Here is a 114,265-nt window from a genome sequence, read left to right as displayed (position 1 = left end):
TCCCTGACGGTGAGCCAGGACTGCTCGCCGACGGCCGCTCCCGGAGGGAGGGTTTCCGCCACCGCCCTGCCGCCTGCGGTGATCTGTGCCGCGGTGTCGGCTTCGGTGAAGCGGTAGAGCATCTGGTAGCCGCCGCTGCCGGGCGAGGTGAGTGCCGGCATCTGGGCCGGGACCACCCAGGCGTCGGCGGTCTGTGTGATCGAGCGGGCCAGACCGACCACCGTCAGCGACGGCTTGCCCGGCAGAGCGGGGAAGGCAACCTTCATGCCCATGGTCGGGATGAGCGCGGCTCCGGCAGACAGGACGATCTCGCCGGGGCGGGTGGGCCACCGCCCGTCGAGCAGCGTCACCTCGTCCACGTCCCGGCCGGGATCGCCCCGGCCGACCACGGTCATAGGCCAGCCGGGGCCGGACCGACCTGCCCGCGGGGTGACCGTCGCCGTACGGAACGGCCCCGCCGCGCCGCTCACCCCTTCGGCGTCCCCGGACTTCGACAGCTGCCCGTCACCCACCTTGCCGGCGTCGAACCGGACGGACAGGTGCGCGCCGTGCTGCTGGGCGAAGGCATCGTCGAAGGGCGCTCCGGACACTGCCAGGAGCGACCCACCGAGGATGGACGCGGCCACCGCCATCATGGTGGCGAGCCCGATGACCAGCGTCTGTACCCGGCGTCGTCCCACCCCAGAGCGCACCACCTTGCCGAGCGCGCTCATCGGACGGCCTCCCGGGCGACGGCGTGCGATCGGACGTCCTCGGTGACCCGGCCGTCGGCGATGCGGACCGTACGGTTCGTGCAGGATCGGGCCAAAGCCGGGTCGTGGGTGACCACGAGGATGGTCTGGCCCTCGGCATTGAGGTCGGTGAGCAGCCTGCTGACGTCCTGTCCGGCGGCCGTGTCCAGTGCCCCGGTCGGCTCGTCCGCCAGGAGCAGCGGCGGCCGGTTCATCAGCGCCCTGGCCACCGCGACGCGCTGCCGCTCGCCCCCGGACAGCCGCCCTGGGTAGGCGCGGGCGTGCCGGTCGATGCCGAGGGTTTCCAGGAGTTCCGCCGCCCGGCGATCCGCGTCCCCACGTGCCATGCCCGCGAGCCGCGCCGGCAGTACGACGTTGTCGGTGACGGACAGATCGTCGAGCAGGTTGAAGAACTGGAAGACCATGCCGACCTTCGACCGCCGGTAGAGCGCCGACCCGGCCTCGCCGAGGCGGTCCACCCGCACGGAGTCCACGGTGACGGTCCCCGTATCGGGCCGGTCGAGCCCCGCGATCAGATTGAGGAGCGTGGACTTGCCGCTTCCGGAAGGGCCGAGGATCGCGACGGCCTCGCCCGGCTGCACGGTCAGCGACACCTCGTGCAGAGCGGGCGGACCGTCGTCGTAGCGGCGGCTCACCTCGCGTAGTTCGATCACCGGCGTGGTCATGGAAGGGCTCCTTCGATTCGGGCATCGGACTCCCCGGACGCTAGGAGCGAGCCCGGCCGCTGCGCGTCGCCCGCCCGGACCCTTTGCCGTACCGCACCGGGATGATCTGCCGGAGCGTCATCCCTGCGATGTAGGCGCCCGATGTATGCGAGGCGCCGGGAACGACCACTGAGGCGGACTCCGAAGGCTCGGGAGGCGGCGACAATGAGCCGGTGATGAACGTACGTACGACGCTGGAGCGGCTGCGGGAAGCCGCGCGTCAGACGGTCCGCGAGGCCGGGCTTCCCGGCGGCCCGCCGCCGCGGCTCACCCTGCGCGCCTGGCAGTTCGACGTACTGGTGGCCCTGACGCTCGGCATCGCCACCGTCTACTACGGCATCGACAACGCAGACAACGTCGTGGTGCGGGAGATCGCACCCGGCGTGGAGCGCGTCGTGCCGCGCCCGAACGGCCCCGACGGCATGGCCTTCATGGTGACCCTCTCGTTCATCGCCTCGAGTGCCCTGGTGCTGCGCCGCCGCTTCCCGCTGGCCGTACTGTGCGTCGTGACGGCCGCGACACTGGCGACACCGCAGAGTGTCCTGCGGCTGACCTTCTACGCGTTCGTCATCGCCGTCTACAGCGCCGCCGTGTACAGCCCGTACCGGGTGGCGACCCTGGCGGCGCTGCCGGTGTCGGTCGTCCTGGTCGGCACCTCGGGGAACTCGGTCACACCGATCGTCCCCAACGAGTACATCGCCCTGCTGATCCTGGTCCCGATGGCGGTGGCCGCCGTCGGCCTCCGTACCTGGAAACTCCGAACCGACGAGGGCCGCACCCGGCTCTCCGCCCTGGAACGCGAACAGGCCGAGGCGCTGCGCCGGGCCGTCGAGCACGAGCGGGCCAGGATCGCCCGCGAACTGCACGACGTCGTCACCCACAACGTCAGCGTGATGATCATCCAGGCGGGCGCCGCCCGAAAGATCATGCAGACCTCTCCCGAGCAGGCCGCTGAAGCGCTGCTCGCCGTCGAGGCCGGCGGGCGGGCGGCCATGACCGAGCTGCGTCACGTCATGGGACTGCTCACCATGAGCAGCGAGGACGAGGGGGCAAGCGGAGGTGCGGACATCGCCGGTACGGCGGCGGAGCTCTCCCCGCAACCCGGCCTGGACCAGCTGGAAACGCTGGTCGGACGGGTCCGGAACACCGGACTGCACGTTGACCTGAAGGTGACCGGCCCGCCCCGTCCCCTGCCGACCGGCGTCGAACTCGCCGCCTACCGCGTGGTCCAGGAGGCCCTGACCAACACGGTGAAGCATGCGTCAGGAGCCACCGCCGCCGTGACGGTCGATTACGGACCGGACCGGCTCCGGGTGGAGGTCACCGACACGGGTGGGCAACCCGGCGCGGGCGCGGCCGCCGGGAACGGCCGCGGCCTGATCGGCCTGTGCGAGCGCCTCGCCGTCTACGACGGAACGCTGGACACCGGCCGGCGTCTGACCGGTGGGTACCGTGTCGAAGCCCTGATCCCCTTGGAGACACCGTGACCGAGCCGCTGCGTGTGCTCCTCGCCGACGACCAGACCCTGGTCCGCACCGGATTCCGGTTGATCCTTGGTGCCGACGGCATCGACGTCGTCGCCGAGGCGACCAATGGGACCGAAGCGGTCGACGCGGTCCGCCGCACATGTCCCGACGTGGTCCTGATGGACGTGCGGATGCCCGAGATGGACGGCCTGGAGGCCACCCGCCGCATCCTCACCGGCGCCCTCAACGCACCCCGCGTCATCATCCTGACCACCTTCGACCTCGACCGCTACGTCTACGCGGCGTTGTCCGCCGGGGCCAGCGGCTTCCTCCTCAAGGACGTCACTCCCGAGCAGCTGACCGCGGCCGTCCGCACGGTCCGTACCGGCGACGCTCTCCTCGCGCCCGCCATCACCCGACGCCTCGTGGAGCGGTTCACCCAGCGCGGCAGCGACGTCGCCACCCTCCACCGCGACCTCGCCTCGCTGACCCCGCGCGAACTGGAAGTACTCGGCCTGCTGGCCCGAGGCCTGAGCAACGCCGAACTGGCCGCCCACCTGCACCTGGCCGAGGCGACCGTCAAGACGCACGTCGCCCGCATCCTCGCCAAGCTCGGACTCCGCGATCGTGTCCAGGCCGTCATCGTCGCCTACGAGACAGGGCTGGTGAGCGCAGGCGGACGCGAGGCCGCCCACCAGCCCACCGAGCAGACGTAGACCACGCCCTAGCAGATGGAACGGATCCGGTGGCGCCGCCACTCGCTCGGGGTGGTCCCATAGGCGGCACGGAAGCGTCGGGTGAAATGACTCGGGCTGCTGAAGCCGCACCGGGCCGCTACGGCGGAGACGGGGAGTGCGGCGTGATGGGGTGAGACAAGGAGCCGGCATGCCGCCTCCAGTCGCTCGCCGATGAGCCACTGTTCCAGGCGGATGCCTGCGCGTCCCAGTACGACGTACAACTGCCGCTTGGAGACGGCGTGTTCCGCGGCGATGCGCTCCGGCCCGAGGTCGGGGTCGGTGAGGTGGCGGCGCGCGTATGCCATGATCCGGGGCACCAGGGAGCTGCCCATGGCTTCTCTGACCCGTCCGTCCCGCTCGTCGTGTGCCGCCGAGGTCAGCAGGGCGCGTACGAGGTCGGTGGTGGCGTTCGCGAGGGCGCCGGCTCCGGGGTCTGCTTCGAGGCGTCCCGGATCCCGGAACAGTGACCTCAGATGTCCCAGCAGCAGGTCGTGCACGGGGCTGGCGCGAAGCCGTCCGGAGGCCCGTACCACGGTGTCGACCGGCAACCCGAGATGCTCCATGTCGACGGTTACGGCTTGCGAGGCGCCGTGTCCGGACCATCCGTAGGTGCGTGGCGCGAGTTCGTGGAAGACGCAGATGTCCTCCGGCCCGAGGGTGGACCGCGTGCCCGCCTGTTCGGCCCGGTGGATGCCCTGGGTCTGGAGCGAGACCGACACCACGGGACGGTCCCGGTGCTGGCGCACGTGCCTGGCCGTGCGCCGGACCTCAAGCCCCGAGCACCGCATGTCGAAGAGATCCAGGGCTCCCACCCGCCACCCTTCGATCCGCGCGCTCATCCCCGCATCGCACTCCTCGTGGACGATCTCGTTCGGCACGGAGCTGTCCGTCATCGCATGGTGGAACGCGTCCACCCTCTCGCGCGGCGCGAAGGCCTCCAGGTCCAGCAGCAGCACGAACCAGCCCTCCAGCACGGTCTCCGGGCGCCCATCCTCCCGGCAGCCCTGGGCACCCACTTTCCCGCTCGTGCACGGGAATGTTCTTCCCGTGCCCTCCTGGCAAGCCCTGCATTGAGGGGCAACAGGCCAGCACGCACAGGCCACCGGTCCCCGCGCCGGCCGTCTAGCTTCGGACGTGCGCCGCCTCACCCGTGCGGCGCACACCCTCGATCCGCAGAGAGGTCCGATCCGTGACTGACCACGCTTTTGTCGCGCCGGTTCTGGAGCCGCAGGCCGCCGCCTTCGCCGAGGCGACCGGGACGCCGCCGTTCCTGTTCCAGCTGCCGCCGGCCGAGGGCCGGAAGGCCGTCGAGGAGGTGCAGTCCGGCGATGTCGAGCTGCCCGCGGTGGACGAGGAGTGGGTGAGCGTCCCGGGCGGCCCGACCGGCGAGGTGCGGGCCAAGATCGTGCGGCCCGTCGGTGCGCAGGGCGACCTGCCCGTGGTCGTCTTCGTGCACGGTGCCGGCTGGGTCTTCGGCAACGCCGCCACACACGACCGGCTGGTGCGTGAGCTCGCGGTCGGAACCGGTGCCGCAGTGGTCTTTCCCGAGTACGACCTCTCCCCGGAGCACCGCTACCCGGTCGCCGTCGAGCAGGTCTGGACCGTCGCCCGCTGGGTCGTCACCGACGGCGACGCTCACGGGCTGGACGCCACCAGGATCGCGGTGGCCGGCGACTCCGTCGGCGGCAACATGAGCACCGTGCTGACCCTGCTCGCCAAGGAGCGCGGCGGCTTGACGCTTGCCCACCAGGTGCTGTTCTACCCGGTGACCGACGCCGACTTCGACACCGGCTCCTACCGCCAGTTCGCCGAGGGCTACTTCCTTCGGCGCGACGGCATGCAGTGGTTCTGGGACCAGTACACGACCGACGACAGCGAGCGTGCTCAGATCACCGCCTCCCCGCTGCGCGCCACCGTCGAGCAGCTCACCGGCCTTCCCCCCGCGCTGGTGATCACCGCCGAGGCGGACGTGCTGCGCGACGAGGGCGAGGCGTACGCCGCCAAGCTGCGGCAGGCAGGCGTCGCCGTGACCGCCGTCCGCGTCCAGGGCGTCATCCACGACTTCGTCCTGCTCAACGCGCTACGCGACACCCAGGGTGCCGAGGTCGCCATCGCGCTGGCCGTCGCCACCCTGCGCAAGGCCCTCGCCGCTCACTGACCCCCGGGCGGCCGACGGGCGGGGACCGGAGCGCCGTCACGAGACGGATCCCGGCCGCTGCCGGCCGAGCCTGCCCCAGCCCCGAGGAGACCCCATGGCCACCAGCGACATCACCCCCGAGGAACCCGCGCCCCCGATCCGGCAGGCCGGAGGCCGCCACCACGAGCCCGATCTGCGCGGCATGACACGCATCACCCTCAGGCCCATCGCCTCGCCGATGCCGCTCGGCTTCTACACCGTGGCAATCGCCTCGACCATCGTCGGCTGCCTCCAGCTCGGCCTGTTCGACGACGGTGCCGAGCGCGCCGTCGCCCTCACGATCCTGCCCGCGTTCTTCCTCCAACTCTTGGTGGGATATCTGGCGTTCGGCGCCCGGGACGTCCTGGCGGCAACCCTGATGGCGTGTTTCTCCGGGATGTGGCTGGCCAGTTCGCTGGTTCTGGCCACCGAACCGCCGGGCGGCGCCCGGGTGCTGGGCGTCCTGAACCTCTGCTTCGCCCTCTTCGCCCTGTTGATGGCCGGCGTCGCTATGCCCAAGCGGGCGCTGTGGCTGGTGCTGTGCACCGCCGTGCCGCGCTTCACGGTCGCCGCCGCCGCCAACCTCTCCGGCGCGCACTGGCTCGCCAACCTCTCCGGCGCGCTCGGACTGGTCCTGGCCGCAGTGGCGATGTACGCCGCCTTTGCCCTGATGTTGGAGGACATGCGGGGCCAGGAAGTGCTGCCGATCGGCCGCACCGGTCCCGCCCACCAAGCCGTGCACGGCGACCTGACGGTCCAACTGCGCAACCTCGAACGCCACGCGGGCGTCCGCCGCACCCTCTGAACCGGTCACACCAGCCGAGCGAACAGCGCGGCCCGTGTCTGTGCCCGTGCCCCCTTGCCGTGACACCACCGAGAGCGAGACACCCATGCATACGATGCCGGTCAGCGGCGTCACCCCCGCACCGGGGAGCGGTGACGGCGCCGACGTCGTCCTGCGCAACGCCAGGATTCACACCGGTGACCCGCTACGTCCCGCCGCCACCGCGCTCGCCGTCCACGCGGGCCGGATCACCGCGCTGGGCGACGACGCCGAGGTTGCCGCCCACGTCGGACCTCGCACCAGGGTCGTCGACGCCCTCGGCCGCCGGGTGGTCCCCGGCCTGAACGACTCGCACGTGCACGTCATCCGGGGCGGCCTCAACTACGTGCTGGAGCTGCGCTGGGACGGCGTCCCTTCCCTGCGCCAGGCGCTGGCCATGCTCCGCGAGCAGGCCGGCCGTACCCCCAAGGGCCAGTGGATCCGGGTGGTCGGCGGCTGGTCTGCCGAGCAATTCACCGAGCGGCGGCTGCCCACGCCCGCCGAGCTGAACGAGGCCGCCCCCGACACCCCGGTGTTCGTGCTGCACCTCTACCAGTCGGCGATCCTCAACCGGGCCGCCGTCCGTGCGGCCGGCTTCACCCGGGACACCCCCGACCCGCGCGGCGGCCAGATCGTGCGGGGCCGCGACGGCCGGCCCAACGGCGTGCTGCTGGCCGCGCCGAGCGCGCTGATCCTCTACTCCACCCTCGCCGCCGCCCCGACGCTGGACGCTGCGGACCGCAGGGTCTCCACCCGGCACTTCCTGCGCGAGCTCAACCGTTTCGGCCTCACCTCCGCGGTGGACGCCGCCGGCGGCTTCCAGAGCTTCCCCGACAACTACGCCACCGTCATCGAACTGGCCCGCGAGGGCGAGCTCAGCGTACGGATCGGCTACCACCTCTTCCCGCAGACCGCCGGGCAGGAGCTGGCCGACCTCACCCGCTGGGTGGAGACCGTACGGCCGGAGGAGGGCGACGAGTGGCTGCGGCTCAACGGAGCGGGGGAGAACCTGACCTGGGCCGCGGCCGACTTCGAGAACTTCTCCGAGCCCCGCCCCCAACTGTCCGCCGGGTACGAGGGCGAGTTCGAGCAGGCCGTCCGGCTGCTGCTGGAGCACGGCTGGGGATTCCGGCTGCACGCCACCTACGACCAGACCATCCGGCGTGACCTGGCCGTCTTCGACAAGCTCGCTGCCGAGGGCCTGTTCCCCGGAGGCAACCGCTGGCTCTTCGACCACGCCGAGACGGTCACCCCGGGCAGCCTGGAGCGGATCGCCGCGCTCGGCGGCGCGATCAGCGTCCAGAACCGGATGTCCTTCCAGGGCAGGGCGTTCGCCGACCGCTACGGCCCGGAGGCCGCTGCCCGCACCCCGCCGCTCAAGGAGATGCTCGCCTCCGGCCTCCCGATGGCGGCCGGCACCGACGCCACCCGGGTCTCCTCCTACAACCCCTGGGTCGCCCTGCACTGGCTGGTCACCGGCCGTACCGTCGGCGACCTGAGCCTCTATCCGCCCGACCGGCTGGTTTCCCGCGAGCGCGCCCTGGAGCTGTACACCTGCGGCGGAGCCCGGATCACCGGCGAGGACGACGTCAAGGGCGTCCTCAAGGAAGGCTGGTACGCCGACTTCGCGGTCCTCAGCGACGACTTCTTCGCCGTGCACCCGGACGACATCCCTCACATCGAGGCCGTCCTGACCGTCGTCGGCGGCCGGATCGTCTACGCCGCCGGCGAGTACGAGGGCCTCGACGAAGCCGTCCCACCGCTCAGCCCGGCCTGGAGCCCGGTCGCCCGCTTCGGCGGCTACCAGGCCACCCCGCCGCCGTCGACGCGCGGCGCCCGCCAGGCCGACCTTCTGGCGCAGGCGGTCGCCGACGGTGTGCAGCATCGGCAGTGGAGAGTCGCCCGTGGCCTCGCCGCTCCCGAGGAGCAGCCCGCCGCTCTCGACCCCTGCTTCGGCTCCTGAACCGCGCCGGGCAGCAACAGCCCGCCTGCTCCCGCACCACGTCGTGCACCGTCCACCCAAGGAAAGGGATCCCCTCATGTCCGACTTCAACTTCGACCTCGACGCAGTCACCGCCGCCCCCAGCCGTGACCTGCTGACGCCCGACAACGCGATGATGCTGTTCGTCGACCACCAACCGCAGATGTTCTTCGGCGCCGCCAGCACCGACCGCGTCGCCGTCGTCAACGCCACCGTGGGCCTGGCCAAGGCCGCCCGTGCCTTCGACGTCCCCGTGGTCCTGTCCACCGTTGCCGCCGCCTCCTTCTCCGGGCCGATCCTGCCGCAGCTGCGCGAGGTCTTCCCCAAGCACGACATAGTCGACCGGACCTCCATGAACGCCTGGGAGGACGAGTCCCTGGTGGAAGCCGTCAAGGCGACCGGCCGCCACAAGATCGTGCTCAGCGGCCTGTGGACCGAGGTCTGCCTCGTCCTGCCCGCTCTGTCCGCCCTCAGCCAGGGCTACGAGGTGTACGTCGTCGCCGACGCCTCAGCCGGCGTCACCCCGGCCGCCCACGAACACGCCCTCCAGCGGATGACCGCCGCCGGCGCCGTCCCCGTCACCTGGCTGCAGGTGCTCCTGGAGCTCCAGCGCGACTGGGCCCGCACCGAGACCTACGTCGCCACGACCGACGTGGTCAAGGAGCACGGCGGCGCCTACGGCCTGGGCATCGTCTACGCCCACTCCATGATCGACCCGCACGTCGCCGGCTGACCGGCACCCTCGGCCATGGACACCGACACCGGACTGCTCCTCCTGCGCCTCCTGACGGGTCTACTCATCGCCGCGCACGGAGTGCAGAAGGTCAGCTTCCTGCTGGGCGGCAGCGGACTGGCCGGCGGCACCGAGGAGTTCCGGCACGACGGCTTCCGCGGCGGGGCGCTCACCGCCCTCGCCGCGGGAGCCGGCCAAATCGGCTCCGGCCTGATGCTGGCCGCCGGAGCCCTCACCCCGCTCGCCGCCGCCGGAGCCATCGGCGTGATGACCGTCGCTCTCACCGTCAAGTGGCCCAACGGCCTGTGGGTGCAGCACGACGGCTACGAGTACCCCCTCGTCCTCATCGGCATCGCCACCACCCTCGCCCTCACCGGGCCCGGCCGCCTCTCCGCCGACCACGCCCTGGGCCTGCCCCACTGGCCCGCCTGGTCAGCCGCGGCCGCACTGGCCCTCGGCACAGCCGGAGGCCTTGCCGTGCGCGCCCTGCTGCACCACCCGCCCGCACCCGCGCCCCCGTCGCAGGCGCCGCCGAGGTCCCCGTGACCGCACCTGAGCACCATGCGCTGATGCCCGTGCCCCCGTACCCGGAAGGATCCGATCATGACCGGCCGTCCGCTGAGCCGACGCCGCACTCTCAAGAGCGCCGTCGGCGCCGCAGCACTCACCGTCACGGCGGCCGCCGGGGCGCCTTCGGCCGCCGCGTCCGCCGGCCCCGATGCGGAACAGACCGAGAAGCCGACCGTGGTCCTGGTCCACGGCGCGTTCGCCGACGCCGCCAGCTGGAACCCGGTCACGGAACGGCTCCAGCATCAGGGCCACCCGGTGATCGCCGCGGCCAATCCGCTGCGCGGCCTCACCCACGACGCAGCCCAGGTGGCCGCGCGGCTCGCCGCCATCCCGGGACCCGGCGTCCTGGTCGGCCATTCCTACGGCGGGGCGGTCGTCACCCAGGCCGCCGCCACCGCGCCCAACGTCAAGGCCCTCGTCTACGTCTCCGCGTTCGTCCCCGACGCAGGAGAGGTCCTCGGCGAACTCGCCGCGCGGTTCCCCGGTTCCCAGCTCGACGCCGCACTCACGCCCGTCCCCGTACCCGGCGCCGACGGCACCACCGCCATCGACCTGTACATCCGCCCCGACCGCTACCACGAGGTCTTCGCCCAGGACGTTGCACCTCCCACCACCCGAGTGCTGGCCTCGGGCCAACGCCCGCTCAGCGCCTCCGCGTTCACCGACCGGGTGAGCGGCGCGGCCTGGCACACCGTGCCGTCGTGGACCCTGATCTCCACCCGGGACCGGGGCATCGTCCCCGAACTCCAGCGGTTCCAGGCCGCCCGGGCCCGGTCCAGGACCGTCGAGGTGCCCACCTCCCACCTGCCGATGTACAGCAGGCCCGGCGCCGTCGTCGCCCTGATCCGCTCCGCCGCCCGAACCGTCACCGCCTGATACCCGCCACCTTCAAGGAGCCACCCATGTCGTCCCCCGAATCCACTTCGTCCTACGCACGTGACCTCGCCCAGGTCGAGGCGGCCAACGCCGCCGGCCGCATCCCCGTCGTCTTCATCCACGGCCTGTGGCTGCTGCCCACCAGCTGGGACCGCTGGGCCACGGTCTTCGAGGCGGCCGGCTTCGCCCCGGTCCTGCCGGGCTGGCCCGACGATCCGCACACCGTTCAGGAGGCCCACGCACACCCGGAAGTCTTCGCAGGCAAGAGCGTCGGCCAGGTAGCCGACCACTTCTGCGACCTCATCGGCCGTCTGGACCGCAAGCCGGTGGTCATCGGCCACTCCTTCGGCGGGCTGATCACCCAGATCACCGCCGGACGCGGCCTGTCGCAGGCTTCGGTGGCGATCGACCCGGCGCCCTTCCGAGGCGTGCTGCCGCTGCCGCTGTCCTCCCTGCGCGCCGCGAGCGCGGTGCTCGGCAACCCGGCCAACTACCACCGCGCGGTGCCGCTCACCTTCGACCAGTTCCGCTACGCCTTCGCCAACGCCGTCAGCGAGGAAGAGGCCCTGCAGCTGTACGACACCTTCGCGGTGGCAGCTCCGGGCGAGCCGCTCTTCCAGGCCGCCACCGCCAACCTCAACCCCTGGACCGAGGCGAAGGTGGACACCCAGGCGGCCGCCCGCGGACCGCTGCAGATCATCTCGGGCGAGAAGGACAACACAGTGCCCTGGGCCATAGCCAACGCCGCCTACAAGAAGCAGGCGCAGAACGAGCACGCCGCCACGGAGATCACCGAGATCCCTGGCCGGGGCCACTCCCTGACCATCGACAACGGGTGGCGCGAGGTCGCCGACACCGCGCTCACCTTCATCCGCCGCTTCGTCGACCCGACCGCCTGACATCTCCCTGGGCCAGAGCCCGACCTCGCTGGGCACGCCGTGCCGGCCCCCGGTCCGCACCCGCGCTCACACCGGACAGCCCGGGCCCACCACCCCTTACGAGGCGGGCCCGGTGTCCGAACAACCATGACAAGGAGAGACCCCGGACCAGGAGCGCGAGGCGCCCGGTCGGCCGCTCGCGCTTGCCGGCTGTCGAGCGGGGCCACAGCTGGCGGCCCCTCGGCCCCGCGCCACTCGACCTCACGGGTCGACGGCACGCAGATTCTCACCGCCGCCAATGTGCAGGGCTCGCCAGTCGCTGGGAGTGATTCCGAAAGCGCCCTTGAAGGCGCGACTGAAATGGGAGGCGTTCGGAAATCCCCACCGGTACCCCACCGCCGCAATCGACCGGTGACCTGCCCAGGGAGCCACAAGTTCGGCGCGGCAGCGTTCGAGTCGCTGCGAGCGGACCCAATCGCCCAGGTGCACACCATTTCGTGAAAGGACCTTGTACAGCTGACGGAGCGAGACGTGGTGGTAGGCCGCGACGCGAGCCGGCGTCAGGTCGTGATCACCGAGGTGGGCCCGGACATAGTCCATGACCCGCAGATAGAGCGTCTCGTCCGAAGCCTGGAAGGCCGCTCGGTGGTCACCGACGCGGGCCGTGATGAGAGCCCGCAGCAGTTCGATGCCCGGCCTTCCTGCCGCGTCCAAGCCGTGGCCGGGAGACGCCGTGGGTCGGGCCTGCTGGCGCGCAATTCGCCGCAGACAGGTGGCAGTAAGGTCGGCCAAAGGGTCCCGGCGGCTGAACAGTACCGCAGTGGAACGCTCCAACAGCCTTGTTGGCAAAGCCAGTTCCGTGTGCGGGATCCGGAAGTAGTGCTGATGGATCCCGTCCCTGTTCAGGAGGGAGTAGGGGCGGGTGGTGTCGTACAGCACCAGGTCACCGGGCCGCAGCACGGCCTCCCTGCCATCCTGCACAACCATGCTGCTGCCGGTGACCTGCAATCCGACGAACACGCTCGGCTCCATATCGTCCCGGGCAAGTGCGGGAGTACGCCGAACAGTGGTGGCATTGGCGCGCACCGAGCAGACGGTCAATGGACCGACACGGCTGATCGCGCCCACTGTGCGGATCAGCCGCGGTTCGGGTTGATGGGTGATCTCCACCCGCACCACGCTGCTCCAGATCACCTGGCGAATCGCCTCCGCACGCTCGCCAGGCGCCATGGACGTGCTGTCGATCAACATCAGCTGATTGCCTCCCCCCGGTGCCGCTCGGCGAGCCGGCGCCTGAGCAAAGTCAAACGGGTGACGGCATCGGTGACAAGTCGTAGCTGGACGGCGGGACGAGAGCTTCCGCTGGGGTACGAACCGGGGTCCACCCGGGCGGACCACCGCCACCTCTCGCGGCGGGTTCCCCAGCAAGTTCCACCTGAGCGCGGACGGCCGCTGCCGCCCACCGTCCCTGATCGTCACTCCAGGCCAGCGGGCAGACTGTCAGTCATCACTTTCGACTGACCGGCCTGCCGCGCGAGCCGTTCTCTACAGCTCGTCGGCGAAGGCCCCTGCCAGCTCACGCCATTCGGCCCGCGGCAGGCCCGAGCCGCCCTCGTCGGCGGTGAGCACCTGGAGTGCGACGTGGTCGGCACCGGCGTCGAGATACTCCCGTGTCCGGGCCCTCACACGCTCGGCGTCGCCGAGGGCGAAGAGCGCGTCGAGGAGGCGGACGCTGCCGCCTCCCTCGAAGTCACTCTGCGCGAATCCCAGGCGCAGCAGGTTATCGGTGTAGTTGGGCAGTTGGAGGTACATCCCCAGCATGTTCCGTGCAGTGGTGCGGGCCCGCTCGAGGTCGGTGTCGAGCACGACTGACAGCTCCGGGGCGAGCAGCGCGTCGGGGCCGAGAGCCTCGCGTGCCTCCGCCGTGTGCTCGGTGGTGACCAGATAGGGGTGCGCGCCCAGTGCCCGGCCGGCCGCGAGCTTCAGCATCTTCGGGCCGAGCGCCGCCAGGACCCGACGTCCGGAATCCACGGGCGGGGTGGCGGCGTCCAGTCCATCGAGGTAGGCCACCATCGCGCTGTACGGCTTCGCGTACTGCGGCACCATCGGGCCGTGGCTGACGCCCAGACCGAGGACGAATCGCCCGCGCGCGCTCGCGTCGAGCGCCGCGACCCGCGCAGCCACCTCTTCGGCGGTGTGGTCCCAGATGCTCAGGATGCCGGTGGCCACCGTGACCGTGCGGGTGGCGGCGATGACGGCCGCGGCGTCGTCGGGGGAGGGGCTGCCCCCGAGCCAGAGAGTGCCGTACCTCAGCTCTTCGAGCTCGGCGACCGCCTCCGCGATCGCCCCCTTGCCCGCGTCGTCTCCCCGCGCCCCGTGCAGGGCACCGCTCCAGATGCCGATTCGTCCGAATGCCTCGCGCGTCTCAGAAGTCATGGTGTGATCAACAGCCTTGCGTGCCCGCTATTCCCGGCCGCGCGGAGATTCATCCGTATGGATACAGCGCAGCGGCGCGGTCTTCGAGAGTGCCTCCCAGATGGTTCACCCGGTGTTCCCCTGGCGTGGGTGGGGGACGAGCGGTCGCGGTCAAGTTGGAGGGCGGGATCTCTCCCACCAAGAGAGCCCTTGCGCCGGCGAGATCAACCCGGCCGAGCGGGAAGCGCCACGCCCTCGCAGGCGAGGTTCCGTTCCGTGGTCTCTGTACGCAGTGGGCGCCACCCGGCAGAGGGTGCCCGGCGGCCGTGGCGCGGCCGGTGCTGGAGGACAACTCCGCCATTCATGCTGAGTCTTTGGTCGGCTGCACGGCGGCGCGTTGATGCCGCGTCGGGTGGTGGAGGGCAGTCACAGGGTTGAGGAGCGCAGTGCGATGAGGGCGATGGCGACAGCTGCGAGGACGGCTGCCGGTGGTGCTCCCTTGTAGTCATTGGCGCGCAGGTGTGTGGCGACTGCGCCGATGAAGTAGAGCGTCAGGGCGACGGCGGCGGCTATTCCGAGGGGCCCCCACCAGAGTCCGACGACGAGGCCGCCGGTGCCTGCTATCTGGGCGACGCCCAGGAACGGCAGTACGCCATAGGGCAGGCCAAGGGTGGACATCTGGTCGACGAGCCGCTTCGGCCGGGTGAATTTGGCACCTGCCGAAGCCAAGAGCACCGCCGACATGAGTACAGCGACGATGGCGTAGGTGATGAACATGGTGGGACCTCAACTGTTCAGCGGGGTGGAGTATCTGGACAATCGCCGACCTGGTCGTGCTTGCTTCGCAGGTCAGGCGTTTTCGAGCAGCAGGGCGCTGAGTTCCGCGGGCTTGGTGATCATGGCGTCGTGGCCGGTGTCCAGCTTGTGGACGCGTGACGGTTCGCCGTTGGGCTGAACCTTCGGGATGGGCCGACGTGTGACGTCCTCGGGCTCGTTGCCGATGCAGAGAATGTGAACCCGGGGGATGGACGCCTGTGCGGGGTTGTCCATCTCGGCGGGCTGCTGGAAGCAGAGGACCGACTCATCTGTCAGCGTGGTCCTGAGCCAGGCGATGTCGGCTGGCTCGGTGACTCCGAAGAGGCCGTGGGGTGCGGGGAACTCAGGCAGAGGCGGAATGCGCCAGGGCTCGGCACTGCCGGCGGCACCGTCGATCATGACCTGTGTGAGCGGCATGACGTCGATGGCGTTCTCGCCGTGCGTCGGCACCATCGCGTCGAGGTACAGCAGGCGGGAGATGCGCGCGGGAACCTGGTTCGCCACGCTTGAGATGACCATTCCCGCGTAGCTGTGCCCGACGAGGACGATGTCGTCCAGGTCGTTGGCGAGGATGAGGCTGACGATGTCGTCGGTGTGGGTGGCAAGGCCGATCTCGGGGCTGAGCAGGTGTGCCTTGTCCCCGTGGCCGGCGAGGGACGGCGTGAAGACACGGTGGCCCTGGGCGGTGAGCAGTGGGGCGACGCGGTTCCAGGACTGTCCGTCGTGCCACGCACCGTGTACGAGGACGTAGGTGGTCGGGCAGGTCATAACTGTCTCCTTGGCATGGGTGTGTATCCACTGGCGGGTGAACTTGGGTTCCACGCGCGTACTGCTGGGCGTGCTTGCGGTGCAGGGCGGCTGACAGACCCGGCACGATGACGGCTGAGGCGACTGTTCAGCCGGATTCGCTTCGCACGGTGGGTGCGACGTCCAGTACAGATCGACGGCCGGTTGGGCCCGGGCGGGACTGCCTCCCAGATGCGCCGGCGTCATCGGCAGCCCCAGACGGCCGGCACGGCGGGCGCAGTCCGGTGACCCTGCAACCGAGTACGTCGAGCCCCGCCCCGTCGGTGAGACGCAGGCGTCCTCGATGCCGCAAACTCGTTGCCAGGTGGTGGCGCCTGGGACGATGTCGGTAAGGGAAAAAGACGCCGAGTTCGACTTCGGTGCACTTCGAAGTGGTGCGCTGCATACCCTCGACGCTAGGCAGCCGTTAGGTACCTGAAGGTACCCTTCAGCTCGTGAGCCTCCGTCCCGGCACCGTCTTCCTCGCCGACTGCCCAGCGCGCCTGGCCATCGAGATCATCGCCAGCAAGTGGGCCGTGGTCACGCTCTTCGCTCTGAGCAACGGCCCCTTGCGCCACGGCGAGTTGGTCGAGCTCATCGGAGGCGTCTCGCGCAAAGTACTGACGCAGACGCTGCGCCGCCTCCAGGACAACGGGCTCATCGAGCGACGCGCGTACGCCGAAGCACCACCACGCGTGGAATACAGCCTGACCGAGCTCGGGCGCACCTTGGAGGAGCCCATCAGAAGGCTCACCGAGTGGGCAAGAACCAACGGCGAGGCCGTCGTCGCCTTTCACGAGACAGCTGAGGAGAAGGACGCATAGGTCCCGAAGAGCGGGGCGAGCTGCCGCAGCGTCAGGTTCGTCCGCCAGTACGTGGCCACCGGCAGGAGGAGGACCCGGTCCTCCAGAAGCGGGCTCCATGGCGGGCCCTTGGGAACAGAGTCTGCGCCCTCGCGTCGTAACGCGGAGGCAGAGACAGAGGCGATGGCGGTCCTGCCTCTTTGCTGAGCGGTTACAGCGGTGCCGACTCCACCCTGCCCGTGAACCGGCCACCCACTTGATCAGCGAGCCAGTGGACGCGGGCGATCTGGTCGCCGTTCCGGTCCGCGGCGTGAACGTGGACGGTGTGGTCCTGGGCCGCTTCACACCCAACAGTGCGGCGTCGATACGCAACGCCGTCCGTTCCATTGCAGCATTTCTTACCTGGCTCGACGAGCGCGACATCCTCTTGGCCAGTCTGGCCCAGGGCGACATCGACACGTGGCTGTCCGAGAGGCGGGATCGCCGACACATCCGGCTCTTCCTACGCTGGGCCCACCAGCGCCGCCTCACCGGAAATCACGAAATCTCAGACCGGCAGCGGGACGAGACCCACCGTTGGTGGAGCCAGAGCGAGCACTGGGCACATCTCCGACGCTGCCTGCACGACGACATGCTTCCCCTGGAGGTACGCGTCACCGGGGCCCTGATGCTGCTCTACGGGATGCCGATCACACGGATCTCCGTTCTCACGCATTCCGCCATCACTGCCGGCAGCACGCCCCATTTGCTCATCGGCGAGTACCCCGTCATGCTGCCGCCAGCCGTCCATCAACTCCTGCAACGCCAAGCCGAACACGCCGTACAACACTCGGCAGTAGGCCGCATCACGGCGCGCCCCAGCTGGCTCTTGCCTGGCTACGCCGCCGGAACACACCGTTCAGCGGCCACCCTCGCGCGCAAGATGCTTCTCCACGGCTTGCCCGCGCGCCCCAGCCGGAATGCCGGCCCTACATCGGCCGTAGCGGCGATTGGAAGTCGCCAGTGGGTCTGAGCGCCCTGCTGATCGGTACGCCGATTGCTGGTCTGCCGGGCTCGCTTAGCGCACCGTTCTGTTTCCAGTGCGATCGGATCGGGTACTCAGTGCCGGGGCGTGGAAGCCCGCTACGAAAGTCATGAAAGTCATTCGAGGGATGCTTGCGGAACGAGGGAGAGGATCGGCGTGTGCGCACACGAACCAGCCCGGTCTTGGTTGCTGACGCGGGGTCATCGAGCCTGCGTCTGACGGTCTTCGGGGACGGTGGTCAAGTCCTCAACGAGCACCACAGTGACTCTCCGCCTGGCGAGGGGGCAATCGGATCGCTGCGGCAGCTACTGAAGGAAGGGCCGGCTCCCACAGCTGTGGGTCACCGCATCGTCCACGGCGGATCGGAGCTGCGCAGCCACACTCTGCTGGACGACGATGTGCGTGCCCGCTTGAACCGGGTGGCAGACCTCGCGCCATTGCACGTCCCCCAAGCACTGACCGTTCTGGACGCGGCTCGGGATCTGCTGCCGGGAGTTCCGCACGTCGCCTGCTTCGACACCGTCTTCCACGCCGGCTTACCCGTTGCGGCACGGGAGTACGCGGTACCTTCCAGCTGGCGCGATCAGTACGGACTGCGCCGCTACGGCTTCCACGGTCTGTCCTACGCCTGGGCGCTGGCCCGCACCGCTGAACTCCTCGGCCGCCGTCCCGAGCAGCTGCACCTGGTGATGGTGCACCTTGGCGGTGGCTGCTCCGCCTGCGCGGTGCGTGATGGGCGCAGTGTCGACACGACTATGGGCTTTACGCCCTTGGAGGGTCTGGTGATGAGTCGTCGCAGCGGCAGCGTCGACCCTGGCGCCCTGACCTGGCTGATCACACGGAAGAATGTGTCTGCGAACGAGATCGAGGACGCTCTGAATCACAGGTCCGGTCTGCTCGCCCTCTCCGGCACTTCGGACGACACGCGCGACCTGGTCCGCAGCCGGGCGGCAGGCGACGAGCGCGCCGCACTCGCCCTTGACGTCTTCACCCACCAGTGCCGTCGCGGCATCGCAGGCATGGCCGCATCCTTGAGCCGCCTGGACGCTCTCGTTTTCACCGGCGAGATCGGCGAGGACCAGCCTGAGGTGCGTGAGGAGGTGTGCGCAGGGTTGTCTGTGTTCGGCCTCACGGGCGGCCTGCGACCACTGGTCGCCGAACGTCCCGAAATCATCAGCGAGCCCGGCGCGCGAGTTCCCGTTGTGGTCGTCCCCACCGGAGAGGCTCAGCAGATCAACATTGAGACCCGGGCTCTCTTGGCTCACCGCTGAGGCGGGCCGATGCCACCGCCACGTCGGCGTTCGGAGTTCACACAGGGCCGGACGCTTGCGGGGATATCCGATGCTTCGAAGAAGCCGAGGGATCAGGCATGACGAGAGTGACGGTCAGACGGTGGCCACGATGTACCGGCTCCTGTGGACATGTTCTATGAACGTTGCTCAGCCTGGGGTCGTGCGCTGCTGCCGCCCTCGCAACCAGCAGACAGCGCAAGCGTTGTGGGCAGCGGGCGAACACGCTGCTGCGCAGTCACGAGACCGGCGGGGGCGGAAGCGCGGCCCGCCTGCATCCGACGCCCGGACGCACACATCACGGTCGAAGGAGCGGACCTCCCGACTCCAGGGCCGGGTAATGCGCTTGCCCAGCTCCTGTACCAGGCATCAGCCGGATCCGCCCAACACGATCTTCCACACTCGGGTCGCCACCTGGAGGTTGAGCCGGTCCTCGACGTTCGCGAGGTCGTTGCCGCTGATGTCGCGGATGCGCTGGAGCCTGTAGCGCAGCGTGCTGCGGTGGATCGCGAGGGATGCGGCGGTCTCGTCGTAGTTGCCGCCGCAGTCGAAGTACCGCGACAGGGTCTCCACCATGGCCGCGTGGTGTCGGGCGTCGTAGTCCATGAGCTGCCCGAGCCACTCGTGGACGAACGCCTCCAGTTCCCGGTAATCGTTGCCAGGTCCCAGGATGCGGTAGAGGCCGAGTTCGTCGAAGAACGTCATGCCGTATCGCTTGCGGGAGTGGCGGCGCACTTCCAGGGCGCGCTGCGCCTCCTGATATCGCTGGGGGATGTCGTCGGGGGAATCGCATCGGGCGCTCACGCCGATGGTCCCGGACGGTGTCCCCGTCTCCAGGGTGAGCGCCTCGTACAGCGCTCGGGCGTGCGGCCTGTCATCAGCGAGCAGGACCACGTTCTCGGCACGTCGGGTCAGCAGTGAGCGCATGCCCACGGCAGAGGCCGCCCGGCCCACGGTCTGCGCGAAGGAATCGTCCGTCCGGTCCGACCAGTGCACCACGACGATGTAGTGGCTGCGGCGCAGGTCGTGTCCGACGGCCTCGGACCGGGCGTAGGCGCTGGTCTCGTCCGTTCCTGCCAGTAGGTCGTCGGCCAGCTCGCGGTGCAGCCTCAGTTCCACTTCGGCCAGGTTGCGCAGGTGCGCCAGCTCCGGGGCGAGCGACGTGGCGGCCTGTTCCAGCGCGAGCACGGTGTGTTCGTCTGCCTCGCCGTGGGGGTCGACCAGAGCCAGCGTGCCCAGGATCTCGCCGTGCGGGCGGACCAGAGTGATCAGTCGGTCCTTGATCCGCGCCGGCCCGGCCTCCCGGCCAACGGCGTTCAACAGTTCGTCCTGGCGCACGGGGTCCGGTTCCGGATAGGGGTCGGGTCGGCTGGGGCCGGCCCAGGACCTCAGTCGGCCGAAGCGGTCCTCGACCAGAGCGGGGAGTCCAGTCAGCCCGTGCAGGGCGTGGGTGACGGCCTCCTCGGCATCGGCCGAGGCGGCGACTTTGGCCATGCGTGCGTGAACGGTTCGCCGGTATGCCAGCTCAGCTACGACGGCGATCAGCTGTCGCTGGAGGGCTGCGCGTTCCTTCCTGAGCCGGTCCAGCTCCAGGACCCCCTCGCGACGGCGGCGGTGTGCGACCGCGACTGACAACGCAGCAGCGGTGTGCCTGACGAGTGTGGCGAGCAGGGACCGCTGGGCTTCGGTGGGCCGGGAGCGGGACGTCACTACAAGATAACCGTGGAGTCCCTCGAGTCCGCGCAGTCCCAGGGCCCGGCCCCGGGGCCTGCCGGGCACGGTCACAGAACCGTCCTGTCCGGCCAGCTCCCGCACCCTCCGGCCCACGGCCAAGGCATGATTCTTCCGGTTCCTCGGGCTGGGGACGAGGTCACCGTCCGCTTCGAGGTAGCCGGCCTCGGCGATGTACGGCCCGATGGCGGCTATGTGGTCCATGGCCAGGCGCAGGATCTCGCGTTCATCCGGGGTGTCGAACAGAGTGCAGGACAGCAGCGTGAGTTCGTGGAGGGCATGCTCGGTGGGGGGCTGAGCAGGGCGGTGGGGCTCTCCGCGCGCGGCTGCGGGGGCCCGCCGGGAGCTGTCCCGCGACATGCTGCCCTTTCGGTCGGAGCGGTACAGGTTGTGCGGCCGGCTCCTGGCCATGGGATCACTCCCGAGCCCTCAGAGGGCGAGTCGAGCGGTGTTTCGGCCACCCCGCTCACGAACCACCCCGTGCGAAATGTCCGTATTTCCACTCTAGTGCTCCTAGGGTGACCGGGCTCGTGTACTTCTGGCCGGCCAGGCGCAGGCGTGGAACCACGCGGTTCGCCATGCTGGGATGCGTTCGAAGTCCTCCGCGTGTGAACCGGCACGAGGTGCAGGGCGACGCCGGAGCTGAATAGCACGTCGGCTGCCCTGTACGAGGCGTACCGTCTGCCTGTTCGGGCTGGTGAACCGCCTAAGCCCCGCCGCGTCGGTCTTGTTCCTCGCGCTTGCGGCTGATCTTCAGAGTGCTGGTCGGGAAGCTGTTCGCATGATCGCGGTGACGCAGTACCTGGCGCGCCGCTGGGCGCCCGCGGAGGTCCTATCCATAGCTGAACGAAAGCGAACCGGAGAGTCGGCGCAGGCCGCAGCACCGGGAGGAGTTCCTCATGGCCAGGGCAGTGGGTATCGACCTGGGTACCACCAACTCGGTAATCGCCGTGTGGGAGGGCGGCGAGCCGTCCGTTGTGCCCAACACCGAGGGCAACCGAACGACACCGTCCGTGGTGGCCTTCACCGACACCGGGGAGCGTCTGGTGGGCCAGATGGCCCGGCGCCAGGCGATCCTCAACCCCAAGGGCACCATCTACTCGGCCAAGCGATTCATCGGCCGGCACTTCGACGAGATTTCGGACGAGGCGAAAGCGGTGGCGTACGACGTCGTCGAGGGCGACGGCGGAGCGGCCCGCTTCAAGGTGCGCGACAAGCTGTACGCGCCTGAGGAGATCAGCGCACAGGTGCTGCGCAAACTCGCCGACGACGCCTCCAAGCAGATGGGGGAGCGCGTCACGGAGGCGGTCATCACGGTGCCCGCCTACTTCAACGACGCCCAGCGCACCGCCACCAAGGATGCCGGTCGGATCGCGGGTCTGGAGGTGCTGCGGATCATCAATGAGCCGACGGCTGCCGCTCTCGCGTACGGCATGGACAAGAAGGAGCACGAGACCGTCCTCGTCTTCGACCTGGGCGGCGGCACCTTCGACGTGAGCATCCTCGATGTCGGCGACGGCGTGGTGGAGGTGCGCTCCACCGCCGGGGACAGCCACCTGGGCGGCGACGACTTCGACCGGCGCCTGGTGGACCATCTCGCAGACGGCTTCCAGAAGGAGAACGGCATCGACCTGCGGAATGACCCGCAGGCGCTGCAACGCCTGTTCGAGGCGGCGGAGAAGGCCAAGACCGAGCTCAGTTCTGTGACGCAGACGCAGGTCAGCCTGCCGTTCATCACCGCCGATGCCGCGGGCCCCAAACACCTCACCGACTCCGTCATGCGGTCCACATTCGAGCAGATCACCGGCGACCTCGTGGAACGGTGCCTGGAGCCGGTCCAGCAGGCAATGGCCGACGCCAAGGTCGGTGAGAGCGACATCGACGAGGTCATCCTCGTAGGCGGCTCCACACGCATACCAGCGGTCCAGGCCCTGGTCCGCCGGCTGACCGGCGGCAAGGACCCCAACATGAGCGTCAACCCCGACGAAGTCGTGGCCCTGGGCGCCGCGATCCAGGCCGGGGTGCTCAAGGGCGAGGTCAAGGACGTCCTGCTGCTCGATGTCACACCCCTGTCGCTGGGCGTCGAGACGCGCGGCGGGGTCATGACCAAGATCATCGAGCGGAACACCACCATCCCGGTGCGGCGTACCGAGACGTTCTCCACCGCCGAGGACAACCAGCCGGCCGTCGATGTGGTGGTCCTCCAGGGTGAGCGCGAGCGTGCTGCCGACAACCGCGTGCTCGGCCGGTTCCAGCTCACCGACATCCGGCCGGCGCCGCGAGGCGAACCCCAGATCGAGGTCACCTTCGACATCGACGCCAACGGCATCCTCAATGTCAAGGCGCGCGACGGGGACACCGGCAAGGAACAGGGCATCACCATCAGCGAAAGCTCCAACCTGGACCGCAGTGAGGTCGAGCGCATGGTCCAGGAGGCCGAGAGCAACCAGGGCCAGGACCGAGAGCTCCGCGAGGCCGTAGACGCACGCAACGAGCTCGACGCCGTCGCGTACCAGGTCGAGAAGCGCCTCGCCGAACTGGGCGACGCAGCCCCCGCGCACGAGAAGGCGCGCGCCGAGATGCTCGTCTCCGATGCCCGGGCGGCGGTCAAGGAAGAGGCAGGCGTGGAGCGTGTGCGGCCACTGGCCTCCGAACTCCAGCAGGTCCTCGCCGGACTGGCTGCCCAGCAGGGTGCCACCGCCACGGGAGGCCCGGGCCAGGACGCCGCCACCGGCGCTCCCCCGAGTGGTGGCAACGATGACGACGATGTCATCGACGCCGAGTTCGACAAGGGTTGAGGCCGCCATGCCCCGATACCCCCACGAACCCGAAACGGCCCCGGAAGGCGCCGCAGGCCCTCCCCGCGAGGACTCGCATGAACCCGCCCCGCCTCTCCGGCCGCAAACGACAAACGACGAAACGGGACCCGACGTCGTCGGCCCTGCAATCGCGGAGGATGAGTACCCAGCCGCGATGAAGGAACTGGAGGACCGCTGGCGGCGCGCGCTCGCCGACCTCGACAACCTGCGCAAGCGTCACGCCAAGGAACTGGAGCGGGAGCGGACGGTGGAGCGTTCCCGTACGGCTGCCGCCTTCCTGCCCGTCCTGGACAACCTCGAACTCGCCCTGTCCCACGCCGACGCCGATTCGGATGCGGTCGTGGAAGGCATCCGGACAGTCCGCGACCAGGCGGTGAACGTCCTCGAACTGCTCGGCTACCCGCGGCACGCGGAGACCGGCGTCGCCTTCGACCCGGCCCGGCACCAGGCGGTCAGCGTGGTCCATGACCCCGACGTCGAGCCGGGCACCGTCGTGCAGGTGCTGCGCCCGGGCTACGGCGATGGCGATCGGCAGCTCAGGCCCGCCACCGTGACTGTCGCGAAGCGGGAGTGATCTGTCATGGCACGGGACCCCTACGAAGTGCTGGGAGTGTCGCGGACCGCGAGCCAGGACGAGATCCAGCAGGCATATCGCAAGCTCGCCCGCAAACACCATCCGGACGTCAACAAGGATCCGGCGGCGGAGGAACGCTTCAAGGACCTCAACGAGGCATACAGCGTGCTGTCCGACCCGAAGACCCGGGCACGCTACGACCGCTTCGGTGAAGACTTCCGCAAGATCCCCGAAGACTTCGACGACCGGGTCGCGGCCGGAGCCGGTGGCGGATTCCGTACCCGGCGGACCGCCGGCGCGGGCGGCCCCGGCGTCCGGTACACCACCGGCTTCGGCGATGGATTCTCAGCCGAGGATGTCGACATCGAGGATCTGCTCGGCTCGCTCTTCGGCGCAGGCGCCGGCTCCGCAGGAGTACCGGGAGCCGACCAGGAGGCCGAACTGCCGCTCACCCTCGAGGAGGCGTACAAGGGCGGCCGCCGTACCGTCACACTCGCAGGACCCACCGGGCAGCCGCGGCGCTACGAGGTCGACGTCCCGCCGGGCGTCACCGACGGGCAGCGCATCCGGCTGGCGGGAGAGGGAGGGCGGGGCAGTGGTGCCGCACCTGCGGGCGACCTGCACCTGCGGGTGAGGATTCAGTCCCATCCTCGGTTCCGGCTGGACGGCCGCGATGTCCACGTGCAGGTCCCGGTCACCCCCTGGGAGGCGGCCCTGGGTGCGACCGTGCCGGTGCCCACCCCCGGCGGTGGCACAGCCAAGGTCACGGTGCCTGCCGGCTCGTCCACCGGCCGTCGGCTGCGGCTGCGCGGCGAGGGCATGCCGAACCCGCGCGGTGCGAACGGCGACCTCTACGCCGAACTCCGCGTCATGGTGCCACCCACGCTTGGCGACCGGGAGCGTGAACTGTTCGAGGAGCTCGCCGCGACCTCCTCGTTCGACCCCAGGAGGACGCGATGAACGACCGACCCACGGGAACGGCAGGCATCGGCCGGTCCGGTGCAGGCGACCGTCCGGTACAGCCGGTCACCTATGTCGCCACCGCTTCGACGGCTGTCCGGTATGCGCTCGTTCCCACCCCGAGACTTTCCTTGGAGGCCGTGGCCCGTCGATCGGGTCTCCATCCTGATCTGGTCCGCCGGTTCGTCGCCCTCGGGCTGGTCGACGCCGAACGCGACGCCGCCGGCCACCTGGTTTTCGACCGCGACGCCCCAGCGGCACTTGCCCGCATCCAGCGGCTGCGCTCCGGACTCTGCCTCAATTACGCATCCATCGGCCTGGTGCTCGACCTGCTCGACCGCATCAGCCTGCTCGAAACCGCCCTGCGCGCCCGCGGCACGAGGAGTGATACACCCCCATGGACATGAACCGTCTCACACAGAAATCCCAGGAAGCCCTCCAGGAGGCCCAGACCGAGGCCGGCCGCATGGGGCAGACCGAAGTGGACGGAGAACACCTGCTGCTCGCACTCCTCGATCAGGAGGACGGTCTGATCCCACGGCTGCTGCAACAGGCCGGAACCGATCCGGAGAAACTGCGCGCGGCCGTGCGCGAGGAAGTCTCCCGCCGCCCGAAGGTCACCGGCCCCGGTGCGGCACCCGGCCAGGTCTTCGTCACTCAGCGCCTCGCCGGCCTGCTCGACGCCGCTGAACGGGAGGCCAAACGCCTCAAGGACGAGTACGTGTCCGTGGAGCACCTCCTGCTCGCCCTGGCTGAAGAGGGGGCATCAACAGCCGCCGGACGTCTGCTCAACCAGGCCGGGATCACGAGGGACTCGTTCCTGGGCGCGCTGACCCAGGTCCGCGGCAACCAGCGCGTCACCTCCGCCAATCCCGAGGTGGCCTACGAGGCTCTGGAGAAGTACGGCCGCGATCTCGTCGCCGAGGCCAAGGAAGGCAGGCTCGACCCGGTCATCGGCCGGGACGCCGAGATTCGCCGCGTGACCCAGATCCTGAGCCGCAAGTCCAAGAACAACCCAGTCCTCATCGGAGATCCCGGTGTCGGCAAGACCGCCATCGTCGAGGGCCTCGCCCAGCGCATTGTCCGCGGTGACGTCCCTGAGGGCCTTCGCGACAAGATCGTGTTCGCCCTCGACATGGGCTCCCTGGTCGCCGGCGCCAAGTACCGAGGAGAGTTCGAGGAACGCCTCAAGGCCGTGCTCAGCGAGGTCAAGGCTGCACAAGGCGGCATCTTGCTCTTCGTCGACGAACTGCACACCGTCGTCGGTGCGGGCGCCGCCGAAGGAGCCATGGACGCGGGGAACATGCTCAAGCCGATGCTTGCCCGCGGCGAACTGCACATGATCGGCGCCACCACCCTCGACGAGTACCGCAAACACATCGAAAAGGACGCAGCCCTCGAACGACGGTTCCAACAGGTCCTGGTCGACGAGCCCAGCCTGGAGGACGCCATCTCCATCCTGCGTGGACTGCGTGAGCGCCTGGAGGTCTTCCACGGCGTCAAGATCCAGGACACCGCGCTGGTCTCCGCCGCCACCCTCAGCCACCGCTACATCACCGATCGATTCCTGCCCGACAAGGCCATCGACCTCGTCGACGAGGCATGCGCCCGGCTGCGTACCGAGATCGACTCCATGCCTGCCGAACTCGACGAGATCACCCGCCGCGTCACCCGCCTGGAGATCGAGGAAGCCGCCCTCTCCAAAGAGACCGACCCCGCCAGCAAAACCCGCCTGGAGGAACTGCGCAAGGAACTGGCCGACCTTCGCGGAGAGGCCGACGCCAAACACGCCCAGTGGGAGGCCGAACGGCAGGCGATCCGGCGTGTGCAGGAACTGCGCCAGGAACTGGAGCAGGTCCGCCACGAGGCGGAGGAGGCCGAACGCGCCTACGACCTCAACCGCGCCGCCGAACTCCGATACGGCCGCCTCCAGGACCTGGAGCGCCGACTCGCAGCGGAGGAGGAGCAGCTGGCCACCAGGCAGGGACAGAACCGGTTGCTGCGCGAGGTGGTCACCGAAGAGGAGATCGCCGAGATCGTCGCCGCCTGGACCGGCATCCCGGTCGCCCGCCTGCAGGAGGGTGAACGCGACAAGCTGCTGCGCCTCGACGAGATCCTTCGCGAGCGTGTCGTCGGCCAGGACGAGGCCGTCCAGCTCGTCGCCGACGCGATCATCCGCGCCCGCTCCGGCATCCGCGACCCTCGCCGCCCCATCGGTTCCTTCATCTTCCTCGGACCCACCGGCGTAGGAAAGACCGAGCTGACCAAGACTCTCGCCCGGGCGCTGTTCGACTCCGAGGAGAACATGGTCCGCCTCGACATGAGTGAGTACCAGGAGCGGCACACCGTCAGCAGGCTCATGGGCGCACCACCCGGATACGTCGGCTACGAGGAAGGCGGCCAGCTCACCGAGGCCGTACGCCGCAAGCCGTACTCGGTGGTGCTGTTCGACGAGATCGAGAAGGCACACAGCGACGTCTTCAACACCCTGTTGCAGATCCTCGATGACGGCCGCATCACCGATGCTCAGGGCCGCACCGTCAACTTCCGCAACACCGTGATCATCATGACGTCCAACATCGGCTCCGAGCACCTCCTCGACGGCGCAACCGCCGAGGGTGAGATCAAGCCTGACGCCCGCGCCCTGGTGATGGGCGAACTGCGCGGGCACTTCCGTCCGGAGTTCCTCAACCGCGTCGATGACATCGTGCTGTTCAAGCCGCTCGGTGAGCGGCAGATCGAACGAATCGTGGAGCTGCAGTTCGACGAACTGCGGCAGCGGCTCGCGGAACGTCGCATCAACGTAGAACTCACCGATGCGGCCCGAGAGCTGATCTCCCACCAGGGCTACGACCCGGTGTACGGCGCCCGGCCGCTACGGCGGTACATCTCCCACGAGGTCGAGACGCTGGTCGGGCGCGCCCTTCTGCGCGGCGACGTCCAGGACGGCGCGACGGTCCGCGTCGACGCCGAACACGGAGAACTGGTGGTCACCTACGACCAGCAGGACGAGGCCCGGGAAGCGAGGGCAGCGTGAACACCACCCGTACAACGACGGTGACCTGCCCGCACTGCGGGCGCGGCAACCGCATTCCTGTTGCCGCTGAGGGACGCCCCAAATGCGGCCACTGCAAGCAGCCGCTGCCCTGGGTCGTCGACGCCGGCGACGACGACTTCACCGAAGTCGCCGACAACGCCGTCCAACCTGTCGTCGTCGACCTCTGGGCCACCTGGTGCGGCCCCTGCCGCATGGTCAGCCCCGCCCTTGAACAGGTCGCCCGCGACCTCGCCGGACGGATCAAGCTCGTCAAAGTCGACATTGACAAGAACCCAGGAGTCAGTCGGCGGTTCGAGGTCCAAGCAGTGCCCACGCTGCTCGTCCAGGACCGAGGCGAGACGGTCGCCCGACAGGCCGGTGCCGCACCGGCGCACGTCCTGCGTCAGTGGGTCGAACAGGCCCTGGAAGGACGGCAGACCACCGCGGGTCGGTGAGTCGGCATGGCCCGGCCACCACAAGGGCTCTCCGGTAACGAAAGGAGCCATGAAATGAGTGAAACGACATTCTCCTCCTTCGATACCATGGTGGACAAAGCCAATCGGCTCCTCAGGGACATCGAGGAAGCCAACGGCTGGCCCAAGGAACGCCGGAAACAGTCGTACGCCGCTTTGCGCGCCGTCCTGCACCGGCTACGGGATCGCCTCTCCGTCGACGGCGCGGTGCACCTGGGGGCGCAGCTTCCGACTCTGATCCGCGGCGTCTACTACGACGGATGGAAGCCGTCTGGGACACCGGTGAAACTCAGTGGCGAGGACTTTTTCCAGCGCGTCAGGGACGACTTTCCCTACGCGGTGGACGGCGGCATCGAAAAGGTCGTGCGGACCGTGCTGGAGGCTCTGAAGCGCTACGTCAGCGAAGGGGAGTGGGATCACCTCAAGTCCGGCCTGCCCAACTCGCTGGCCGCCGTACTGCCGTAGCCCCACGAGAGGAGAACGTCATGGCAACGATTCCGGACCCGCACCTGGCAATGGTGCGGCCAGTGACGCCGCGTACCCCGCAGGGCTGCGAGGAGTGCCTCAGGGAGCATTCCCCATGGGTGCACCTGCGGCTCTGCCTCACCTGCGGGCACGTCGGCTGCTGCGACTCCTCACCCCTCAAACACGCCCGCCGACACGCGGGCAGCGCCGAGCACCCCATCGTGCAGTCCTTCCAACCGGGAGAGGACTGGCGCTGGTGCTACGTCCACGAGGCCTTGGTCTGATGAGTACCGCCAAGCAGAAGAATGGTGCGGTCCGCGAGACGCCGGACCGATACGGGGCGTTCCCGCGCCTGACACCGGAACAGCTTCAGGACCTGACCGCGCACGGTGAGCGCCGCAGGACCACGGAAGGTGAGGTGCTGTACCGGGAGGGCGAGCCGTTCCGGGAGTTTCTCGCGATCCTCAGCGGGACCGTCGAGATCCTTCAGGACCACGGCGGCCCGGAAGAGCGCACGGTGGCGGTGCACGGACCCGGCAGGTTCTTGGGTGAACTGGGGATGCTGGAGGGGCAGGCGGCGTTCGACACCGCCGTGGTGCGTGAGGCAGGCGAGATCCTGGCGGTACCGGTGGAGCGCCAACGCACCTTGGTCGGCCGCGACCCCGTACTCGGCGACCTGATCCTCCGCGCTTATCTGGGCCGACGGCATCTTCTCATCGGCCTCGGCGCAGGCTTCCGCATCCTGGGATCGTGCTACTCGCGGGACACGCTGCGGCTACGTGAGTTCGCTGCCCGCAACCGGCTGCCCCACCGCTGGCTGGATCTGGAGAGGGACAAGGAGGCTGAGGCGCTGCTGCGACGGTTCTCCATCCGCCCCGAGGAAACTCCGGTGGTCCTCTGGAAGGGCGAGCGGGTGCTCCGCAATCCGAGCAACGCCGAACTCGCCAGCCTCATTGGGCTGCCCGCCCCCACGGCGAAGGCCGCCCAGTGTGACGTGTTGGTGGTCGGCGCGGGCCCCGCGGGACTCGCCGCAGCCGTGTACGGCGCCTCCGACGGCCTCACCACGATCTCCGTCGACGCCGTGGCCACCGGAGGCCAGGCAGGCACCTCGTCCCGCATCGAGAACTACCTCGGCTTCCCGTCGGGCATCTCCGGAGGAGAGCTCATCGAACGCGCGGTGCTCCAGGCCCACAAATTCGGTGCCCGCCTCATGGTCCCGGCCCAGGTCACCAGGCTCATCCCGCAGGACGACGAGTACGTAGTCACCTTCACAGACGGGTCCCAAGTCCGGGCGGACGCCGTGGTGCTCGCCTCAGGTGTCCGGTACCGCAGGCTCGAGGTGCCCGGCATCGAACGTCTGGAGGGCATCAGCGTCTACTACGCGGCGACCGTACACGAGGCCAGTCTCTGCGAGGCGGACCCGGTCGCCGTTGTCGGCGGGGGCAACTCCGCCGGACAGGCGGCGCTGTTCCTGGCCCACCACGCGTCCGGAGTCCACCTCCTCGTCCGGGGCAGCGACCTCAACGCGGACATGTCGCGTTACCTGGTGGACCAGGTGGAACGGCACCCGAAGATCGAGGTGCTGCTCCACACCGAAGTCCGGGGCGTCTCCGGGAAGGAGAAACTGGAGTCGCTGAGCGTCGAGGACAACGCAAATGGTGAGCGCGGCACGCTGCGGGCCGCCGCGCTGTTCGTGTTCATCGGGGCTCGCCCGCGCACGGAGTGGCTGAGGGGCGTGCTCGCCCTGGACGAGAAGGGCTTCGTCCTGACCGGGGCGGACGCCCAGGCTGCTGCCGACGCGACCCGGTGGGACTCGCTCGGCCGTGGTCCATTGCTGCTGGAGACCAGCCTTCCAGGGGTCTTCGCAGCCGGCGACGTCAGAAGCGGCTCGGTCAAACGAGTTGCCTCGGCCACCGGTGAAGGTGCCATGGCGATCCGCCTCGTGCACGAGCACCGGGAGAATGCCGGCAACCTGGTCCGCACCGCAGGCCCTGAAGGGCCTCGGCCGTGACCGGCCAGTCCGTGCCTGGCACCGATTTTTCACTGAACAGACCCTCAGGTGGCTGGACACCGCCCAGGCCAGTGCCGCAGCAGTGAGTTTCTGCCCGCTTGTGATGTGACGCGCCGTCCGGGGTCTTGGGCTGAATGGCGGGCGGCGGGTGGCCACGGTGTGCGGGTGGCAAACGAGTACGCGTACCTGAGTTCGATGATGACGAGGGCCAACGGGCTGCTGGGGATCATCCGCAGGACACGCTCTCGCCACCGTCGGGAGCGGGGCCCCCGGTCTACGCGGGCACGGACCCGGGGTGCAGTACCACCTTGGTCCACCCGGACCGGCGCGTGTCGAAGTTCTCACTTCTCCGGGGCACCCGTCGCGGCCGCTCGTCGGCGCCACGGCACGAACACCTAGCTGGGTCGTGTGTCGAAAATGGATCCGGGACACTCCGGACGCCCGTGGGAGCGAGGCCCGGGGACGGCGCCTGTCGTGCGGTTCCCGGCGCAATCAGGTACTCAGGAATGGTGAACAAGGACGCGACCGACCCCTTTGTGCATGTGCGGGGCGCCAGTGAGAACAACCTGCGGAACATCGATGTCGACGTTCCGCGGGACGCGATGGTCGCCTTCACCGGCGTCTCCGGTTCGGGCAAGTCCTCGCTCGCGTTCGGCACGCTCTACGCGGAGGCCCAACGGCGCTACTTCGAGTCCGTAGCACCGTACGCCCGAAGGCTGTTGCAACAGGTCGGCGCACCGCACGTGCAGGAAATCACCGGACTGCCACCCGCCGTGGCCCTGCAGCAGCGACGCGGGTCGCCCAGCTCGCGATCGACGGTCGGCACCATCACCACGCTGTCCAATCTGCTGCGCGTGCTGTACTCCCGCGCCGGCACCTATCCGCCCCGGGCCGCGCGGCTGGAGGCCGAGTCGTTCTCACCCAACACCGCGGCCGGCGCCTGCCCGGAGTGCCACGGACTGGGCGTCGTGCACGACGTCGCCGAGGAACTGCTCGTCCCGGACCCCTCGCTGAGCATCCGCGAGGGGGCGATCGCCGCCTGGCCGGGCGCCTGGCAGGGCGCCAACCTGCGCAGCGTCGTGAGCGGCCTGGGGATCGACATCGACCGACCGTGGCGCAGGCTCAGGAAGAAGGACCGGGACTGGCTGCTGTACACGGATGAGCAGCCCTCCGTGTACATCGAGCCGGAGGAGGACCGCGTCGACTACGGCTACCAAGGCAAGTTCTGGAGCGCCCGCAAGCACGTCATGCACGTCCTCGCCGACTCCAAGAGCGAGAAGATGCGCGAACGGGCACTCCGGTTCGTCAGGAGTGTGCCCTGCCCGGAGTGTCACGGCAGCGGACTGCGGCCTGAGGCACTCGCCGTGACCTTCGCCGGACGTTCCATCGCCGAAATCAACGCGATGCCGCTCACCGATGTCGCGGCCCTGCTGCTACCCGTCGCAAGGCGGTCCAAGGCCGACGCCACCACGTCGACCGCCCGATCCGGGGAGACGACCGAGGTCGCGGTCCGGATCTGCAGCGATCTGGTCGCACGGGTCGACGTACTGCTCGACCTGGGCCTCGGATATCTCAGCCTCGGGCGCCGCTCGACGACCCTGTCGCCCGGCGAGGCACAGCGCCTGCGGATCGCCACTCAGCTGCGCTCCGGGCTGTTCGGCGTCGTCTACGTCCTCGACGAACCCTCCGCGGGCCTGCACCCGGCTGACGCGGAACCGCTGCTGGACGTGCTGGACCGCCTCAAGGAGGCGGGAAACTCGCTGTTCGTCGTGGAGCACGACATGGACGTCGTACGGCGGGCGGACTGGGTGGTCGACATCGGCCCTGGCGCGGGCGAGGGCGGCGGGCGCGTGCTGTACAGCGGCCCGGTCGCCGGCCTGGAGCGGGTGAGGGAGTCGGCCACGAGCCAGTACCTGTTCGGGCGCGCCGAGCCGCTCGATCACCGCCCGCGCACACCGCACGGATGGCTGCACCTGAGCGGCGTCTCCCGCCACAATCTGCACGACGTGTCCGTCGACGTACCGCTCTGCGTGCTGACGGCGGTGACGGGCGTGTCCGGTTCCGGAAAGTCGACGCTGGTGACGCAGGTGCTGGCGGAGGTCGTCCGCGGCCACCTCGGACTTGTACCCGAGGATCCCGACGAGGCGCAGTTGGAGGTCGACGTCCAGGACGCGTCGGGGGTCGAGTCGTTCGACCGGCTGGTCCGGGTCGACCAACGGCCCATCGGCCGAACTCCCCGGTCCAACCTGGCCACGTACACGGGGATGTTCGACGCGGTGCGCAAGCTGTACGCGGCGACGGACGAGGCCAGGGCGCGCGGCTACTCAGCCGGGCGGTTCTCCTTCAACGTGCCCGAAGGGCGGTGCGAGACCTGCCAGGGCGAAGGATTCGTCGCGGTGGAACTGCTGTTCCTGCCCGGCACCTACGCGCCGTGCCCGACCTGCCAGGGCGCCCGGTACAACGCCGAAACGCTGGAGGTCACCTACCGCGGCAAGAACATCGCGGAAGTACTGGCGCTGTCCGTCGACGCCGCCGCCAAGTTCCTGTCCGCCGTCCCGGCCGCCTCCCGCAGTCTGGAGACATTGCGCGAGGTGGGACTGGGGTACCTGCGGCTGGGGCAGCCCGCGACGGAGCTCAGCGGTGGTGAGGCGCAACGCATCAAACTGGCCACCGAACTGCAGCGAGCCCGCCGCGGCCACGCGCTCTACCTGCTCGACGAGCCGACGGCTGGGCTGCACCCCTCGGACGTCGCACTGCTGCTGCGACAGCTGCACCGGCTCGTCGACGCGGGCAACACGGTCGTCCTCGTCGAGCATGACCTGGACACGATCGTTACCGCCGACTGGGTCATCGACCTCGGGCCGGGCGGTGGCGACGCGGGCGGGCGTGTGGTCGCGGCGGGCCCGCCGGCCAAGGTGGCGAGGGCCCGCCGCAGCGCCACCGCGCCCTATCTCGCGGCCCGGCTCGCGGGCTCCCGACGACGGCGCGAGGGGGGCTGAATACCGGTCACAGGGAGCAGGCCCCGTACCGGGAGAACGAGGAGATCTGGCCGCGCCGCCTGCACCGGCCGGCGGGAGCCAGCGTGTCATCGCAGCGCCGACGCCACCCCGAGGGCATTCTGTGGGCACTTGCGGTCGCGGGGACAGACAACGAGAAGGATCCAGTCATGCAAGCCTCGTCGCAGGGCGTTACGGTCGTGGCGCTCCTGGCGGATCCGGATGCACCGACCGACATTGCGAAGCGCATGAGCCGGACCCTTCCTGCCCGGCTCGCCGACAAGTCCGGCCAGGGGCGACGGTTCGACATCGAAGTGATCAGTGAGCCCTTCACTTCGGGGACCGAGGACCCACCCGCCTTGATGCGCCGGATCATAGATCGTGGCAGTGCGGAGAATTGGGACATCGTCGTCGCCCTCACCGACCTCCCGCTGCACTTGCACGGCCGCAGGCTCGTCGCGGATATGAGCCACGAACACGGCTTGGCCTTGTTGTCGCTGCCTTCGTTGGGGGGCTTCCGGCTGCAGACGAGGGCGCGCCTTGCCGTGGAAGAAGCCGTGCTCGGCTTGGCGGGCCCGCAGCCCACCGACCCCGAGAGGCCTCCACGAAGGCAGACGCTTCCGGAGTCCGTCGACGGCCGTCTCGCACCCGTTCATCCGAGCCCGGTCGGCGAGGAGGAGAGCGCTGATCTCCGGTACGCCATCAGCGGGCCGCGCGGCTATCTACGGGTTCTCTTCGGTATGGTCCGCGCCAACCGGCCGTGGCGGTTGGTGCCAGGCCTTTCGAAAGCCCTGGCCGCCGCGCTTGCTACGGGAGCCGTCGCCACGGTGAACTCCACCGTCTGGACCCTGGCCGACTCTCTGAGCGTGCCGCGCCTCACCATCGCCACGGTCGGGTCCGTGGCACTCATGATCGGTTGGCTGATCGTAGATGCGCAGCTGTGGCATCACTCGGCACAGGGCTCGCCGGAGGCGCGGCAGAGGGCGCGACTCTACAACGTCTCGACAGTCCTGACTGTGGGTATCGGGGTGCTCGTCTGCTACGTGGGCTTGGTGGCCATCAATTTTGTGTGGGCGCTTTTCATCCTCAACGACCAAGTGTTCGCTTCCATGACACGAGACCCGTTGAACGCAACGGACTACTGGACCTTGTCGTGGTTCGTGGCTTCGACTGCCACAGTGGGCGGCGCGCTGGGATCAGGCCTGGAGAGCGACGAGGCGATCCGAGCAGCCGCCTACTCCAAGCGCGAACAGGAACGTCGCCACATGCTCCAGGACGAGCACGATGGCTAGCTGTACGAAGACGCACAGGAGCCGAGGGCGATGGCGGACGGTGAATCACGCCCGTCTCCTTGGCGGCGGTGACGCTGACGTGATGGTGCGGTCGGTGACCGGGCTGACGAAGCGCAGATCGACTCTTCAGCAGCCCATCGGCTCCTCGGTACTTGCCGGACCTTCGGTCAGGGGCGTCCGCAGCGGCAACCCCCTGTGTCAGGAACCGCGGCCGTCACCCTGCTTCTGGACTGTGTGGGAGGCCCTCCCACACGACGGACGGACCAGAACCAGGCCGACGCGAGCCGGCATGGCCTCCCGGCTGGGCTCACGCCCGTGACGTGGCCGCGGGCCTTCAGGGAAGTCCTTTGGTCCGGGCTCAAAATCGAGGAGACGCGGCTGGAGCCCCTGCTCGCGCTGCGCACGGCCGTCGGTGTGGCACTCGTCATCGGGGCGGCGCTATGGCTCGGCTCCCCTGCGTTCGCCGCATCTGCCGCCCTCGGCGCCTTCTCCGCGGGTGGGGCCACCTTCCAGCGCACCTGGCGCCCACGCAAGGTGATCGCGCTCGGCGCCGGCGTGGGGCTGGCGCTCAGTACCCTGGTGGGCTACCTGGCGGCGGGGCAACTCGTGACGTTCCTTCCGCTGCTGGCCCTGTGGACCTTTGTCGCGGGGCTGGCGTGGGCCGTCGGATCGACCGCTGGGATCGTCGCAGCGACGACGGTCGGCAGCATGCTGGTGACCATCACCCTGCCCACGAGCGTCGGACGAGCCCTGGAGCACGCCGGGATCATCGCGCTCGGCGGAGTGGTGCAGGCCGTGCTGATCTTGCTGTTCCCGATCCGCCGATGGGGGGCGCATCGTGACGCGCTCGCCGACGCACTGGCCGCCGTGGCGGACTATGCCCGCCGGCTCCGGCACGACCCGACCGCCCGGTTCGACCCGGAGCCCTTGATGACAGCCCGGGACGCGGCCGCCGTCACGCCGTCACAGGCTCGCACCCGCCCCGACGTCCTCCACGGCCCGCGAGGACTTGCCGAGCGCATTCTGCCGGCCATCGCCGCGCTCGCCGACCCGGACGTCGGCGCCCCGGCGGAGGGACCTGGGAGGGACCGCGCGCGGGAGCTGCTCGACGCGGCCGCCGACGTGTTGGATGCGGCCGCCCGATCGATCCGGCGCGGCACCCCCGTCGAGGTACCACCCAAGACTGTGAACCTCCTGCGTGGAGACGAGGAGCACGAGGTGCTCGAGGGCCCCGCGCGGCAGGCCGCCGAGAGGCTCGCGGGACTGCTCGGTGAGGCGCTGGAGATCGCTGAGTGCGGCAACGCGCGCAGAAAGACGCCCACGCAGCATGGCCCCGCGGGCGTCCAGTTCCTGGTGCGCCCGACCATGTTCCGGATGATCCCGGTCATCGTGCAGGCGGTCCGTCGTGAGCTCCGCCACGACTCGCCCGTCTTCCGGCATGCCGTTCGGCTGGCGGCGGTAGCCACGCTCGGCTATCTCATCGCCGCCCGGCTACCCCTGGGGCACGGCTACTGGGCGCCCATCGCCTCGGTGATGGTGATGCGTCCCGACTTCCACCGGACGTACGCGCGTGCGGTCGCCCGTCTCGCCGGGACCCTGGTGGGGGTCGCGCTCGCCACCGGAGTGGTGCGGGCCCTGGGCCCGGACGCCCATGTGTTCGGTGCGCTGGCGGTGGTCTCGGCGGGCCTGTCGTACACCCTGATCCGTACCGGCTACGCCTACTCCCAGTGCTTCACTGCCGCGTACGTCGTCTTCCTGCTCGGAATGGGCGGCCAGGCATGGGAACAGACAGTCCCGGAGCGGATGGTACTCACCCTGCTGGGCGGAGCCCTGGCAATGCTGGCCTACGCGGTGTTCCCTGCATGGGAGACGCCCCGGCTGCCGGAACGGCTCGCGGACTGGCTCGCCGCCAACGGCCGCTACGCGGCCGCAGTGCTCCGCAACTACGCCGAACCGACCAGGGAACGCCGTGCCGACATGCGCAGTGCCCAACTGGCGAGCAGAAAAGCGCGTGCCGCCTGGCAGGAGGCATACGACCGGGCAAGGCAGGAACCGGTCCGCCCCAGGGGCCTGACTTCGCGTGAGGCGGAGGAGGCACAGGAGGCACTCACAGGGTTCGACAGGGCAGCCACGCTCATGGAGAACCGCGTCCCGCAGGACGACAACCCTTTCGCTCTCGAGGCGGAGGGGCTCGCCGAGGCCCTGGAAACGGACACGGCGCAGGCGGCAGCCGACGTGCGCGAGCACAGGGATCCGGACTGGGGACGCGTGGAGAAGGCTCTCCAGGCGTGGGAGGGCGCCGGTGCCCGGAGCCCAGCGCTACGGCGCGAGGCGGACCTGCAGAAGCGCGCCCTGGAGGACCTTGCGACAGCCGTAAGCCGCACCCCTCTGGAGCGCGACGTCGTCTCCGTGCGTGAGGAGCAGCGAGTGCAGGAGGCCGTGGAGGCTGAAGGCAGTGGCTCAGGACCCGCGCACCGGGGTGGGTGACGTTCCGACGACGGCAAGCGTCGCGCCCTCCTGGAGAGGCAACAGTCTTCCGGCCGCGAGCCAAGCGCCCGCGTCCTGACCGAGCACTACCGCGCCGTGGGAGCCGCCGCCAGTCACCCGGCCACAGCTCTGCGCCTCGGTGTCACCAGCCACTTCTACGTCGGCAAGACCTCCCAGGACGCACGCGGCAACGTCTACCCGCACTACCGCGAATACCTGCGGCCCAAGACCCCGGGCGGCGGCCGCGGCTGGCTCATCGGCCAGGAGCATTTCCAGGACACCGCCGGCCCTTTCGGCGACCGGCAGCCCACAGGAAGTCATCGACAAGATCCTCACCGAACGAGAACTCCTCAGCATCGACCGCTTCATGGGACAGATCGACTTCGGCGGCATGCCCCCGGCCATGGTCAACACCTCCATCGAACTCCTCGCCACCGAGGTCGCCCCCGCCATCCGCAAGGAGACGCGCCTCCACTACAACTTTCGCGCCTCTTCTCCGAACGGTTCACTTCCCGGAGCATGATCAAGAACGGTCGGCGGAAGCAGCCAGAATGACGCCGAGATCACGGGCTGGTCTGTGATCCGTCAGCGATAGCACGCCCCTGTAGTCACATGGGGCTCCGCGCGATGGCATACGAATACCGCAGCTTTGGAATACGTACCCGGTACCAGCTAGCCGGGCCTACTTGAGCCGCCGCGGGATCCGCCGCACCATCCCGAGCCGTGGCCACGAGGTAAGACAGACCAGCCGTCCGCTACGAAGCAACTGTTCTGGTTGCAGCCATCAACGAGTGGACGTGAGGGGGTGGTGACGGGAGCATGGCTCGGCGGGTGACCACGGGACCCAGGAATGGCCTTCACGCCAACCGGGTCGCCCGCAGGCCCAGCCCTGGAGCACCTCAGCCACAGGTTCCACTGTGAAGACCCCGCGCCCGCGGGGTACCCATGTCTGGAAGTGCCTGTCCGGCCCTCCCTCGCGGTATTCCACCTGATAGCTCAGGTCGTCGTTGAGGAAGACCTGCATGTAGTGCTGGTCGGCGGGCTCCACATCGAGCCGCCGCACGATGACGAATCGCGATGCGAGGTTCATGTCAGCCAGCAGGTCGTGCAGCTGGTCCTCGGACGGATCGTCCCAGGTCGTCCCGTTCGCCTCAACTGCGCGAAGCGCTTGTGTCGCCATGCAGCTGACTCTAGTGACCCGCCAGGTCTCAACCCTGGCGGGTTCCACTTCTCAAAACACGTTCTAGTTGGTTCCGGCGGTGAGTTCGCTGAAGAGCTTGTTCGCCGCGTCCGAGGTGAACTGGCGCTGCAGCTCGGCCCGGGCGACCTGCTTTCGGAACTCTCCTTCGTAGCCGGTGAAGCCGGCGTTGTGCATGATGTCGGTGATCCACGTTGCGAACGCCTGGTAGTTCCAGATGTGGGGCAGACAGGTTTCCGAGTAACTGTCGAGGAGGCTGGGATCGCCTTCCTTGACCTGGCGGATGACGGCGCGGGCGAAGACCTCGGTGTCGTGGAGGGCCAGGTGGATGCCCTTGGCGCTCATCGGCGGGACGATGTGGGCCGCGTCTCCGAGGAGGTACAGCTTGCCGTAGCTCATCGGGTCGAACACCACGCTGCGGAGCGGCACGATGCGCTTGTCGAGGATCTCGCCGGTCGACACGGGCGTTCCGAACCGGGCCTCCAGTTCGTTCCAGATGCGCTCGTCCGGCCACTGCTCGGGGGTGTCGGTGACCGCGCACTGGAGGTAGATGCGACTGGCGTGCGGGCCCCGGGGGATCATGCCGGCAAGGCCGAGGGAATGGATTGCCATGCCGGACGGGTTCGTCGGGACCGCGGCCAGGACGCTGAGCCAGTTGTACCCGTACTCATGGGAGTACTCCGTCAGGGCGGGGGCGGGGACGGTGCGGCGGCTCACTCCGTGGAAGCCGTCGCAGCCGGCGACGAAGCCGCATTCGATGATCTTGGCCGAGCCGTCGGTGTCCTGGTAACGGACGAGGGGGCGCTCGCCGGTGATGTCCTCCAAGGAGACGTCGGCGGCTTCGTAGCGCAGGTCTCCGCCGTCGCGCAGGAAGAGATCCGTGAGGTTACGGACCAGGACCTGTTGGGGGCAGTAGAGGCTGTCGTTGCTGTCGTCGTCCACGTCGATCGGCATTGCTTCGCCGTCGATGTAGAAGCCGCCCTCGCTGTGGGGGATGGGGTCACCCGCCAGTACCTCTTCGAGGCCCCACTCGCGGAACATGCGCACGCCGAAAGTGTCGATGGTTCCGGCGCGCTGACGCTGCTCGACGTAGGCGCGGGGGTGCTTCTCCAGCACGATGCAGTCAATGCCGTTGCGCAGCAGGAAGTTGCCGAGCGTCAGGCCGGCGACACCGGCCCCGACGATGGCGACTGCCGTGGTTTCGCGTGTCTCAGTCATGGTGTGCGAGCCTCCGTGCTCGAAGCGGTGGTCGAACACGTCGAGGCGTGAACGACAGTGCCGCCCGGGTGATGCGGCGTACAGGCACCACTCTGGGACCCGACAGGCGGGCGAACCACCGGTGATTGGACAGCTGATACCGAAAAACCGCCAACATCGGAGGACTGGCGGATCCGTGCCGCGCCCGGGTCGCACCAAGTCGGCGCGCGGCTACCTTTCGTCCTTGCGAAGCTCGGCCTGGTAGCGGCCGGGGGTCTGGCCGACGACCTCGGTGAAGGCGTCGATGAAGCTGGAGGGGTTGGACCAGCCGCACGCCACTGCGGTCTCGGTGACCGACAACCCGTCGGTGAGGTGCCCGAGGGCGTGGTGGATGCGCAGGGTGGTGCGCCAGCGGTGGAAACTCATGCTGAGTTCTGTGTGGAACAGCCGGCTCAGGGTGCGTTCGCTCGCCCCGACGGTGCGCCCCAGTTCCGCCAGGGTGGCGGGCCGGGCCGGATCCTCGTGGAGGAGAGCGGTGGCGGCCCGCAGCCTGTCATCGCTGGGTTCGGGCAGGTGCAGGGACTGCTCGGCGGCGTCGGCGAGCTCGTCCACGATCACTGCGAGCAGTCGCTTGTGCGCGCCGGGACCCCGCTCCGGCTTGTCGGTCAGCGCCAGGATCGCCTCACGTAGCAGGGGGCTGACAGCGAAGACGCTGGGATGGTCGACGAGCCGAGCGCACAGGTGGACCGGAACGGTCAGGAGGCGGATGTCGGTTCGGCCGTACAAGCGATGGGAGTGCGCGAACCGCGGGGGCGTCCACGTCACACGGTTTGCCGGGGCGACCCAGGTCCCGCGCTCGGTCACTGTGGCCAGCGTTCCGGCAGCGGCATACACGAGCTGCCCTTGCACGTGTGAGTGAGGATCGAGCTGATAGCCGTGCGGCAGCCACGCGGCTCCCTGAAGAGTCGCTTCTTCCGGTTCTGAGGGCGTCATCGAAGGTTGGCGGCCTTTCGTTATCAGACGTCAGTTTACCGGTGGCCCGGTGGCGGTGGCGGAGCCGAAAGTTACCTCATGAGCACTGACGCCCAGGCACACAGCCGAGAGAGCTGCTGATGCCCTCCCGAATCCAGCGCCCGCACAGGCGGCGGATGCTGTCACTAACCGTCCTGGCCGGCGAGCAGATCAGCCCGCACTTCATGTCCATCACCCTGGGCGGAGACGATGTCCAGCACCTGGAGCAGTCCGGGTACGACCAGTCCGGCCGCCTCTTCTTCGCCGACACCGACGCTGACGACGTCTTCCTGCCCACCAGCGAACGGTGGATCCTGCAGCTCACCCTGCAGGGCTCCAAGCCGCGCCCCCGCGTCCGGACGTATTCGATCCGGCGCTTCAGACCGGAATGGTCGGCCTTCGACATCGAAATCTCGCTTCACGAAAGCGGCAGCTCCCCGGTACCCGACGCCCCCGGAGCCCGGTGGGCGCATGCGGTCGAACCCGGGGCCGAAGTGGCGTTCCTCGACGAGGGACACAGCTACGCACCCACCCCCGACGCCTCATGGCAGCTACTCGTCGGCGACGAAACCGCGCTACCGGCGATCCTCGCCATTCTCGAACGGTCCGCCGACACCCTGCCTGCCGAAGTCTTCCTGGAAGTCCCGGCCCCCGAGGACATACGCGACGACATCACCGCGCCCCCAGGCACCAACATCCACTGGCTGCCCCGCGCCGAACCCTGCGCGAAACCCGGCGCCCTCGCCCTGCAGGCGGTTCGGCAGGCCCAGCTTCCCGATGGGCGCTTCTACGCCTGGACAGCGGGCGAGTCCACGCTGGCCGCCGGCGTACGCCGACATCTCGTCGGCGAACGGAAGGTTCCCAAGGCCGACATCTGCTTCCGCGGCTACTTCAACTACGGCAGAGCCGGCCTCTGACCGCGCCGGTCGAACCCGGACCCGGCTCACGGCCCGCGCCAGAGGTTGGCGAAAGCCGCGTTCTCGATGGACCGCCTCTGGCGTACGGCCTCCAGCTCCATCACCGCGTCGTGGACAACGGCCACCACCGTCGTCACCGACTCGTCATCGAGACCGGGCTCATCGTCGGATCCGTCGTCGTCGATGCCCACGACCGAGGCGAGGGCGGCCAGGACGGGCTCCTTCTCCCTCCAGCGGTCGGCTGCCCGGCGGTGCGCGGGCGTGTCGACCGGCTCCACGCGCTCCGAGCCGAAGGACAACCGGCCGCTTCGCTTCCGAGCCAGTTCACCGTCCTCCTCCAGGGCGGCCTGGTACGCGGCCGAGAGGTCTTCGCCCCGGCGCCACAGCCAGTCCTCGATCCGCTCGTAGGGCGCCTGCCGAGTGAGCGCTGCCGCTGCCTGGTCCATGAGTCGATCGTCCAGCGTCGGCAGCTCACCCGGCACGATGCGGTCGCCGTCCACGGCGACCGCATCCGCGCCGATGAGATCGATCAGCTCGGCCCCCGCGAGGGCGAGCGACAGGTCACCCTGTCCCACGGAATGCTTCGAGCTGGGGTCCATGGTGATGATGAACAGGTCTTTCGCCGTGGTCATGAACGGCTCCCCTCGGAGACATCGACAAAGGTACGTATCCAGCGCCCCGGCACTGTGTCCCGGGCCGGTCCGGCGGTGGAGCGACTGTCACGATCAGTATCGCCCCCGCCCGCGCAGCCGAAGCCCTTTCGCGACACGGCGGGAGTCTGCCCGGTCTTCTCGAACGGTTCGGGATCAGAGCTCGCTTGCCGTTTGCCGAAGTTGAACGGTGATTCCCTGCCGGTCGAACTGGATCCAGTACTCGACAATGCGTCCGTGCTCGACGCGATGGACCTCGCTCGTCATGGCTGTGACCTGCGCGCCGGTCGGCAGGTGGTGATCCACCGGGCCGACGTGCCGCCCGTTCTGGATCCAGCGGGTGTGGACCCGATCCCCGTCGTAGGGCTCCGGCCGAGCGGGTTCTCGACAGGGCCCGCCCCCTCCCCGCCTGCCGAGAACGCGCCCGAGTCCGCAGGTCAGCGTGTGGCCGTATCGGCTACGGACGTGAGGGCGGCGTTCCTCATCGGCATGTGCCGGCTCCCTCCGTGCCTCGCCCCGCTCATCGCTCCCGCCACTGTCTCGCGTGTGCGCCGCCTCTGCCCGAACCGGTGCGCCGGCCCAGCTCTGCTCCCGCAGGTGCGGTGTCCGCCGTCGGACCCTCATCCATATCGGTGATGCGTTCAGATGGCCACGTCATCTCAACAAGATCGTGATGCGGGCTCTTAGGGTTCGCCTTATGCCTCGCGAGCCTTCTCCGAACGGTCGGCGGTCCCTGTTGCTGCGTCAGGGGTGGGTGTGGTGGCTGCCGTTCGCCGTTGTGGTGATCGACGTGATCGTCGAATTGGTCCTGCGTGGACGGGAGCCCGTGAGTTTCCTGCTCATCGGGGTGCCTCCGCTCGCCGCGGCGACGCGCGGCCCGCGAGGGACGGCGCTGTCGGCGGTGGTCTGTCTGGGGCTGCAGATGCTTTTCGCCGCCCGGCGTCCCGGCCACTTCCACGAACAGCACCACATCGCGTTGTACGTGGGCACGCTCCTCATCGGAATCGCCAGCACGGCCCTTGCGTGGCAGAGGGAGCAGGCCAGACAGGAGCTGATCCGCGCGAACTCGGTCGCAGAAGCGATGCAGCGCGGCCTGCTCCGCCCGGTGCCACGCAAGCTCGGGCAGGTACGGGCCGCAGCGTTCTACTCGGCGGGTGAGGGCGGCACGCTCGTCGGCGGTGACCTGTACGACGTATGCGTGACGCCCTTCGGGGTGCGGGCGATCATCGGCGACGTACGCGGCAAGGGGCTGGGTGCGGTACAGACGGTTGCGGCGGTCCTGGGCAGCTTCCGGGTCTGCGCGCACGAGTGGCAGGACCTGGGCAGCCTGGCGGAGCGGCTGGAACTCGGCATCGCCCGCAACGCTCCGGTCGGTGACGGATACGACCCCGAACTCTTCGTCACAGCGCTGGTGCTGGAGTTCCCGCCCGCGGGCGGCGAGGTCCGGATCGTCGACCGTGGACACCCGGCGCCCGTCGTCGTAGGCCCTCAGGGCGCGCGGCGGCTGATCACCGCGCCGGCGCTGCCCCTGGGACTGGGCGGGCTGTCTCCCGGCGCCGCCGCGGAGACGACGGTGCATCCGCTGCTCGCCGGTGAGGTGGTCGTCGTACACACGGACGGGGTGAGCGAAGCACGGGACGCCGCGGGAGTGTTCTACCCCGTGCTTGAGCGCCTCGCACAGCGTTTCGGAGGTGAAAGCGCACCGGATCCCGCGGACGTCGTGTCATTCGTACAGGCGGACACGGAGCGCTGGTCGAAGGAGTGTGACGACGACCAGGCCGTTCTCGCCCTCACATTGGGTGAGCACCCATGGTGAGAGGTCTTCAGCAGGTCAGTGGATGAGGCACTGTGCCCGGCAGCAGAGTCAGCGATCAGCTTCGTGGCCACCCGTGGAATCACCGGGTGGCAGCTTCTGGACCATCCGTCCCTCCTGGAACATTGCCGAGCGGTTGCCCAATGACTCCGTTGGTCGGCGGGCCACCAGCGGCCACTGTTCGTGGGCGGAGGTTCTTCGGCACGTCACGCCGACGGTCGGCCCTCCATGCGGAAGGATGCCGACATGACATTGCCTGCGCTCCCGGAGGAGTCCTTCCAGCGCGTGCTCTGCGTCGTCGCGCACCCCGACGACATGGAGTACGGCACCTCTGCGGCCGTCGCTCGGTGGACCGCGCGCGGCATCGAGGTCGGATATCTCCTGCTCACTCGCGGCGAGGCCGGGATGCCGAACCCTCCCGAGGAGACGGCACGCCTGCGCGTCGCCGAGCAGCAGACCGCCTGCGCCGTCGTCGGCGTAAATCACCTGACCATTCTTGAACATCCGGACGGCGTGCTCGTCTACGGCCTCGACCTGCGCCGGGACATCTGCCGGGAGATCCGCCGGTTCAAGCCCGACGTCGTACTCGGCACCGGTTACGACATCGAGACGCCCTACGGCTTCGATCAGGCCGACCACCGGGCAGCCGGGCTCGCGGTGCTCGACGCCGTGCGCGACGCGGGCAACCGGTGGGTCTTCCCGGAGCAGGTCGACGAGGAGGACCTGCAACCGCACTCCGTGCGCTGGCTCATCGTCCCCGGGCTCACCGGCTCCGGGGCGACCCACGGCGTCGAGGTCACGGGTGAGCCACTGCGCCGCGGCATCGCCTCCCTCGAGGCGCATGCCGCGTACCTGGCCGCGCTCCCGGACCACCCCGCCCCCGAGGACTTCATCCCGAAGCTCACCGCGATGAGCGGCAAGGCCATGGGCGTCGAGCACGCCGTCCTGTTCCGCGCCCACGACCTGCAGGCACCACCGGAGTTGTTCACCGAAGACGTGCAGGACTGACTCGGGGGCACCGTGTGACGTTACCTTCTCGGCACCCGGTGCCCCGCTGACCGCGATCGAGCTTTTGTGCTGCGGTCACAGGTCGGTCAGTACGTTTTCCAGAGCAGTGAGGACGTAGGAACGCCCGCCTCCGCCCATGATCCGGTGCGCCATCTGCTGGGCAGTCAGCCCGCTGACCAACAAAGTCAGCCGGCAGCTCCGGCGTTCAGTCCGGGGCCTTCTGTTCTGAGCGACCCGGTGAAATAGCGCATGTGCTCAGGGGCGCAGGCGACCACGAAGCCGACGCTCCCGTCGTGACACTCGGCGATGTTCCAGTAGGGGCGGATGATCCGAGAGTCTGATCGAGTCCGCCTGCGGATCTGGCGTATCTCGATATGTTCGGTCGGCAGAGCGCGACGCGCGAGCGTCTTCACCTCGGTGGGCGATACGTGCAGAGCAGTCCTGGAGGCGGCGAGGAAGACTACGACCGGACTGCAATACGGGCGGTCGCCGAGGATGCATGCCTCGAAGAGGACCTCACCGCCCTCAGCGAAGGCGCGAGCCTGCGCCTTCGCCCGCCGTCTCCCACCGAAATCGGGGACCAAGAGGCCCCCCACCACGTCGATCAGGAACGCGATCACCTGGGCACCCACTCCTGGTTCGCGGTGTACACCCCTTGCACGCCGCTTGCTGAAAGCGAAGACACAGAATCCTCGCGCAGCGCAGTCGCCACCGCCCACGATGATCGCAAGGCTCGTGCCTGAGCACGCGTTCAGTCAAGCGCCTGCCCGCACTGTCCCAGCCGCACCTGATGAGCCGAACGAAACGGCCCAGCGCGGCCAGTGCGAAGCCCCGCCGGCGCTGAACCCGGGTCCCTCGGTGTGGGCGGCGCGGGTGCGGGCCAGACGCTCACAGGTGATGGGTTCAAAGTGCACGCGTCCATCATCGCGCTGCCGCATCATGATCCGTATGGATCTCGACTTCGCCCGTCGCTTCGCCGCCCAGTGGCAGGACGACTGGAACTCACACGACCTGGACCGCATTCTCGCGCACTACCACGACGACGTGACCTTCAGTTCGCCCATGATCGCCCGGCTGACGGGCGACCCGGCCGGCACCGTGCACGGCAAAGCCGCCCTGCGTGCGTACTGGGCGGCAGGGCTCGAGCGGATACCCGACCTGAAGTTCGAGGTGATGGACGTACGGGCGAGCGTCGACGCACTCGTGATCGACTACCTCAACCAGATCGGCGGCAGGGTGAGCGAGGTGCTGACCTTCCGGGACGGCCTGGTGGTGGCGGGCTTCGGCGCGTACGGCGAGACGCCCGCCAACTGACCGGCCCCGCCCGTCCGCTGGGGCCTTTCGTTCGGATCGGACCGCACGTGAGCCCAGCATGACCCGAACGAGAGGCCCCGGTGCTCACCGGGTCCGATGACGCGGGTGCCCCTGCGCCGGGGCCCGCACCTTGGATGCCGCACACGGCGCCACGTGATGGGCTGCGCCGGAGACGGGAGGGCCTCAGGCGGCGTTCGGCTCCGACGCGACGGCCAGGCTCTGCTTGACCTGCTGGGTGAGCTCGTCGGCGAGAATCTCGGGCAGGCCCGCCTCGATGCCGTTCAAGGCCTGGGCCGCGACGTCTGCGGCGGCGGACTTCTGGTCGGCGGGGACGGCGGCGGCCATGTCGGTGTCCATGTAGCCGACGTGCAGCGCCGAGACGGCGATGCCGCGAGGCGCCAATTCGTCGCGGGTCGCGCCGGTCAGTGCCCAGGCGGCGGCCTTGGAGGCGGCGTAGGAGCCGAGGCCGGCCGGGTGCAGCCAGGACAGGACGGACAGGATGTTGAGTACGGCGCCGCCGCCGTTGGCCTCGATGACGGGGGCGAAGGCCCGCGTCGCTGCGAGCGGGCCGAAGAAGTTGGTCTCCATCTCCTGGCGCACCTTCTCCAGGTCTCCTCCGATCAACGCGGCCCCGGTGGAGATTCCCGCGTTGTTGATCAGCAGCGTGGTGTCGGACGCGATGCGAGCTGCTTCCTGTATCGAGTCCTGGTCCGTGACGTCCAGGCGCAGGAGGGTGACGCCGGGCAGGTCGATCGTCTCAGGGCGCCTGGCTGCCGCGTAGACCTTCGCGCCGTGCTCCACGAGCTGGGCGGCCAGGTGCCGCCCGAGGCCCCGGTTGGCGCCGGTGACGACCGCGACCGCGTTCTTCAGTTCCATGGCTGCTCCTGGTTCTGGCGGGTGCCGTCCGGCCACCCGAGAATTTAGATTATGCATCCAATCTAAACACTCGACTACGATAGATGCCAATCGACATCCAAATGGGAGATGGTCATGGGCCGCGTATCGCAGGCGCAGGCAGAGGAGAACCGCAAGCGGGTGGTGGACACCGCCTCCCGGCTTTTCCGTGAGCAGGGCGCCCACGTCAGCGTCGCCGACCTGATGAAGGCTGCCGGTCTGACCCACGGCGCGTTCTACAAGCAGTTCGAATCCAAGGAGGCGCTCGTCGACGAGACCACCGCCCACGCCTTCGCGGAGCTCGCCCGCCGCCACACCTCCGGGCTCGAACGGAACGACGGGCAGCGTGACGCCGCTCAGCAGGCCCTGATCGACGTCTACCTCTCCGTCGCACACCGCGACGATCCCGCGGACGGCTGCCCGGTCGCGGCGCTTGCCACCGACATCGCCCGCGGGAGTGGGGGAGATGAGGCCCGTCGCGTCTACACCGAGGGGGTGGCCGACTTCGCCGACTTCCTCGCCACTGACGACCAGGACGGAATCGTCCGCCTCTGCACCCTGTTCGGTGCGCTGGTCCTGTCCCGGGCCACCAAGGGCTCCCCGCTCTCCGAGGAGATCCTCGAGGCCGCGCACGCAGACTTGACGGAAACCGGCTGATCAGGGGCACAGCGTGAGTGCGGGTGGTCGCACTCACAGGCGACGGAGCTTCCACGGCCGACGCCGACGCCACTGAAGGTCTCTGCCTGGCGATCGCGTGGCACCAGCCGTCGTCCGTGCTGGTTCGCGATCCAGGAGTCCAGCATCTCTGATGACTCATCAGGCAGTCCTGCGTGGACAGCCTGTCGGCTGAGGCCGGGACCGCAAAGGGAGTCATCCAGATCTGATGTAATCGTCTCCGACGATCCCCGGGTGGGTCGGAGACAGGGGGCCGGCGTTGCAAGAGCTGGATGCGGCAGATCCGCGCCAAGTGGGGCGGTATCGGATCCTTGCGCGCCTGGGAGCGGGCGGGATGGGCCGCGTGTACCTGGGGAGTTCCACCAGCGGCCGGATGGTCGCGGTGAAGGTGGTGCGCGCCGAATTGGCCGAGGACCCGGACTTCCAGCGCCGTTTCGCCCGCGAGGTGGAGGCTGCCCGCCGCGTCACCGGATTCTTCACCGCAGCCGTGGTCGACGCCGATCCTGCGGGCTCGCCCGCCTGGCTCGCCACCGCCTATGTTCCGGGACTGCCGCTCGACGCAGCGGTGCGCACCCACGGGGCTTGGCCCCGGCGCTCGTTGCTCGTCCTGGGGGCAGGCCTGGTCGAGGCCCTGGAGGCCATTCACGGCGCGGGACTGATCCACCGGGACCTGAAGCCGTCGAACGTGCTGATTGCCCGCGACGGGCCGCGGGTCATCGATTTCGGTATCTCGATCGCCTCCGAGGCGAGTGTCCTGACCCAGACGGGCATGGTGATCGGAAGCCCTGGGTTCATGTCGCCCGAGCAGGTCACGGGGAAGGCGGTCGGCCCCGCCAGCGATGTGTTCGCCCTGGGGGCCGTACTGGCCTTCGCGGCTACGGGGGACGGCCCGTTCGGGACCGGTTCCCCGCATTCGGTGAACTTCCGCGCCGTCTATGAGGAACCCGACCTTCGTGGGCTGCCCCCGGAGACGGAGTTCGTCGGCCGGTGTCTCGACAAGGACCCTGGCCGGCGGCCCACCGTGCCGGAGTTGCTGGCGCAGTTCGGGCAGATGCTGGGTGAGTCGGGCGGGCAGGCATACGCGGGCAGGCTGCCGAACGAGACCGACTGGCTCCCGGAAGCGATCGCATCGGCCCTCACCACCGGCCGGAGCGATGCCCCGGCCCCCGCGCCGCCCGCGAAGAACCCGGGACAGCAGGAGAACGGGTCCGCCCCCGTCGGCGCGGACGGCCGCGACGAGCGCGGCTCCGGGGACACGCAGGGCGCCGTGCCCCGTGCCGACACGGTGCCGACGCCGGATCCACGAATTCACCTCGTCAAGCGGACGGAGGTGCCGCCCGCACAGCCCTCGCCCGCACCGCCCCCGCCGGCGAGCGAGCCACCGACCGTACGTGACGAGCAGCCCGCACCTCCCGTCGGCGTGTCGCCCGTCGTCACCGACCGGATGGCGGCCCCGCCCCCCAGATCGCCCGGACGCGTTCCCGTCCAACGGCCCGGCAGCACCCGGCGCCGCCGTCTCGTGGCGATCGCCCTCGCCGCCGCCCTGGTCACCGGCGGCGGCATCACCGCCCTGCTGGCCGACCAGGGCGACGACAAGGACACGTCCAAGGGAACCGGGGACGGACCGGGCTCCTCCACCCGTGCCGAAGGTTTCAACGCCGCGGTCGGTGGCGTGGTCAACGCGTCCGGCAGGAAGGGCGGCACCCTCCGTCTGGTGAGCTCGCAGGACGCCGACTCGTGGGACCCGGCCCGCTCCTACAACGGGTGGGCCTGGAACATGCAGCGCCTCTATGCCCGCACGCTGCTGGCGTACGACACCAAGCCTGGCAAGCAGGGCCTGGACCTCGTTCCGGACCTGGCCGCCGCCCAGCCAGTGGTCTCGGCCGACGGCAGGACCTACACCGTCAAGCTGAAGCCCGGTCTGAAGTTCGAGGACGGCACACCGATCACCGCCAAGGACGTCAAGTACGGCATCGAGCGGGTCTTCGCGCAGGACGTCATCAGCGGGGGCCCCACGTACCTGATCGAATCACTGGGCGGGAACCAGAACTATCCGGGTCCGTACACGGACGAGACCCGGGGGAAGCCCGGCCTGAAATCGGTCGAGACACCTGACGACCTGACCCTCGTCCTCAGGCTGGCCAAGGCCGACTCCCGCTTCCCGTACCTGCTGACCATGGGCGCCACTTCCCCCGTGCCGCAGCAGAAGGACACCGGCGACGGATACGGTGCGCACCCCGTCTCCTCCGGCCCGTACCGCTTCGCGTCGTACAAGCCGGGGAATTCGCTGGTCCTCGTCCGCAACGAACAATGGGACCGTGCCACCGACCCGTTGCGCAAGGCGCTGCCGGACAGGATCGAGCTGACTGTCTCCGCCGACCCCGAGAACGTGGCCGCACAGCTCCTCGCGGGCACCGTGGACCTCGACGTCCGGCAGGCCGGTCTGTCGCAGCCCGCCGCGCTCAAGGTGTTGAACGACCCGAAGAAGATGGCCGACGCGGACAACCCGCACAGCGGCTCCATCCGTTTCGTCTCGCTCGTCTCGAAGACCGAGCCGTTCGACAATGTGCACTGCCGGAAAGCCGTGCTGTACGGGGCCGACACCACAGCCCTCCAGACCACTCGCGGCGGTCCGACGGGCGGTTCGAGGCAGGGCAACATGCTGCCCCCGACAGTCTTCGGCGCCGATGACTACGACCCGTTCGGTCTGACCGACGGCAAGCCCCGGATCGAGAAGGCCAAGGACGAGCTGAGGGCGTGTGGCAAGCCCGCGGGCTTCACCACCGAGATCGCCGTACGCGGCGCCAATCCCAAGGACGTCGCGTCCGCCGAAGCTCTGCAGAGCTCTCTCAAGAAAGTAGGCATCACCGCCGAGATCGACCGCCGCGACGGCGTCCAGTTCCTCTCGGACATCGGATCTCCCAGCACGATCAGGAACAAGGGCTACGGCCTGATCCTGCTGGCATGGGCGGCGGACTATCCGACCGGCTCCGGCTTCCTCCAGCCCCTGGCCGACGGACGCCTCATCACGCCGAGCGGCAACAGCAATTACGCCCAGATCGACGACCCCGAGATCAACAACCTCTTCGACCAGGCTTCCGCCGAGAGCGACACGGCCCAGGCCGCCAAGGTCCACAGCCGGATCAACCATGCGGTCACCGACGGTGCGTACTACCTGCCGATCGTCGCCGACAAGGTCCTCAACTACCGCAACCCGCGACTGACCAACGTCTACGTCCACGAGGCTTTCGGCATGGTCGACTTCCAGGCTCTGGGCACCAGCGACGGCAGATGACCCCGTCCGGCCGCGGAGTCACGGCGAGGACGAGTTCCCCACCCGGAGAATGCTCGGCGCCGGCCTCTCCACCTCAGTCGGGGAGAGCCTCGACGTCCAGCGAGGCGTGACGGGTGAGCATCCGCTGGTCCATGGCGGGATTCCGGCTGAGGGCACCGCCCCGTGCGCGACCTTTCCGTCAGCGGTGCCGGCGCCCGGGCCGCTGTTCGTAGGGGAGGGCCCGGGAGCCGTCCACCCCCACTTCCAGGCGGCCCACCCGCTCGATCTCCAGGACGACACGGTCCCCGTGGGTGAGCGGTCCCACTCCGGCCGGCGTGCCGGTCGCGATCACGTCCCCCGGGTGCAGCGTCATGACAGACGACGTGTAGGCGATCAGCTCACGGACGTCGAAGATCAGATCCGCCGTGTTGGTCCGCTGGCGGGTGCTGCCGCCGACGTCGCAGCGCAGGCCGAGGGAGTCCGGGTCCGGAATCTCGTCGGCGGTCACGACCCAGGGCCCGACGGGCGTGAACGTGTCGAACGACTTGCGCGTGGAGCGGTCCTCGCCGGACCGGACGGTGATGTCCAGCACGCATGTGTAGCCGAAGACGTGGTCCAGCGCGTCGTCCACGCCGACGTGGCGGGCGGTGCGTCCGATGACGACGCCCAGTTCGCCCTCCTGATCGGTGCGCCTGTCGGTGTAGGGGAGGAGGATGTCCTGGTCCGGCCCTATGACGGAGGAGTTCGCCTTGAGGAAGACTCCGAGATCGGCGACCGACGTGGTGTACTCCATCTCGGCCTTGTGGTCGAGGTAGTTGACCGGCGCACCGATGATCTTTCCGGGGCGAGGCAGTGGAGCCTCCAGGACTGCTCGGGCGAGCGGGACACGCGCGCAGGTGGCGAGGTCGAGCGGCGAGGCTGCGTCGCGGGCGACCCTTTCGATGTGCTCATGCAGCGCACCGGCAGCTCCGAGGGCGCCCTTACCGGCGAGTTGCTCGGTCACGTCGACGAGGGTGTCGCCGTCGACCAGTCCGAGGCGTCCCTTGTTGAACAGGGCCAGACGCATCGTGGCCTCCTTGTGATGTGAGAAGGGTGAAGTGTGGGGTGGGCGGATCAGGCGCCGGGATCGGCGCTTTCGGTGCGGTAGAGGCCGAGGGAGCGCATGACGGGCTCGTCGCTGTAGGAGAACAGGACGGCGTCGCTCGACGACGAGGTGTTCAGGTGCCGGTAGGAGGCCCAGCCCGGAATGGCGAAGGTGTCGCGCTCGGACCACTCCAGCCGTACGCCGTCGACGACTGTGACGCCTTCACCGCGTACCACGCTGAAGACCGTGGAGGCGGTGTGCCGGCGGCCCGCCCCCTGGAACCCGGGGCGCAGGCGCTGGACGCGGCACCCGATCGTGGGCATGACCGGGCCCCCTGTCCACGGGTTGGTGTACTCGAGGACGATGCCGTCGACCTCGCTGCCGTCAGCGGTGTCGGCGACGCTGTCCAGTGCCCGCTGCGTCTCCTGCCAGGTGTACCGCGTGACGGGTGAGTCGGGCCCGTCCTGCGAGAGCCAGACGGGATTCAGCCGGCCGTGCAGGAAGTGCCTGCTCCCTGCGTCGTCGGGCCGGGTGACTGGCTGCAGGCGCTGGTGGTACTTCTCGTAGAAGCCGGCTTCCAGGGCGTTGACGAGCGGGTAGTCGAGGGCGTCGAGCCACATCATCGGTGCGTCGCCCTCATGGGTGTGGTCGTGCCAGTGCCAGCCGGGGGTGAGCAGCAGATCGCCCGGGGACATGAAGACACGCTCCCCATTGACGGTCGTCCACGCGCCGCTGCCCTCCAGGATGAAGCGGAACGCGTTGGACGTGTGCCGGTGCGCCTGCGCGGTCTCGCCGGGCAGGATGATCTGCAGCCCCGCGTAGAGCGTGTTGACGGTGGCAGGCGGATCGGTGAGGCCGGGGTTGACGAGCATGAGTACGCGCCGTTCGGCCTCTTCCAGGGAAAGGGTTTCCGAGAAGTGCAGCAGGTGAGGGCGTAGTTCCTGCCAGTTCCAGCGGTAGGGGACGGCGCGGCTCTTCGGCTGGGCGGGGAACAGGTTGCCGTAGAAGCGCCACAGCGGAGCTGCCCCCAAGCCCTCCAGGGCCTTGTAGGCGAGTTCGTCGGTCGTCATGGAGTCCTCCTCGGTTGCAGGATCACGGGGCGGGGACGGCAGCCGGGGCTGGTGCCCAGACCCAGGAGGCGTCGTCGAAGTCATCAGGTGTGCGGGACGAGAGCAGCCGGTTGCGCAGGGTGGCCCCCACGCCCTCCAGATGGCAGATCTCGCCGAAGCGGCGGGCGTTGGTCTGGATCATGGCCGCTCGCTCGCGGCGCTGGTCGACGTATGCGGTGAAGGCGTCCGCGGGGTCGGAGAAGCGGCCGAGCGCCTGCCCCAGGGCCACCGCGTCCTCCAGTGCCTGACAGGCGCCCTGGGCGAGGTACTGCAGCATCGGGTGCGCCGCGTCTCCGAGGAGCGCGATCCGGCCGTGCGCCCAGTTGTCGATGGGCAGGCGGTCGTACAGCGGCCAGCGCCGGTCCCGCGCGATCAGGGGCAGGGCGTCGCGCACGGCTCGGCAAGCCCCCGCGAACCGCTCCTCGAGCTCGGCCTCGGTGCCCCAGGCATCCGAGTCCGGGGTGTAGTGATCGCTCTCGAATACGGCAACCTGGTTGTACAGCTCGCCGCGTCGTACCGGGTACTGCACCAGATGCATGCGGGGCCCGGCCCAGACCATCACAGCCTCCGAAGCGGCGTGCTGCGACATCCGGCCGGTCATCCTGTCCGCGGGAAGGGCGCCGCGGAATGCCACGTAGCGGGAGCAGACCGGCTCTCCGTCACCGACGAGGGCCTGGCGCAGCCGTGAGTGCAGGCCGTCCGCCGCCACGACCGCGTCGGCGGTCAGCTTCGTCGCCGTCCCGGCGAAGTGCAGGACCACCCCGGAACCGTCCTGTTCTGCGTTTGTGACGGTGTGTCCTGTGCGCAGCGTGACGGCAGGGTGCTCCTGGCAGGCGGCGAGGAGCGCGGCGTGCAGATCCGTGCGGTGGGTGACCAGGTAGGGGTGTGTGAAGCGCTCGGTATAGGCCGCGCTGCGCAGATCGAGAGACGTGATCTGCTCTCCGCTCAGAGCGTCCATCATCACGAGCTGGGGCGGGGCGACCGCAGTACGCCGGACTGCCTTGAGTACCCCCAGTTCATCGAGGGCCCGAGAGGCGTTCGGGGCGAGCTGCAGGCCTGCTCCGATCTCTCCGAACCGGGCGGCTCGTTCCACGACAGTCACGTGGTGACCGGCGCGGGCGGTCGACAGCGCTGCGGCCAGGCCGCCGATTCCACCGCCGACGACGGTGATGCGGAGGGGGACAGGGGTCACGGACATATGGCCGCCTTGGTCGGGGAACTGGGGGACGCGGACGGGAGGCGGCGAGCAGCCTCACTCATCGATCAATTGGGGAGGTGTTGCCTCGGTGCCAACGGTCGGAGAAAGGTCAACAGGGCACGTGGACCTCGGATGTGACTGATCAGCAGGCAGCCGTGGAACTGTCGGCGTGCACGGGTGCGCCGGTGCGCGCGGTGATGTCCGCCGGTGTGACGCCCGGGGCTGTTTCGACGAGGGCGAGGCCGCGGTCGGTGACGTCCAGAACGCCGAGATCGGTGATGACGCGGTGCACGCAGTGACGACCGGTCAGGGGCAGGGCGCACTCCTGCACGATCTTGGGGCTGCCGTCCTTGGCGGTGTGTTCCATGAGGACGATGACGCGGCGGGCGCCGTGGACGAGGTCCATCGCGCCGCCCATGCCCTTGACCATCTTGCCGGGGATCGTCCAGTTGGCGAGGTCACCTTGAGCCGACACCTGCATGGCTCCGAGAACGGCGGTGTCGATGTGACCGCCGCGGATCATGCCGAAGGAGAGCGCGGAGTCGAAGAAGGAGGCGCCGGGCACGACGGTGACGGTCTCCTTGCCGGCGTTGATGAGGTCCGGGTCCACCTCGTCCTCGGCGGGGTAGGGGCCGGTGCCGAGGATGCCGTTCTCGGAGTGGAGGACGACGTGCACCCCGGGCGGGAGGTGGCCGGGTATGAGGGTGGGCAGGCCGATGCCGAGGTTGACGTAGGAGCCGTCGCTGAGTTCCGCGGCCGCACGGGCGGCCATCTGGTCACGGGTCCAGGGCATCAGGCGCCTACCGTTCTCTTCTCGATGTGTTTGTCGGCGGCCTGCTCGGGGGTGAGTTCCACGATCCGCTGTACGTAGATGCCGGGCAGGTGGATCGCGTCGGGGGCCAGCTCGCCGGGTTCGACGAGTTCCTCGACCTCGGCGACGGTGACGTGACCGGCCATGGCGGCGAGGGGATTGAAGTTGGCGGCGGCCCGGCGGAACACGAGGTTGCCGTGCGAGTCGCCCCGCCATGCCCGGACGAGTGCGAAGTCGGTGGTGATGCTGTGCTCCAGCAGGTAGGGGCGTCCGGAGAAGTTCCGGGTCTCCTTGCGCGGTGAGGCGATTGCGACGGAGCCGTCGGGTGCGTACCGCCAGGGCAGGCCGCCCTCCGCGACCTGGGTGCCGACGCCGGCCGGTGTGTAGAAGGCGGGGATCCCCGCGCCGCCGGCACGCAGGCGCTCGGCGAGCGTGCCCTGTGGGGTCAGCTCCACCTCGAGCTCTCCGCTGAGGTACTGCCGGGCGAACTCCTTGTTCTCGCCGACGTAGGAGCCGGTGACCCGGGCGATGCGTCCCGCGGCGAGCAGGACGCCGAGGCCCCGGCCGTCCACGCCACAGTTGTTGGAGACGACTGCTAGTCCGGTCGCCCCCTGTTCGTACAGTGCGCCGATGAGGACCTCGGGAACTCCGGAGAGGCCGAAGCCGCCCACGGCGAGTGAGGCGCCGTCCGGGATGTCGGCGACCGCTTCGGCGGCGCTGCCGCTGACTTTGTTCACGTGCGGAATTCCTTGTCTGCGATGGCGCCGGGCAGGACTGTGGACCAGCCGCCGTCGACGACGAGGTTGGTGCCCGTGATGTACGAGGCCTCGTCGGAGGCGAGGAACAGGGCTGCGTCTACGACGTCGTCCGGGATTCCGGGGCTGATGCAGTTGGCACGGATGCCGTGCGGGGCGCCCTCCGCAGCGAGTTGGCGCGTCAGCGCGATCACCGCGCCCTTGGACGCGGAGTGTGCGGAGCGCCGGTTCGTGAGGGAGCCTGTCAGCCCGGCGGTCGAGCCGACAGTGAGGACGCACCCCCGGCTGCTCACCAGGTGAGGCCACGCCAGGTGGGCTGTCAGCCGTACCGAGTCGAGCCCGGCACTCATCGTGAAGTCGAAGTCCTCGTACGGCTGCCGGTCGATGCCCCCGAACCGGACGGCGCCGGCGTCGGCGTAGACGATGTCGATCCCGCCGAACGCGTCTGCGGCCTCGCCGACCCAGGTGCGGACGGAGTCCTCGTCGGTGACGTCCAGCGGGCCGGGGGTGAGGGCCGTGCCGCCCTCCCGGGCGATGAGCCGCTGGGTCTCCACGGCCTCCTCGTGGAGCAGGTCACCTCCGACGACCAGCGCACCCTCGGCAGCGAAGCGCAGTGCTGCTGCCCGACCCTGGCCTCGGGCGGTGCCGGAGATCAGTGCCACTCTGCCTTCGAGCCGTCTCACTGCGCGGCCTCGGGGCGAAGGGCGTCGGATACGGACTTGACGCCGCCGTGCGCGGTGAGGCCGCCGTCCACGGGGATGTCCGCCCCGGTGATGAACGACGAATCGTCGGACACCAGGAAGACGACGAGCGGAGAGACTTCGTCGACGGTCCCGGTGCGGCCCAGGGGGGTCTCGCGAATGTTGGACGCGCGGAAGGCCGGGGTGGCGGAGGCGGTCATCTCGGTCTCGATGTAGCCCGGGTGGATCGTGTTGACGCGGATGCCGCGGGGGCCCAGCTCCAGCGCGGCCGTCTTCGACAGGCCCCGCAGCGCCCATTTGCTGGTCGTGTACGCAACCGGGTAGTGCGCGGTCAGGGCAGCGGAGGATCCGACGTTCACGATGGAGGAGCCCGGGGGCATCAGGGGCATGAGGTGCTGGATTCCGAGGAGCGGGCCGGTGACGTTGACCGCGTGGACGCGTGCCATGTCCTCGGGGCGCACGTCGCCGACGCGGGCGCGCCAGGTGATGCCCGCGTTGTTGACCAGGCCGTGCACCTGGCACCCGTTGACGGGTTCTACGTCTGTTGCGATGACGTGGGCGCCCTCGCGGGCGAGGGCGGCTGCTTCGGCGGCGCCCTGGCCGCGTGCCGCACCGGTGACGACAACTACCTTGCCGAGCAGTCTCATGGGGTGCAGGTCGGTCACGGCCGCTCCCGGTTGCGTCGTCGGCCGGCCGGCAGGGGCTGGGGATCGGTACCCGGCGCCACGGTGTTGGTGAGCGTGCCGACGCCCTCGACGGTCAGGCTCACGATGTCGCCCGGCCGCAAGGGGGGTGGGGTCTGTTCGCCGCGCAGGCCCCAGAGCTCGGCAAGGCATCCGCCGTTGCCGCAGGTTCCCGACCCGAGGACGTCTCCCGGGACGACACGAGTGCCGCGGGACGCGTAGGCGGTCATCTCCTCGAAGGTCCAGCTCATGTTGGACAGCAGGTCCTCGCCCACGGTCTCGCCGTTGACCGTGGCGGTGAGCGCAAGCCGCAGAAATCCATCGGAGTCGCGGTACGGCGCCAGCTCGTCCGCGGTGACCAGGTAGGGGCCGAGGGAGGTGGCGGTGTCCTTGCCCTTGCAGGGGCCGAGGCCCACCTTCATCTCCGCGGACTGGAGGTCGCGGGCGGACCAGTCGTTGAAGACGGTGTAGCCGACGATGTGGTCACGGGCCCGTTCCGGGGTGAGGTCGCGGCCCTCGCGGCCGATGACAGCGCCCACCTCGAGTTCGAAGTCCAGGACGTTCGAGCCGGGCGGCACGGGCACGCTCTGGTCCGGGCCGTAGACGGCGTGGGGGTTGGTGAAGTAGAAGGTCGGTGCCGCGTACCACTGCTCGGGCACACCGGCGACGCCGTCGACGGACCGGCGCACGCCTTCGACGTGTTCCTCGAAGGTGACGAAGTCACGTATGGACGAAGGCTGAAGAGGGGGAAGCAGCCGCACCTGCGAGACGTGGGGCCCGGGTGGCACATCGAGTGCCGCGGCGCCTGCGGCGAGGAGCCCCGGCAGACCGTCGGTCTCCGCCAGAAGCGCGGTCAGTGAGGAAACGCCCGACAGAGGAAAGAGCGTGCCGTCATCCTCCACGACGGCTGTTCGGTGGCGGTGCTGATGCTCGTAAGCGGCGAAACGCATGGTGCGGCTCCTGGGGAGGAGATGGGCGGTCGGGGGGAACGCGTGCGAGGCCGTGGCCCACGGAGGCGGGTCGGGTGACCCGCCGCCCGCCGGAGGAACGGGCAGCGGGTCACCCGCTCCGCGGGCGCGTGCTGTCAGCGGAGCGCATCAGACGGGCGGGGCGACGAACACACCTCGGTCGGGGTCGTTGAACGACTCCTTGGCGACGAGTTCGTTCATCGCGTTGGCGGTGCCCCACTGGTCGGTGACCTCGGGCTGGGAGAAGTCGTAGACATGCGGGTGCCAGGTGTCCTCGTCGAGCTCCTCCAACTCGGTCGTGTACTCGACGGTGTTGCCGTTCGGGTCGAGGAAGTAGGTGAAGGTGTTGTCGCCCGCCATGTGCCTGCCCGGCCCCCAGATCTTGCGGTGGCCGGCCCGGATGACGCGGCCGGAGCCGCGCATGTACTCGTCGATGCCGCGCATCTCGAACGAGACGTGGTGCAGGGCGGTGTGCGGGCCCTGGGCGATGGCCATGGAGTGGTGCTGGTTGCTGATCCGCATGAAGTGCATGACCTCGCCCATGTGGGGCGAGGAGAGCGTGTCCGAGAGGGCGAAGCCGAGGTGGCGCTCGTACCACTCCCGGGTGCGGTTGAGGTCGGGGGAGTTGAGGACGACGTGGGAGAGCTTGACCGGGATGGCCTCCTTCTCCTCGATCTTCCTGTGCTGCCGGACCTCGACGTCGGCCGAGACCTCGATCGTGCGGCCGTCGACGTCGAAGAAGCGGAAGCCGTACCCGCCGCCCGGGGTGTCCACGGCACCGGGCCGCGTGATCAGCTGCACGCCGCCGGCCAGGAGCCGCTCGGCGAGGGTGTCCACATCGGCCGGGTTCGCGGCGCCGTAGGACACGAGGTCGAGCCGCTTCTCCTCGGCCTCGCGCAGCCGTACGACGTACTGCTCGGGGGAGCCCTCGGCGGCCAGGAAGGAGATCCCGGAGTCCTCGATGACCTTGGTGAGGCCCCAGGTTCCGGCGTAGAAGTCGAGTTGCTTGTCGTAGTCCGGCACCGCCAGGTCGACGTGCCGCAGGTGGGTGAGCAGGCGTGCGCTCATGGTGGGTTCCTCCTCAGGTGGTGGTGGGGCCGAGCAGGGCGGCGGCGTTGTCACCGCGTACGGCGTCGAAGTCGGCCCGGGACAGACCTGCGGCGCGCAGGGCGCCGACCGGGTCCTCGGTGCCCATGTCGAAGGGGAAATCGGAACCGAGGAGTACGCGGTCGGCTCCGGCCACCCGGACCAGCTCCCGCAGGACGTTCGGGTCGTGGACGAGCGAGTCGAAGTACAGCCGACGGAGGTAGCTGCTCGGCAGGTGGGCGCAGCCCGTCGCCGCGTCCGCGCGTGCCGTCCAGGCGTGGTCGGAGCGGCCGATGTGGGTGGGCAGGTAGCCGCCGCCGTGGGCGGCGATCACCTTCAGGCCGGGGTGCCGGTCGAGCACACCCGAGAAGATGAGGTGGGAGAGGGCGACGGCGTTCTCGGTGGGCTGGCCGACCGTGTTGGACAGGTACCAGCGGTCCAGGCGCTCGTCGAGCGTGCACCCGAAGGGATGCAGGAAGACGATCGCGCCTGTTTCGTCGGCCCGGGACCAGAACGGTTCGTACACCGGGTCGGACAGTTCCCGCCCTGGGGCGTGACTGGAGATCTCCACGCCGAGGAGCCCGTGCCCCAGGGCGTCATCGAGCGCTTCGACGGCCTGCTCCGGGTGTTGGAGCGGTACGATTCCCAGCCCCCGCAGGCGCTTCGGAGCCGCCGCGCAATGCGCTGCCGTGGCTTCGTTGGCGGTCCGGTACACCTTCGCGGCTGTCTTCCCGTCCGCCCAGTAGTGGTAGTGGGAGGGGGACGGGCTGACCAGCTGGACGTCCACACCCTGCTTGTCCATCGCCGCGAGACGCACGGCCACATCTGTCAGTCGCGGGATGCGCTCACGCACCATCGGCCCGCTCACGGACAGGGCCTCGGCGCCGTTGCGCCGGGCGTCCAGCGCTCTTGCCGCGTCGTGGCCGGGCAGGCCGGCCACGAGCGCCTCGACCCCGGGGAGAAGGAGGTGCGCGTGTACATCGACGGTCGGGGACGTCACGGCAGCTCCCGGAGCATCACCATGGTGCGGCCCATGAGACCGGGCACATCGGCGTCGCGCACTCCGTCGAGCTGCCACTGCCCGATCTGTACGGACGCGTCGACGACAGGGCGGACGCGGCTGATCCGCCGCTCGTAGTACGCCTGGAACAGGGCGTCGTCCCAGCTGTCGGAGCCGGTCAGCATCTGCGCCAGCACCCAGGCGTCCTCCAAGGACAGAGCAGCGCCCTGCGCGAGGGTGGGCGGGCAGCAGTGCGCCGCGTCGCCGATCAGGACGACCCGGCCGCGGTGCCACGAACCCTCGACCAGCATGCGGTCGAACCAGGTGTAGTTGACCTGTGCCGGGTCGGTGATGTGCTCGGTGATCTCCGGCCAGAAGCCGCCGTAGGACGAGGTCAGGCGGCGCATCTCGTCGGCGTACGAGTCCGCGGGGATCGAGGCGCGGTCGCGGTTGGCCTCGACCGCGTACGCGTACAGGGTGCGGTCGCTGGTGGGACAGTAGCCCGCGATGTAGGCAGGGCCCCCGTAGGCGAGATCCGTACGGGACACTCCGGCCGGCCGCGGGGCGGCCACGCGCCAGATGGCCATGCCCGTCGGCTCCGGCTTCGTCGTGATCCCTATGGCCGCCCGGGTTGTCGAGCCCAGCCCGTCGGCGGCGACCACGAGGTCGTAGCGACCCTCGGAGCCGTCACTGAAGCGGACGGAGACGCCGTCGGCATCCTGGTCCAGGCTCTCGGCCGTGACTCCCAGGCGGATCGAGGCGCCACAGGCGCGTACGGCCTCGATCAGGATGCGCTGGAGCTGTGGCCGCTGCATGCCGACGGTGGCGGGCAGGTCGTCGCCACCGCTGCGGATGTCATCCTGCTCGTGCAGGACGGTTCCGTCAGGTGCGGTGATACCGACCGACCCGAAGCCGAAACCGGATGCCTCGACCTGCTCCCACACCCCCAGCTCGCGCAGCACCCGCAGGGCGTTGCCCTGGAGAGTGATGCCGGAGCCGGCGGTGGCATTCCAGTCGTCCTTGGCCTCGATCAGGTGCACATGGAGGCCGGCGCGCCGCAGCAGCAACGTCATGGCGTTGCCGGCCGCGCCGCCCCCGATCACCAGGACCGTGCGAGCTTCGTTCATGATGGAACTCCCTTGTTCCTTCGACTACTTGACGGCGATTGGGTTGACGGGAGAGCCGACTGCGCCGGTGATGGGCAGGGGTGCGGCGGTGAGCCAGAACGCGTAGGCGCCGTCCGCCGCACAGTCCTCGGCGAGAGTCTCCAGATCCCACATCTCCCCGATGAGCAGGCCGATATTGGGGATGGCGACCTGGTGCAGCGGCTGGAAGGCGACATCGAACTCGTTGGGCCGCACCTCGAAGCCCCAGGTGTCGGTGGCGATCGCCGCGATCTCACTGCCGTGCAGCCAGCGGGCAGTCGTGAAGGACAGACCCGGGGCCGCGCCGCCCGCGTAGTCGCCCCAGCCGTCGCGGCGGGCCCGGGCGAGCTGTCCCGTACGGACCAGGACGATGTCGCCGCGGCCGACGCTCACACCCTGGGCCTCGGCGGTCGCCGTCAGGTGGTCCTCGGTGATCGCGAAGCCGTCGGGCAGCTCGCCGTTCTCGCCGACACTGCGGCCGACGTCCAGCAGCACGCCGCGCCCTGCGACGTACGGGGCCATGTGCTCGATGCCGGTGACCAGATCGCCCTCGGAGGTGACGGTCTTCGCCGCGTCGCGGCCGTTCCATGCCCTGCCGTGATCGAAGATGTGACCGAGCCCGTCCCACTGGGTCGAGCACTGCAACGGCATGGCGATGACGTCGTCGGCGCCGCCGAGGCCGTGGGGAAAGCCCTGGAGGCCGAGTGCCGCGTCGGTGCCGGTGTCGAGCATGGTGTGCACCGGGTTGGTGCGGCGGCGCCAGCCCTTCTGGGGGCCGTTCATGTCGAAGCTCTGGGCGAGCGAGAAGCTCACGCCCCGGCGGATGAGCGCGGCAGCCTCGCGCCGCTTCGCCTCGTCGAGGAAGTTGAGGGTGCCCAGCACGTCGTCCTCGCCCCAGCGTCCCCAGTTGGAACACTCCCGGGCGGCACGGGCGATCGACCCCTCAGGGTCGTGGCGGTCGAGAGTCACGACGAAACCTCGGCAACGCATCGCGTGCGCTGAGCACCGAGCCCGGTGACGGAGCCGTCCATGACGTCGCCGTCGCGCAGCAGCCGCCCCCAGTGCATACCGTTGCCGGCCGGAGAGCCGGTCAGCACGAGGTCACCGGGCAGGAGCCGGGCTGTCTGAGAGGCGTAGGACACCATGCGCGCGACGCTGAAGATCATGTCCTCGGTGGACTCGTCCTGCATGGTCTCGCCGTTCAGCTTGAGCACGAGGCGCAGGTCGTCGGGGTCGGCGATCGACTCGGCAGGCACGATCCAGGGGCCGAGCGGCGTGAAACCGGGCGCGTTCTTGCTGCGCAGCCAGTCCGTACCGATCTGCGGCATGTCGCGGCGGAAGACCGTGGCGCGGTCGGTGAGGTCGTTGGCGATCGTGTAACCGGCGACGAAGCCGAGAGCCTCCTCGACGGACACCCGGTGGGCCGGACGGCCGATGACCGCCACCAGTTCCAGCTCCCAGTCGGGCTTCTCGGCCCACGAGGGGAGGACGACGTCGTCGTACGGGCCGGTGATCGAGCTCGGCAGGCCGATGAAGACGTACGGCAGGTCCTCGGCTGCCCGGCGGTCCATGATCTCTGCGGCCTCGGCGCGTCGCTCCTCCTCGGAGCGGTCGTCGGCCGGGTCCCGGTGCGCGACATGGAGGTCGATCACGTGCTGGCGGTAGTTGGCGCCGGACTGGAACACCTGGCGCGGTTCGACCGGGGCGTGGACCTGGAAGTCCGCCAGCGGCCTGCGCTCCGGACCGGTGTCATCGGCCAGCGCCGCCAGTCGCACCGCAGTCGTGTCCCAGGTCTCCAGGAGGCTGCGGACGGACAGGTGTTCATCGCCGAAGGCAGCTCGCAGGTCGAGTACCTGGGCGTCCGCCGTGACGAGCGCGGGGAAGGCCGGTCCGTCCGGAGCCGAGAGTGTGGCGAGGGCGAAGGGTCCGGCGAAGAGCTCAGACGCGGATGCAGGTTTCACGAACATGTCCTCCTGATTGCGGTGTGACTAATCTGGACCCGTCACTCGCAATCTGGGAAATCGATTCTGTGGATGGAGTTCATCCACGGTGTTTATTCCTTCCTGGTCGGCGCCCTACCGCAAGGGAAAGTCTCGTGAATCTGGCTCGCCTGGATCTCAACCTCGTTGTCGCACTCCGAGCTCTGCTGGAGGAACGCAACGTCACGCGTGCCGGTCAGCGCATCGGCCTCAGCCAGCCCGCCATGAGCGCTGCCCTGGCCCGGTTGCGCCGCCACTTCGACGACGATCTGCTCGCCCGCGTAGGCGGCCACTACGAGCTCACCGCCCTCGGCCAGGTCCTCCTGGACCGCACCGCCACCGCTTACGAAGTGATGGAACGCCTCTTTGCCAGCCAGGCCGACTTCGATCCCGGGAGTGAGACGCGCGAGTTCAATCTGGTGGCTTCCGACTACGCGGTCGCCGTGTTCGGCACCGAACTCGCCCGAGTCGTGCACGAGGAGGCGCCCGGGATCCGGTTGCGCTTCACCCAGCCGCCGACGACCGTGGTCGACGACACCGCCACCCTGCTGAGTACCACCGACGGTCTGCTCATGCCGCACGGCGTCATCAGCGATTTCCCCGCCACCGAACTGTACGAGGACAGCTGGGTCTTCCTCGTCGCGGACGACCATCCGAGCGTCGATGACCGGCTCACCAGAAACGATCTGGGGCGGCTGCCATGGGTCACCTACCAGCGGACCTACGACGCCCCCGCGGTGCGACAGCTCGGCATGCTCGGAATCGAGCCGCGGGTGGAAGTGTCCGTCGACAGTTTTCTCCTGCTGCCGCTGTTGGTGGCGGGCACTCGGCGCATCGCCCTGATGCAGGCGCGCCTCGCCAGGCTCCTCGCACCGCTCGCCGCCGTGCGTGTGGTGGAGCCACCCTACGAAGCGGTCCCACTACGGGAGGCGATGTGGTGGCACCCGGTGCACACGCACGACGCGGCCCACATCTGGCTGCGTGAAACGACTGCCCGCGTAGGCAGGCGCATGGCAGACCTGCCCGAGGGACCGGCCGCGTACTGACGCCCCCGGTCACGGGAACACCGCACCATCCACGGCCTGGATCGGCGGCATCCCAAAATCGGATCGCGTGAGGGGTGGGCAGTGCGGCGCACAGAACGCATAGTCGGGCACATCACGCGCCCATGCGCCGAGATCTGCGACAGCCGGACTCGCTCGCTCAGTGGCGCCACGGTCCCGCCTCGCACTCTGGAGTGCCGTCATGCCGCTTTCCGCTGATCCGCCTGCCCTTGACCACGGTGATCACCCGGCCACGGCGGGAAGGCTGCCCGCCGCCCTGCTGATGGCCGGCAGCTGCCTGCCCATCCTCGGTGCGGTGCTGCTTGCTCCGGTCATGCCGCGCATGCAGGACCACTTCGAGGCTGTGCCGGGTAGCGCGGCGCTGGTTCCCCTGATGCTGACGGTCCCTGCGCTCTCCCTGGCTCTCCTCGCCCCGTTCGCGGGTGTCATCGTCGATCGACTCGGCCGCAAGCGCCTGTTGGTCGCGGCGACGATCCTGTACGCGTTGTTCGGCACGGTGCCGCTGTGGCTGGATTCGCTGTACGGCATCGTGGCCAGTCGCGTGCTGCTGGGGGTCGCCGAAGCCGCCATCATGACCTGTTGCACCACCCTGATCGGTGACTACTACACCGGCAGGCTCCGGGACCGCTATCTCGCGCTCCAGACGATGTGCGCGTCGGCGTCCGCCACCGTCTTCTTCGTGGTCGGAGGCGCTCTCGGGACAATCGGCTGGCGTGCGCCCTTCTGGCTGTACGTGGTGGGTCTGCTGCTGGCCCCGGCCATGGCCGTGGCGCTGCCGGCTCCCGCACCCGGCACCGGGCGCGGGCCGGGCGAGGGGCGCGTGCACGCGGAGCGCCGGCCCTTTCCCGTGCGCCGCATGGCAGGCCTGTGCCTGCTGACCGTGTTCGGCGCGGTCGTCTTCTACGCCGTGCCTGTGGAGATGTCCTACCTCCTCGACGACCTGGGCGAGGAATCCACCGGTGTCATCGGAGCGGTCACGGCGATCGCCAGCGCCGCCACTGTCCTCGGCTCCGTCGTCTTCACCCGGCTGTCCGACCGGCCGCGACGCCGACTGCCTGCGCTCTTCCTGTTGTGTGCCGTCGGCTTCCTCGTCATGGGCACCGCCGACAGCCTTCCCCTGCTCATTGCGGGCGCCGTGGTGAACTGCGTGGGGACGGGACTGCTCCTGCCGTCGCTGCTGACACTCGCGATGTCCCGGCTCGACTTCGCCGACCGAGGGCGCGGTACCGGCCTGTGGACGGCGGCGTTCTTCCTCGGCGAGTTCCTCTGCCCACTGGTCCTCCTGGCCGGCAAGGGAGCTCTGGGCGACCTGGCCTCGGCCGTCGGGCTTCTCGGGCTCGTCACCGTGCTGGTCTCGACCGCGCTGGTGCCCCTCACCCGCCGTGCGCCCCAACTGCGTCACCATGCTTCCGATCAGCCCTGACCGAGCCGGATCACCGCACCGGCGCGGCCATGGTCGAACGGCGTACGACCAGTTCCGGCTGCAGCACGACGTGGGCGTGCTCGTGGACAGCGCCGCGGGTCGTGTCCTGGATGAGCAGGCGGCCGGCCTGTCGGCCCAGAGCCACGGCCGGCCGCCGCACCGAGGTGAGCGGAACGACGGCGGACGCGGCGAATTCGATGTCGTCGTATCCGACCACCGCGATGTCGTCCGGCACCCTCAGCCCGGCTTCGTACAGCGCCTGAAGGATGCCCAGGGCCAGCAGGTCGTTGGAGCAGAAGACGGCGGACGGGCGCTGGGGGAGACCGAGGATGCGGTGGCCGGCGTCCTTGCCCGCGCTCACGGAGAGGTCGGCACAGGCGAGCTCTCTCAGGGAGGTGTGCTGGAGCCCGGCCGCGGAGACGGCGTCCACGGCTCCTCTACGGCGGTCCCGACCCTGCTGGACACGGTCGGGACCGCTGACGTAGGCGATGGAGCGGTGTCCTCGGCCGATCAAGTGGCGTACCGCGGCGTGCCCACCCGCCACATCGTCGATGCCGACGGAGCAGGCGCCGGGCTGGGGTCCGTACTGGTCGGCGATGACGAAGGGAACGGCATTCCGCCGGAAGGCGGCCACCGTGCGTCCGACGGCCTCTCCGGAAGCCAGCACGGCACCGCGAATCCGGTGAGAAGTGATCAGGGAGAGGTGTCGCGCCTCCTCTTCGGGGTCACGGGTGCCGGTGCAGACCATCACACCCAGGTCGGCCTCGCGAGCGGCCTGTTCCACGCCGATGGCCAGGGCGGTGAAGAACGGGTCGGCCAGATCCGGCACGAGAACCGCGAGGACACGGGCGGCCCAGCCATGAAGTTGCCGGGCTCCTTCGGTCCGTACGTAGCCCAAGGCGTCGATCACGGCGAGCACACGCGTCCGTGTGGGCTCGGCCACGAGCTCCGGACGGTTGAGCACGTTGGAAACGGTGCCGAGAGAAACGGAAGCCTCTCGCGCGACGTCCTTGATGCCCACCTTGCGGCGTGCGGCTGTCTCATGGTCCATCGGAATCCTCCGTATCAGCCCTGTTCCAGGGCATTCCGGAGAGAGCGCGGCAGGCTCGCTTCCGTCCACGGTCTAGCGGCCTCGCGGGGCGGTAGTGCTTCCGCGCACGACCAGGCGCGGTGTCATGGAGGTCTGCATGGCCCTGTCCCGTCGGCCCTCCACGCGCTCGATCAGCATGCGGGCGGCGGAGGAGCCCATGGTGTGTCCGGCCTGGTCGACGCTGGTGAGCTGGACGGGGGCCAGAGCAGCGAGAGCGGTGTTGTTGTAACCGGCCAGCGAGATGTCGTCCGGGATGCGCAGTCCGAGTTCGTGGGCTGCCCGGTAGATGCCCAGAGCTGCGACGTCGGCGCCGGTCATGATGGCGGTCGGCCGCCGCTCGGCTGTCAGCAGGGCCATTCCGGCGTCGAAACCTCCGTCGTCGGAGTATGCCGCGTGATGGATGCGTACGTGCTCGGCGAGGCCGTTCCGTTCCATGGACTCGCGATAACCGCCGGCCAGAACGACCTCGGGTGTGCGCTTCCACTGGTTGGCCTTGGTGCCGGGAGCGGACACGAGGGCGATGTCCTGGTGTCCGAGCGACGCCAGGTGGTCCACCACCAGCCCCGCACCGGTGTCGTCGGCGTCGACCACCGAGTCGTGGGCGTCGGCGCCGTCGTGGTGCCCGATGACAACGGTCGGGGTGGCCGCTGCGGTAGCCAGAACCTCGGTGCGCGAGGTTCCCGGGGCGATGAGGATCAGGCCGTCCATCTGGCGGTCGACCATGGAGCGGATGGTCTTCGCCTGGTCCTCGGGGTCGAAGCCGGCCGCGCCGATCAGCACCGTGTACTCACTGTGGCGGAGCTCTTCCTGGACGCCGTCGAGGATGTCCGCGAAGAAGGCGTTGCGGACGTTGTCCAGGAGCACTCCGATCGTGTAGGTCCGCCCTCGCATCCCGCGTGCGGCCGCCTGTGGGCGGTAGTCCAGTTCGGCGATGGTCGCCCGTACCTTCTCCTGCATGCCCGGGCTAACGCCGTAGGCATTGCGCAGCACCTTGGAAACCGCGGCGACGGACACGCCGGCGTGCCGGGCGACGTCGGTGATGGTCACGCGCTTGTTCTGCTTCGGTGCGGCGGGCCCGCCCATCGTCAGTACTCCGGATCTCGTAGGTGTGAGTGCAACGGTCTACATCATGACGTCTGCATGACCACAAGGCTACTGCCCAGTGCCCCGGTGTTACAGCTCTGTGTCTTGACGGATCTCGCAGCGCGGTGCAGGGTGTTGCCCACTTCGTGGTGGAGAACGTTATACACAACCTTCTGCGCGATCGGGCGTTTACCTTCCTCAGCGCCTCGCCGTTCCTCGCCCCTCTCTCAAAGACCTCCGGGAGTCTTCCGTGTCCCTTCGCATGCCCCACGTCCGTCGTGCGCGTCTGAGCCTGCTGACGGCAGGCACCGCCTCGCTGGCCCTGCTCACCACCGCCTGCGGCGGTGGCGACGCCGGATCCTCGGCCGCCCCCAAGGAGTTCAGCTACCTGAGCGTCACGGAGAACACCACCGTCAAGTCCTCCCTGACCACCCTGTCCAAGGGCGCGTGCAAGTCGGCAGACGACGCGCTGCCGCTGAAGGTGGAGACCGTCCCGCAGGCGAGCCTGGACCAGAAGCTGCAGCTGCTGGCCGGCCAGGACGCCCTGCCGGTGCAGTTCGCGGCGGGCAACGCCCCTGCGCTGACGCAGCAGTTGGCGAAGTCGGGCAAGGTCGCCGACCTGGAGAAGGAGCTCACGTCCCTCGGGGTCCTCGACCAACTGGAGCCTGCCGCCGTCTCCACGGTCAAGGCGCTGTACGGCGGCAAGGTCGAGGTCCTGCCGTACGAGTACAACATCGAGGGCATCTTCTACAACAAGAAGCTGTTCGGCGAGAACGGCATAGCCGCGCCGGGCACCTGGGACGAGCTGGTGGCCGCCGCGGCGAAGCTGGACGCCGCGCACGTTCAGCCCTTCTCCGCCTCCGGTCAGCAAGGGTGGCCCATCACCCGTCTGGTGAGCGCCTACCTGTACCGCAGTCTGGGGCCCGACGCCCTCCAGAAGGTGGCCGACGGCAAGGCGAAGCTCACCGACCCGGAGTACGTGAAGGCCGCCGAGGAGATAGCCGCTCTCGGCAAGAAGGGCTACTTCGGCCAGGGCGTCGGCTCGATCGACTACGACACCGCGATGAACCAGTTCCTGAACGGCAAGGCCGCCATGTTCTACATGGGCAGCTGGGCGCTGGCGAACGTCTCCGACGCCGAGCAGAACAAGGTCGGTGCGGAGAACGTCGGGTTCATGCCCTTCCCGGCAGTCGCCGGAGGCAAGGGATCCATCGATCAGTACCCGTCCAATGTCGGCCTGGGTATCACTCTGGGTGCGAAGTCCTTCGACAAGAAGACCGGCGCCTGGGTGTCCTGCATCGCCAAGAACTACGGCAGCACGGCGCTCAAGGACCATGGCGCCATCTCCGGCTTCAAGGTGAACACCGCGGTGAAGGACGCCAACGAGGTCACCACGCAGGTCCGCGACACCATCGGCGCCTCCAAGCAGAACGTCCTGTGGTTCGAGGCCCTGTTCAGCACCAAGGCCACCACTGTCAGCCAGACCAACGCGGCGGGTCTGGTGACCGGGAGCACGAAGCCGGAGCAGTTCATGCAGACCGTCCAGGACGCGCTGGCCGCCCAGTAGCCGGCCGGCGGCGGCCCGCAGGCCTCCTCGCGCCGATCGCGCGGGCCGCCCCCGGTTCTGTTCCGGCAGGTTTCTTCAACAGAAACGAAGTGGACACCATTCATGCACCGCGTACTCGGTGACCGCAGGGCCATCGCGATCCTGCTCGGTCCCGCTCTTCTCGTCTACTCATTGATCATGCTGGTCCCCATGGTGTGGTCGTTCGGGTATTCCTTCACCAAGGGCAACACCATCGATGGCTTCACCGGCAACGGGGTCGCCAATTTCTCTCGCCTGTTCGACGACCCGGCTGTTCATGACGCCCTCTGGTTCACCCTGAAGTACGCGGCCCTCGTCACGGCCGGTCAGGTCGTCGCCGGATATCTGCTGGCCCTGCTGTACGTCTTCTTCCTCAAGAAGTCTTCGGCCCTCATCCGGACGTTGGCGTTCTTCCCGGTTGTGCTGCCCACCGTGGCGGTGGGTCTTCTCTTCCAGAAGTTCTTTCAGGTCGCCCCGCAGACAGGCCCGGTCAACTCCCTCCTCAACGCGTTCGGGGTCGACTCCATCGACTTCTTCGGCAGCGCGGGAAGCGCGTTCTGGGTCCTGATACTCATGGACGTCTGGCGCTCCATGGGCTTCTACGCCGTTCTGCTCTTCGCCGGCCTGGTCGACATCCCCGACGAGGTTCTCGAATCTGCCCGCCTGGACGGGGCCTCGGGGTTGCGCCTGATCCGGCACATCGTGCTGCCGCTGTCCCTGCCCGTGCTGATGTCGTCACTGGTCTTCAGCATCAACGGCACCCTGAAGGTCTTCGACTCCATCGTCGCCCTCACCAACGGCGGTCCTGGCAACGGCACCACCCCCTTGACCCTGTACATGTTCCAGACGTCGTTCACCTACAGCGACTACGGCTACGGCAGCACCATCGCCCTGCTGCTGACCGTGGTGTGCCTGCTGGTGAGCCTGGTCGTCTACCGCGTCTCGCGGCGCGACCTCACGGAGAGTTGAAGTCATGGCCATCGACACAGCTGTGAAGACCTCAGCAGGCCGCCGGGGGCGGACCGGTGACACCGCGCGGACCCACCGTGTTCGGGCACCGCGCCGGTTGTGGGTGAAGGCCGTCGTCACCTTGCTGCTGGTCGTCGAGATCTACCCGCTGATCTGGATGTTCCTGACCTCCCTGAAGTCCAACGACGACTACCTGAACAACTCCACGTGGGCTCTGCCGACGACGTGGGAGTGGGGCAACTACACCGAGGCGTGGACCACCGGCCACCTGGGCCTGTACGTCCAGAACAGCCTGCTCGCCGTCCTGCCCGCCCTGGCGCTCATGCTGCTCCTGGGCACTGCCGCGGGGTTCGCCCTGCAGATCATGGTGTGGAAGGGCCGCAGCCTCACGCTTCTGGTATTCCTCGCGGGCATGATGGTCCCCCCGCAGATGATTCTCCTGCCGTTGTTCACCGCGTACTTCCAGACCGGTCTGTCCGGCACCCTTTGGCCGCTGATCCTCACCTATACCGGCACCGGCCTGCCGCTGACCGTCTTCATGATGGCCACGTACTACCGGACCGTTCCCCGCGAACTGTTCGAGGCGGCCACCATCGACGGCGCCGGCATCCTGCGCGCCTTCTGGACCATCAGTGTGCCCATGGTCCGCAACGCCCTGCTCACCGTGGGCCTGGTGCAGTTCTTCTTCATCTGGAACGACCTGCTCATCGCGCTGACCTTCACCAACGACCAGGACATGCGCACCATCCAGGTCGGCCTTCTCAACTTCACCGGTGACTTCGGCGCCACCCAGTACGGACCGCTGTTCGCAGCCATCTGCATCAACGTCTTCGGCACCCTCCTGATCTACCTCTTCCTCAACCAGAAGGTCATGAAGGGCCTCACCTCGGGAGCGGTGAAGGGCTGAACCCGGCCCCGCAACCCGCTCCCGCGCACGTGAAGAAAGGCTTTCCTTGTTCCCCCCTCAGCCCTGCCCGGTGTCCTTCGAGCACCTCCCGGACGGTCTCGGCATCGGCATCTCCACTCCCCGGCTCACGTGGACGCTGCCGACCGGCGGTGGTTCACAGGAGGCGTACGAGCTCGAACTCGCCCGCGACGGCCGCATCGACCGCACCGGCCGCGTCGCAAGCCGTGACCAGGTGCTCGTGGCGTGGCCCGGAACCCCGCTGTCCTCGCGTGAACGCGTCACCGTCCGGGTCCGGGTCTGGACGGCACACGCGGCTGCCCCTTCGGACTGGAGCGAGCCGAGCGGTGTCGAGGCGGGTCTGCTCGAAGTGGCCGACTGGAGTGCGGTCCCGGTCGGCGCCGACTGGGACGAGGATCCGGCGGCGGACCGCCGACCGGCCCGCGTACGCAAGGACTTCCGTCTCGACCGCCCGGTGACGCGCGCCCGCCTCTACATCACGGGCCACGGCCTGTACGAGGCGGAGATCAACGGGCGCCGTGTCGGCGACGACGTCCTGGCGCCGGGCTGGACGGTCTACCCGCACCGCTTGCGCTACCGCACCCATGACGTCACCGGCCACCTCGTCGAAGGCGACAACGTCATCGGGGCCTGGCTCGGTGACGGCTGGTACCGGGGCAAGTACGGCTTCGACGGCGGCACCCGCAACATCTACGGCTCCGATCAGGCGCTCCTCGCGCAGCTGGAGGTGACGTACGACGACGGCGCCACCTTCTTCCTCGCCACGGACGGGACCTGGAGCGCCGCGCCCGGACCGATCCTGACCAGCGGTCTGTACGAGGGCGAGACGTTCGATGCCCGTCTGCACGATCCTGCCTGGTCCACCGCGGCAGGCGCAGCCGCGGGGGAGTGGATGCCCGTTCGCACCGGTAGCCGGGACCTCGGCACGCTCGTCGCTCCGCTGGGACCGCCCGTCCGCTGTACCGAAGAGATCAGACCGGTCGAGGTGACCCGCACCGGCGAGGACCGCCATCTGCTCGACTTCGGCCAGAACCTCGTCGGCCGCCTCCGCGTCACTCTCGACGGCCGGGCCGGCACCGCGGTCACCCTCCGGCACGCCGAGGTCCTCCAGGACGGCGAACTGGCCAGGCGGCCGTTGCGCGAGGCCCACGCCACCGACACCCTGATCCTCTCGGGCCGAGGTCCTCTCACCTGGGAACCCCGCTTCACCCTCCACGGCTTTCGGTACGCCGAAGTCAGCGGCTGGACGGATGCCCTGACCGCCGAGATGGTGACCGCCCGGGTCTACCACACGGACATGCGACGCACCGGATGGTTCGAGTGCAGTGACGCCCTGGTCAACCGCCTGCACGAGAACGTCGTGTGGAGCATGCGAGGCAACTTCGTCGACATCCCCACCGACTGCCCGCAGCGCGACGAACGCCTCGGTTGGACGGGTGACATCCAGGTTTTCGCGCCCACAGCGAGCTTCCTCTACGACTGTGCGGGCATGCTCGACTCCTGGCTCACCGACGTGGGTCTGGAGCAACTGCCCGACGGCACCATTCCCTGGTACGTGCCCGTCATTCCGGGCGAGCCGACGTGGACGCCGATCCACCCGGGGGCCGCGTGGGGGGACGTGGCCACGCTCACCCCCTGGACGATCTACCAGCGCTTCGGTGACCTCGACGTCCTACGCCGTCACTACCCCATGGCCAAGGCATGGGTCGAGCTCGTGGAGGGCCTCGCCGGGCCGACCCGCCTGTGGGACACAGGGTTCCAGCTGGGGGACTGGCTCGACCCGGCCGCACCGCCCGACGATCCGGCCGCCGGACGCACCGACCGTTACCTCGTCGCCACCGCGTACTTCGCGCACTCCGCCCACCACCTTGCGCTGACAGCGGCCGAGTTGGGACATGACGCGGACGCGGAGCGCTACAGCGCACTTGCCGGCGAGGCGGCTGACGCCTTCCGCCGTCGATACGTGCTCCCCTCGGGCCGCATGACCAATGACAGCCCCACTGCCTACGCCGTCGCGCTCGCCTTCGACCTGCTGACCCCCTCGCAGAGGCAGCCGGCCGGGGACCGCCTGGCCCAGCTGGTCGTCGAGGACGACGCGCGCATCGCCACCGGCTTCGTCGGCACCCCCCTGGTCTGCGACGCCCTCACCGATACCGGCCACCTCGACACCGCCTACCGCCTGCTCCTGCAGACCCAGTGCCCCTCCTGGCTGTACACCGTCACGATGGGCGCCACGACGATCTGGGAGCGCTGGGACAGCCTTCGCCCCGACGGCACCCTCAACCCGGGAGGCATGACCTCTTTCAACCACTACGCCCTCGGCGCCGTCGCCGACTGGCTTCACCGCGTGGTCGGCGGCATCACCGCCGCTGCCCCCGGCTACCGGAAGATCGTGTTGCGCCCGCGTCCCGGAGGCGGCATCACCTGGGCCCGCACCCGTCATGAGACCCCGTACGGAACGGTGTCCATGTCGTGGGAGACGACCGCCACGGGGCTGGCAGCCGGCATCGTCGTGCCCGAGGGCTGCGAGGCAGTCGCAGAACTGCCCGGCTGCACACCGATTGCCCTGGGGCCGGGCGAGCACATCCTCGACACGGCGGAACTCGCGACGAAGGCAGCCTGAACGGCCCCTCCACTCATCAGCTGCAGAAAGCCCGGCGCATACCTGTATGCGCCGGGCTTCGCTATTTAAGGTTCGGTCGAACTCTCCCGCATCCGCGTTATGGATGGTTTCCATCTGTTGCGTTGATAAAAGGTGGCCCGGTAAATCTTTTCAATTGAAGTTTCAAATCGACTTTTTGGATAAAAGGGTATGTCTTTGCCGTGCTGCGAGATTCCTTGAGGTAGGTGTTACCCGAGGGTTGACCCGAAGCGTAGGAGGTCATAGTTTCCCTTTTGTTGGCCGAGACGCCTCGCAAGCGGTTGTCCTCGGACTCCGGAATCGCTTGCCGTGGGACGCGGCGGCAGCCTTCTCGAAAGAGCTGGAAATGCGCTCCGGCGTGCAATAGGCATTCTTTTTGGATCCCCTCGAGCTGGGGCCGGCCGTGCACCTGACTGCTCGGTCGGCCCCGCCCCACCGCGTCAGCGGATTCCGGGCCGCACGAGCACTTACGGCGAGACACGGCACCGCACTTCACCTTCTCCCCCTCTTCCGTACGGAGCGTGTCTTGAGTACCTCCCGTCGAGTCTGTGTCACCGCTATGGCCACGACCCTCGCCATGAGCCTGAGCGCTTGCGGCGGGGCCGGCCCGTCGTCGACGGTCGACAGCACCCTGAAGATCACTGCCAACATCACCGACCGCGCGGCCATGAAGGCTGTCGTGGCGGCCTTCCAGCGGGAGAACCCGAAGGCGAAGGTCGCGGTGACCTACACCGACACCGACCGACTCCAGAGCACCTTGCCCACCCAACTGTCCTCGGACGCCGGACCCGACGTCTTCACCGTCTGGCCCGGCTACGGCAACCCCGCGGCTCTGCGCATGCTGGAGGCCACCGGCCGACTTGCCGATCTCTCCGGCCTGGACTTCGTCCGCAGAGTCCCGGAAGACACGCAGTGGGTGACCCAGGTCAGCCACAGGACGTACGTCGTGCCCGCCAACTACAGCGGAATCGGCGCCATCTACAACAAGAAGGCCATGCGTGACATCGACGGCACCGAGCCCGAGACCTGGGACGAGTTGCTGCACCTGTGCGACAGGGCCAAGGCCGAGGGCATGGTGCTGTTCGCGCTCGGGATCAAGACCCCGTGGGTGACCCAGCTCGCTGATTACGCATTGGCAGCCACCACCGTCTACGCCGAACAACCCGACTTCGCCGTGGCGATGAGTGAGGGCCGGGCAACCTTCGCCGACTCAGGCTGGAGGAAAGCGCTCGAGAAGTACGTCGAGCTCGATGAACGAGGCTGCTTCAGCAGTGATCCCCTGGGGACCACCTACGAGAGGTCCGTCCAGGACGTCGTCGAGGGCAGAGCCGTGGGCGTCATACAGGTCGCCAGCAGCATCTCGGCCATCACTGCGGCAGCTCCTGAACTGCAACTGGCCATGTTCGCCCTGCCCGCCACCAACAACCCGGCACAGACCCACATGCCGGGCTCGGTGTCGGCCGCCTACGGAGTCAACTCCGAAAGCGACAACAAAGAACTGGCCATGAAGTTCGCCGAGTTCCTCGGGTCCGAGGCCGGCCAGCACTCGTACAACCAGGGCAGCGGCACCCTCCCCGCCATCCCCGACGACCGCTTCACGACCGAGCCGGTCCTCACGGAACTGATCGGACACCAGAAGGCCGGCACCACCGTGCCGTTCATGGACCAGCTGTGGCCGAATCCCCGGGTCCAGCAGGAGCACTTCATCCAGATCCAGCAGCTGTTCTCCGGCCGCACCGACATCGACGGCGTGCTCGCCGCCCTCGACGAGGTCTACCAGGAGCAGTAGGCGAGGGGTGCCACGAGCACCCCGAAGCGCGCGCCCCTAAGCGTTCCCCCCGCCCGCAATGCGCAGCGCCCCCCGCTGCACGCGCCGACCGAGGCGCTGTTCTGTCATGTCCGTTTCCCATGGAAGAGCCGTCATGAATCGTCGTACGTTTCTCTCTGCCGCCGTTCTGACCGCCCTGGCCTCCGGCATCGCACCGGCTGCCGGTGCGCCTCGCCGAACCGCGGCTGCCGCCCCCGACAGCAGGGCGGTAGCCCTTCTGGCCAGGATGACCGCCGTACAGAAAGAGGCCCTCATCCGCTGCGACTTCGCAGCCCTGAGCTCCCTCGGCATACCCGCCCTCACAATGGTGGACGCCTCAGCCGGCCTGCGCGGGGAAACCGGCGTGACCGCCTTCCCCGTCCCCCTCGCACAAGCCGCGACGTTCGACGCCGACCTCACCGGGCAGCTCGGCCGCGCACTGGGCGCCGAGGGGCGGGCCAAGGGCTACAACAACCTGCTGGGGCCCACCATCGACACCGCCCGCACCTGGCACTTCGGCCGACAGGCCGAGAGCATGGGTGAAGACCCGCTCCTGTCCGGCACCCTGGGCGCAGCGCTCACCCGACGCATGCAGGAACAGCATGTCGTGGCCACTCTCAAGCACTTCAGCGCCTACACCCAGGAAGTCAACCGCTTCTTCGTCGACGCACAGGTCTCCGACCGGGCGCTGCACGAGATCTACCACGCCGCCTTCGAACGCGTCATCGCGACCGTGCCCGTCACGTCGGTGATGATGGCCTACCCGAAGATCAACGGGACCTTCGCGACCCAGAGCCCCGCACTGTTCAACGACCTCAAGAACACTCTCGGCCTCGAGGGCTACACCGTCCCCGACTTCTGGGCCGGAGACGACCCCGTGGGGGCTGTCAAGGCAGGCATGGACCTCGGCGGTCTCGGGCCCGGTGGCGTCAAGATCCCCGCAGGCGGCCTCACGGACGGCAGCGTCCCCGCCACCCGCCTGGACGATGCTGCCCTGCGCATCCTCAACACCATGTTCGTCAACGGCTTGTTCGACCACCCCGTGCAGGCGCCCGCCGCCGACGTCAGCACCCTGGCACACAAGGACCTCGCACACGACCTCGCCGTCAGCTCCACCGTCCTGCTCACCAACCGCGGCCAGGCTCTCCCACTGCCCGCCACCCTCAAATCGCTGGCGGTGATCGGCCCGGCCGACACCACCGCTCTGACAGGCGTCTCCGGTTCGACCTACGTGAACCCCGGGACCTGGACCACCCCGTTGGCGGCCATCAAGGACCGGGCCGGAGCCGGGGTCACCGTCACCTACCGCCAGGGATCCGTCGGCGACGTCCCCCTCACCCCCGTCCCGGCCACGGTGCTGCGCACGACCTCAGGTGCGGAAGGTCTGACCGGCAGCTTCTATGCCGGAGCTGAACCGTCCGGCACTCCCCTCGCTACGCGCACAGGTGCGGGGATCGACTTCACCAGCGCGCCCGTCGCCGGTCTCCCCGCCGTGTGGTCGGCTCGCTGGAGCGGCACTCTCACCCCGACCACCACGGGCCCGCACCGCTTCTCTCTGCTGCCCTCAGGTACTGCAGAACTCGTGGTCAATGGCAGGACGGTCATCTCCGGAACCCGTCACAGCCGCCAGTTCTTCCTCGGACCGTACGACTATCCGCTCCAGGGAACCATCGACCTGACGGCTGGACAGACGGTGAGCATCAGCGTCACATACACAAACAGCACCGCCGATGCCGGCGCCTGCGGCCTCACCCTCGGCTGGCAGCCGAAGTCGCTCATACCCGACGCGGTCGCCGCAGCGCGGACAAGCGACGCCGCTGTCGTCGTCGTCAACCGGGTCGCCGGTGAGGACATGGACCACGGATCCCTCAACCTGCCGGGCGATCAGGACAAGCTGATCGCCGCAGTAGCAGCGGTCAACGCCCGCACCGTTGTCGTCCTCAACACCGACGGCCCCGTTGCCATGCCGTGGATCAACGACGTCGAAGCGGTCGTCCAGCTCTGGTACGCGGGACGGGCGACCGGAACCGCGCTGGCAGCCGTCCTCTTCGGTGACGCCGACCCTTCGGGGCGTCTGCCGGTCACTTTCCCCGTGACCGCGTCCCAGGGTCCCGGTGCTACGCCCGCCACCTACCCGGGCAACGGGCCCACCGTCTCCCACAGCGAGGGTCACCTGGTCGGCTACCGCTACTACGACGCGAAGAACCAGAGCCCGCTGTTCCCCTTCGGCCACGGCCTGTCCTACACCACCTTCAATCTGGGCTCCCTCGAAACGTCCTACAACGCGGGGAGCAGGACGCTGACCGCCGCGGTCACCCTCACCAACTCCGGATCTCGCGAAGGTACCGACGTCGTACAGCTCTATGCGGGCCTGCCTGCCGGCGCCGAGGCCGAGCCGCGGCGTCTGATCGGCTTCCGAAAGGTCACCCTCGCTCCCGGTGCAAGCACCAGGCTCACGTTCAGCGTTACTGCTCGCGACCTGTCGGTGTGGACTGGCGGCGCCTGGAAGCTCACCTCGGGCTCCTACACCGTCTATGCAGGCCGGTCCTCCCGGAATCTTCCCGTACAGCGGGTCGTCGCTGTCAGCTGAGGCAGACAGCCAGGGCGCAGCACAGGGAGGGTAGGCCTCCGGCTGTCCCGCGCCATGCGCCCAGGTGTGTGTGGCGGGTCGGCGTGCGCGAATGCGCGGGCCTGGCAGGCCTTGATGGCCTCGCCGGGCCCAGCGGCCACACTCCTCGACGGTCTCGGCCTCCCGGAAGGCCGAGGCAACGAAGGCGCCCGCCGCAGTGCCCTGCCAGGAGACGCGGCCGCCGAGCCCGTGCCCCGTGGAGCGCGCACCGTCCTCGTGCCGTCGAGCGTGCAACTGTTCCCGGCTGCGGACTGTCTCTGAAGACGAGTGCGGCGGTGAAGGGAGCACGGCGTTGGCCGAGGTGAAGCCCCCCGATTCAGGGCGAGAGTTCCCGGCCCTGGGTTGGTCGACGGTCTTTGTAGCGGTGTTCCTGTTGGCCTGGTTCGTCTTTCGGCCGTTCGACACTCTCTGGATGTTCGTCGGCATAGGGAGTGCGCTCGCCCTCCTCAAGGTGCTGCGCCGTCTGGTGTCGCGGCACCCCACTTCCCGTATCGACCGCTGGTGCCGCACGAATGCGACCCCCGTGCTGTTCCTGGCTCATCTGCGGCGTGGCGGGAACCGATCTTGGCTGCACGATGCTCAGTGGCGCGCTGTCCGGCGGGCCGGCATGTTCGCCATCGTTTGCACGATTGCTGTGTGCTTCATGGGCTGGGATGCCTGGAAGGAGAACCAAGCGCTGAACCATCTGCGCAGCCGGGGCCAGGAGGTCACTGCCACGGTCGTTGCGGTCACCGGGTGGTCGGACGCCAACGAAGCGCTGCATGTCGACGTGCGGTTCGAGACACAGTCAGGGCCGGCACATACGAACGTGGATCTTGAAGGCGACTCCGTCGGTTCGAAGCCGGGGGACCGACTGACTGTCGTCTACGATCCGGTGCGTCCTGCCACCGTCAGGCTTCCCTCGCAACTCGACGGACGTGGCATCGACGGTTTGGTGACGGGCATGGTCGTCTTTATGCTGCTGGCACTTTTCGTCCTGGCCCTCGCGATACGGAATCAGTTGCGGGCCGGAAGGCGTTGATGCCGGACGCTGCCGCTTGCACCGGTACTACGGACGAGGGCTTTGCGTGAGCGGTGCTCGCTCACGCAAGGCAGGGTGTCCTGTTCCGTGTGGGTAGTCAGCTCCTCGATCCCTCTCCAGCGACTGGAGGTCAGCCCAGCCAGAAACGCCAGCGGGCGTGAGGCGGTGCGCAGTTGCCGGAGGCGACAGCTTGCCAGTAACCGCGATCAATAGCTTCCTGCTGTTCCGTCGCGTTCCCCAGCGTGAACATCGCGTAGGTGCAGCTCGGACGAACGTCCTGTGCGGCGAACCAGCCGAGAGCCCCAGCAGTCAGGGCCGTGAAGGTGCAGGCGACGAGGAGAAGTCGACGGGTGCCGACAGGTATGTCAGGGATCACGGGCACATCGTAATGAGTGCATCAGCGACCTCCGTCGGGCGGCCTGTGTGCGCCCTGCTGTCCGGGCTGCCTGGAAGCTGAGACCGTACGTCCGGGCACCGCTGAATCTGCCGAAACGACCCGCACCTTCACCTGCTGTGGGAAAGTCGACGCGTGACACGTCTGGCGGACCCACTTCGCTTCCTCACGATGCTCGCCGCCTGGGTAGCCACTCCCTGGGCCCTCGCCCCACACTCCGTGTTGCTCGCCGTGGTCTCGGTGGTCCTACTGCTCGGCGCACTCACTGTCTTTGTTACGCCGGGCGACAACGGGATGGACAGGGAAAAGATCCTCGTGCCCGTCCCGGGCGCGGTGACCATCGCCCTGGTACTGCTCCACTATCTGGTGGCTGTCATCTCCTCCTGGGTGGCCTGGCCGGCGTGGGCTGCCGTCGTGGTGATGGTGCTGGCCGCAACCAGCCTTGTCGCAGAACAACCCCGCTGGCGGCATCTGCTGGCCGTACGGAGTTAGCGCGGCACGAGCAAGGCGGTGACCTCCGAGAGCCAGGCGCGAGGATCGCTCCACTTGTCCGAGTGAGGCGCGCCGGCCCGGTCGCCCGTCTCGGCGGATGTGGCGGACCCGGCGAGGAGGTCGTACTCCCGACGGGCCCGGCGCCTTGGCGTCCCTGAGTCAGCGCAGGAGGAGCAGGACGGCCAGGGCGAGGAGGAGTGAGTCGATCCGGTCGAGCAGGCCCCCGGAGCCGGCCAGCCAGTGGGCGGAGTCCTTCGCCCGCGCTCCTCGTTTGACCATGGACTCGAGTAGGTCTCCCGCCGGTGCGCCGACCGCCACCGCGACCGCCGTCGGCCAGCTCAGCACGGACAGGGCGGCGAGCACGCCGAGGGCGGCCGCGGAGCCGGCCAGGGTTCCGCTCCACCGCTTGGCCGGGGAGAGCGGCGACAGCCGTGGCCCGCCCAGCCGTTGACCCGTGAAGTACGCGACGATGTCACCCACCGATACGGCGACGAACAGGGCGAGCGCGGTCGTGCCGAGCGGCGCCAGGGCGGCGAGCACGCTCAGCCAGACCAGCCCGAGCAGACCGGCCCCGAGCCGACGCAGACCGTGGGTGGAGTCACCGGCCAGCAGCGGGACCGCGGCGATGGCCAGGGCGCCGACCGCCACCGCCCGCACCTCCTGCCCGGGCGCCAGCCAGGAGGTCAGCACGACGCCGGAGACGGCGGCGGCCAGTACGGCCCGGTCCGGCCGGGAGAGGCGCATCAGCCCGCCGAACTCCAGCGCCGCGACCACTCCGACCGCAAGGGCGAGAACCGTCACCCCCGGGGTGCCCCACCAGAACGCACCGGCGACCAGGGGCACTCCGACCGCCCAGCAGCACCACCGGACCAGCAGTTCACGGCGGCCGGAGAGTGCCGCGGCGATCCCGCCGACGGTCAGGGCCCCACCGAGGAAGGGCGCGAGGGAGGCGACGGAGGTCACCGGGCGTACCCGGCGGCGGCGTGAACCGGGAGTCCAGGGGCCCGCCGCGACAGGGAGCTGGGTCGCAGCGTTTCCATCGCGGCTTCGTACGCCGCCACGATGCGTGCGTTCTCCGCCGTGTCCCTGACCGCGACGCGTACGGTGCGACCTTCGTACTGCGGCGACAGAGGCGACAGGTCGCGCAGGTAGACGTCGTGCCGGCGGCACTCCCGCACCAGGCGGGCAGCGCTCGGTCCGTCGTACGGCAGCGTGATGTTGAGGAAGTTGGCGACGCCCTCCTCGACCACGACGGTGTCGTCCACCTGGGCGAGGTCGGCGGCCAGCTGACGGCGCAGGGCGTGGGTGCGGAGCCAGCAGGCGCGGTAGTACGCGGGGTCCCGCAGGGTGGCCACCGCGGCGAGTTGCGCGGGAAGGCCGACCGCCCAGGGCGGCGTCCACCGGCGCAGCAGTGCGGCCGTGGCGGGTTCGGCCACCAGGTAGGCGGCACGCACGCCGGACAGCGCGTACATCTTGGACAGCGAGGTGCAGACCACGACCCGCGGGTCCACCGCGGCCAGCGGGGCGAGCGACTCGGCCAGGTCCACGTAGCCGAGATACGCCTCGTCGATCCACCAGCGGGTGCGGGCCGGGGCGGCCTCGATCAGGGTGCGCAGTTCGGCTGCGGGTGCGTGGCGACCGGTCGGGTTGTTCGGGTTGACCACGACCACCAGGTCGTAACGACCCGCCCCGACGACGGAGGCCAGCCGGGCGACGTCGATCCGCCACCCGTCCTTCCGGTGCAGGCGGAAGCGGTCCACCCTGCAACCGATCACGCGCTCGGTGACATAGGCGTACTCGCCGTACCCGGGGTCCAGCAGCAGCACCCTGCTCTCCGGAGTCAGCCAGCGGCCGAACGCCCGGAAGATCAGGTCCGACGAGCCGGCTCCGGCCACGAGCGTCTCCACGGGCAGCGCCCGGGCTTCGGCGAGTTCCGACAGGAGACCCTCGGCGCCGGTGGGAGGCGAGGTCCGGGCGGACCAGGCCGGGTCTTCGGCGAGCGCCGCGCGTACCCCGGGAGCGGGCGGGAACCAGGCGTCCAGCACATCGGCAGCAACGACCTCGTCGCGCCGGTGCAGGGTGCGGAAGTCCGCTCCAATGGCGGTGAAGGAGGCGCCGCCATGTTCACATCCGTCCGGCCCAGGAGCCCATTCCATGTCCAACTGCCAGTCCACGACGGAGCGGAACCGCTCCAGGGCGGTGCGGAACCGGGTGGTGGCGAGCTGCGTCAGCCCGGCCACCTCGCCCGTCAGCACCTCGAAGGTCACCGCACCACTGCGGACGGTGTGCCCGAAGGGCTTCAGGCCGACCGTCAGGTACATGCTGAGCAGTTCGGTGCGGCCCATCGCCACTACCGTGCGTCCTCCCCGGGAGGAGATCCAGCGCAGGGCCGCGTACATCAGCAGCGGTGCCACCGCGGTGCTGCGCCAGCGCGGCTCCACGGTGAGGATGCGTACCTCGAAGACTCCGCCCTCGGACAGCAGCGGCAGTTCGTCGCGGGTCAGGTACTTGTCGAGGCCGTAGCGGCCCAGCCAGGGCGGGGTCAGGCTGACGAAGCCCATGCGGACCGGCCCTCGGGCCGCGACGAGGTAGACGTTGTCGCCGTCCAGCGCGTCGTGCAGCTGTCGGTCCGGGCGCGGTGCGTGCTGACCGAGCTCCTGGGCGTACACACGGTGCCTCAACTCGTGGATCCAGACCAGGTCCTCGGGATCGGCAACTCGTATCTGCAGGTCGCGACTCATGAATGCCTCTTTCGGTTCGCGTTATGCGGACATCCTTGGTGCTGACGTGCGACCGCACATGAGTAGGCGTACCTGAGTACCTGAGTACCTGAGTGGCTGGAACGCGGCGGGTCCCGACGGTGGGCTTCCCCCGACGGTGGGCTTCCGCCCTGTCGTGGGGCGGGTCCGCACGTCCGAATCACCGGAGGAGCGGATGACCGTGAGTGACGTTTCGAGATGCAGTGGCGACGACACACTGTTTCGCTGAGGTGGCCATCACCCGTCACCCAGGGAGTGACCATGAGCACTGCAGGCGAATCCGCCAACCATATCCACCAGATGCGTGCAAAGGCCCAGGAGATGGAGGAGGCCGCAAAGAGTGCCAAAGACCCCGACGAGCGTAAGCGCCTCCAGGACAAGGCTCGTCGGCTCAGGTCCCAGAGCGAGCAGGAGAGCGGCATGGCAAGCGGGGACATCTACCCCACGATCTAGGGACGCCCGCCGACAGGTTCCGTGGCCTCTCGCTCCCTTTCAGGTGGGAGAGGCCACCGTTCCACGGCCGAAAGCCGGCAGGTCCTTGCCCCGCCGCAGAATCTGCTGCGGTTGCGTGTGTGGGAGCCGGTTCGTCCCGCCCGCTCCCACACACGGAATTCAGCGCGTAGGGACGAGCAGACCCAGCTCGACGCGTCGGTGCTCCTCGAGGTCCTCGATGCGCCGAGCCTGCTCATCGGTGAGTACATCGCACACCCAGTCCCAGTGCAGTGCCACCCGGTCACCGGGGGAGAGCCCGTCGATCAGTGTCCTCCCACCGGCCGAGCAGCGGACGGTCTCCTCCCGCCACGCGCCGTCGGTCAGGCCCGTGCCCTCCCAGCACAGCGGGCGTGACCGCACGGTCGCCACGTCGCTGTCGGCATCGACCACCACTCCGGTGCGGATGCGGCACTGGTCCAGTACGGACAGGGCTGTCGGATGCCCGCTCGACCTCAGCATCGACGCCCATGGGTACACCTCGAACACCTGGAAGCTGTGATGGGCCAGCGCCCGGTCCCCGGCCTCGCGCCAGGTGCCGGCCGGCTGCCCACGGAACCGGTCGGTCATGCGCTCCACCAGGGCAGCGGGATCGGCCAGGTCCAGGAGCTCGTTGCCGATCCAGTAGGCCTCGACCACCCGCACGTCGAGCGGGTCCGCGAGCCCGGCCGTCTCGGCGAGGAACTGGAGATAGCACCAGGCCCCCTCGAACTGCCGGGCCCGCCGCTCGATGTCGTCGGTCGCCTCCCGGCGCAGGAGCGCCGCCGCGTCGGCGGGCCCGCAGTAGCCGAGTTCGTTGGGCGGGTAGGCGTATCGCGCGAACAGCAGGGCGCCTTCGGCACTCACTCAGCAGATCCTCGGTAGTTGTTCGCCGATCGGCAGCCCGATGACCCGGCTCCCGCCCAGCCCCGTCCTCGCGACGACCATCCCCGCGTGGTCCGGCACGCAACTGCCGATCCGGCACGCGGACCGACCCAGGGGATGGGCCCGCATCGCCTCCAGCACCCGGTCCGCGTCCTCGGCCGGGACGATCGCGATCAGCTTGCCCTCGTTGGCCACCTGGAGCGGGTCGAGCCCGAGCAGGCTGCACGCGTCGCGCACCGTCGGCGGCACGGGAAGCAGCCGCTCGACCAGCTCGACGCCCACGTCCGAGGCACGGGCGATCTCGTTGAGCGAGGCCGATACACCGCCGCGCGTGGGGTCCCGGAGCACATGGAGGTCGCTCCCGGTGGCGAGCATGGCGGTGACCAGACCGTGCAGCGCGGCGGTGTCGCTCTCGACCGTCGTACCGAACTCCAGGCCTTCCCGGCAGCTCATCACAGCCACCCCGTGCACGCCGATGTCGCCGCTGACGAGCACGGCGTCACCGGGCCGCGCCCGGCGGGCGTGGATGTCGACACCGGGCGGGACCACGCCGATGCCCGAGGTGTTGAGGTAGACGCCGTCACCGCTGGCGCGCTCCACGACCTTGGTGTCCCCGGTGACCAGCCGTACACCGGCGGCTTCCGCGGCCCGGCCCACGTCCTGGGCGATCCGGCCGAGGTCGCTCAGGGCGGTGCCCTCCGCGAGGATGAAGGCGGTCGACAGGAACAGCGGAGTCGCCCCCGACATGGCGAGGTCGTTGACCGTGCCGTTCACCGCCAGGTCGCCGATCGATCCGCCCGGGAAGAACATCGGCTTCACCACGAACGAGTCCGTGGAGAAGGCGAGTCGGGTACCGGACCCGACCGTCAGGACGGCCGAGTCGCCGAGGTCGGCGGCGGCCGCGGCACCGTACGCGGGCAGAAACAGGTGCTCGATCAGCTCGCCGGACATCGCACCCCCGCCCCCGTGGCCCATCACGACGGACGGGATGTCGCGCAGCGGTACGGGGCAGGCCCACGCCTCGAAGTCCAGGTCGGGCACGCGGTCGAGCGGCGCGGTCACTTCGTGCGCAACGTCAGTCACGTCAGTCACGTCGGTCACTTCGCATCGACCAGTTCCAGTCGGCGGTGGGTGTAGTACGCGGCACACGCGCCCTCGCTGGACACCATCGTCGCGCCCAACGGGTTCCTCGGCGTGCACTCCTTGCCGAACGCCTCGCACAGATGCGGCTTGATCAGCCCCTGGAGCACCTCGCCCGAGCGGCAGAGCGACGACTCGGCGGTGTGAATGCCCGTCACGTCGAAGCGCTGCTCCGCGTCGAACTCCCGGTACTTCCCGGCGAGCCGCCAGCCGCTGCGGGGGATCTCCCCGATGCCGCGCCAGGTCCGGTCCGTCACCTCGAAGACGTCGGCGAGCATCTTCATGGCGGGCGCGTTGCCCTCGTCGCGTACGGCCCGGGGATAGGCGTTCTCCACCTCGTGGCGACCCGCCTCCAACTGCACGACGGTCCGGCGGACGCCCTCCAGGATGTCCAGCGGTTCGAAGCCGGTGACCACGATCGGCACCTTGTACTTCCGGGCCAGCGGCGGATACTCGGACGTCCCCATCACGCTGCACACATGCCCCGCGGCGAGGAACGCCTGGACCCGGCAGGTCGACGACTCCATGATGGCGGCGATCGCCGGAGGCACCAGGACATGGGAGACCAGAAGGGAGAAGTTACGGATTCCGAGCTTCTTGGCCTGGTACACCGTCATGGCGTTGGCGGGTGCGGTGGTCTCGAAGCCGATGCCGAAGAAGACGACCTCGCGGTCCGGGTTCTCGCGGGCCAGCTTCAGGGCGTCGAGCGGTGAGTACACCACCCGTACATCGCCGCCGGCGCTCTTGACGGAGAACAGGTCCTGGCTGCTGCCGGGCACACGCAGCATGTCACCGAACGAGCAGAAGATGACCCCGGGACGGGCGGCGATCGCCAGTGCCCGGTCGATGGTCTCCAGCGGGGTGACGCAGACGGGGCATCCCGGTCCGTGGATCATCTCCACGCCGTCCGGCAGCAGTTGGTCGATGCCGTGCCGGATGATCGAGTGGGTCTGGCCGCCGCAGACCTCCATCATCGCCCACTTCCGCGTGGTGACGGCGTGAATCTGATCGATGATCTTCTTCGCGAGGTCGGGGTCGCTGAACTCGTCGAGGTACTTCACCGGCCGGCTCCTTCGGGGGACGTGCTCTGCTGTGCTGCGAGTTCGAGGGGGTCGCCGAACTCCTCGGCGAGGATGCCGAGCCGGTCGAAGTTGGCCAGGGTGTCCTTGGCCGACCGCTCGTCGAGGCGCTGGATGGCGAAACCGACGTGCACGATGACGTATTCACCGACCGTCACATCGGGGATGTACTGGAGGCACACCTCCTTGCGCACCCCACCGAAGTCCACCTCGGCCATCACGGTGCCGTCGACTTCGGCGGTACTGAGGACGCGCCCCGGAACAGCCAGACACATGGTCCCTCTTCTCTGTGGATCTCTCGGGTACGGGGAGCGGCGGCGTCAGCCGGCTGCGGCGATCATGAGCTGGCCGAGGGCGATCCCGCCGTCGTTGGGCGGGAGAAGCCGGGGCCGCAGAACGGTGAAGCCGCGCTCGGTGAGGCCGTGTTGGGCCGCCTCGAGCAGCACGGCGTTCTGGAAGACGCCACCGCCCAGGGCCACGGTGTCCAGGCCGGTGCTCGTGCGGCAGAGGTCCGCGAGGTCGACGACCAGGGCGGCGACGGCGGCGTGGAAGCGGGCGGCGATCAGCCCGGCAGGCACCCCGGCCCGTACGTCGGACACCACGGCCCGCACGACCGGGCCCGGATCCGCGACGGCGGGACCCTCGCCCGCGCCGGGCCGGATCGCGAAGCGGTAGCCGTTCTCCGCGGCCAGGGGGTCCGCCGCCTCGCTCCGGGCCAGCCCCTCCAGCTCCATGGCCGCCTCCGCCTCGTACGCCACCTCGTGCCGTACACCTGCCAGGGAGGCGACCGCGTCGAAGAGCCGGCCCATCCCCGACGTCGGCACACAGCCGAAGCCGGTGGCGAACTGGTGCGCCAGCACCTGGCGTTCGGCGGCCGGGCAGGCCAGGACCGCGGGCAGGTCCGCGTCCCAGGAGAGGCCCGCCGCGTGCAGGTGCGCGAGCGCCATCCGGTAGGGCCGCAGCACGCTCGCGTCGCCCCCGGCCAGCGGTACGTAACCCAGGTGCGCGGCCCTGCGGAACGACGCGTAGCCGGCCACCAGGAGCTCACCGCCCCACGCCGCGCCGTCGTCCCCGTGGCCGGTGCCGTCGAAGGCGATGCCGATCACCTGCTCGTCCCGGCCCAGACCGTGCTCCGCCATGACCGACGCGATGTGCGCGTGGTGGTGCTGCACGGTGCGCACGGGCCGCCCCGCCGCACGGTTGCGGGCCCAGTCGCCGGACCGGTAGCCGGGATGGCGGTCCGCGACCAGCAGCGCGGGCACCACCCCGGTGAGTTCTTCGAGGTGCCTCTCCGTGCGGGTCAGGGCGTCGACCGTGGCCAGGTCGTCCATGTCGCCGATGTGCTGGCTCAGCCAGGCATAGCGGCCCTCGCCCAGGGCGCAGGTGTTCTTCAGGTCCGCGCCCACGGCGAGCGTCGGCGGTACGTCGAAGGGCAGCGCGAGCGGCAGCGGGGCATACCCGCGTGAGCGGCGCAGCGGCAGCTCGGCGCCCGCCACGTAGCGGCTGACAGAGTCGTCGCACGGCACATGGATCCGCCGGTCGTGCCGCAGCCAGGCATCGACCAGAGGCGCGAGTACGGTCAGCGCGTCGCCGTCGTCGGTGACGATCGGCTCGCCCGACAGATTGGCCGACGTCATCACCAGCGCGTCCGGGCCCGGGTCGTCGTCACCGATCCCGAAGAGCAGAACGTGCAACGGCGTGTAGGGAAGCAGCAGCCCGAGGTCGGGACAGCCGGGCGCCACGGCGTCGGACACCCCGGCACCGGCGCCGGCCCCTGCGGGACGCCGGGGCAGGAGCACGATCGGGCGACGACCACCGGTCAGAAGCTCTTCCTCGTCCGCCGTGACGGTCACCAGCTGCCGCGCCACGTCGAGGTCCGGGACCATCACCGCGAACGGCTTGCCCCCGCGCCGCTTGCGCCGGCGCAGTTCGGTCACGGCCGCCGCGTTGCGGGCGTCGCACACCAGGTGGTACCCGCCGAGCCCCTTGACCGCGATGATCCCGCCGTCGGCGAGGAGCTTACGGGCGGTGCGCAGCGCGTCCTCGTCACGGGACAGGGGCACCCCTTCGCCGCCGACCAGTTCGAGCCGGGGCCCGCAGTCGGGGCAGGCGACGGGCTGGGCGTGGAAGCGCCGGTCGCCCGGATCCTCGTACTCCGTCCGGCAGGCCGCGCACATCTCGAAGTCCGCCATCGTGGTCGCGGCCCGGTCGTACGGCAGGCCAGTGACGATCGTGAACCGGGGACCGCAGTGCGTGCAGGTGATGAAGGGGTGGCGGTAGCGCCGGTTCGACGGGTCCGCCAGCTCGTCGAAGCAGTCGCCGCAGGTGGCGATGTCGGGCGGGACGAGGGTCCTGGCCCGGTCGGCCGTGCGGGAGTGCTCGATGGTGAAACCCTCGCCGCCGCACGTCGCCAGATCGCTCGTCCGTACGTCCTCGACGACCGCGAGCGGCGGGGCGTCGGCCCGCAGCCTGCGGCCGAACTCCTCCACGGCGCCGGCCGGTCCCTCGACCTCGGCGAGCACCCCGTCGCCCGTGTTCGTCACCATGCCGCTGAGCATCAGTTCGGAGGCGGTGACATACACGAAGGGCCGGAACCCCACGCCCTGCACGACGCCGCGCACCTCGAATCTGCGGCGCACCCGCTCCGCCCGGCCGCGCCCCATCATCTCCAGTCCCGACATGGCCTCGCGGGCCTTCGCCCGGTCGATGAGCTCGACGGCGAAGCCCATGTGGAGAAGCACCCAGTCGTCGCAGCCGGGCGGATCGTCGAGCATTCCGATGTTGACGCGTCGTCGGGCGCCCTCGACATCCACCAGGGCCAGCTGGCCCGCGTAGCCGTCCACGATCTCCACGACGCGGCCAGGAATGCCTAGGCACATGATCAGGATCTCCGGAGTTCGGCGCTCTTCACGGACGTGGTCGGTACGGCGGGGACAAGCTGCCGGACCAGGGTGTGCACTGCCTGGACCGCCTCGGGCACCGCACGGCCGACGGCTTCGCTGAGCCCGATGCCCTCCTCGACCCCGGCGGGTGTACAGCCGACGAGGAAGGTGAGCGGAAGAGTACCGCCCAATTGATCCAGATTTGCCAGGACTGCGACCGGATTCATGCCATGGGCGTCGAATTCACCCGTACCGAGGTCCTCCGGGCCGATGCGGAGGACCGTCACCTCCCCGGGCGCGCCGCCACCCGGGTACGCGTCGACCAGCACCAGCGCGTCGTACCCGTCCAGCAGGTCGTACGCGAGATGCATGCCGCGGATTCCGTAGTCCACGACCCGGACCTGCGGGGGCAGTCCGCCCTCTGCTGCCAGCCGCCGTACGGCCTCCGGGCCGAAGCCGTCGTCGCTCAGGAAGAGATTGCCGATGCCCGCCACCAGTACCCGGGCGGCCGTGTGCGGTGCGTCCGTCATGCTCGGCTCAGCCACCACCGGACCGGAGGTCCGGCGCCTTCGGATGCTTGGCCTCCTTGGGCTGTACGGAGGTGTCGGACCGCGCGTCCGAGGTGCCCGACGGCCGGTGGGCCGGGCCGCCTTCGGGCTGGTCAGAACCGGTGTCGCGGGAGCCCATCGGGCCCCGTTCCTCCTGCGGCTCCTCCTGGACCCCGCTGTTCTTCTCCGGTGTGTCCGCCATGGGGTGCTCCTCACTCACATACTCGGGTCGGGATTCACATCGAACGGATGCGCAGGTAGCGGCGGATGTCGGGGATCGACCTGATCGCGACCCCCAGGGAGACGGCCGCAACGGCAGCCCCCACGACGGCGGTGATGAAGCCCAGGCTCTTCACGATCGGTTCTCCTCTCGGTACGGCGCCGACTCCTCGACGCTCAGGGGTGTCAGCTCGTCGGGCGCGAAGTAGAAGTAGCGGCCGTACCAGTCGTGCAGGTCGGACGCCGGGTCGTCGACGAGGACCAGGGCGACGTGCGTACCGCCGTCCACGTCCGCGAGCACCGCGGTCACCCGGGCCACCTGGCCGGCGAAGAACAGGTCCTGTGCGTCCGCCCGCCGCGAGGGATGGACGCGGACCAGGCTGCCCTTGGCCACCCGCACCCCGTCGATGACCACCGCGTCGCTCTCCGGCCGGACCGAGGCGTCGGCCGCCGGATCCCACCAGGGCGCGCCCGCGGTGTCGAAGGCGGCGGGCTCCACGTCCCGCACATCGCCGGGCGGGCCCACGAGAGCGGCGGGCTGCGGAGCGTGCGGGTCGCGCAGCAGGCCGTGCAGCTGCTGGAGACCGGCGGGCGACATCCCGTCGCACCGGTCGATGATCTCCCCGGCCCGGGGGTCGGTGGCGCGCGCCTCGGCCTTCTCCTCCTCCGTCATGGTCATCACGCGGAGGGTCAGGATCTCGTCGATCTCGGTCGAGTCGAACAGGGCGCCCGGACTCTGCTCGGCGACCTCCGGGTAGTCGTACAGGATGATCGGTGCACCGAGCAGGGTGTCCGTCGATCCCTTCGGACCGGCCAGCACGGGCCAGCACCTGTGCTGCCGGCACCGCCCGGCGGCCGAAGCCGCTTCGGCGGGCGGTTCGAGCAGCGAGACGAACGCGGCGTCGTGCGCGCCGAGGAGCAGATGCGCCCCGATCAGCGAGGCCCGGATCGCGGCGTCCTTGCTGTCCGCCGGCTCCGGGTGCTCGTTGGTGACGCTCACGGTCAGGCGTACACAGCCCTCGTCCATGACGGCATGCGTACGGATACGGACCACGAGAGGCAGCCGCCGCCGCACGATCCGGCCCACCACCGCGCCCCGCGCGTCGGTGACGGGCTCGGAGTCCTCGCCGCCCGCCACCTCGTGCACGGAGTCGGCCGGCTCGTCCAACGGCAGCGCGGCCAGGACGACTTCGCGCTCCACCGCCTCGTCCCAGGACATCACGGAGACCCCGTCGACGGTGAGCTGGTCCACCGGCACCTCGGCCCCGTCCTCACCCGTGCTCCGCACCTCGCGGACCTGGAGCTGGAGGAAGCGCAGATGTACGGTGACGGCCGCCGGCCCGTCCTGCGGTGCCAGCAGGCACTGCATCTCCATCCCGGATTCCTCGCCGAAACTCGCCGCCGTGGCATGCGGCGGCCCCAGGACGCCGAACTGCCAGCGCGAGCGGTTCTTGTGCGAACTGGCGCGGTACGGGTAGAGGAGGTATCCCTCGTACAGCACGGCGTCGGCGATCGTACGCACCTGGTCAAGACTCACAAGGCCACCTCGTCGTGCTCGGCCAGGAGGGCCTGCACCGTCTCGTCCCAGCTGATCAGCCCGCGCCGGGCCCGGAAGTCCGCGAAGCGCGCGAGGACGTCGTGGTCCAGCCTGATCCAGCCGGTGTTGGGGAAGTGCGACGCCACCAAGTGCCGCCACACCGCGACCGGCATCTGATACCGGGCCTCGCAGTCCCACGGCACCCGTTCGACCCCGAAGCCCTCGCTGCCCCGGGTGAAGACCGTGCCGGAGAACATCAGGACGAGCGGCACCGCGCCCTCGCCCAGCGCATGCAGATAGCGGGAGCCGACCACATCGAAGTCGTACGTGCACGGCAGGGCGAGATCGACGTCGGTGGCGCCGCTGAACCCTTGCACCGTCGTGTCACAGCTCATCCACTGGAACGGCTTCAAGGTGTCCGTCCAGCGCTCCCGGCCACCGAACAGGCCCTGGAGGCCGCTCTGTTCGGTCTCGTCGTAGTGACGCCGCTGGGGCTCGATGCGCACCTGGCAGTGCAGGGCGACGGCATGGATCCGCAGACCCGTCCGCTCCTCGATCCGCAGCCGCGCGGTCAGTTGCGGCGCGGCCGCGTACGGATCGGCGGCGATGTCCAGCACGGAGAACGCGAAGTCGCTCACGGTGCCCCGATCCCGGCGGGCCGGCTGCGGTCCGCCACCTGCGCGAAGAACGCGTCCATCGCGGCAAGAGCCTCGGATCCGCCGTCGAAACCCCGCCACAGCGTGCGCAGTTGACCCACCAACTCGTAACAGGCGTCGATCGGCACGAGGTGACACGATCCGCAGCCGTCCTGGGTGCGCCGGATGAGCAGGGCCTCGACATCGGGACGCAGCACGGCAAGCTCCGGGCTCGCCTCGACGACGGTCTCCCAGGCATCGAGGGGGAGTTCAGACTCGGTGGCCCCGGCAGGACCCGGGTAGAACGCGACCATGCGGTCCTGCACGGAGTTGCGGAACAGGAAGGCGAGCCCCACGGGGATCTGCAACTCGTCCCAGGCACGCCCGTCCACGGTCAGCCCGGCGAAATGCAGATAGCGCTCAGGAACCGCCCGGTAGCGCAACTCCGCGTTCTCGTCGGTGAACAGCAGATAGCAGGCCCGGCACCCGCACATCAGAGCGCGGCTGTCGAGGTTCACCACGTGGGAATGGGTCTCGCCGATCGGTTCCGCACACATCTCGCAGCGCTCCCCGGCAGGCGGCTGCGGCCGGTTGCGTGTGAGCCGCAGCAGGATGGCGGCCGGGGAGGCGGCACGGGCAGCGATCACGGTGCCACCGCCGCGGGCACCGATACGGAGACGACGGCGCCGTCCGAGAGCAGGGGCAGCGGTGCCAGATGCACGCCGTCGGCGTCGAGGCAGACCCCGGCCCGCCGCACGTCGTAATGCGCGTGGCACCGGGCGCAGCGCAGGACCGCGTCGCCGGATCCGCCGCCCAGACGCCGCGCCAGTGTGGCGCCCTCGAACGGCTGCTCGCAGCGCGCGCACCGGTCCTCGAAGGCGAAGAGGTCGGAGCCCACCCGGCACACCACCACCGGCATCCTGCCGACTCCGACCCGGGCCACGGTGCCCGGCTCCAGCCCCGACAGCTCAGGCACGACTTCCCACGACGCACCGTCGTCGCCGGGTGCCCCGGTCTCCGCGTGCAGCCGGGCGAACAGCGAGTCCACCGGCATCAGCGGTCCCGCCGCTCCGGCAGCCTCCTTGTCGGCCGCCGTCTCCACCTCGATCGAGGTGATCTCCGGAGCCGCCGCCTCCACCGCACCCTGCACGGCCAGCTTCAGCGTGACCGAGGAGGACGGGCAGCCGTCGCAACTGCCCAGCAGCCGCAAGCGGACGGTGCCCTCGTCGGTGACGGCGAGCAGTTCCACATCACCGCCGTGCGACCCCAGATACGGGCGCACGCCCTCCAACGCCTTCTCGACCCGGGTCTCCACGTCGTACGGGTGGAGCCCGTGCACCAGCAGGACACTCGCCACCAGCTCGTCACCTGCCAGCGCGGCCAGGACGCCGTCGTCCAGCCGCCCCTGCTCGTGCACCAGATCCAGCAGCCGTTCGAGTCCGGCGCCGTAGAAATCGGCGACGAGCCGTACCAGTTCCTCGCTGCGCTCTCGGGCGACCGCGCCGCCCGAGCCACTGGCGGCGATCAGGGTGTCGATGCGTTCACCGGTCGTCCGCCAGTCGGGCGTGGCCGGTGTCTCCTCCGCCGCCATCACTCGCTGCCCGCGGACTGGGTGGGGGAGTGCAGGAGTTCCAGCTTCTTGCCCTCGCCCAGATACATGTGCACTCCGCAGGGCAGACAGGGGTCGAAGCTGCGCACCGTACGCATGATGTCGATGCCCTTGAAGTGCTCCCGGTCGTTCTCCTCGAAGATCGGCTGCCCCTGCACGGCGTCCTCGTAGGGACCGGGCGTGCCGTAGGTGTCACGGGGGCTCGCGTTCCACGGAGTCGGCGGGTACGGGTGGTAGTTGGCGATCTTGCCGTCCCGGATCACCATGTGGTGCGAGAGGACACCGCGCACCGCCTCGGTGAATCCGCAGCCCACACCCTCCTCGGGCACCTCGAACTTCTCCCAGGTCTTGGTGTTCCCGGACCGGATCTCCACGAGAGCCTTCTCCGCGAAGTGGAGCGCGCAGGCCGCCGCATAGGCCTGGAAGTAGCTCCGCGCCCGGTTGCGCTCGATGGTGTTGCTCCACTTCGGGACGTGCCACTCCAGCTCCACCGGCCCCTTGAGGGCGGTCTTGGGGAGGTTGATCTTGACGCTGTGGCCGGTGGCCTGGATGTAGCCGATGTCGACCAGGCCGGCCAGCGCCGTGGTCCACAGACGTGCGAGCGGCCCGCCGCCGGTGTCCAGGGCCAGGTAGTCCTTGCCGTCGAACCACCGCGGCGACATGACCCAGCTGTACTTGTCGTCCAGGTCCCGCTTCTGCGGCTGCGGGTTGGTGTGCTGGTTCCACGGGTGACGGCGGTCGACCGGATTGCCGAGCGGGTCGTGGGAGACGAAGGTCTCCTGCTCGTCCCAGTCGTTGTAGTACGACGAACCGAGCAGGATCCGGATGCCGAGGTTGATCTTGACCAGGTCGGTGGTGACCAGCTTCCCGTCGACGACGACACCCGGGGTGACGTACATCTTCCGGCCCCAGTCGGTCATGTCCTTGTACTCGAAGTTGCAGTGCTCCGGGTCCTGGAAGGAGCCCCAGCAGCCCAGCAGGATGCGCCGGTTGCCGACCATCTCGTAGCCCGGCAGGGCCTCGTAGAAGAAGTCGAACAGGTCGTCGTGCATCGGCACGACCTTCTTCATGAACTCGACGTACCGCTGGAGCCGGGTGATGTAGTCCGTCATCAGCTGGATCGTCGCCACGGTGCCGACGCCGCCCGGATAGAGCGTGGAGGGATGGACGTGCCGCCCTTCCATCAGGCAGAACATCTCCCGGGTCATCCGGCTGACCTGGAGCGCCTCGCGGTAGAACTCGCCCGTGAACGGGTTCAGGGACCGCATGATGTCGCCGATGGTCCTGTACCCGTGGGCGTCGGCGTGCGGGGAGGGGGTGCGATTGGCCTGCTCCAGCACCCCGGGGTTGGTCTCCGCGACCATCTTCTCGCAGTAGTCGACGCCTACCAGGTTCTCCTGGAAGATGTTGTGGTCGAACATGTACTCCGCGGCCTCGCCGAGATTCACGATCCATTCACCGAGGTGCGGGGGCTTCACCCCGTACGCCATGTTCTGCGCGTAACAGGAACACGTGGCGTGGTTGTCACCACAGATTCCGCAGATTCTACTCGTGATGAAGTGCGCGTCCCGCGGGTCCTTCCCCTTCATGAAGACCGAATAGCCGCGGAAGATGGAACTGGTGCTGTGGCACTCGGCGACCACCTTCTGCTTGAAGTCGATCTTCGTGTAGATGCCCAGGCTGCCGACGATCCGGGTAATGGGATCCCACGCCATTTCGACCAGGTCGTCCTTGCCCCGGCCGCCTCCGGCACCCTTGTGCTGGGTCGCGGTCATGCGCCGCCTCATCTTTCTGTCCGTTGCGGTGATTGCGCGGTCAATTACCAGGTGCGTGTGGCACCGGTCTTGAGTTCGCGGCCGGGCTTACGCCATTTCGGTTCGCGGTCCAGGGTGTGCGTGGTGATGTCGCGCAGGCGCCGCATCGTCGACCCGTACAGTCCGACCGCGTTGGTCGAGAGCTTTCCGCCGGGAGGTTCGTCCATGAACGGCATGAACTTGTCCGGGAACCCGGGCATGGTGCAGCCGATGCAGATGCCACCGACGTTGGGGCAGCCACCGATGCCGTTCATCCAGCCTCGCTTGGGCACATTGCACTTGACCGTGGGTCCCCAGCAGCCCAGCTTGACGATGCACTTCGGTGAGCCGTACTCCGTCGCGAAGTCGGCCTGCTCGTAGTAGCCGGCCCGGTCACAGCCTTCGTGAACCGTCGCCCCGAACAGCCACGTCGGTCGCAGCGCGTCATCGAGCGGAATCATCGGCGCCTGGCCCGTGGCCATGTAGAGCAGATAGGTCAGCGTCTCCGACAGGTTGTCCGGCTGGATCGGGCACCCGGGGACGCACACGATCGGGATCCCGGCCTTGGACTTCCAGTCCCACCCCAAGTAGTCGGGGACCCCCATCGCGCCCGTGGGGTTGCCCGCCATGGCGTGGATGCCGCCGTACGTCGCGCAGGTGCCCACCGCGACGACCGCGGTCGCCTTCGGGGCGAGCCGGTCGAGCCACTCGCTGGTCGTCATCGGCTGGCCGGTGGCCGGGTCGTTGCCGAAACCGCACCAGTACCCGTCATCGTGCAGGCGCTCATTCGGAATCGACCCCTCGACCACCAGGACGAACGGTTCCAGCTCGCCGCGGTCGGCCTTGAAGAACCATTCGAGGAAGTCGTCGGCGCCGCCATTGGGACCGCACTCGAAATCGATGAGCGGCCAGTGCACAGCGACATTCGGAAGCCCGGGCAGGGCGCCCAGGGCGATCTCTTCGATGCTCGGCTGAGTGGCGGCCGTCAGAGAAACAGAATCTCCGTCGCAGCTCAGCCCTGCGTTGATCCACAGAACATGGATCAAGGTGTCCTCGGCCTTTACCGCTTCCTCTGTCGGCATCGCACTGCCGCCTTTCAGAATGACGGCCCAACGGCCGTTGGCCCCACGTATGGGTTCACGCACATTGCTACCATCACGCCTCGATTCGACGATTCCGGCAACACGGCATATCCATCGTCCGCCTCAGTCCGGGGGACCGAGCGACCTCATGACGAGGGCCGGTCGGGTGATCCGGCCGTGCGACCGGGCCGGTCCGCCGTCCTTGCGGCCACCTTGTGCCCCTACATTCGGAGCGACCCGCAGAAGGAGGTGGCAGCGGTGCACGAGCTGGCCATCACACAGAGCGTCGTCGACGCGGTGTGCGAACGCGCCGCAGGGCGTCCGGTCCACTCGGTGTGCGTACGCGTGGGCGCCCTCACCGCCGTGGTGCCCGACGCGATGCGCTTCTGCTTCGGGCTGGTCACGGAGGGAACGACCGCCGAGGGGGCACGGCTGGAGATCGACCAGCCACCCGGCACAGGCCGCTGCCGCACCTGCACCGTCGAATTCACCTTGGCCGACCTGATTCTGCTGTGCCCCTGCGGCAGTGCGGATGTGGAGATCACATCGGGACAGGAACTGCAGATCGTTTCCATGAAAGTGGGCTGAACATGTGCGCTACGTGCGGCTGCTCCGAGGAGTCCGGCGGAACCAGGATTGTGATGCTGCGGGAGGACGACGCACCCGACCATCCGCATCCGCACCCGCACCCGCACCCGCACCCGCACCCGCACCCGCACGAGCGTGCGCAGGCGAACGGCACCGGTGAGACCGTCACCATCGAGCAGAAGGTGCTGGCCAAGAACAACCTCGTCGCGGAGGTAAACCGGACCTGGCTGACCGACCGCGGGGTCGCGGCCGTGAACATGATGAGCTCACCAGGGGCGGGCAAGACGACACTCCTGGAACGCACCATCACCGATCTGGGCGGACGCCGGCCGGTGGCCGTCATCGAGGGCGATCAGGAGACCCGACTCGACGCCGACCGGATCAGGAGTACGGGCTGCGCCGTGGTACAGGTCAACACCGGTGCGGGGTGCCATCTCGACGCGGAGATGATGCAGAACGCCCTCACGGCCCTGTCCCCGGCGGCGGGCTCGCTGCTCATGGTCGAGAACGTCGGGAATCTGGTGTGCCCCGCCCTGTTCGATCTGGGGGAGCGCAGCAAGGTCGTGATCATCTCGGTCACGGAGGGCACGGACAAGCCACTGAAGTATCCGTACATGTTCGCTGCCGCCGACCTGATCCTCATCAACAAGGCCGATCTGCTGCCCTACGTCGACTTCGACGTCGAGCAGTGCGCGCGCCACGCACGCTCGGTCAACCCGGCCGTACGCGTGCTGACGGTCTCCGCGACCACCGGCGAGGGACTGGATCAGTGGTACGACTGGCTCGCCGAACAGCAGTAGAAGCTGCGCCGCCGGGCCGCGGTCACACCCGGGCGCGTGCGGGCCCCGCCGCGGAGCCGGGTGCGGGCCCTTCCTTGCGTACGAAGGACCCACGCAGCCCGTGGTACGGATGGTGGGGGTCCGCGAAGATGCGCCGCATCCGGGCGAGTTCGGCCGCACGGTAGGGCGTCAGGTCGATCTGGTCCCGCTCCGCCTTCTTGGCGTTGATACGGAACTGCGTCGCGGGCAGCGCGGCCAGGCGGGCCGCCCGGGCGCCGACCTCCGAGTCGAAAACCTCGGGTGCACACGCGATCACACTGTCGACGAGCCCGAGGCCGTGGGCGGCCGCGGAGCTGACCGGCAGCGCGTCCTGCATGAGCCGCTCGGCCGCCGCCGCTCCGACCCGCCGCGGCAGCGAGTACGTCCAGTACTCCGACCCGTACAGCCCCATCAGGCGATAGTGCGGATTGAGCACCGCACCCGCCCTGCACCACACCTCGTCGGCGGCGAGGGCGAGCATCACCCCGCCCGCCGCGGCGTTTCCGGCCACAGCGGAGACAACGAGCCGGTCCGTGGTGGTCAGCACCGCTTCCACCAGATCGTCGATCGCGTTGATGTTGGCCCAGGACTCGGCGCCCGGATCGTCCGCCGCCTCGATCACGTTGAGGTGAATGCCGTTGGAGAAGAAGTCCCGGCCGCCCCCGAGAACCAGCACCGAAGTAGGCCGGGAACAGGCGAACCGGTACGCGCGCAGCAGCCGCCGGCACTGCTCCGTACTCATTGCGCCACCCCGGAACGAGAACGACAGAAGGCCGGTGCCCGCCTCCTCCCGGTAACCGATCTCGGCCCATGTGTCCTCGTGGCCGTTCCGGTGCAGCGGAGCCGCCAGCGCCAGCACGGCGGACAACCGCCCTGCCAGCGCCACGGTGGCGGGGAGCTTGAAGGTGGCCGGACCGCCCGGCGCCCGCCGTGGCCGCAGCTCGGGGATCCACACCGCGCCGTCAGTGGTCGCCCGGCAGATGGCACCGTCCCGGGTGGCCACGATCTCCCCCGGGCGCCCGCTCAGCCGGGGCTCGGGATACCCGCCGTGCAGGAACCACTCATCGCCCAGCACTTCGTCCAGCACACCGGGCTGGGAGTCAGCCGCTCTGAGTTTGCGAACAACCGTCGAGGTGGAGTCCACCTGCCAGTCGATGCGCCGCAGTGACTGGCGGAACAACGGTCGGCACCGGCCGGCTCCCGCGTCCTGGGGCGATGGCTTGTACGTCCCGGAGGCGAAGCGTCCGACGGCCAGGAGTACCGCCGCCATGGCAGCGTCCGAGACCTCGTTGCGGTACAGGTCGCTCTTGCCCACCGGGGGCAACGCGCAGGACACGGACGCCCAGACGTCGCCGGCGTCCATCTCCGCGTTCGCCTGCAGCACGGTCACGCCCCAGCGATCCGCGCCCTCGTGGACCGCCCAGTCGAGGGAGGAGGGCCCGCGGTCGCCGACCGGCCCGGGATGCACGATGAGACAGGTGTGGAGCGACCACACGTCCTCGGGAATCGCGCTCCTGAGATAGGGCGCCACAACAAGGTCCGGGGCCTCCTGGCGGACGGCTTCCCGGACGGAGCCGCCCCCGTCCTCGTGCACGATCCGCACGGCCACTGAGTGTCCGTGGTCCCTGAGCTCGGCCTGGACACGTTGGGTGAGGCTGTTGAAGGCGCTTGCGAGAAGCAGGATATGCACGGTGATCACTCCCGGGTGGCTGGGTCCGTTCGGAGCGAGCGTGAAGGTGGATCCGTACTCACGGAACACAACGGGCTCGGGAATGCCGAGATTCACTCAAAAGTGCGAATCCTCGACGAGGGGCCCATGGAGCTGCCCGGGCGGGCATGACTGGGCCACCGCAATGCCGGGCCGAGACATGCCGGCATGCGGCTGCCTGGATCAGAACTGCCGGGGCGGTAGCGGCGTCCTGGGTAGGGGTAGAGGTTTCAGCACAGTAATGGGGCATGGGGCTACGAGGGTTTCGCGATCTGCGGGTAGGGCGCGGAGTTCTTCGCTCGAAGGGGGGCAGCGTGGAGGAGTTGCAGGCCGGGGATCCGCGGGTGGTCGGGCCGTACCGGTTGCTGAAGAGGCTGGGTGGGGGCGGGATGGGGCAGGTGTTTCTGGGCCGTTCCCGCGGTAGTCGGCTGGTGGCGGTGAAAGTGGTGCGGCCGGAGCTGGCAATGGGCGCCGGCTTCCGACGGCGTTTCGCGCGCGAAGTAGCGGCCGCACAGCGGGTCGGCGGCTTCTACACCGCACACGTCGTGGACGCCGACCCTTCCGCCGATCCGCCGTGGATGGCCACCGCGTACATTCCCGGCCCCTCGTTGCAACAGGCCGTCGGGCAAAACGGCCCGCTGCCGGAGCGTGCGTTGGGGCTGTTGACTGCCGGGCTTGCGGAAGGGCTGGCCGCCGTACACAGCCGCGAGACGTTGCACCGTGACCTGAAGCCGGCCAACGTCCTGCTGGCAGCCGACGGCCCCCGGCTGATTGATTTCGGCATTGCCCGGGCGGTGGAAGACACACACCTCACCGGCACAGGAATGGCCATCGGGACGCCCGGGTTCATGGCTCCGGAGCACCTTCTGGGAAATCGAGCCGGGCCGGCCTCGGACGTGTTCTCTCTCGGCGTCGTGATCGCCTACGCGGCGACCGGCCGCCTCCCTTTCGGAGCGGGCCTCCCGCACTCGGTGAACTACCGGGTGGTGCACGAGCGTCCAGACCTGTCGGGGCTGCCTGCGGCCCTGGCCTCGTTGGTGGCGGACTGCCTGGCCAAGGACGCCTCGCGACGTCCGACCGTGGAACAGATCCTCGACCAGGTGGTCATCCCGGAGGAGACGGGAATCTCGTGGCTGCCGCCCACCCTCGCCACAATGATCGCCGAGCGAGACATCAACCCTCCGACGCGGGACGACACCGCTACCCCGGAGACAGAGACCGAGACACAGACCGAGACCGAGACAGAGCCGGAGGCGGACACCGGGGACGCAGCCGACCGGGGGCGTCCGAATCAGCGCGAGGGCAAACCGGAGGTCCTCCGCCATGTCAACGCGCTGCTCCGCCTGGCGAATCTGGAGATGGACGCAGGGAGTCTGGACGTGGGGCGCAAGTTGTTCCACCAGGCCATCGAGGCTGGCGGCACCGCTGAGCAGACGGCCGACGCACGCAACGGCTTGGGCTGGCACGAGACGCAGGCCGGGAATCTGGACGAGGGGCGCAGGCTGTACCAGGAAGTCGTTGCATCCGGCCCTCTCTGGCACAAGAGCTGGGCGCTCAACTGCTGGGGGCTGCTGGAAAGAGATGCGGGAAACGTCGAGGACGCCCGCAGCCTCCTTGGCCAGGCGATCGATACCGGCCAGTGGGGCATTGTCATGGCAGCGTCGTGGAACCTGGCCGTTCTGGAGGTGTGGGCCGGGAATCTGGAGGAGGCGCGCAGGCTGCTTCAGCAGAGCACCGAGGCCGACGGCTCAGCTGAGCAGAGGGGCGATGCACTCCTGTACTGGGCCGACGTGGAACGCGACGCCGGGAACCACGAACGCGCTCGTCAGCTTTACCAACAAGTTCTTGACTTGAAGGAGCCACCCGCCACTAGCGGCAGTTGAGTCGGTGGTTGTGGGGTAGAACGCGCGTTCCGCTGGCGGACTTCCCTGGCCACGCGGTACAAGCGGGAAAGCAGGACGACCCCGCGCACAAGACGTCGAGGCCGGCCCGCCGAAGGGGCGAGTTACGAGGCGCCTGTTCCCTGGTTCTGGTAGGAGGCGGCTCTTGTGGCTACTAGGGTGCCGTTGGCGGCCGGGTCCTGCGGCGCGGGAAGTACTTTCTCGCTGCTGCACATCAACTGAACCTTGTCGGCCGCGGCCAGGGTCACCACTCCCGTGGCACTCAACGATGCCTCGTTGTAGCCACTGCCACGAGGTGTTGTCATGGTGGGGCCGCCTGTCACGTAGCAGCTCGCCTTGTCCGCGTAGATCAAGTGGGCGGAGCCGGTCACGGTGTAGGTCCCTGCCGGAAGTGACAAAGCGACTACCTGAGCGTTGGTCGTGCCGATCGAGTGCACCGCTGTGGCCTTGTAGACATCACCCGGGGTTGCGGCGGCGGCCGACTGGGAAGCGGTCGCAGTGGCTGCCGTGTAGGTGACTCCCAGCGCGGCGATGGCGACGGCCGCGACTACGACGGCTCTGAACTTGACGGCCCTACGCATGACTCATTGCCCCCTGAACGAGTTTTGGATCAACGGGCGCCAAAGTACCGCCCGCACAGTTTCGTCGGGGGAAGTTCGTAACAAGTGCTCGAGCCGTCACCTGAAGGTAGATGTTGTTGCGGCAACTTCACTGACCAGGGTGTGACTGAAACCGAGGGCCAATGACTCGACGAGTTTGATGAGATCCAGAGGCCCCCGGCGCCTGACCTGCTACGTCTTCCGCGCGGACGTCCAGCCCTGGCGGCGGAGGCTTTCGAAGCCGTCCAGGAGGAGGTCCAGGGCGAATTCGAACTCTAACTGGTCGTCGCAGCCGCCACCGACCGTGGAGCCCCCGTCGTGTGCGGCCGTCGCGGCCAGTTCCGCGATGTGCGGGTAGTGCTCAGCCAGCGCGGGGTCCGGCGGGCCGGAGGGGCCCGAGGTGTCGAACAGTTCCTGGCTGAAGCCGAGCAGGCGGCTGCCCATTGCGTGCATGACGTGGTGCGTGAGGTCCGCGGAGAGGCCGCCGTCCCGGAAGGCCCCGGCCATCGAGTCCAGATACGCCAGCACGGCCGGGGTGGGGCCGGTCCGGGACTCGATGACCCGGACCGCCCAGGGATGGCGCAGCAGGACCCGGCGGGCCGAGAGGATCCGGCCGCGGACCACGCGCTGCCAGTCGGGGCCCGCTGCCGGCGGGTCGATCTCGCCGACGACCGCGTCGGCCATGCCGTCGAGCAACTCCTCCTTGTTGGCCACGTGCTTGTACAGGGCCATCGGTACGACGTCCAAGTCCTGCGCGAGCCTGCGCATGCTGAGCGCGTCGATGCCGGAGGCGTCGGCGAGCGCGACGGCGGCGCGCAGGACGCGATCCCGGTTCAGCGGAGTCCGTTGCGTGTGCGTTGCTTCCTGCCGGGTCATTCCGGTCCGGCCCCTTCCATCCTCGAACGCCCTCTCCTTGACGAGTGTACGCCGTACACCTATGGTTCCTGCCAGGTGTACGGCGTACACCATCATCGAGCTAGGGGTACCGAGAAGATGAGTCCGGACCGAAGAACCGCGGTGGCCGCCGGGTCGCTGTTCCTGCTGACCGAGGTCGCCGCGATAGCCGGCGCGGTCCTGTACCGCCCCCTGCTGGGCGCGGCGGACGGCCGGCTCGCGCAGGGCGCCGACACGCAGGCGCTGCTCGGGGTGCTCTGCGAGGTGGTGCTGGTGGTGGCGGTCGCCGGTACCGGGGCGGCACTGTTCCCGGTCCTACGGCGCCACGGCGAGGGGCTCGCGCTCGGGTACGCCTTCGGGCGGCTGCTGGAGGCGGCCGTCATCGCCCTCGGAATCGTCGCCGTGCTGGCGCTCGTCACCCTGCGACGGGACGCGGGGACGGCCGCCGGCGCCGACGTTGCGCTGGCCGCCGTGCACGACTGGACGTTCCTGCTCGGGCCCAACATCGCCCTCGGCCTCAACACCGTCCTGCTTGCGTACCTGGCGTACCGCGCACGGCTCGTACCGCGCTTCATCGCCCTGCTCGGTTTGATCGGTGGGCCGCTGATCTGCGCCTCGGCCGTCGCCGTGATGTTCGGGGTCTACGCGCAGCTCTCCGTGGCGGGGTCGGTCGCCGCGCTCCCGGTGTTCGCCTGGGAGCTGGGGCTGGCCGGGTGGCTGATCGTCAGGGGGTTCGGACCCGGCTCCGGCGCCGTGCCCCGAGCAGACGGAGAAGTGGCTGATCCGGCCGGTGCACGCCGGTGAGGCCGACCAGACCCTGACACCGGTTCCGAGCGGCGGCAACCACGCGCGTGAGCCGTGGACGAGTGGCGCCGATGTGGCTCGGCGCTGTGAGCGCAGCGGTATCCGGAACCACTCGCCCAACCGTGGTGCTACGAGGCGCCGTCAAGAACCTCACGCAGCCGCTGTCCGAACTCGTCCGGCTTTCCTGGATAGCCGAACTCACCGTCCAGGAATCCGCCGTGATGGCTCGGGAACACGGTCACCCCCAGGTTGAGCAGTTCGGCGGTCGCGACAGAGGTACGCCCGGTCTCCACGTCCTTGGACTCCTCGCCCAGGGCGATCACCACGCGGGTCGCGGCCCTCGCGATCGCGTCGACGTCCGGACGGTAGCTGCTGATCGCCCACGACCGGTCGGAGAGCAGCGGATTGTCGCGCGAGCCGTCATCATCGGTGGGCATGCCGAACGCGGCGGGATCGGCATCGGGCTGCGCGAAGTACGCGTCGGTGAACTCGCCCTCCCAGGAGGTCATGGCCACGAACGCAGCCATTCCGGCCCCCCAGCCACGCTTCTCGTAGGCATCCCGGACACGAGCCCGCGCCCGCACGGCCGCCGGGCCGTCCGGGGTGAGGGTGATAAGCGGCGGTTCATGAGCGACCAGGGTGGTCACATCACCGGGGTACTTCGCCACGACAGCGAGGGCGGTGACCGCGCCGCCACTGCTGGCGAACATCTCCACCGGCCCGGCCCCGAGCGCCTCGATGACGGCGTGTACGTCATCGGCCTGGACTTCCGGGGTGTGGTCGACCCGTCCGTCCTTGCGGATACTGCGACCGAGTCCGCGCGGGTCATACGTGGCAACGGTCCGCTCCGGGAAGCGTGCCGCGAGCGCGGCGAAACCGGTGGCGTCCATGGGCTGACCGATCATGAGCAGCGGCGGGCGCCCGCCGTCGGTCGGCAAGGGCCCACGAACGTCGTAGACGAGGTCCGCGCCGGCTGTCTCAAGCGTGTAGGTCTTCATACCTGTACAGACCGGTCCCGCCCCAGAAACTCATCGGCCCAGGCACACCTTCCCTCTGCCAGCCGTGCGCGGAGCGTCCTTCGGGTCCCGGAGCGTCGACCGTACGCTTGTGGTGACCGTCGGCAATCGGCCCCGCTGAGCGCCGCCCTGCTGCCGGAGCTCATGCGCGATGCGCCGACCGAGGCCTCGGCGTGTCAACGCGAACCAACCACGAGGTCGTACCCCGCCACGGGGGCTACTGTGAGTAGTAGGCCTTGATGCTTACCGCGGGACCGCCGGAATGGCGTTCCACTGCGGCTTTCGCCTTTCCGGTCACATCGAGCACCGCAGTACCGCTTGCCGGCACCTCCGTCAGGCCACCTACCGGTGTGACCTCGACGGCTTGCTGGGTCTCACCTTCGTCCGGCTGATCCCACAGGATGTAGACGACCCGTACGAACACCGGGAAGTCGTTGTCGTTGGTGATCTCCACTTTGGAGAAGCGCTCGAACCTGCTGATCTCGGCGCCGTCCGCATCCAGCGCTTGAGTCGTGACGCTCAAGTCACCCTGCCCCGAGGAAAGACGGGTGAGGGCCACGCTCTTCACCGTCACTCGGACGTCTGCCACATCAGGCACACCAGAACCGGAGAACCTCAGTACATCGAAGTACTGCCCCTGCGGCACCACCAGATTGCCGCGATCACTGCCGTACACCGTGCTCACCTTGACGTCCGGCAGGACTCGGCGCTTCTTGTCCAGCGCACTGAAGGACAACACCGGGACAAGCGAGCCTGCTGACGCGTTCTGGATGACCATCATCTGGTTGATCGTCTCGTCCTCGCCGGAGTCCCCCACGTAGCGGAAGGACAGCATCTTCGAGAGGCCCCCATACGCCGGTCCGACACCCGCGCTGCTCTCTCGTGGTTCCACCGCGGGCCGCTCCCCGCATCCGCACAGCAGAGCCACGCCCATACTCATCACCGCACCGGCGGCGACAAGTCCTTGCCGTACTACTCTCACGACCTCAATCCCTCCCCGTTGCAATGTCGCCAGAGAGTACCGGGTGCCACGCCGCCGAACGCCGGTTCGACGTCATCGTGATGATCTACCGTCACAGGCCGGCCTGCTCGACGAGTGAACGGGGCTTCGCATGGGCTTGGTTGCCGTAGAAATCAGGGGGACCGGTAGGCCCCTTCCTTCATACTCGTTCGCATGGAGTGTGCTGGGGGACTGTTGAACGTCATCGATGTTGAGGCGACGTGCTGGGAGGGTGAGCCGCCGCCCGGTGCGGTCAGCGAGATCATTGAGATCGGGCTGACGGTTGTTGACCTCGGCAGGAATGAGCGTGTCGGACGGCATCGCATTCTGGTGCGGCCCGTGCGGTCGGCCGTCAGCTCCTTCTGTACTGAACTGACCGGGCTGGGTCAGGCCGAAGTGGATACAGGCATGAGTTTCGGCGAAGCCTGTCGACTGCTGGCGGCCGACCACCAGGCCGGGGTGCGTCCGTGGGCGAGCTGGGGTGACTACGACCGTCACCAGTTCACGCGTCAGTGCCAGGCCACCGACACCGCGTACCCGTTCGGACGTCGGCACGCCAATGCCAAGGCAGTCTTTACCGAGGCCCATGGATTGCGAAAGCGCCCCGGAATGGCCCAGGCCCTGGCGATTGCCGGACTACCGCTGGAAGGGCGTCACCACTGCGGCGAGGACGACGCATGGAACATTGCAGGTCTGATCCTCGACCTGGCTGGCCGTGATACCTGGCCCGAGGTCACAGCCCGTTGACGTCGGTGGATCGGCATGGTCGTGTTCTTGCCCCGTGAACGCTCAAAGGCACCGGCGGCGGACCGGAAGGGGAAGGCATCCGCTACCTCGGTCGCTGCCGACGGCCGCAAATCGGCTGAACTCCTCGAAGCCCTCACCGACGGGCGCAAGGCCTCCAAGCCCGGGCACCAGCAACTGAGTGTGGCTTCGATGTTGGCGAGGTCAGGGACCCATGAACGGGCTCAGGACCGGGCGGCGGCTCAGCGGAAGGCGGAGGCATTGTCCGAGGCCCACTGCTGAAACGTCCTGGCCGGGGCTCCGGTGATCTGGGAAACGGTGTCACGCACCATGAGCAGCTCGTCGTTGACGTCGCCACCTGTCAGGTCCAGCACCGCGTCAGCGGCCTCGTTGCCGAGGAAGGCAGCCATCTGGCGATGGGCTGCCTGCCGGCTGATCTCGGCGAACGGCACGTTCCGCCCCAGTGCTGTCGCGATGGCCCCGACCTGCTGCCGGGCCGTGACCCTCTCCGGACCAGTCAGTGCGTACGTCCGCTCCTGGTGGCCGGACTCGGTCAGTGCCACCCGGGCCACCGATGCGATGTCCGCCGGGTGGATCGTGGGGAGACCGATGTCCGCATAGGGCACGCGCACCGTTTCGTGCCCGCGGATCGTTCCCGCCCACCACAGGGCATTCGAGGCGAACTGTGTCGGCCGCAGGATCGTCCACGTCATGCCGCTGCCCTGCAGCAGCTGCTCGACAGCAAGGTTCTCACCGGCGGGGCCCAGATGCGGGTGGGTCTGGACGGTAATGGATGAGACCAGCACTACGTGTTCCACACCTGCTCGTCGGGCCGCCTCGATGATCTCGGCGTCAGACCCCATGCGTGACACGAGGAACAGCGATCGGACTCCGTTCAATGCGGGCTTCAGTGAGGCTGTGTCGGCGAAGTCACCCGCAACGGCTTCAACCCCTTCCGGGAACGCGGCCCGTGCAATGTCACGGGTGAGCCCTCTCAGCGGACCGGCTCCGGCCGCCTGGAGTTCTTGCAAGAGGGCGCTTCCAATATTTCCGGTGGCTCCGGTCACGAGGATCATGAAGTGTTCTCCTGTCATCGGGCGCTGATCAACGCGACGTGACAGTAGGACCTCAATCAAGCTTCAGGTCAAGGCGGCATTGCCGAGCACCGCGAGTCAGGCGCGTTCATCCCCGTGCGTTCCTGCGTTCCCGGCAGGCGGCCGACATCGAACACCTCTGTCGCAGAGCGGGAAGCCGAACCTCTCGCCGTGCTGGAGGCCAGCCGCCGGCTGCCCGGTGCCCTGAAGCAGCGTTGCAATCGCACCGGTCCAGAGGGGCGGACGGTGAGGATCTGTTCGGCACGGCCGACGGTCCGTCACCGTCGTGCAGGCGTGTGCAGGGCTGTCCTGATCGGATTCCGCGCCGTCCGGGTGAACTTCGCTCCGACCGGGCCGTGCGCCGGGCAGGCATAGGGGCATCCGCGATCTTCGCGGCCGGAAGAAACCGGTGGACGTACCAGGCGGACAACCGAGCGAAAGGGGCATTCCATGCTCGGTCCACGGGCCACGCGGACAGGGGTCGGCGGAGGGACGGGCCCCCACCCGGGACCCGGCGCAGGCACCGGCACCCGGGCGGACTCCGGCGGGGACACGGGCCCCCAGGCGGGCCGAGAGCAGGGCCCGCACACAGCCGGGGAGGCGGCCTTGCCCGTCGACGCCGTCCTTGCTGAGTATCTGCAGGCCAGGCTGCGGGAGGCCCGGCGGGTGGACGCGGTGTTCGCCGAGGAAGTGGCCTCCCGGGTCGCCGCGTTCGTCCTGCACGGCGGCAAGCGGCTGCGGACGGCTTTCGTCCGGTGCGGGTGGCTGGCCGCCGGGGGAACCGGCGACCCCGGGGCACCGCTGCGCATCGGTGCCGCCCTGGAACTGCTGCAGGCCTGCGCACTGGTGCACGACGACGTGATGGACGAATCGCCGGTACGCCGGGGCGCGCCCGCCGTGCACGCGGACTTCGCACACACGCACCGGGCGGCCCACATGCGCGGTTCCGCCGCGTCCTACTCGGCCACCGCCGCGGTGCTCGCCGGAGACCTGGCCCTGGCCTGGGCCGACGATCTGCTCACCGAGACCGCACTGGACTCCCCGTACGGCGAGGAGCTGCACAAGGAGTGGCAGGCGATGCGCTGCGAGATGGTCGCAGGGCAGTACCTGGACATGCGGGCGCAGGCGACCGGGTCCGCCGACCCCGCCCAGGCCAGGAACATCGCGACCCTCAAGAGCGCGCTCTACACCGTGGAGCGGCCGCTCGCCCTCGGCGCGTCCCTGGCCGGGGCCGATGCCCGTGCCCTCGACCAGCTGCGGTCCGCCGGACGGTGCGCGGGACTCGCCTTCCAGCTCCGCGACGACCTGCTGGGCGCGTTCGGGGACCCGGCCGTCACGGGGAAGCCCGCGGCAGAGGACCTGCGGGCACGCAAGCTCACCTACCTCCTCGCGGTCGCTCTCCGGCTCGCCGCCGAATCGGGCGACACGGAGGCCCTGGCCGTACTCGGCCCCGAGGACGCCGCGTCCGGCGGAGGAACGGTCGAGCGGATGCGCGCCGCTCTGGAACGTACGGGCGCGCGGGCTGTGGTGGAGCAGGAGATCGCCGGCCTCGCGGAGTCGAGCCTGCGCCACTTCGCGGCTGTCGGAGCGGATGCCCGTGCCCGGCGGGAGTTCGCCGCGTTGGTGGCCAGGGCCGTGGGCACCGCCCGTGTCCGGAACGGGGAGGGCGAATGAAGACGATCCCCGCCCCCACCGACCACGTGGTCGTGGTCGGCGCCGGCCTGTCCGGCCTCGCCGCCGCCCTTCACCTGCTCGGCGCGGGCCGCCGGGTGACCGTCGTCGAACGGGACGCGGGGCCGGGAGGCCGTGCGGGACGGCTGGAACTCGGCGGCTACCGGGTCGACACCGGCCCCACCGTGCTGACCATGCCGCACCTGGCCGACGAGGCCTTCGCCGCAGTCGGGGACAGTCTCCGCAGCCGGGTGGAGCTGGTTCCGCTGCACCCGGCCTACCGTGCCCGCTTCGCGGACGGCAGCGCGCTGGACGTCCACACGGACGGTGACGCCATGGAGGCCGAGGTACGGCGCTTCGCCGGGGCTGCGGAGGCCGCGGGGTACCGCCGGCTGCGCAGTTGGCTGGAGAAGCTGTACCAGGCACAGATGCGCCGCTTCATCGACACCAACTTCGACTCGCCCTTCCGGCTTCTGCACCCGGACCTGGCACGGCTGGCGGTCCTGGGGGGCTTCGGCCGACTCGATCCGCAGATCGGAAGGTTCCTCTCGGACCCACGACTGCGCCGGGTGTTCTCCTTCCAGGCGCTGTACGCGGGAGTCACCCCGGCCCGAGCCCTCGCCGCCTACGCCGTCATCGCCTACATGGACACGGTCGCGGGCGTCTGGTTCCCGAAGGGAGGCATGTACGCACTGCCCCGGGCAATGGCGGACGCCGCCGCCGACGCGGGAGGGGAGTTCCGTTGGTCGGCCGAGGTGACCGGGCTGGAGAAGGCGGCCGGCCGGGTTCGGGCCGTACTGCTGGCGTCGGGCGAGCGCATCCCCTGCGACGCTCTCGTCCTGACTCCTGATCTCCCCGTCGCCCACCGGCTGCTGGGCCGCGCGCCGCGACGTCCCGTGCCTCTGCGCCACGCGCCGTCGGCCGTGATCCTGCACGCCGGCACGGACCGTACCTGGCCGGAACTGGCGCACCATACCCTCTCCTTCGGCGCCGCCTGGGAAAGCACGTTCGACGAACTCACCCGGAGCGGGCGGGTGATGAGCGACCCGTCGCTGCTCATCACCCGCCCGACGACGCACGACGCCTCACTGGCGCCGGAGGGCAGACACCTGCACTACGTGCTGGCCCCGTGTCCCAACACCACGACGGGCCCGTCGGCGGGCACCTGGCGCGGCCTGGGGCCGCGCTACCGGGACAGTCTGCTGGCCGAGCTGGAGCGTCGGGGGCTCGAAGGCTTCGAGGCATCCATGGACCGGGAGCTGCTGGTCACTCCGGTGGACTGGACGGCTCAGGGCCATGCGGCGGGCACCCCGTTCTCCGTGTCGCACACCTTCGCGCAGACCGGCCCCTTCCGGCCACGCAACCTCGTGCGCGGCTACGACAACGTCGTCCTCGCCGGCTGCGGCACCACACCCGGGGTGGGCGTGCCGACCGTACTCGTGAGCGGCAAGCTCGCAGCCGCCCGCATCACGGGGCATCCCCTGGCGACGGGCGTGCGCCGTCGCTCTCCCGTCCTCGAAGGGCAGAGCTGATGAGCCGTCGTGAACTGGATGCCGCAGGGATCATCGGGCCTGCTCTGCGCGCCGCCTACGCCCGGTGCCGGGCGCTCAACGCGCAGCACGGGCGGACGTACTTCCTGGCCACCCGGCTGCTGCCGGTCGAACGGCGCTGCGCCGTGCACGCGCTGTACGGCTTCGCCCGGTGGGCCGACGACATCGTGGACGACCTGGACCGCAGGCAGCCCCCCGAGGAACGCGACCGCCTGCTGCGTCTGCTGGAGAGCGACCTCGCCCACGGACTGCGTACAGGAGCCGGAGAGGAGCCCGTCGTCAGGGCCGTCGCGGACACCGCCGGGCGCTACGCCATCAACCACGGCCTGTTCACGGACTTCCTGGCATCCATGCGCAGCGACCTGACGGTCACCGACTATCGGACGTACGCCGATCTGCGTGCCTACATGCACGGTTCGGCAGCGGTGATCGGGCTTCAGATGCTGCCGGTGCTCGGAACGGTCGTGGCCCGTGAGGAGGCGGCTCCGCACGCGGCGGCTCTCGGTGTGGCCTTCCAGCTGACCAACTTCCTCCGGGATGTGGGCGAGGACCTGGACCGCGGCCGCGTCTACCTGCCGGCGGACCTCCTCGCCGCTCATGGCGTGGAGCGGCCCCTGCTGGAGTGGAGCCGTCGCACCGGGCGCCACGACCGGCGCATCCGTGCCGCGTTGGTAGAAGCCGACGCGATGATCCGCACCGTGTACCAGGAGGCGGAACCGGGCATCGCCATGCTGGAGCCGCGGGTAAGGCCCTGCATCCGCACGGCGTTCGTCCTGTACCGGGGGATCCTCGACGCGGTCGCCGATGACGACTACCGGGTGCTGCACCGTCGTGCCGTGGTGCCGCTTCGGCGACGGGCCGCCACCGCTGCGGGCGGGCTCGCGCGGGTCCTGCGCGCACGGGTGCGGTCCCGGCCGCCCGTCGCGGCGCCGGGCGCGGTCGCGGGAGCGGAGGGCTCCCTGCGATGAACAGCCCGCGCCGCCGGACGACGTGGACGTCACCGCTGCGGGTGCGGCGCGCCCCCCGCTGGGAGCGGCAGACACCGACCTGGCGCGAGGCGAGACCCGCCGTGATCGCCGGAGCACTGAAGCGCGCCACCGCCCGCCCGTCGGGCAACTGGTACGTCGTCGGAGCCTCCCGGGAGATCGGGGCGCGAAACCGCCCGTACGGCCGGACGATCGCCGGGGTGGAAGTCGTCCTGTGGCGGTCGGAGAACGGAGCCCTGCGCGCCGGCCCGGGGGAGTGCCCCCATCTGGGAGCCCCGCTGCGCGACAGCCGGGTGGTCTGCGGCACGCTGATGTGCCACTGGCACGGTCTGGCCCTGGACGGCGGGCCGTTCGCCGGGTGGGAGCCGTATCCGGTGTACGACGACGGGGTCCTGGCCTGGGTGAGGCTGGATGCGGCCGGGGGCGAGACCCCGCTGGAGCGCCCGGTCGTACCGGTGAGGCCGGTGCCGGTGAACGCGTTGGACGCGGTGTTCACGGTGGAGGGCCGGTGTGAACCCGAGGACGTGGTCGCCAACCGGCTCGACCCCTGGCACGGTTCCTGGTTCCACCCGTACGCCTTCGTCGGCCTCAAGGTGGCGGACACTCCCGAGGACGGCGGCAACGACGCGTTCGCCGTCGATGTCGCGTTCAAAGTCGCAGGCCGGCTGGCGGTGCCGGTGCGAGCGGTGTTCACGGCACCCGAACCGCGCACGGTCGTCATGCACATCATTGACGGCGAGGGCGCCGGATCGGTGGTGGAGACCCATGCCACGCCACTCACCGCGCCCGGCGCCACGAACCCGCGGACGGCGGTGGTCGAGGCCGTCGTCGCGGCCTCGGACCGGCGGGGCTTCGCCCTGGCGCGCGCCGCCGCGCCCGTACTCCGGCCGCTCATGCGCCGGACGGCGGGCCGCCTCTGGCGTGACGACCTGGCGTACGCCGAGCGCCGCTGGTCGCTGCGGAGCACCGGACGCTTCCCCGGCTGAGCG

The 114,265-nt window shown here is 69.3% G+C and carries 104 protein-coding genes and 1 pseudogene (1 of these 105 cut by a window edge); 51 read left to right on the top strand and 54 right to left on the bottom strand.

Going from position 1 to position 114,265, the window contains the following annotated elements:
* On the bottom strand, window positions 1-713 hold the 5' portion of the coding sequence (locus OG257_RS01400) for an ABC transporter permease (RefSeq protein ID WP_329204166.1). Its footprint begins 1,030 nt before the window's first position; only the first 713 of its 1,743 coding nucleotides appear in the window; the start codon lies at window positions 711-713; its stop codon lies beyond the left edge, outside the window.
* Window positions 710-1,417, bottom strand: a complete 708-nt coding sequence (locus OG257_RS01395) for an ABC transporter ATP-binding protein (protein ID WP_329204165.1) — start codon at window positions 1,415-1,417, stop codon at window positions 710-712. The genes OG257_RS01400 and OG257_RS01395 overlap by 4 nt, the downstream gene beginning before the upstream one ends.
* A gap of 215 nt (window positions 1,418-1,632) precedes the next feature.
* On the opposite strand from OG257_RS01395, the gene OG257_RS01390 reads away from it, so the two are divergent.
* Together OG257_RS01390 and OG257_RS01385 are read left to right on the top strand one after the other, a co-directional pair.
* Window positions 1,633-2,943: a sensor histidine kinase gene (locus OG257_RS01390; protein ID WP_329204164.1), complete on the top strand. Its 1,311-nt coding sequence runs from the start codon at window positions 1,633-1,635 to the stop codon at window positions 2,941-2,943.
* Window positions 2,940-3,638 (top strand): response regulator transcription factor, encoded by a 699-nt coding sequence (locus OG257_RS01385; RefSeq protein ID WP_329204163.1) that lies wholly within the window; start codon window positions 2,940-2,942, stop codon window positions 3,636-3,638. The genes OG257_RS01390 and OG257_RS01385 overlap by 4 nt, the downstream gene beginning before the upstream one ends.
* 8 nt (window positions 3,639-3,646) lie before the next feature.
* Here OG257_RS01385 and OG257_RS01380 read toward each other — a convergent pair whose 3' ends face one another.
* The gene (locus tag OG257_RS01380) at window positions 3,647-4,675 is read right to left on the bottom strand and encodes an AraC family transcriptional regulator (protein WP_329204162.1); all 1,029 of its coding nucleotides are present in this window, start codon (window positions 4,673-4,675) and stop codon (window positions 3,647-3,649) included.
* Window positions 4,676-4,848: 173 nt separating this feature from the next.
* Between OG257_RS01380 and OG257_RS01375 the strand changes: the two genes are divergently transcribed.
* The 7 genes from OG257_RS01375 to OG257_RS01345 all read left to right on the top strand — a co-directional run bounded on the left by OG257_RS01375 (window position 4,849) and on the right by OG257_RS01345 (window position 11,717).
* On the top strand, window positions 4,849-5,817 hold the full coding sequence (locus OG257_RS01375) for an alpha/beta hydrolase (RefSeq protein ID WP_329204161.1): 969 nt from the start codon (window positions 4,849-4,851) through the stop codon (window positions 5,815-5,817).
* A gap of 94 nt (window positions 5,818-5,911) precedes the next feature.
* Window positions 5,912-6,640 (top strand): GPR1/FUN34/YaaH family transporter, encoded by a 729-nt coding sequence (locus tag OG257_RS01370; RefSeq protein WP_329204160.1) that lies wholly within the window; start codon window positions 5,912-5,914, stop codon window positions 6,638-6,640.
* An 85-nt stretch (window positions 6,641-6,725) separates the two neighbouring features.
* Window positions 6,726-8,621, top strand: a complete 1,896-nt coding sequence (locus OG257_RS01365) for an amidohydrolase (protein ID WP_329204159.1) — start codon at window positions 6,726-6,728, stop codon at window positions 8,619-8,621.
* 76 nt (window positions 8,622-8,697) lie between these two features.
* A complete protein-coding gene (locus OG257_RS01360; RefSeq protein ID WP_329204158.1) occupies window positions 8,698-9,372 on the top strand; it encodes a hydrolase in 675 nt (224 codons plus the stop codon).
* A gap of 15 nt (window positions 9,373-9,387) precedes the next feature.
* Window positions 9,388-9,918, top strand: a complete 531-nt coding sequence (locus OG257_RS01355) for a DoxX family protein (RefSeq protein WP_329204157.1) — start codon at window positions 9,388-9,390, stop codon at window positions 9,916-9,918.
* A gap of 57 nt (window positions 9,919-9,975) precedes the next feature.
* Window positions 9,976-10,818, top strand: a complete 843-nt coding sequence (locus OG257_RS01350) for an alpha/beta fold hydrolase (RefSeq protein ID WP_329204156.1) — start codon at window positions 9,976-9,978, stop codon at window positions 10,816-10,818.
* Window positions 10,819-10,844: 26 nt separating this feature from the next.
* Window positions 10,845-11,717, top strand: a complete 873-nt coding sequence (locus OG257_RS01345; protein ID WP_329204155.1) for an alpha/beta hydrolase — start codon at window positions 10,845-10,847, stop codon at window positions 11,715-11,717.
* Window positions 11,718-11,957: 240 nt separating this feature from the next.
* On the opposite strand, the gene OG257_RS01340 is transcribed toward OG257_RS01345, so the two are convergent.
* The 4 genes from OG257_RS01340 to OG257_RS01325 form a co-directional block, all read right to left on the bottom strand.
* Window positions 11,958-12,947: a helix-turn-helix domain-containing protein gene (locus tag OG257_RS01340; RefSeq protein WP_329204154.1), complete on the bottom strand. Its 990-nt coding sequence runs from the start codon at window positions 12,945-12,947 to the stop codon at window positions 11,958-11,960.
* Between the two features lie 294 nt (window positions 12,948-13,241).
* A complete protein-coding gene (locus OG257_RS01335) occupies window positions 13,242-14,132 on the bottom strand; it encodes an LLM class F420-dependent oxidoreductase (RefSeq protein WP_329204153.1) in 891 nt (296 codons plus the stop codon).
* A gap of 405 nt (window positions 14,133-14,537) precedes the next feature.
* Window positions 14,538-14,888 (bottom strand): DoxX family protein, encoded by a 351-nt coding sequence (locus OG257_RS01330; RefSeq protein WP_329204152.1) that lies wholly within the window; start codon window positions 14,886-14,888, stop codon window positions 14,538-14,540.
* A gap of 72 nt (window positions 14,889-14,960) precedes the next feature.
* Window positions 14,961-15,695, bottom strand: a complete 735-nt coding sequence (locus OG257_RS01325; RefSeq protein ID WP_329204151.1) for an alpha/beta fold hydrolase — start codon at window positions 15,693-15,695, stop codon at window positions 14,961-14,963.
* A gap of 473 nt (window positions 15,696-16,168) precedes the next feature.
* Between OG257_RS01325 and OG257_RS01320 the strand changes: the two genes are divergently transcribed.
* Window positions 16,169-16,537: a winged helix-turn-helix transcriptional regulator gene (locus tag OG257_RS01320; protein WP_329204150.1), complete on the top strand. Its 369-nt coding sequence runs from the start codon at window positions 16,169-16,171 to the stop codon at window positions 16,535-16,537.
* On the opposite strand, the pseudogene OG257_RS01315 reads toward OG257_RS01320, so the two are convergent.
* Window positions 16,513-16,683, bottom strand: a pseudogene (locus OG257_RS01315) (IS5/IS1182 family transposase); the annotation flags it as partial. The gene OG257_RS01320 and the pseudogene OG257_RS01315 sit on opposite strands and share 25 nt — an antisense overlap.
* A gap of 89 nt (window positions 16,684-16,772) precedes the next feature.
* On the opposite strand from OG257_RS01315, the gene OG257_RS01310 reads away from it, so the two are divergent.
* Together OG257_RS01310 and OG257_RS01305 are read left to right on the top strand one after the other, a co-directional pair.
* Complete coding sequence (locus OG257_RS01310) at window positions 16,773-17,528, top strand: hypothetical protein (RefSeq protein ID WP_329204149.1); 756 nt, start codon at window positions 16,773-16,775, stop codon at window positions 17,526-17,528.
* Window positions 17,529-17,698: 170 nt separating this feature from the next.
* Window positions 17,699-18,811: an acetate/propionate family kinase gene (locus OG257_RS01305; protein WP_329204148.1), complete on the top strand. Its 1,113-nt coding sequence runs from the start codon at window positions 17,699-17,701 to the stop codon at window positions 18,809-18,811.
* 387 nt (window positions 18,812-19,198) lie between these two features.
* Here the strand turns inward: OG257_RS01305 and OG257_RS01300 are convergent, their stop codons facing one another.
* On the bottom strand, window positions 19,199-20,971 hold the full coding sequence (locus OG257_RS01300) for a PucR family transcriptional regulator (RefSeq protein ID WP_329204147.1): 1,773 nt from the start codon (window positions 20,969-20,971) through the stop codon (window positions 19,199-19,201).
* Between the two features lie 488 nt (window positions 20,972-21,459).
* Between OG257_RS01300 and dnaK the strand changes: the two genes are divergently transcribed.
* The 13 genes from dnaK to OG257_RS01235 all read left to right on the top strand — a co-directional run bounded on the left by dnaK (window position 21,460) and on the right by OG257_RS01235 (window position 38,197).
* Window positions 21,460-23,358 (top strand): molecular chaperone DnaK, encoded by a 1,899-nt coding sequence (dnaK, locus tag OG257_RS01295; protein ID WP_329204146.1) that lies wholly within the window; start codon window positions 21,460-21,462, stop codon window positions 23,356-23,358.
* A gap of 7 nt (window positions 23,359-23,365) precedes the next feature.
* A complete protein-coding gene (locus OG257_RS01290) occupies window positions 23,366-23,953 on the top strand; it encodes a nucleotide exchange factor GrpE (protein ID WP_329204145.1) in 588 nt (195 codons plus the stop codon).
* A gap of 6 nt (window positions 23,954-23,959) precedes the next feature.
* On the top strand, window positions 23,960-24,913 hold the full coding sequence (locus OG257_RS01285) for a J domain-containing protein (RefSeq protein WP_329204144.1): 954 nt from the start codon (window positions 23,960-23,962) through the stop codon (window positions 24,911-24,913).
* Window positions 24,910-25,320, top strand: a complete 411-nt coding sequence (locus tag OG257_RS01280; RefSeq protein WP_329204143.1) for a chaperone modulator CbpM — start codon at window positions 24,910-24,912, stop codon at window positions 25,318-25,320. Before OG257_RS01285 ends, OG257_RS01280 begins: the two co-directional genes overlap by 4 nt.
* Complete coding sequence (gene clpB, locus OG257_RS01275) at window positions 25,311-27,950, top strand: ATP-dependent chaperone ClpB (RefSeq protein WP_329204142.1); 2,640 nt, start codon at window positions 25,311-25,313, stop codon at window positions 27,948-27,950. Before OG257_RS01280 ends, clpB begins: the two co-directional genes overlap by 10 nt.
* Window positions 27,947-28,405, top strand: a complete 459-nt coding sequence (trxA, locus tag OG257_RS01270; RefSeq protein ID WP_329204141.1) for a thioredoxin — start codon at window positions 27,947-27,949, stop codon at window positions 28,403-28,405. Before clpB ends, trxA begins: the two co-directional genes overlap by 4 nt.
* Before the next feature lie 54 nt (window positions 28,406-28,459).
* Entirely contained in the window at window positions 28,460-28,888 is a 429-nt protein-coding gene (locus tag OG257_RS01265; RefSeq protein WP_329204140.1) for a DUF2267 domain-containing protein, read from the top strand.
* A gap of 20 nt (window positions 28,889-28,908) precedes the next feature.
* Window positions 28,909-29,172: a UBP-type zinc finger domain-containing protein gene (locus OG257_RS01260; RefSeq protein ID WP_104783392.1), complete on the top strand. Its 264-nt coding sequence runs from the start codon at window positions 28,909-28,911 to the stop codon at window positions 29,170-29,172.
* The gene (locus OG257_RS01255) at window positions 29,172-30,899 is read left to right on the top strand and encodes an FAD-dependent oxidoreductase (protein ID WP_329204139.1); all 1,728 of its coding nucleotides are present in this window, start codon (window positions 29,172-29,174) and stop codon (window positions 30,897-30,899) included. Before OG257_RS01260 ends, OG257_RS01255 begins: the two co-directional genes overlap by 1 nt.
* Before the next feature lie 506 nt (window positions 30,900-31,405).
* Window positions 31,406-33,898, top strand: a complete 2,493-nt coding sequence (gene uvrA / locus OG257_RS01250; RefSeq protein ID WP_329204138.1) for an excinuclease ABC subunit UvrA — start codon at window positions 31,406-31,408, stop codon at window positions 33,896-33,898.
* 167 nt (window positions 33,899-34,065) lie between these two features.
* Entirely contained in the window at window positions 34,066-35,187 is a 1,122-nt protein-coding gene (locus OG257_RS01245; protein ID WP_329204137.1) for a hypothetical protein, read from the top strand.
* A 315-nt stretch (window positions 35,188-35,502) separates the two neighbouring features.
* Complete coding sequence (locus OG257_RS01240) at window positions 35,503-37,674, top strand: FUSC family protein (RefSeq protein WP_329204136.1); 2,172 nt, start codon at window positions 35,503-35,505, stop codon at window positions 37,672-37,674.
* A gap of 367 nt (window positions 37,675-38,041) precedes the next feature.
* Window positions 38,042-38,197: a hypothetical protein gene (locus OG257_RS01235; protein ID WP_329204135.1), complete on the top strand. Its 156-nt coding sequence runs from the start codon at window positions 38,042-38,044 to the stop codon at window positions 38,195-38,197.
* 261 nt (window positions 38,198-38,458) lie between these two features.
* Here the strand turns inward: OG257_RS01235 and OG257_RS01230 are convergent, their stop codons facing one another.
* The 3 genes from OG257_RS01230 to OG257_RS01220 all read right to left on the bottom strand — a co-directional run bounded on the left by OG257_RS01230 (window position 38,459) and on the right by OG257_RS01220 (window position 41,062).
* Window positions 38,459-38,854 (bottom strand): hypothetical protein, encoded by a 396-nt coding sequence (locus tag OG257_RS01230; protein ID WP_329204134.1) that lies wholly within the window; start codon window positions 38,852-38,854, stop codon window positions 38,459-38,461.
* 63 nt (window positions 38,855-38,917) lie between these two features.
* Window positions 38,918-40,090 carry a 4-hydroxybenzoate 3-monooxygenase gene (locus OG257_RS01225; protein ID WP_329204133.1) on the bottom strand — a complete coding sequence of 391 codons (1,173 nt, stop codon included), beginning with the start codon at window positions 40,088-40,090 and terminating at the stop codon, window positions 38,918-38,920.
* 210 nt (window positions 40,091-40,300) lie between these two features.
* Complete coding sequence (locus OG257_RS01220; RefSeq protein ID WP_329204132.1) at window positions 40,301-41,062, bottom strand: helix-turn-helix transcriptional regulator; 762 nt, start codon at window positions 41,060-41,062, stop codon at window positions 40,301-40,303.
* Window positions 41,063-41,181: 119 nt separating this feature from the next.
* Between OG257_RS01220 and OG257_RS01215 the strand changes: the two genes are divergently transcribed.
* Window positions 41,182-41,997: a siderophore-interacting protein gene (locus tag OG257_RS01215; protein WP_329204131.1), complete on the top strand. Its 816-nt coding sequence runs from the start codon at window positions 41,182-41,184 to the stop codon at window positions 41,995-41,997.
* A 26-nt stretch (window positions 41,998-42,023) separates the two neighbouring features.
* Here OG257_RS01215 and OG257_RS01210 read toward each other — a convergent pair whose 3' ends face one another.
* Both OG257_RS01210 and OG257_RS01205 read right to left on the bottom strand, forming a co-directional pair.
* Entirely contained in the window at window positions 42,024-42,629 is a 606-nt protein-coding gene (locus tag OG257_RS01210; RefSeq protein ID WP_329204130.1) for a GOLPH3/VPS74 family protein, read from the bottom strand.
* 174 nt (window positions 42,630-42,803) lie between these two features.
* Window positions 42,804-43,271 (bottom strand): ester cyclase, encoded by a 468-nt coding sequence (locus OG257_RS01205; RefSeq protein ID WP_329204129.1) that lies wholly within the window; start codon window positions 43,269-43,271, stop codon window positions 42,804-42,806.
* 73 nt (window positions 43,272-43,344) lie between these two features.
* Here OG257_RS01205 and OG257_RS01200 point away from each other — a divergent pair, with 73 nt between their 5' ends.
* Together OG257_RS01200 and OG257_RS01195 are read left to right on the top strand one after the other, a co-directional pair.
* A complete protein-coding gene (locus OG257_RS01200) occupies window positions 43,345-44,463 on the top strand; it encodes a PP2C family protein-serine/threonine phosphatase (protein ID WP_329204128.1) in 1,119 nt (372 codons plus the stop codon).
* A 243-nt stretch (window positions 44,464-44,706) separates the two neighbouring features.
* Complete coding sequence (locus OG257_RS01195; RefSeq protein ID WP_329204127.1) at window positions 44,707-45,468, top strand: PIG-L deacetylase family protein; 762 nt, start codon at window positions 44,707-44,709, stop codon at window positions 45,466-45,468.
* A 185-nt stretch (window positions 45,469-45,653) separates the two neighbouring features.
* On the opposite strand, the gene OG257_RS01190 is transcribed toward OG257_RS01195, so the two are convergent.
* Entirely contained in the window at window positions 45,654-46,088 is a 435-nt protein-coding gene (locus tag OG257_RS01190; protein ID WP_329204126.1) for a hypothetical protein, read from the bottom strand.
* 328 nt (window positions 46,089-46,416) lie between these two features.
* On the opposite strand from OG257_RS01190, the gene OG257_RS01185 reads away from it, so the two are divergent.
* Entirely contained in the window at window positions 46,417-46,782 is a 366-nt protein-coding gene (locus OG257_RS01185; protein WP_313935746.1) for a nuclear transport factor 2 family protein, read from the top strand.
* Between the two features lie 183 nt (window positions 46,783-46,965).
* Here OG257_RS01185 and OG257_RS01180 read toward each other — a convergent pair whose 3' ends face one another.
* Window positions 46,966-47,658: an SDR family oxidoreductase gene (locus OG257_RS01180; protein WP_329204125.1), complete on the bottom strand. Its 693-nt coding sequence runs from the start codon at window positions 47,656-47,658 to the stop codon at window positions 46,966-46,968.
* Between the two features lie 114 nt (window positions 47,659-47,772).
* Between OG257_RS01180 and OG257_RS01175 the strand changes: the two genes are divergently transcribed.
* Both OG257_RS01175 and OG257_RS01170 read left to right on the top strand, forming a co-directional pair.
* Window positions 47,773-48,333, top strand: coding sequence for a TetR/AcrR family transcriptional regulator (locus OG257_RS01175; protein WP_329204124.1), 561 nt, complete (start codon window positions 47,773-47,775; stop codon window positions 48,331-48,333).
* A gap of 310 nt (window positions 48,334-48,643) precedes the next feature.
* Window positions 48,644-51,646, top strand: a complete 3,003-nt coding sequence (locus tag OG257_RS01170; protein ID WP_329204123.1) for an ABC transporter substrate-binding protein — start codon at window positions 48,644-48,646, stop codon at window positions 51,644-51,646.
* A 178-nt stretch (window positions 51,647-51,824) separates the two neighbouring features.
* On the opposite strand, the gene OG257_RS01165 is transcribed toward OG257_RS01170, so the two are convergent.
* The 13 genes from OG257_RS01165 to OG257_RS01105 form a co-directional block, all read right to left on the bottom strand.
* Window positions 51,825-52,691 (bottom strand): fumarylacetoacetate hydrolase family protein, encoded by an 867-nt coding sequence (locus tag OG257_RS01165; protein WP_329204122.1) that lies wholly within the window; start codon window positions 52,689-52,691, stop codon window positions 51,825-51,827.
* 47 nt (window positions 52,692-52,738) lie between these two features.
* A complete protein-coding gene (locus OG257_RS01160) occupies window positions 52,739-53,779 on the bottom strand; it encodes a cupin domain-containing protein (RefSeq protein WP_329204121.1) in 1,041 nt (346 codons plus the stop codon).
* A 22-nt stretch (window positions 53,780-53,801) separates the two neighbouring features.
* The gene (locus OG257_RS01155; protein WP_329204120.1) at window positions 53,802-55,016 is read right to left on the bottom strand and encodes an FAD-dependent monooxygenase; all 1,215 of its coding nucleotides are present in this window, start codon (window positions 55,014-55,016) and stop codon (window positions 53,802-53,804) included.
* A gap of 142 nt (window positions 55,017-55,158) precedes the next feature.
* Window positions 55,159-55,809, bottom strand: coding sequence for a CoA transferase subunit B (locus OG257_RS01150; RefSeq protein WP_329204119.1), 651 nt, complete (start codon window positions 55,807-55,809; stop codon window positions 55,159-55,161).
* Window positions 55,809-56,564 (bottom strand): CoA transferase subunit A, encoded by a 756-nt coding sequence (locus OG257_RS01145; protein WP_329204118.1) that lies wholly within the window; start codon window positions 56,562-56,564, stop codon window positions 55,809-55,811. Before OG257_RS01145 ends, OG257_RS01150 begins: the two co-directional genes overlap by 1 nt.
* A complete protein-coding gene (locus OG257_RS01140; protein ID WP_329204117.1) occupies window positions 56,561-57,244 on the bottom strand; it encodes an SDR family NAD(P)-dependent oxidoreductase in 684 nt (227 codons plus the stop codon). The genes OG257_RS01145 and OG257_RS01140 overlap by 4 nt, the downstream gene beginning before the upstream one ends.
* A 17-nt stretch (window positions 57,245-57,261) precedes the next feature.
* A complete protein-coding gene (locus tag OG257_RS01135) occupies window positions 57,262-57,930 on the bottom strand; it encodes an SDR family NAD(P)-dependent oxidoreductase (RefSeq protein WP_443054543.1) in 669 nt (222 codons plus the stop codon).
* Between the two features lie 14 nt (window positions 57,931-57,944).
* On the bottom strand, window positions 57,945-58,916 hold the full coding sequence (locus OG257_RS01130) for a fumarylacetoacetate hydrolase family protein (protein ID WP_329204115.1): 972 nt from the start codon (window positions 58,914-58,916) through the stop codon (window positions 57,945-57,947).
* Window positions 58,917-59,063: 147 nt separating this feature from the next.
* Window positions 59,064-60,002, bottom strand: coding sequence for a VOC family protein (locus OG257_RS01125; RefSeq protein ID WP_329204114.1), 939 nt, complete (start codon window positions 60,000-60,002; stop codon window positions 59,064-59,066).
* A 13-nt stretch (window positions 60,003-60,015) separates the two neighbouring features.
* Window positions 60,016-61,020 (bottom strand): amidohydrolase family protein, encoded by a 1,005-nt coding sequence (locus OG257_RS01120; protein ID WP_329204113.1) that lies wholly within the window; start codon window positions 61,018-61,020, stop codon window positions 60,016-60,018.
* Window positions 61,017-62,147 (bottom strand): FAD-dependent oxidoreductase, encoded by a 1,131-nt coding sequence (locus tag OG257_RS01115; RefSeq protein ID WP_329204112.1) that lies wholly within the window; start codon window positions 62,145-62,147, stop codon window positions 61,017-61,019. The genes OG257_RS01120 and OG257_RS01115 overlap by 4 nt, the downstream gene beginning before the upstream one ends.
* Before the next feature lie 24 nt (window positions 62,148-62,171).
* Window positions 62,172-63,134 carry a cyclase family protein gene (locus OG257_RS01110; RefSeq protein WP_329204111.1) on the bottom strand — a complete coding sequence of 321 codons (963 nt, stop codon included), beginning with the start codon at window positions 63,132-63,134 and terminating at the stop codon, window positions 62,172-62,174.
* Window positions 63,131-64,132: a fumarylacetoacetate hydrolase family protein gene (locus OG257_RS01105; protein ID WP_329204110.1), complete on the bottom strand. Its 1,002-nt coding sequence runs from the start codon at window positions 64,130-64,132 to the stop codon at window positions 63,131-63,133. The genes OG257_RS01110 and OG257_RS01105 overlap by 4 nt, the downstream gene beginning before the upstream one ends.
* Before the next feature lie 128 nt (window positions 64,133-64,260).
* Between OG257_RS01105 and OG257_RS01100 the strand changes: the two genes are divergently transcribed.
* A complete protein-coding gene (locus tag OG257_RS01100; RefSeq protein ID WP_329204109.1) occupies window positions 64,261-65,190 on the top strand; it encodes a LysR family transcriptional regulator in 930 nt (309 codons plus the stop codon).
* A gap of 199 nt (window positions 65,191-65,389) precedes the next feature.
* Window positions 65,390-66,631: an MFS transporter gene (locus OG257_RS01095; RefSeq protein ID WP_443054226.1), complete on the top strand. Its 1,242-nt coding sequence runs from the start codon at window positions 65,390-65,392 to the stop codon at window positions 66,629-66,631.
* 10 nt (window positions 66,632-66,641) lie between these two features.
* Here the strand turns inward: OG257_RS01095 and OG257_RS01090 are convergent, their stop codons facing one another.
* Both OG257_RS01090 and OG257_RS01085 read right to left on the bottom strand, forming a co-directional pair.
* Complete coding sequence (locus OG257_RS01090) at window positions 66,642-67,682, bottom strand: LacI family DNA-binding transcriptional regulator (protein WP_329204108.1); 1,041 nt, start codon at window positions 67,680-67,682, stop codon at window positions 66,642-66,644.
* Window positions 67,683-67,754: 72 nt separating this feature from the next.
* A complete protein-coding gene (locus tag OG257_RS01085; protein ID WP_329204107.1) occupies window positions 67,755-68,768 on the bottom strand; it encodes a LacI family DNA-binding transcriptional regulator in 1,014 nt (337 codons plus the stop codon).
* A 286-nt stretch (window positions 68,769-69,054) separates the two neighbouring features.
* Here OG257_RS01085 and OG257_RS01080 point away from each other — a divergent pair, with 286 nt between their 5' ends.
* The 7 genes from OG257_RS01080 to OG257_RS01050 all read left to right on the top strand — a co-directional run bounded on the left by OG257_RS01080 (window position 69,055) and on the right by OG257_RS01050 (window position 80,381).
* On the top strand, window positions 69,055-70,371 hold the full coding sequence (locus tag OG257_RS01080; protein ID WP_329204106.1) for an ABC transporter substrate-binding protein: 1,317 nt from the start codon (window positions 69,055-69,057) through the stop codon (window positions 70,369-70,371).
* A 102-nt stretch (window positions 70,372-70,473) separates the two neighbouring features.
* A complete protein-coding gene (locus OG257_RS01075; protein ID WP_329204105.1) occupies window positions 70,474-71,358 on the top strand; it encodes a carbohydrate ABC transporter permease in 885 nt (294 codons plus the stop codon).
* A gap of 4 nt (window positions 71,359-71,362) precedes the next feature.
* The gene (locus OG257_RS01070) at window positions 71,363-72,265 is read left to right on the top strand and encodes a carbohydrate ABC transporter permease (protein ID WP_329204104.1); all 903 of its coding nucleotides are present in this window, start codon (window positions 71,363-71,365) and stop codon (window positions 72,263-72,265) included.
* A gap of 70 nt (window positions 72,266-72,335) precedes the next feature.
* Complete coding sequence (locus OG257_RS01065; RefSeq protein ID WP_329204103.1) at window positions 72,336-74,906, top strand: family 78 glycoside hydrolase catalytic domain; 2,571 nt, start codon at window positions 72,336-72,338, stop codon at window positions 74,904-74,906.
* Window positions 74,907-75,501: 595 nt separating this feature from the next.
* Entirely contained in the window at window positions 75,502-76,713 is a 1,212-nt protein-coding gene (locus OG257_RS01060) for an ABC transporter substrate-binding protein (RefSeq protein ID WP_329204102.1), read from the top strand.
* 133 nt (window positions 76,714-76,846) lie between these two features.
* Window positions 76,847-79,321: a glycoside hydrolase family 3 protein gene (locus OG257_RS01055; protein WP_329204101.1), complete on the top strand. Its 2,475-nt coding sequence runs from the start codon at window positions 76,847-76,849 to the stop codon at window positions 79,319-79,321.
* 331 nt (window positions 79,322-79,652) lie between these two features.
* On the top strand, window positions 79,653-80,381 hold the full coding sequence (locus tag OG257_RS01050; RefSeq protein WP_443054225.1) for a DUF3592 domain-containing protein: 729 nt from the start codon (window positions 79,653-79,655) through the stop codon (window positions 80,379-80,381).
* A 130-nt stretch (window positions 80,382-80,511) separates the two neighbouring features.
* Here OG257_RS01050 and OG257_RS01045 read toward each other — a convergent pair whose 3' ends face one another.
* Entirely contained in the window at window positions 80,512-80,757 is a 246-nt protein-coding gene (locus OG257_RS01045; RefSeq protein WP_329204100.1) for a hypothetical protein, read from the bottom strand.
* A gap of 153 nt (window positions 80,758-80,910) precedes the next feature.
* Here OG257_RS01045 and OG257_RS01040 point away from each other — a divergent pair, with 153 nt between their 5' ends.
* Window positions 80,911-81,267 (top strand): hypothetical protein, encoded by a 357-nt coding sequence (locus OG257_RS01040; RefSeq protein ID WP_329204099.1) that lies wholly within the window; start codon window positions 80,911-80,913, stop codon window positions 81,265-81,267.
* 159 nt (window positions 81,268-81,426) lie between these two features.
* On the opposite strand, the gene OG257_RS01035 is transcribed toward OG257_RS01040, so the two are convergent.
* Window positions 81,427-82,230: a phosphatidate cytidylyltransferase gene (locus tag OG257_RS01035; RefSeq protein WP_329204098.1), complete on the bottom strand. Its 804-nt coding sequence runs from the start codon at window positions 82,228-82,230 to the stop codon at window positions 81,427-81,429.
* Window positions 82,227-84,008: a histidinol-phosphate aminotransferase family protein gene (locus tag OG257_RS01030; protein WP_329204097.1), complete on the bottom strand. Its 1,782-nt coding sequence runs from the start codon at window positions 84,006-84,008 to the stop codon at window positions 82,227-82,229. The genes OG257_RS01035 and OG257_RS01030 overlap by 4 nt, the downstream gene beginning before the upstream one ends.
* Window positions 84,009-84,287: 279 nt before the next feature.
* Here OG257_RS01030 and OG257_RS01025 point away from each other — a divergent pair, with 279 nt between their 5' ends.
* Window positions 84,288-84,479: a DUF6381 family protein gene (locus tag OG257_RS01025; protein ID WP_329204096.1), complete on the top strand. Its 192-nt coding sequence runs from the start codon at window positions 84,288-84,290 to the stop codon at window positions 84,477-84,479.
* A 159-nt stretch (window positions 84,480-84,638) separates the two neighbouring features.
* Here OG257_RS01025 and OG257_RS01020 read toward each other — a convergent pair whose 3' ends face one another.
* Genes OG257_RS01020 through OG257_RS00960 form a run of 14 tightly spaced genes read right to left on the bottom strand, consistent with a single transcriptional unit; the run spans window position 84,639 to window position 97,903 of the window.
* The gene (locus tag OG257_RS01020) at window positions 84,639-85,361 is read right to left on the bottom strand and encodes a DUF6390 family protein (RefSeq protein ID WP_329204095.1); all 723 of its coding nucleotides are present in this window, start codon (window positions 85,359-85,361) and stop codon (window positions 84,639-84,641) included.
* Window positions 85,362-86,471, bottom strand: coding sequence for a hydrogenase expression/formation protein HypE (gene hypE, locus OG257_RS01015; protein ID WP_443054224.1), 1,110 nt, complete (start codon window positions 86,469-86,471; stop codon window positions 85,362-85,364).
* A gap of 5 nt (window positions 86,472-86,476) precedes the next feature.
* The gene (gene hypD, locus OG257_RS01010; protein ID WP_329204094.1) at window positions 86,477-87,580 is read right to left on the bottom strand and encodes a hydrogenase formation protein HypD; all 1,104 of its coding nucleotides are present in this window, start codon (window positions 87,578-87,580) and stop codon (window positions 86,477-86,479) included.
* Window positions 87,577-87,873 carry a HypC/HybG/HupF family hydrogenase formation chaperone gene (locus OG257_RS01005; RefSeq protein WP_329204093.1) on the bottom strand — a complete coding sequence of 99 codons (297 nt, stop codon included), beginning with the start codon at window positions 87,871-87,873 and terminating at the stop codon, window positions 87,577-87,579. The genes hypD and OG257_RS01005 overlap by 4 nt, the downstream gene beginning before the upstream one ends.
* 45 nt (window positions 87,874-87,918) lie before the next feature.
* Entirely contained in the window at window positions 87,919-90,477 is a 2,559-nt protein-coding gene (gene hypF, locus OG257_RS01000) for a carbamoyltransferase HypF (RefSeq protein WP_329204092.1), read from the bottom strand.
* Window positions 90,478-90,479: 2 nt separating this feature from the next.
* Window positions 90,480-91,010, bottom strand: a complete 531-nt coding sequence (locus OG257_RS00995; protein WP_329204091.1) for a hydrogenase maturation protease — start codon at window positions 91,008-91,010, stop codon at window positions 90,480-90,482.
* 7 nt (window positions 91,011-91,017) lie between these two features.
* Window positions 91,018-91,230 (bottom strand): hypothetical protein, encoded by a 213-nt coding sequence (locus OG257_RS00990; RefSeq protein ID WP_329204090.1) that lies wholly within the window; start codon window positions 91,228-91,230, stop codon window positions 91,018-91,020.
* A gap of 34 nt (window positions 91,231-91,264) precedes the next feature.
* Window positions 91,265-91,384, bottom strand: coding sequence for a DUF6893 family small protein (locus OG257_RS37195; RefSeq protein ID WP_443054222.1), 120 nt, complete (start codon window positions 91,382-91,384; stop codon window positions 91,265-91,267).
* A complete protein-coding gene (locus tag OG257_RS00985; RefSeq protein WP_329204089.1) occupies window positions 91,381-92,784 on the bottom strand; it encodes a hypothetical protein in 1,404 nt (467 codons plus the stop codon). The genes OG257_RS37195 and OG257_RS00985 overlap by 4 nt, the downstream gene beginning before the upstream one ends.
* The gene (locus OG257_RS00980) at window positions 92,781-93,422 is read right to left on the bottom strand and encodes a DUF6084 family protein (RefSeq protein WP_329204088.1); all 642 of its coding nucleotides are present in this window, start codon (window positions 93,420-93,422) and stop codon (window positions 92,781-92,783) included. The genes OG257_RS00985 and OG257_RS00980 overlap by 4 nt, the downstream gene beginning before the upstream one ends.
* Complete coding sequence (locus OG257_RS00975) at window positions 93,419-94,066, bottom strand: DUF5947 family protein (protein WP_329204087.1); 648 nt, start codon at window positions 94,064-94,066, stop codon at window positions 93,419-93,421. The genes OG257_RS00980 and OG257_RS00975 overlap by 4 nt, the downstream gene beginning before the upstream one ends.
* Window positions 94,063-95,010, bottom strand: coding sequence for a NifU family protein (locus tag OG257_RS00970; RefSeq protein WP_329204086.1), 948 nt, complete (start codon window positions 95,008-95,010; stop codon window positions 94,063-94,065). Before OG257_RS00970 ends, OG257_RS00975 begins: the two co-directional genes overlap by 4 nt.
* A complete protein-coding gene (locus OG257_RS00965) occupies window positions 95,010-96,803 on the bottom strand; it encodes a nickel-dependent hydrogenase large subunit (RefSeq protein ID WP_329204085.1) in 1,794 nt (597 codons plus the stop codon). The genes OG257_RS00970 and OG257_RS00965 overlap by 1 nt, the downstream gene beginning before the upstream one ends.
* 44 nt (window positions 96,804-96,847) lie before the next feature.
* Window positions 96,848-97,903: a hydrogenase expression protein HypE gene (locus tag OG257_RS00960; protein ID WP_329204084.1), complete on the bottom strand. Its 1,056-nt coding sequence runs from the start codon at window positions 97,901-97,903 to the stop codon at window positions 96,848-96,850.
* Window positions 97,904-98,161: 258 nt separating this feature from the next.
* Between OG257_RS00960 and OG257_RS00955 the strand changes: the two genes are divergently transcribed.
* Both OG257_RS00955 and hypB read left to right on the top strand, forming a co-directional pair.
* Window positions 98,162-98,491: a hydrogenase maturation nickel metallochaperone HypA/HybF gene (locus OG257_RS00955; RefSeq protein WP_329204083.1), complete on the top strand. Its 330-nt coding sequence runs from the start codon at window positions 98,162-98,164 to the stop codon at window positions 98,489-98,491.
* A 2-nt stretch (window positions 98,492-98,493) separates the two neighbouring features.
* A complete protein-coding gene (gene hypB / locus OG257_RS00950; RefSeq protein WP_329204082.1) occupies window positions 98,494-99,291 on the top strand; it encodes a hydrogenase nickel incorporation protein HypB in 798 nt (265 codons plus the stop codon).
* A 22-nt stretch (window positions 99,292-99,313) separates the two neighbouring features.
* Here the strand turns inward: hypB and OG257_RS00945 are convergent, their stop codons facing one another.
* Window positions 99,314-100,999 carry a hydrogenase maturation protein gene (locus tag OG257_RS00945; protein WP_329204081.1) on the bottom strand — a complete coding sequence of 562 codons (1,686 nt, stop codon included), beginning with the start codon at window positions 100,997-100,999 and terminating at the stop codon, window positions 99,314-99,316.
* 332 nt (window positions 101,000-101,331) lie between these two features.
* Between OG257_RS00945 and OG257_RS00940 the strand changes: the two genes are divergently transcribed.
* On the top strand, window positions 101,332-102,900 hold the full coding sequence (locus tag OG257_RS00940) for a serine/threonine-protein kinase (RefSeq protein ID WP_329204080.1): 1,569 nt from the start codon (window positions 101,332-101,334) through the stop codon (window positions 102,898-102,900).
* A gap of 122 nt (window positions 102,901-103,022) precedes the next feature.
* Here OG257_RS00940 and OG257_RS00935 read toward each other — a convergent pair whose 3' ends face one another.
* Window positions 103,023-103,499, bottom strand: coding sequence for a hypothetical protein (locus OG257_RS00935; protein WP_329204079.1), 477 nt, complete (start codon window positions 103,497-103,499; stop codon window positions 103,023-103,025).
* Between the two features lie 210 nt (window positions 103,500-103,709).
* Complete coding sequence (locus OG257_RS00930; protein ID WP_329204078.1) at window positions 103,710-104,393, bottom strand: TetR/AcrR family transcriptional regulator C-terminal domain-containing protein; 684 nt, start codon at window positions 104,391-104,393, stop codon at window positions 103,710-103,712.
* 117 nt (window positions 104,394-104,510) lie between these two features.
* On the opposite strand from OG257_RS00930, the gene OG257_RS00925 reads away from it, so the two are divergent.
* On the top strand, window positions 104,511-105,215 hold the full coding sequence (locus tag OG257_RS00925) for a DUF4386 domain-containing protein (protein WP_329204077.1): 705 nt from the start codon (window positions 104,511-104,513) through the stop codon (window positions 105,213-105,215).
* Between the two features lie 128 nt (window positions 105,216-105,343).
* Here OG257_RS00925 and OG257_RS00920 read toward each other — a convergent pair whose 3' ends face one another.
* Together OG257_RS00920 and OG257_RS00915 are read right to left on the bottom strand one after the other, a co-directional pair.
* Entirely contained in the window at window positions 105,344-106,213 is an 870-nt protein-coding gene (locus OG257_RS00920; RefSeq protein WP_329204076.1) for an alpha/beta fold hydrolase, read from the bottom strand.
* 235 nt (window positions 106,214-106,448) lie between these two features.
* On the bottom strand, window positions 106,449-107,066 hold the full coding sequence (locus OG257_RS00915) for a hypothetical protein (RefSeq protein WP_329204075.1): 618 nt from the start codon (window positions 107,064-107,066) through the stop codon (window positions 106,449-106,451).
* Window positions 107,067-107,405: 339 nt separating this feature from the next.
* Here OG257_RS00915 and OG257_RS00910 point away from each other — a divergent pair, with 339 nt between their 5' ends.
* Window positions 107,406-107,978 (top strand): 3'-5' exonuclease, encoded by a 573-nt coding sequence (locus OG257_RS00910; protein ID WP_329204074.1) that lies wholly within the window; start codon window positions 107,406-107,408, stop codon window positions 107,976-107,978.
* Between the two features lie 239 nt (window positions 107,979-108,217).
* Here the strand turns inward: OG257_RS00910 and OG257_RS00905 are convergent, their stop codons facing one another.
* Window positions 108,218-109,051, bottom strand: coding sequence for an SDR family oxidoreductase (locus OG257_RS00905; RefSeq protein ID WP_329204073.1), 834 nt, complete (start codon window positions 109,049-109,051; stop codon window positions 108,218-108,220).
* A 468-nt stretch (window positions 109,052-109,519) separates the two neighbouring features.
* Between OG257_RS00905 and OG257_RS00900 the strand changes: the two genes are divergently transcribed.
* Genes OG257_RS00900 through OG257_RS00885 form a run of 4 tightly spaced genes read left to right on the top strand, consistent with a single transcriptional unit; the run spans window position 109,520 to window position 114,262 of the window.
* Window positions 109,520-110,743, top strand: coding sequence for a polyprenyl synthetase family protein (locus OG257_RS00900; protein WP_329204072.1), 1,224 nt, complete (start codon window positions 109,520-109,522; stop codon window positions 110,741-110,743).
* Window positions 110,740-112,272 (top strand): phytoene desaturase family protein, encoded by a 1,533-nt coding sequence (gene crtI, locus OG257_RS00895; RefSeq protein WP_329204071.1) that lies wholly within the window; start codon window positions 110,740-110,742, stop codon window positions 112,270-112,272. The genes OG257_RS00900 and crtI overlap by 4 nt, the downstream gene beginning before the upstream one ends.
* A complete protein-coding gene (locus OG257_RS00890) occupies window positions 112,272-113,258 on the top strand; it encodes a phytoene/squalene synthase family protein (RefSeq protein ID WP_329204070.1) in 987 nt (328 codons plus the stop codon). Before crtI ends, OG257_RS00890 begins: the two co-directional genes overlap by 1 nt.
* On the top strand, window positions 113,255-114,262 hold the full coding sequence (locus OG257_RS00885) for a DUF5914 domain-containing protein (RefSeq protein WP_329204069.1): 1,008 nt from the start codon (window positions 113,255-113,257) through the stop codon (window positions 114,260-114,262). Before OG257_RS00890 ends, OG257_RS00885 begins: the two co-directional genes overlap by 4 nt.
* The last annotated feature ends 3 nt before the right edge of the window (window positions 114,263-114,265 follow it).

Origin of the sequence: Streptomyces sp. NBC_00683, assembly GCF_036226745.1 — a bacterium.
GTDB lineage: Bacteria > Actinomycetota > Actinomycetes > Streptomycetales > Streptomycetaceae > Streptomyces.
This window is presented reverse-complemented; position numbering and strand designations above follow the sequence as displayed.

Excerpts from the sequence above, each read along its gene's own strand:
- OG257_RS01395 (WP_329204165.1), bottom strand. The coding sequence starts at position 1,417 with ATGACCACGCCGGTGATCGAACTACGCGAGGTGAGCCGCCGCTACGAC.
- OG257_RS01390 (WP_329204164.1), top strand. The coding sequence starts at position 1,633 with ATGAACGTACGTACGACGCTGGAGCGGCTGCGGGAAGCCGCGCGTCAG.
- OG257_RS01370 (WP_329204160.1), top strand. The coding sequence starts at position 5,912 with ATGGCCACCAGCGACATCACCCCCGAGGAACCCGCGCCCCCGATCCGG.
- OG257_RS01365 (WP_329204159.1), top strand. The coding sequence starts at position 6,726 with ATGCATACGATGCCGGTCAGCGGCGTCACCCCCGCACCGGGGAGCGGT.
- OG257_RS01360 (WP_329204158.1), top strand. The coding sequence starts at position 8,698 with ATGTCCGACTTCAACTTCGACCTCGACGCAGTCACCGCCGCCCCCAGC.
- OG257_RS01355 (WP_329204157.1), top strand. The coding sequence starts at position 9,388 with ATGGACACCGACACCGGACTGCTCCTCCTGCGCCTCCTGACGGGTCTA.
- OG257_RS01350 (WP_329204156.1), top strand. The coding sequence starts at position 9,976 with ATGACCGGCCGTCCGCTGAGCCGACGCCGCACTCTCAAGAGCGCCGTC.
- OG257_RS01345 (WP_329204155.1), top strand. The coding sequence starts at position 10,845 with ATGTCGTCCCCCGAATCCACTTCGTCCTACGCACGTGACCTCGCCCAG.
- OG257_RS01340 (WP_329204154.1), bottom strand. The coding sequence starts at position 12,947 with ATGTTGATCGACAGCACGTCCATGGCGCCTGGCGAGCGTGCGGAGGCG.
- OG257_RS01335 (WP_329204153.1), bottom strand. The coding sequence starts at position 14,132 with ATGACTTCTGAGACGCGCGAGGCATTCGGACGAATCGGCATCTGGAGC.
- OG257_RS01330 (WP_329204152.1), bottom strand. The coding sequence starts at position 14,888 with ATGTTCATCACCTACGCCATCGTCGCTGTACTCATGTCGGCGGTGCTC.
- OG257_RS01325 (WP_329204151.1), bottom strand. The coding sequence starts at position 15,695 with ATGACCTGCCCGACCACCTACGTCCTCGTACACGGTGCGTGGCACGAC.
- OG257_RS01300 (WP_329204147.1), bottom strand. The coding sequence starts at position 20,971 with ATGGCCAGGAGCCGGCCGCACAACCTGTACCGCTCCGACCGAAAGGGC.
- dnaK (WP_329204146.1), top strand. The coding sequence starts at position 21,460 with ATGGCCAGGGCAGTGGGTATCGACCTGGGTACCACCAACTCGGTAATC.
- OG257_RS01290 (WP_329204145.1), top strand. The coding sequence starts at position 23,366 with ATGCCCCGATACCCCCACGAACCCGAAACGGCCCCGGAAGGCGCCGCA.
- OG257_RS01285 (WP_329204144.1), top strand. The coding sequence starts at position 23,960 with ATGGCACGGGACCCCTACGAAGTGCTGGGAGTGTCGCGGACCGCGAGC.
- OG257_RS01280 (WP_329204143.1), top strand. The coding sequence starts at position 24,910 with ATGAACGACCGACCCACGGGAACGGCAGGCATCGGCCGGTCCGGTGCA.
- clpB (WP_329204142.1), top strand. The coding sequence starts at position 25,311 with ATGGACATGAACCGTCTCACACAGAAATCCCAGGAAGCCCTCCAGGAG.
- OG257_RS01265 (WP_329204140.1), top strand. The coding sequence starts at position 28,460 with ATGAGTGAAACGACATTCTCCTCCTTCGATACCATGGTGGACAAAGCC.
- OG257_RS01260 (WP_104783392.1), top strand. The coding sequence starts at position 28,909 with ATGGCAACGATTCCGGACCCGCACCTGGCAATGGTGCGGCCAGTGACG.
- OG257_RS01255 (WP_329204139.1), top strand. The coding sequence starts at position 29,172 with ATGAGTACCGCCAAGCAGAAGAATGGTGCGGTCCGCGAGACGCCGGAC.
- uvrA (WP_329204138.1), top strand. The coding sequence starts at position 31,406 with ATGGTGAACAAGGACGCGACCGACCCCTTTGTGCATGTGCGGGGCGCC.
- OG257_RS01245 (WP_329204137.1), top strand. The coding sequence starts at position 34,066 with ATGCAAGCCTCGTCGCAGGGCGTTACGGTCGTGGCGCTCCTGGCGGAT.
- OG257_RS01235 (WP_329204135.1), top strand. The coding sequence starts at position 38,042 with ATGGGACAGATCGACTTCGGCGGCATGCCCCCGGCCATGGTCAACACC.
- OG257_RS01230 (WP_329204134.1), bottom strand. The coding sequence starts at position 38,854 with ATGGCGACACAAGCGCTTCGCGCAGTTGAGGCGAACGGGACGACCTGG.
- OG257_RS01225 (WP_329204133.1), bottom strand. The coding sequence starts at position 40,090 with ATGACTGAGACACGCGAAACCACGGCAGTCGCCATCGTCGGGGCCGGT.
- OG257_RS01220 (WP_329204132.1), bottom strand. The coding sequence starts at position 41,062 with ATGACGCCCTCAGAACCGGAAGAAGCGACTCTTCAGGGAGCCGCGTGG.
- OG257_RS01215 (WP_329204131.1), top strand. The coding sequence starts at position 41,182 with ATGCCCTCCCGAATCCAGCGCCCGCACAGGCGGCGGATGCTGTCACTA.
- OG257_RS01210 (WP_329204130.1), bottom strand. The coding sequence starts at position 42,629 with ATGACCACGGCGAAAGACCTGTTCATCATCACCATGGACCCCAGCTCG.
- OG257_RS01205 (WP_329204129.1), bottom strand. The coding sequence starts at position 43,271 with ATGAGGGTCCGACGGCGGACACCGCACCTGCGGGAGCAGAGCTGGGCC.
- OG257_RS01200 (WP_329204128.1), top strand. The coding sequence starts at position 43,345 with ATGCCTCGCGAGCCTTCTCCGAACGGTCGGCGGTCCCTGTTGCTGCGT.
- OG257_RS01195 (WP_329204127.1), top strand. The coding sequence starts at position 44,707 with ATGACATTGCCTGCGCTCCCGGAGGAGTCCTTCCAGCGCGTGCTCTGC.
- OG257_RS01185 (WP_313935746.1), top strand. The coding sequence starts at position 46,417 with ATGGATCTCGACTTCGCCCGTCGCTTCGCCGCCCAGTGGCAGGACGAC.
- OG257_RS01180 (WP_329204125.1), bottom strand. The coding sequence starts at position 47,658 with ATGGAACTGAAGAACGCGGTCGCGGTCGTCACCGGCGCCAACCGGGGC.
- OG257_RS01175 (WP_329204124.1), top strand. The coding sequence starts at position 47,773 with ATGGGCCGCGTATCGCAGGCGCAGGCAGAGGAGAACCGCAAGCGGGTG.
- OG257_RS01165 (WP_329204122.1), bottom strand. The coding sequence starts at position 52,691 with ATGCGTCTGGCCCTGTTCAACAAGGGACGCCTCGGACTGGTCGACGGC.
- OG257_RS01160 (WP_329204121.1), bottom strand. The coding sequence starts at position 53,779 with ATGACGACCGACGAACTCGCCTACAAGGCCCTGGAGGGCTTGGGGGCA.
- OG257_RS01155 (WP_329204120.1), bottom strand. The coding sequence starts at position 55,016 with ATGTCCGTGACCCCTGTCCCCCTCCGCATCACCGTCGTCGGCGGTGGA.
- OG257_RS01150 (WP_329204119.1), bottom strand. The coding sequence starts at position 55,809 with ATGCCCTGGACCCGTGACCAGATGGCCGCCCGTGCGGCCGCGGAACTC.
- OG257_RS01135 (WP_443054543.1), bottom strand. The coding sequence starts at position 57,930 with ATGAGACTGCTCGGCAAGGTAGTTGTCGTCACCGGTGCGGCACGCGGC.
- OG257_RS01130 (WP_329204115.1), bottom strand. The coding sequence starts at position 58,916 with ATGCGTTTCGCCGCTTACGAGCATCAGCACCGCCACCGAACAGCCGTC.
- OG257_RS01125 (WP_329204114.1), bottom strand. The coding sequence starts at position 60,002 with ATGAGCGCACGCCTGCTCACCCACCTGCGGCACGTCGACCTGGCGGTG.
- OG257_RS01115 (WP_329204112.1), bottom strand. The coding sequence starts at position 62,147 with ATGAACGAAGCTCGCACGGTCCTGGTGATCGGGGGCGGCGCGGCCGGC.
- OG257_RS01105 (WP_329204110.1), bottom strand. The coding sequence starts at position 64,132 with ATGTTCGTGAAACCTGCATCCGCGTCTGAGCTCTTCGCCGGACCCTTC.
- OG257_RS01095 (WP_443054226.1), top strand. The coding sequence starts at position 65,390 with ATGCCGCTTTCCGCTGATCCGCCTGCCCTTGACCACGGTGATCACCCG.
- OG257_RS01090 (WP_329204108.1), bottom strand. The coding sequence starts at position 67,682 with ATGGACCATGAGACAGCCGCACGCCGCAAGGTGGGCATCAAGGACGTC.
- OG257_RS01075 (WP_329204105.1), top strand. The coding sequence starts at position 70,474 with ATGCACCGCGTACTCGGTGACCGCAGGGCCATCGCGATCCTGCTCGGT.
- OG257_RS01070 (WP_329204104.1), top strand. The coding sequence starts at position 71,363 with ATGGCCATCGACACAGCTGTGAAGACCTCAGCAGGCCGCCGGGGGCGG.
- OG257_RS01060 (WP_329204102.1), top strand. The coding sequence starts at position 75,502 with ATGAGCCTGAGCGCTTGCGGCGGGGCCGGCCCGTCGTCGACGGTCGAC.
- OG257_RS01055 (WP_329204101.1), top strand. The coding sequence starts at position 76,847 with ATGAATCGTCGTACGTTTCTCTCTGCCGCCGTTCTGACCGCCCTGGCC.
- OG257_RS01030 (WP_329204097.1), bottom strand. The coding sequence starts at position 84,008 with ATGAGTCGCGACCTGCAGATACGAGTTGCCGATCCCGAGGACCTGGTC.
- OG257_RS01025 (WP_329204096.1), top strand. The coding sequence starts at position 84,288 with ATGAGCACTGCAGGCGAATCCGCCAACCATATCCACCAGATGCGTGCA.
- OG257_RS01005 (WP_329204093.1), bottom strand. The coding sequence starts at position 87,873 with ATGTGTCTGGCTGTTCCGGGGCGCGTCCTCAGTACCGCCGAAGTCGAC.
- hypF (WP_329204092.1), bottom strand. The coding sequence starts at position 90,477 with ATGTGCCTAGGCATTCCTGGCCGCGTCGTGGAGATCGTGGACGGCTAC.
- OG257_RS00995 (WP_329204091.1), bottom strand. The coding sequence starts at position 91,010 with ATGACGGACGCACCGCACACGGCCGCCCGGGTACTGGTGGCGGGCATC.
- OG257_RS00990 (WP_329204090.1), bottom strand. The coding sequence starts at position 91,230 with ATGGCGGACACACCGGAGAAGAACAGCGGGGTCCAGGAGGAGCCGCAG.
- OG257_RS00970 (WP_329204086.1), bottom strand. The coding sequence starts at position 95,010 with ATGGCGGCGGAGGAGACACCGGCCACGCCCGACTGGCGGACGACCGGT.
- OG257_RS00965 (WP_329204085.1), bottom strand. The coding sequence starts at position 96,803 with ATGACCGCGACCCAGCACAAGGGTGCCGGAGGCGGCCGGGGCAAGGAC.
- OG257_RS00960 (WP_329204084.1), bottom strand. The coding sequence starts at position 97,903 with ATGCCGACAGAGGAAGCGGTAAAGGCCGAGGACACCTTGATCCATGTT.
- hypB (WP_329204082.1), top strand. The coding sequence starts at position 98,494 with ATGTGCGCTACGTGCGGCTGCTCCGAGGAGTCCGGCGGAACCAGGATT.
- OG257_RS00935 (WP_329204079.1), bottom strand. The coding sequence starts at position 103,499 with ATGCGTAGGGCCGTCAAGTTCAGAGCCGTCGTAGTCGCGGCCGTCGCC.
- OG257_RS00930 (WP_329204078.1), bottom strand. The coding sequence starts at position 104,393 with ATGACCCGGCAGGAAGCAACGCACACGCAACGGACTCCGCTGAACCGG.
- OG257_RS00925 (WP_329204077.1), top strand. The coding sequence starts at position 104,511 with ATGAGTCCGGACCGAAGAACCGCGGTGGCCGCCGGGTCGCTGTTCCTG.
- OG257_RS00920 (WP_329204076.1), bottom strand. The coding sequence starts at position 106,213 with ATGAAGACCTACACGCTTGAGACAGCCGGCGCGGACCTCGTCTACGAC.
- OG257_RS00915 (WP_329204075.1), bottom strand. The coding sequence starts at position 107,066 with ATGCTGTCCTTCCGCTACGTGGGGGACTCCGGCGAGGACGAGACGATC.
- OG257_RS00910 (WP_329204074.1), top strand. The coding sequence starts at position 107,406 with ATGGAGTGTGCTGGGGGACTGTTGAACGTCATCGATGTTGAGGCGACG.
- OG257_RS00905 (WP_329204073.1), bottom strand. The coding sequence starts at position 109,051 with ATGATCCTCGTGACCGGAGCCACCGGAAATATTGGAAGCGCCCTCTTG.
- OG257_RS00900 (WP_329204072.1), top strand. The coding sequence starts at position 109,520 with ATGCTCGGTCCACGGGCCACGCGGACAGGGGTCGGCGGAGGGACGGGC.
- crtI (WP_329204071.1), top strand. The coding sequence starts at position 110,740 with ATGAAGACGATCCCCGCCCCCACCGACCACGTGGTCGTGGTCGGCGCC.
- OG257_RS00890 (WP_329204070.1), top strand. The coding sequence starts at position 112,272 with ATGAGCCGTCGTGAACTGGATGCCGCAGGGATCATCGGGCCTGCTCTG.
- OG257_RS00885 (WP_329204069.1), top strand. The coding sequence starts at position 113,255 with ATGAACAGCCCGCGCCGCCGGACGACGTGGACGTCACCGCTGCGGGTG.